Annotated in this window: 104 protein-coding genes, 2 tRNA genes and 3 pseudogenes (1 of these 109 only partly in view); 56 read left to right on the top strand and 53 right to left on the bottom strand. The window is 69.9% G+C overall.

Annotated features, from left to right (window positions below; all coding sequences use genetic code 11):
• Positions 1-189, bottom strand: the beginning of a protein-coding gene (locus J7I98_RS06365; RefSeq protein ID WP_214919575.1) for an exodeoxyribonuclease III. Its footprint begins 609 nt before the window's first position; the window shows 189 of its 798 coding nt (coding positions 1-189); it begins with the start codon at positions 187-189; its stop codon lies off the left edge, out of view.
• 63 nt (positions 190-252) lie between these two features.
• Here J7I98_RS06365 and J7I98_RS06360 point away from each other — a divergent pair, with 63 nt between their 5' ends.
• Together J7I98_RS06360 and J7I98_RS06355 are read left to right on the top strand one after the other, a co-directional pair.
• Complete coding sequence (locus tag J7I98_RS06360; RefSeq protein ID WP_214919574.1) at positions 253-744, top strand: GNAT family N-acetyltransferase; 492 nt, start codon at positions 253-255, stop codon at positions 742-744.
• 134 nt (positions 745-878) lie between these two features.
• On the top strand, positions 879-1,841 hold the full coding sequence (locus J7I98_RS06355; RefSeq protein ID WP_214919573.1) for a serine protease: 963 nt from the start codon (positions 879-881) through the stop codon (positions 1,839-1,841).
• 68 nt (positions 1,842-1,909) lie between these two features.
• Here the strand turns inward: J7I98_RS06355 and J7I98_RS06350 are convergent.
• The 7 genes from J7I98_RS06350 to galU all read right to left on the bottom strand — a co-directional run bounded on the left by J7I98_RS06350 (position 1,910) and on the right by galU (position 7,263).
• Positions 1,910-1,983 (bottom strand) — tRNA-Ala (locus J7I98_RS06350).
• A 60-nt stretch (positions 1,984-2,043) separates the two neighbouring features.
• Complete coding sequence (gene glpR / locus J7I98_RS06345; RefSeq protein WP_214919572.1) at positions 2,044-3,138, bottom strand: gephyrin-like molybdotransferase receptor GlpR; 1,095 nt, start codon at positions 3,136-3,138, stop codon at positions 2,044-2,046.
• 161 nt (positions 3,139-3,299) lie between these two features.
• Positions 3,300-3,926: a GNAT family N-acetyltransferase gene (locus J7I98_RS06340; protein WP_214919691.1), complete on the bottom strand. Its 627-nt coding sequence runs from the start codon at positions 3,924-3,926 to the stop codon at positions 3,300-3,302.
• Positions 3,923-4,516 carry a molybdenum cofactor biosynthesis protein B gene (locus J7I98_RS06335; protein ID WP_214919571.1) on the bottom strand — a complete coding sequence of 198 codons (594 nt, stop codon included), beginning with the start codon at positions 4,514-4,516 and terminating at the stop codon, positions 3,923-3,925. The genes J7I98_RS06340 and J7I98_RS06335 overlap by 4 nt, the downstream gene beginning before the upstream one ends.
• Positions 4,513-4,992, bottom strand: coding sequence for a cyclic pyranopterin monophosphate synthase MoaC (moaC, locus tag J7I98_RS06330; protein WP_214919570.1), 480 nt, complete (start codon positions 4,990-4,992; stop codon positions 4,513-4,515). The genes J7I98_RS06335 and moaC overlap by 4 nt, the downstream gene beginning before the upstream one ends.
• 62 nt (positions 4,993-5,054) lie before the next feature.
• Positions 5,055-6,356 (bottom strand): gephyrin-like molybdotransferase Glp, encoded by a 1,302-nt coding sequence (gene glp, locus J7I98_RS06325; RefSeq protein ID WP_214919569.1) that lies wholly within the window; start codon positions 6,354-6,356, stop codon positions 5,055-5,057.
• Between the two features lie 4 nt (positions 6,357-6,360).
• Positions 6,361-7,263 (bottom strand): UTP--glucose-1-phosphate uridylyltransferase GalU, encoded by a 903-nt coding sequence (galU, locus tag J7I98_RS06320; RefSeq protein ID WP_214919568.1) that lies wholly within the window; start codon positions 7,261-7,263, stop codon positions 6,361-6,363.
• Positions 7,264-7,346: 83 nt separating this feature from the next.
• On the opposite strand from galU, the gene J7I98_RS06315 reads away from it, so the two are divergent.
• Positions 7,347-7,940: a 5-formyltetrahydrofolate cyclo-ligase gene (locus J7I98_RS06315; RefSeq protein ID WP_308377687.1), complete on the top strand. Its 594-nt coding sequence runs from the start codon at positions 7,347-7,349 to the stop codon at positions 7,938-7,940.
• Here J7I98_RS06315 and J7I98_RS06310 read toward each other — a convergent pair.
• Positions 7,930-10,719, bottom strand: a complete 2,790-nt coding sequence (locus J7I98_RS06310; RefSeq protein ID WP_214919566.1) for a penicillin acylase family protein — start codon at positions 10,717-10,719, stop codon at positions 7,930-7,932. The two genes, J7I98_RS06315 and J7I98_RS06310, sit on opposite strands and share 11 nt — an antisense overlap.
• A 180-nt stretch (positions 10,720-10,899) precedes the next feature.
• On the opposite strand from J7I98_RS06310, the gene J7I98_RS06305 reads away from it, so the two are divergent.
• The 6 genes from J7I98_RS06305 (at position 10,900) to mscL (ending at position 16,550) form a co-directional block, all read left to right on the top strand.
• Entirely contained in the window at positions 10,900-12,426 is a 1,527-nt protein-coding gene (locus tag J7I98_RS06305; RefSeq protein WP_214919565.1) for a potassium/proton antiporter, read from the top strand.
• Between the two features lie 254 nt (positions 12,427-12,680).
• Complete coding sequence (locus J7I98_RS06300; RefSeq protein ID WP_214919564.1) at positions 12,681-13,946, top strand: MFS transporter; 1,266 nt, start codon at positions 12,681-12,683, stop codon at positions 13,944-13,946.
• Between the two features lie 66 nt (positions 13,947-14,012).
• Positions 14,013-14,366 (top strand): FmdB family zinc ribbon protein, encoded by a 354-nt coding sequence (locus J7I98_RS06295; protein WP_214919563.1) that lies wholly within the window; start codon positions 14,013-14,015, stop codon positions 14,364-14,366.
• 81 nt (positions 14,367-14,447) lie between these two features.
• The gene (locus tag J7I98_RS06290) at positions 14,448-15,281 is read left to right on the top strand and encodes an S-methyl-5'-thioadenosine phosphorylase (RefSeq protein WP_214919562.1); all 834 of its coding nucleotides are present in this window, start codon (positions 14,448-14,450) and stop codon (positions 15,279-15,281) included.
• Between the two features lie 210 nt (positions 15,282-15,491).
• On the top strand, positions 15,492-15,956 hold the full coding sequence (locus J7I98_RS06285) for a hypothetical protein (protein ID WP_374225077.1): 465 nt from the start codon (positions 15,492-15,494) through the stop codon (positions 15,954-15,956).
• A gap of 123 nt (positions 15,957-16,079) precedes the next feature.
• Positions 16,080-16,550, top strand: a complete 471-nt coding sequence (gene mscL, locus J7I98_RS06280) for a large conductance mechanosensitive channel protein MscL (RefSeq protein WP_214919560.1) — start codon at positions 16,080-16,082, stop codon at positions 16,548-16,550.
• A 13-nt stretch (positions 16,551-16,563) separates the two neighbouring features.
• Here mscL and J7I98_RS06275 read toward each other — a convergent pair whose 3' ends face one another.
• Positions 16,564-16,791, bottom strand: a complete 228-nt coding sequence (locus J7I98_RS06275) for a hypothetical protein (protein WP_214919559.1) — start codon at positions 16,789-16,791, stop codon at positions 16,564-16,566.
• Between the two features lie 75 nt (positions 16,792-16,866).
• Here J7I98_RS06275 and J7I98_RS06270 point away from each other — a divergent pair, with 75 nt between their 5' ends.
• Positions 16,867-17,949: a P1 family peptidase gene (locus J7I98_RS06270; RefSeq protein WP_214919558.1), complete on the top strand. Its 1,083-nt coding sequence runs from the start codon at positions 16,867-16,869 to the stop codon at positions 17,947-17,949.
• A 144-nt stretch (positions 17,950-18,093) separates the two neighbouring features.
• Entirely contained in the window at positions 18,094-18,915 is an 822-nt protein-coding gene (locus J7I98_RS06265) for a DUF6227 family protein (protein ID WP_214919557.1), read from the top strand.
• A gap of 93 nt (positions 18,916-19,008) precedes the next feature.
• On the opposite strand, the pseudogene J7I98_RS06260 reads toward J7I98_RS06265, so the two are convergent.
• A pseudogene (locus J7I98_RS06260) lies at positions 19,009-19,896 on the bottom strand (PTS fructose transporter subunit IIC); the annotation flags it as partial.
• 404 nt (positions 19,897-20,300) lie between these two features.
• Between J7I98_RS06260 and J7I98_RS06255 the strand changes: the two are divergent.
• A complete protein-coding gene (locus J7I98_RS06255) occupies positions 20,301-21,233 on the top strand; it encodes a PD40 domain-containing protein (RefSeq protein ID WP_214919556.1) in 933 nt (310 codons plus the stop codon).
• Between the two features lie 312 nt (positions 21,234-21,545).
• On the opposite strand, the gene J7I98_RS06250 is transcribed toward J7I98_RS06255, so the two are convergent.
• The 5 genes and pseudogenes from J7I98_RS06250 to J7I98_RS06230 form a co-directional block, all read right to left on the bottom strand.
• The gene (locus J7I98_RS06250) at positions 21,546-23,570 is read right to left on the bottom strand and encodes a cell wall-binding repeat-containing protein (RefSeq protein WP_214919555.1); all 2,025 of its coding nucleotides are present in this window, start codon (positions 23,568-23,570) and stop codon (positions 21,546-21,548) included.
• Positions 23,571-23,895: 325 nt separating this feature from the next.
• Positions 23,896-24,033 carry a hypothetical protein gene (locus J7I98_RS06245; protein WP_214919554.1) on the bottom strand — a complete coding sequence of 46 codons (138 nt, stop codon included), beginning with the start codon at positions 24,031-24,033 and terminating at the stop codon, positions 23,896-23,898.
• Between the two features lie 575 nt (positions 24,034-24,608).
• Positions 24,609-24,827 (bottom strand): annotated as a pseudogene (locus J7I98_RS06240) (PfkB family carbohydrate kinase); the annotation flags it as partial.
• A complete protein-coding gene (locus J7I98_RS06235) occupies positions 24,824-25,585 on the bottom strand; it encodes a DeoR/GlpR family DNA-binding transcription regulator (protein ID WP_214919553.1) in 762 nt (253 codons plus the stop codon). The gene J7I98_RS06235 and the pseudogene J7I98_RS06240, both read right to left, overlap by 4 nt.
• Before the next feature lie 177 nt (positions 25,586-25,762).
• Positions 25,763-27,289 (bottom strand): MFS transporter, encoded by a 1,527-nt coding sequence (locus J7I98_RS06230; RefSeq protein WP_214919552.1) that lies wholly within the window; start codon positions 27,287-27,289, stop codon positions 25,763-25,765.
• Between the two features lie 63 nt (positions 27,290-27,352).
• On the opposite strand from J7I98_RS06230, the gene J7I98_RS06225 reads away from it, so the two are divergent.
• A complete protein-coding gene (locus tag J7I98_RS06225; protein WP_214919551.1) occupies positions 27,353-28,357 on the top strand; it encodes a YafY family protein in 1,005 nt (334 codons plus the stop codon).
• A gap of 106 nt (positions 28,358-28,463) precedes the next feature.
• Here the strand turns inward: J7I98_RS06225 and J7I98_RS06220 are convergent, their stop codons facing one another.
• Positions 28,464-29,462, bottom strand: coding sequence for an RNA polymerase sigma factor RpoD/SigA (locus J7I98_RS06220; RefSeq protein WP_214919550.1), 999 nt, complete (start codon positions 29,460-29,462; stop codon positions 28,464-28,466).
• A gap of 163 nt (positions 29,463-29,625) precedes the next feature.
• Here J7I98_RS06220 and J7I98_RS06215 point away from each other — a divergent pair, with 163 nt between their 5' ends.
• Positions 29,626-30,219: a GNAT family N-acetyltransferase gene (locus J7I98_RS06215; RefSeq protein WP_214919549.1), complete on the top strand. Its 594-nt coding sequence runs from the start codon at positions 29,626-29,628 to the stop codon at positions 30,217-30,219.
• A gap of 169 nt (positions 30,220-30,388) precedes the next feature.
• On the opposite strand, the gene J7I98_RS06210 is transcribed toward J7I98_RS06215, so the two are convergent.
• A complete protein-coding gene (locus J7I98_RS06210) occupies positions 30,389-31,150 on the bottom strand; it encodes a dioxygenase (protein ID WP_214919690.1) in 762 nt (253 codons plus the stop codon).
• Positions 31,151-31,257: 107 nt separating this feature from the next.
• Between J7I98_RS06210 and J7I98_RS06205 the strand changes: the two genes are divergently transcribed.
• Positions 31,258-31,749, top strand: a complete 492-nt coding sequence (locus J7I98_RS06205) for a MarR family winged helix-turn-helix transcriptional regulator (protein ID WP_214919548.1) — start codon at positions 31,258-31,260, stop codon at positions 31,747-31,749.
• A gap of 39 nt (positions 31,750-31,788) precedes the next feature.
• Here the strand turns inward: J7I98_RS06205 and J7I98_RS06200 are convergent, their stop codons facing one another.
• Together J7I98_RS06200 and J7I98_RS06195 are read right to left on the bottom strand one after the other, a co-directional pair.
• Positions 31,789-33,324 carry an MFS transporter gene (locus tag J7I98_RS06200; protein ID WP_214919547.1) on the bottom strand — a complete coding sequence of 512 codons (1,536 nt, stop codon included), beginning with the start codon at positions 33,322-33,324 and terminating at the stop codon, positions 31,789-31,791.
• Positions 33,325-33,419: 95 nt separating this feature from the next.
• Entirely contained in the window at positions 33,420-34,076 is a 657-nt protein-coding gene (locus J7I98_RS06195; RefSeq protein ID WP_214919546.1) for a TetR/AcrR family transcriptional regulator, read from the bottom strand.
• Positions 34,077-34,312: 236 nt separating this feature from the next.
• Here J7I98_RS06195 and J7I98_RS06190 point away from each other — a divergent pair, with 236 nt between their 5' ends.
• Positions 34,313-35,614, top strand: a complete 1,302-nt coding sequence (locus J7I98_RS06190; protein WP_214919545.1) for a M6 family metalloprotease domain-containing protein — start codon at positions 34,313-34,315, stop codon at positions 35,612-35,614.
• Here the strand turns inward: J7I98_RS06190 and J7I98_RS06185 are convergent.
• Entirely contained in the window at positions 35,601-37,328 is a 1,728-nt protein-coding gene (locus J7I98_RS06185) for a class I adenylate-forming enzyme family protein (RefSeq protein WP_308377686.1), read from the bottom strand. The two genes, J7I98_RS06190 and J7I98_RS06185, sit on opposite strands and share 14 nt — an antisense overlap.
• A 141-nt stretch (positions 37,329-37,469) precedes the next feature.
• Here J7I98_RS06185 and J7I98_RS06180 point away from each other — a divergent pair, with 141 nt between their 5' ends.
• From J7I98_RS06180 to J7I98_RS06170, 3 genes are all read left to right on the top strand, one after another.
• Complete coding sequence (locus tag J7I98_RS06180; RefSeq protein ID WP_214919543.1) at positions 37,470-37,808, top strand: metalloregulator ArsR/SmtB family transcription factor; 339 nt, start codon at positions 37,470-37,472, stop codon at positions 37,806-37,808.
• The gene (locus J7I98_RS06175; RefSeq protein WP_214919542.1) at positions 37,805-38,548 is read left to right on the top strand and encodes a DUF2071 domain-containing protein; all 744 of its coding nucleotides are present in this window, start codon (positions 37,805-37,807) and stop codon (positions 38,546-38,548) included. Before J7I98_RS06180 ends, J7I98_RS06175 begins: the two co-directional genes overlap by 4 nt.
• A gap of 66 nt (positions 38,549-38,614) precedes the next feature.
• Positions 38,615-38,687: transfer RNA gene (locus tag J7I98_RS06170), tRNA-Arg, on the top strand.
• A 397-nt stretch (positions 38,688-39,084) separates the two neighbouring features.
• On the opposite strand, the gene J7I98_RS06165 is transcribed toward J7I98_RS06170, so the two are convergent.
• The 7 genes from J7I98_RS06165 to J7I98_RS06135 all read right to left on the bottom strand — a co-directional run bounded on the left by J7I98_RS06165 (position 39,085) and on the right by J7I98_RS06135 (position 43,788).
• On the bottom strand, positions 39,085-39,240 hold the full coding sequence (locus J7I98_RS06165) for a hypothetical protein (RefSeq protein WP_214919541.1): 156 nt from the start codon (positions 39,238-39,240) through the stop codon (positions 39,085-39,087).
• 717 nt (positions 39,241-39,957) lie between these two features.
• Positions 39,958-40,170, bottom strand: a complete 213-nt coding sequence (locus J7I98_RS06160; protein WP_214919540.1) for a hypothetical protein — start codon at positions 40,168-40,170, stop codon at positions 39,958-39,960.
• A gap of 87 nt (positions 40,171-40,257) precedes the next feature.
• Positions 40,258-41,100, bottom strand: coding sequence for a helix-turn-helix transcriptional regulator (locus tag J7I98_RS06155; protein ID WP_214919539.1), 843 nt, complete (start codon positions 41,098-41,100; stop codon positions 40,258-40,260).
• Entirely contained in the window at positions 41,097-41,627 is a 531-nt protein-coding gene (locus tag J7I98_RS06150) for a DUF6879 family protein (RefSeq protein WP_214919538.1), read from the bottom strand. Before J7I98_RS06150 ends, J7I98_RS06155 begins: the two co-directional genes overlap by 4 nt.
• 1 nt (position 41,628) lies before the next feature.
• A complete protein-coding gene (locus J7I98_RS06145) occupies positions 41,629-41,835 on the bottom strand; it encodes a hypothetical protein (protein WP_214919537.1) in 207 nt (68 codons plus the stop codon).
• 383 nt (positions 41,836-42,218) lie between these two features.
• A complete protein-coding gene (locus tag J7I98_RS06140; protein ID WP_214919536.1) occupies positions 42,219-43,163 on the bottom strand; it encodes a CU044_5270 family protein in 945 nt (314 codons plus the stop codon).
• On the bottom strand, positions 43,156-43,788 hold the full coding sequence (locus J7I98_RS06135; protein ID WP_214919535.1) for an RNA polymerase sigma factor: 633 nt from the start codon (positions 43,786-43,788) through the stop codon (positions 43,156-43,158). Before J7I98_RS06135 ends, J7I98_RS06140 begins: the two co-directional genes overlap by 8 nt.
• 748 nt (positions 43,789-44,536) lie before the next feature.
• Between J7I98_RS06135 and J7I98_RS06130 the strand changes: the two genes are divergently transcribed.
• The 3 genes from J7I98_RS06130 to J7I98_RS06120 all read left to right on the top strand — a co-directional run bounded on the left by J7I98_RS06130 (position 44,537) and on the right by J7I98_RS06120 (position 47,672).
• Positions 44,537-45,322, top strand: a complete 786-nt coding sequence (locus tag J7I98_RS06130; RefSeq protein ID WP_214919534.1) for a calcium-binding protein — start codon at positions 44,537-44,539, stop codon at positions 45,320-45,322.
• A gap of 262 nt (positions 45,323-45,584) precedes the next feature.
• On the top strand, positions 45,585-47,030 hold the full coding sequence (locus tag J7I98_RS06125) for an FG-GAP and VCBS repeat-containing protein (RefSeq protein ID WP_214919533.1): 1,446 nt from the start codon (positions 45,585-45,587) through the stop codon (positions 47,028-47,030).
• Positions 47,031-47,135: 105 nt separating this feature from the next.
• A complete protein-coding gene (locus J7I98_RS06120) occupies positions 47,136-47,672 on the top strand; it encodes a DinB family protein (RefSeq protein WP_214919532.1) in 537 nt (178 codons plus the stop codon).
• Between the two features lie 42 nt (positions 47,673-47,714).
• On the opposite strand, the gene J7I98_RS06115 is transcribed toward J7I98_RS06120, so the two are convergent.
• Positions 47,715-48,692, bottom strand: a complete 978-nt coding sequence (locus J7I98_RS06115) for an adhesin (protein WP_251020194.1) — start codon at positions 48,690-48,692, stop codon at positions 47,715-47,717.
• Between the two features lie 167 nt (positions 48,693-48,859).
• Complete coding sequence (locus J7I98_RS06110) at positions 48,860-49,180, bottom strand: trypco2 family protein (RefSeq protein WP_214919531.1); 321 nt, start codon at positions 49,178-49,180, stop codon at positions 48,860-48,862.
• A gap of 66 nt (positions 49,181-49,246) precedes the next feature.
• Between J7I98_RS06110 and J7I98_RS06105 the strand changes: the two genes are divergently transcribed.
• From J7I98_RS06105 to J7I98_RS06085, 5 genes are read left to right on the top strand one after another with little or no spacing between them, the layout of a single operon-like run.
• Positions 49,247-51,019 (top strand): serine protease, encoded by a 1,773-nt coding sequence (locus tag J7I98_RS06105; protein WP_214919530.1) that lies wholly within the window; start codon positions 49,247-49,249, stop codon positions 51,017-51,019.
• Positions 51,016-53,436, top strand: coding sequence for a serine/threonine-protein kinase (locus J7I98_RS06100; RefSeq protein ID WP_214919529.1), 2,421 nt, complete (start codon positions 51,016-51,018; stop codon positions 53,434-53,436). Before J7I98_RS06105 ends, J7I98_RS06100 begins: the two co-directional genes overlap by 4 nt.
• A complete protein-coding gene (locus tag J7I98_RS06095) occupies positions 53,412-54,773 on the top strand; it encodes a vWA domain-containing protein (protein WP_214919528.1) in 1,362 nt (453 codons plus the stop codon). The genes J7I98_RS06100 and J7I98_RS06095 overlap by 25 nt, the downstream gene beginning before the upstream one ends.
• The gene (locus J7I98_RS06090) at positions 54,770-55,819 is read left to right on the top strand and encodes a hypothetical protein (RefSeq protein ID WP_214919527.1); all 1,050 of its coding nucleotides are present in this window, start codon (positions 54,770-54,772) and stop codon (positions 55,817-55,819) included. Before J7I98_RS06095 ends, J7I98_RS06090 begins: the two co-directional genes overlap by 4 nt.
• The gene (locus J7I98_RS06085; protein WP_214919526.1) at positions 55,816-57,081 is read left to right on the top strand and encodes an extracellular solute-binding protein; all 1,266 of its coding nucleotides are present in this window, start codon (positions 55,816-55,818) and stop codon (positions 57,079-57,081) included. The genes J7I98_RS06090 and J7I98_RS06085 overlap by 4 nt, the downstream gene beginning before the upstream one ends.
• Before the next feature lie 23 nt (positions 57,082-57,104).
• On the opposite strand, the gene J7I98_RS06080 is transcribed toward J7I98_RS06085, so the two are convergent.
• Positions 57,105-57,926, bottom strand: coding sequence for a hypothetical protein (locus J7I98_RS06080; RefSeq protein WP_214919525.1), 822 nt, complete (start codon positions 57,924-57,926; stop codon positions 57,105-57,107).
• Between the two features lie 155 nt (positions 57,927-58,081).
• Here J7I98_RS06080 and J7I98_RS06075 point away from each other — a divergent pair, with 155 nt between their 5' ends.
• From J7I98_RS06075 to J7I98_RS06050, 6 genes are all read left to right on the top strand, one after another.
• A complete protein-coding gene (locus tag J7I98_RS06075) occupies positions 58,082-59,341 on the top strand; it encodes a CapA family protein (RefSeq protein WP_374225082.1) in 1,260 nt (419 codons plus the stop codon).
• Between the two features lie 196 nt (positions 59,342-59,537).
• The gene (locus J7I98_RS06070; RefSeq protein ID WP_251020193.1) at positions 59,538-61,847 is read left to right on the top strand and encodes a HAMP domain-containing protein; all 2,310 of its coding nucleotides are present in this window, start codon (positions 59,538-59,540) and stop codon (positions 61,845-61,847) included.
• Positions 61,848-61,852: 5 nt separating this feature from the next.
• The gene (gene pgsB, locus J7I98_RS06065) at positions 61,853-63,673 is read left to right on the top strand and encodes a poly-gamma-glutamate synthase PgsB (protein ID WP_308377685.1); all 1,821 of its coding nucleotides are present in this window, start codon (positions 61,853-61,855) and stop codon (positions 63,671-63,673) included.
• The gene (locus tag J7I98_RS06060; RefSeq protein ID WP_214919524.1) at positions 63,670-64,152 is read left to right on the top strand and encodes a poly-gamma-glutamate biosynthesis protein PgsC/CapC; all 483 of its coding nucleotides are present in this window, start codon (positions 63,670-63,672) and stop codon (positions 64,150-64,152) included. Before pgsB ends, J7I98_RS06060 begins: the two co-directional genes overlap by 4 nt.
• Positions 64,153-64,183: 31 nt before the next feature.
• On the top strand, positions 64,184-65,263 hold the full coding sequence (locus tag J7I98_RS06055) for a C40 family peptidase (RefSeq protein WP_214919523.1): 1,080 nt from the start codon (positions 64,184-64,186) through the stop codon (positions 65,261-65,263).
• A gap of 108 nt (positions 65,264-65,371) precedes the next feature.
• Complete coding sequence (locus J7I98_RS06050) at positions 65,372-66,049, top strand: TNT domain-containing protein (RefSeq protein WP_214919522.1); 678 nt, start codon at positions 65,372-65,374, stop codon at positions 66,047-66,049.
• Between the two features lie 51 nt (positions 66,050-66,100).
• Here the strand turns inward: J7I98_RS06050 and J7I98_RS06045 are convergent, their stop codons facing one another.
• The gene (locus J7I98_RS06045) at positions 66,101-67,315 is read right to left on the bottom strand and encodes an RNA-guided endonuclease TnpB family protein (protein WP_214919521.1); all 1,215 of its coding nucleotides are present in this window, start codon (positions 67,313-67,315) and stop codon (positions 66,101-66,103) included.
• 51 nt (positions 67,316-67,366) lie between these two features.
• Between J7I98_RS06045 and tnpA the strand changes: the two genes are divergently transcribed.
• Positions 67,367-67,795, top strand: a complete 429-nt coding sequence (gene tnpA / locus J7I98_RS06040; RefSeq protein ID WP_214919520.1) for an IS200/IS605 family transposase — start codon at positions 67,367-67,369, stop codon at positions 67,793-67,795.
• Between the two features lie 75 nt (positions 67,796-67,870).
• Complete coding sequence (locus J7I98_RS06035; RefSeq protein WP_214919519.1) at positions 67,871-68,107, top strand: hypothetical protein; 237 nt, start codon at positions 67,871-67,873, stop codon at positions 68,105-68,107.
• A 3-nt stretch (positions 68,108-68,110) separates the two neighbouring features.
• Here J7I98_RS06035 and J7I98_RS06030 read toward each other — a convergent pair whose 3' ends face one another.
• Complete coding sequence (locus tag J7I98_RS06030; protein ID WP_308377684.1) at positions 68,111-69,496, bottom strand: glycosyltransferase family 39 protein; 1,386 nt, start codon at positions 69,494-69,496, stop codon at positions 68,111-68,113.
• 350 nt (positions 69,497-69,846) lie between these two features.
• Complete coding sequence (locus J7I98_RS06025; RefSeq protein ID WP_308377683.1) at positions 69,847-72,762, bottom strand: D-alanyl-D-alanine carboxypeptidase; 2,916 nt, start codon at positions 72,760-72,762, stop codon at positions 69,847-69,849.
• Positions 72,763-72,977: 215 nt separating this feature from the next.
• On the opposite strand from J7I98_RS06025, the gene J7I98_RS06020 reads away from it, so the two are divergent.
• The 3 genes from J7I98_RS06020 to J7I98_RS06010 all read left to right on the top strand — a co-directional run bounded on the left by J7I98_RS06020 (position 72,978) and on the right by J7I98_RS06010 (position 75,229).
• Positions 72,978-73,718, top strand: coding sequence for a GPP34 family phosphoprotein (locus J7I98_RS06020; RefSeq protein WP_214919517.1), 741 nt, complete (start codon positions 72,978-72,980; stop codon positions 73,716-73,718).
• Positions 73,719-73,992: 274 nt separating this feature from the next.
• Complete coding sequence (locus tag J7I98_RS06015; RefSeq protein ID WP_214919516.1) at positions 73,993-74,850, top strand: helix-turn-helix transcriptional regulator; 858 nt, start codon at positions 73,993-73,995, stop codon at positions 74,848-74,850.
• 169 nt (positions 74,851-75,019) lie between these two features.
• Positions 75,020-75,229 carry a DUF397 domain-containing protein gene (locus J7I98_RS06010; RefSeq protein ID WP_214919515.1) on the top strand — a complete coding sequence of 70 codons (210 nt, stop codon included), beginning with the start codon at positions 75,020-75,022 and terminating at the stop codon, positions 75,227-75,229.
• Between the two features lie 127 nt (positions 75,230-75,356).
• Here the strand turns inward: J7I98_RS06010 and J7I98_RS06005 are convergent, their stop codons facing one another.
• Positions 75,357-76,196, bottom strand: coding sequence for a hypothetical protein (locus J7I98_RS06005; RefSeq protein ID WP_214919514.1), 840 nt, complete (start codon positions 76,194-76,196; stop codon positions 75,357-75,359).
• Between the two features lie 85 nt (positions 76,197-76,281).
• Between J7I98_RS06005 and J7I98_RS06000 the strand changes: the two genes are divergently transcribed.
• Both J7I98_RS06000 and J7I98_RS05995 read left to right on the top strand, forming a co-directional pair.
• On the top strand, positions 76,282-77,064 hold the full coding sequence (locus J7I98_RS06000; protein WP_214919513.1) for an SDR family oxidoreductase: 783 nt from the start codon (positions 76,282-76,284) through the stop codon (positions 77,062-77,064).
• Positions 77,065-77,281: 217 nt separating this feature from the next.
• A complete protein-coding gene (locus J7I98_RS05995; protein ID WP_214919512.1) occupies positions 77,282-78,877 on the top strand; it encodes a sodium:solute symporter family protein in 1,596 nt (531 codons plus the stop codon).
• On the opposite strand, the gene J7I98_RS05990 is transcribed toward J7I98_RS05995, so the two are convergent.
• The 6 genes from J7I98_RS05990 to J7I98_RS05965 form a co-directional block, all read right to left on the bottom strand.
• Positions 78,837-79,952: an ADP-ribosylglycohydrolase family protein gene (locus tag J7I98_RS05990; RefSeq protein WP_214919511.1), complete on the bottom strand. Its 1,116-nt coding sequence runs from the start codon at positions 79,950-79,952 to the stop codon at positions 78,837-78,839. The genes J7I98_RS05995 and J7I98_RS05990 overlap by 41 nt on opposite strands.
• Before the next feature lie 224 nt (positions 79,953-80,176).
• On the bottom strand, positions 80,177-81,601 hold the full coding sequence (locus tag J7I98_RS05985) for a flotillin family protein (RefSeq protein ID WP_214919510.1): 1,425 nt from the start codon (positions 81,599-81,601) through the stop codon (positions 80,177-80,179).
• Positions 81,602-81,650: 49 nt separating this feature from the next.
• Complete coding sequence (locus J7I98_RS05980; RefSeq protein WP_214919509.1) at positions 81,651-82,160, bottom strand: hypothetical protein; 510 nt, start codon at positions 82,158-82,160, stop codon at positions 81,651-81,653.
• Positions 82,161-82,274: 114 nt separating this feature from the next.
• Positions 82,275-84,854: a bifunctional FO biosynthesis protein CofGH gene (locus tag J7I98_RS05975; RefSeq protein ID WP_214919508.1), complete on the bottom strand. Its 2,580-nt coding sequence runs from the start codon at positions 84,852-84,854 to the stop codon at positions 82,275-82,277.
• Positions 84,855-84,978: 124 nt separating this feature from the next.
• Complete coding sequence (locus tag J7I98_RS05970; protein WP_251020191.1) at positions 84,979-85,182, bottom strand: hypothetical protein; 204 nt, start codon at positions 85,180-85,182, stop codon at positions 84,979-84,981.
• A 135-nt stretch (positions 85,183-85,317) separates the two neighbouring features.
• Positions 85,318-86,163: an LLM class F420-dependent oxidoreductase gene (locus J7I98_RS05965; RefSeq protein ID WP_214919506.1), complete on the bottom strand. Its 846-nt coding sequence runs from the start codon at positions 86,161-86,163 to the stop codon at positions 85,318-85,320.
• A gap of 130 nt (positions 86,164-86,293) precedes the next feature.
• Here J7I98_RS05965 and J7I98_RS40785 point away from each other — a divergent pair, with 130 nt between their 5' ends.
• The 5 genes from J7I98_RS40785 (at position 86,294) to J7I98_RS05945 (ending at position 89,701) form a co-directional block, all read left to right on the top strand.
• Positions 86,294-86,620, top strand: a complete 327-nt coding sequence (locus J7I98_RS40785; protein ID WP_251020190.1) for a hypothetical protein — start codon at positions 86,294-86,296, stop codon at positions 86,618-86,620.
• Complete coding sequence (locus J7I98_RS05960; RefSeq protein ID WP_308377682.1) at positions 86,620-88,134, top strand: CehA/McbA family metallohydrolase; 1,515 nt, start codon at positions 86,620-86,622, stop codon at positions 88,132-88,134. The genes J7I98_RS40785 and J7I98_RS05960 overlap by 1 nt, the downstream gene beginning before the upstream one ends.
• A 138-nt stretch (positions 88,135-88,272) precedes the next feature.
• Complete coding sequence (locus J7I98_RS05955; RefSeq protein WP_214919505.1) at positions 88,273-88,737, top strand: DUF3995 domain-containing protein; 465 nt, start codon at positions 88,273-88,275, stop codon at positions 88,735-88,737.
• 53 nt (positions 88,738-88,790) lie between these two features.
• Complete coding sequence (locus J7I98_RS05950) at positions 88,791-89,231, top strand: RNA polymerase sigma factor (RefSeq protein ID WP_214919684.1); 441 nt, start codon at positions 88,791-88,793, stop codon at positions 89,229-89,231.
• Positions 89,228-89,701, top strand: coding sequence for an SRPBCC family protein (locus J7I98_RS05945; protein WP_214919504.1), 474 nt, complete (start codon positions 89,228-89,230; stop codon positions 89,699-89,701). Before J7I98_RS05950 ends, J7I98_RS05945 begins: the two co-directional genes overlap by 4 nt.
• 82 nt (positions 89,702-89,783) lie before the next feature.
• Here the strand turns inward: J7I98_RS05945 and J7I98_RS05940 are convergent, their stop codons facing one another.
• The 9 genes from J7I98_RS05940 to J7I98_RS05900 all read right to left on the bottom strand — a co-directional run bounded on the left by J7I98_RS05940 (position 89,784) and on the right by J7I98_RS05900 (position 100,351).
• Positions 89,784-90,359: a hypothetical protein gene (locus tag J7I98_RS05940; RefSeq protein WP_214919503.1), complete on the bottom strand. Its 576-nt coding sequence runs from the start codon at positions 90,357-90,359 to the stop codon at positions 89,784-89,786.
• A gap of 230 nt (positions 90,360-90,589) precedes the next feature.
• A complete protein-coding gene (locus J7I98_RS05935; protein WP_214919502.1) occupies positions 90,590-91,177 on the bottom strand; it encodes a GNAT family N-acetyltransferase in 588 nt (195 codons plus the stop codon).
• A gap of 118 nt (positions 91,178-91,295) precedes the next feature.
• Positions 91,296-92,855, bottom strand: a complete 1,560-nt coding sequence (locus J7I98_RS05930; RefSeq protein ID WP_214919501.1) for an APC family permease — start codon at positions 92,853-92,855, stop codon at positions 91,296-91,298.
• A gap of 260 nt (positions 92,856-93,115) precedes the next feature.
• Positions 93,116-94,582, bottom strand: coding sequence for an aldehyde dehydrogenase family protein (locus J7I98_RS05925; RefSeq protein ID WP_214919500.1), 1,467 nt, complete (start codon positions 94,580-94,582; stop codon positions 93,116-93,118).
• A complete protein-coding gene (locus J7I98_RS05920) occupies positions 94,579-96,318 on the bottom strand; it encodes an amidohydrolase family protein (protein ID WP_214919499.1) in 1,740 nt (579 codons plus the stop codon). Before J7I98_RS05920 ends, J7I98_RS05925 begins: the two co-directional genes overlap by 4 nt.
• 271 nt (positions 96,319-96,589) lie before the next feature.
• The gene (locus J7I98_RS05915) at positions 96,590-97,717 is read right to left on the bottom strand and encodes an LLM class flavin-dependent oxidoreductase (protein ID WP_214919498.1); all 1,128 of its coding nucleotides are present in this window, start codon (positions 97,715-97,717) and stop codon (positions 96,590-96,592) included.
• 114 nt (positions 97,718-97,831) lie between these two features.
• Positions 97,832-98,617 (bottom strand): SDR family NAD(P)-dependent oxidoreductase, encoded by a 786-nt coding sequence (locus J7I98_RS05910; protein ID WP_214919497.1) that lies wholly within the window; start codon positions 98,615-98,617, stop codon positions 97,832-97,834.
• A 21-nt stretch (positions 98,618-98,638) separates the two neighbouring features.
• A complete protein-coding gene (locus J7I98_RS05905) occupies positions 98,639-99,544 on the bottom strand; it encodes a TIGR03619 family F420-dependent LLM class oxidoreductase (RefSeq protein ID WP_214919496.1) in 906 nt (301 codons plus the stop codon).
• Positions 99,545-99,796: 252 nt separating this feature from the next.
• Positions 99,797-100,351 (bottom strand): GNAT family N-acetyltransferase, encoded by a 555-nt coding sequence (locus J7I98_RS05900; RefSeq protein WP_214919495.1) that lies wholly within the window; start codon positions 100,349-100,351, stop codon positions 99,797-99,799.
• 185 nt (positions 100,352-100,536) lie between these two features.
• Between J7I98_RS05900 and J7I98_RS40780 the strand changes: the two are divergent.
• From J7I98_RS40780 to J7I98_RS05875, 6 genes and pseudogenes are all read left to right on the top strand, one after another.
• Positions 100,537-100,829: pseudogene (locus J7I98_RS40780) on the top strand (mechanosensitive ion channel family protein); the annotation flags it as partial.
• A 133-nt stretch (positions 100,830-100,962) separates the two neighbouring features.
• The gene (locus J7I98_RS05895; protein WP_214919494.1) at positions 100,963-101,385 is read left to right on the top strand and encodes a hypothetical protein; all 423 of its coding nucleotides are present in this window, start codon (positions 100,963-100,965) and stop codon (positions 101,383-101,385) included.
• Positions 101,386-101,404: 19 nt separating this feature from the next.
• Positions 101,405-102,235 (top strand): ATP-binding cassette domain-containing protein, encoded by an 831-nt coding sequence (locus J7I98_RS05890; RefSeq protein WP_214919493.1) that lies wholly within the window; start codon positions 101,405-101,407, stop codon positions 102,233-102,235.
• On the top strand, positions 102,235-103,536 hold the full coding sequence (locus J7I98_RS05885) for a hypothetical protein (RefSeq protein ID WP_214919492.1): 1,302 nt from the start codon (positions 102,235-102,237) through the stop codon (positions 103,534-103,536). The genes J7I98_RS05890 and J7I98_RS05885 overlap by 1 nt, the downstream gene beginning before the upstream one ends.
• Positions 103,537-103,589: 53 nt before the next feature.
• Positions 103,590-104,231 carry a hypothetical protein gene (locus J7I98_RS05880; RefSeq protein ID WP_214919491.1) on the top strand — a complete coding sequence of 214 codons (642 nt, stop codon included), beginning with the start codon at positions 103,590-103,592 and terminating at the stop codon, positions 104,229-104,231.
• A 214-nt stretch (positions 104,232-104,445) separates the two neighbouring features.
• Positions 104,446-105,003: a hypothetical protein gene (locus J7I98_RS05875; RefSeq protein WP_214919490.1), complete on the top strand. Its 558-nt coding sequence runs from the start codon at positions 104,446-104,448 to the stop codon at positions 105,001-105,003.
• Here the strand turns inward: J7I98_RS05875 and J7I98_RS05870 are convergent.
• Together J7I98_RS05870 and J7I98_RS05865 are read right to left on the bottom strand one after the other, a co-directional pair.
• On the bottom strand, positions 105,000-105,248 hold the full coding sequence (locus tag J7I98_RS05870) for an SCO4226 family nickel-binding protein (protein WP_214919489.1): 249 nt from the start codon (positions 105,246-105,248) through the stop codon (positions 105,000-105,002). The two genes, J7I98_RS05875 and J7I98_RS05870, sit on opposite strands and share 4 nt — an antisense overlap.
• A 203-nt stretch (positions 105,249-105,451) precedes the next feature.
• Complete coding sequence (locus tag J7I98_RS05865; protein WP_214919488.1) at positions 105,452-106,669, bottom strand: amidohydrolase family protein; 1,218 nt, start codon at positions 106,667-106,669, stop codon at positions 105,452-105,454.
• A 146-nt stretch (positions 106,670-106,815) separates the two neighbouring features.
• Between J7I98_RS05865 and J7I98_RS05860 the strand changes: the two genes are divergently transcribed.
• On the top strand, positions 106,816-109,722 hold the full coding sequence (locus J7I98_RS05860) for an AfsR/SARP family transcriptional regulator (protein ID WP_214919487.1): 2,907 nt from the start codon (positions 106,816-106,818) through the stop codon (positions 109,720-109,722).
• Positions 109,723-109,929: 207 nt separating this feature from the next.
• On the top strand, positions 109,930-110,121 hold the full coding sequence (locus J7I98_RS05855; RefSeq protein ID WP_214919486.1) for a hypothetical protein: 192 nt from the start codon (positions 109,930-109,932) through the stop codon (positions 110,119-110,121).
• An 86-nt stretch (positions 110,122-110,207) separates the two neighbouring features.
• Here the strand turns inward: J7I98_RS05855 and J7I98_RS05850 are convergent, their stop codons facing one another.
• Positions 110,208-111,773: a FadD3 family acyl-CoA ligase gene (locus J7I98_RS05850; protein ID WP_214919485.1), complete on the bottom strand. Its 1,566-nt coding sequence runs from the start codon at positions 111,771-111,773 to the stop codon at positions 110,208-110,210.
• Positions 111,774-111,871: 98 nt separating this feature from the next.
• Between J7I98_RS05850 and J7I98_RS05845 the strand changes: the two genes are divergently transcribed.
• Genes J7I98_RS05845 through J7I98_RS05835 form a run of 3 tightly spaced genes read left to right on the top strand, consistent with a single transcriptional unit; the run spans position 111,872 to position 114,236 of the window.
• Positions 111,872-113,020, top strand: coding sequence for a lipid-transfer protein (locus J7I98_RS05845; protein WP_214919484.1), 1,149 nt, complete (start codon positions 111,872-111,874; stop codon positions 113,018-113,020).
• 2 nt (positions 113,021-113,022) lie between these two features.
• On the top strand, positions 113,023-113,469 hold the full coding sequence (locus J7I98_RS05840) for a Zn-ribbon domain-containing OB-fold protein (RefSeq protein WP_214919483.1): 447 nt from the start codon (positions 113,023-113,025) through the stop codon (positions 113,467-113,469).
• On the top strand, positions 113,466-114,236 hold the full coding sequence (locus tag J7I98_RS05835) for an enoyl-CoA hydratase/isomerase family protein (RefSeq protein WP_214919482.1): 771 nt from the start codon (positions 113,466-113,468) through the stop codon (positions 114,234-114,236). The genes J7I98_RS05840 and J7I98_RS05835 overlap by 4 nt, the downstream gene beginning before the upstream one ends.
• Positions 114,237-114,240 lie beyond the last annotated feature (4 nt).

Genomic DNA, 114,240 nt, shown 5'->3' with positions numbered 1-114,240 from the left:
GGCGGCCGCCGGAGCGTGCACGACATGCCAGCCCTCGGGCTCGCGCACCTCCTCGGGGAGCTGCTGCGGCTCGGCCCGTACCTCCTGGAGGCACACGACATCGACGGAGGTCCCGGCCAGCCACGGCACGAAGCCCTTCTTGGCGGCGGCACGCAGCCCGTTAACATTCACGGTTGTCACAGTGAGCATCCCGGCACCATACCGACCGGAAAAGCACTCCCGCCGACACTGCATACCCGTACGCTTGTACGCATGAATATCCAGACACGCCCGTACGACCACCCGGACGCCCTCAAACTCGAAGCCGAAGTACAGCAGGAGTACATCGAGCGCTACGACGGCGACGGTGACACGACGCCTCTCGACCCCACGATGTTCGCACCACCGAGTGGCCTGTATCTCATCGCGTACGACGAACAGAGCCGCCCCGTCGCCACCGGCGGCTGGCGCAGCCGGGACAAGAACGGCGAGGGCTACGCCGACGGCGACGCCGAGCTCAAGCGGATGTACGTGATCTCCGAGTGCCGCGGCCTGGGCCTGGCCCGCCGCATCCTCGCCGTCCTGGAGGCGGACGCCCGTGCGGCCGGGCGGATACGCATGGTCCTGGAGACCGGTATCCAGCAGCCCGAGGCGATCGCCCTTTATGCGTCGGCCGGTTACGCCCCTGCGGAGAAGTTCGGCCACTTCCGCGAGTACGAGACCAGCCGCTGCTTCGCCAAGCCGCTGACGCACACTTCGCCTTGACCCGGTCCTGACAAAGAGTCAATCCCGTGGCACTCTGCCTGACGTAGACGTACGCGTACGCCGATCCGCACCGTCCAGCTTCCCCCCACCTGCCCGTGCGACACCACGCGCGGGCACGGCAGAAGGAGACATGCGTGAGACGCCATGGACGCCACCGCACCGCAGCCGGGATCCTCTTAGCCGTCGGCACCCTGCTGGCCGGAGCCCTCTCGGCCACCGCCGCCGGCGCCGCACCGGCCCCCACATCCTTCAAGCAGCAGCAGTCCCCGGGCTTCTGGACCGCGGAACGCATGCGCAGCGCCACCCCGCTGGACCTGCTCGCCGACACCCGCGGCGCCCTCAAATCCCGCAAAGCCGTCAAAGCCGTCAAAGCTCCCGAGCCCGGCGCCGCACCGACGACCGTCGCCCCCACCGCGTTTCCCCAGGCCGGTGGCGCCTGGGCCGGTGGCGGCGCCGTGGTGAAGACCTCGGGCCGGGTGTTCTTCAGCTTCCAGGGCCGTACGGCCTCCTGCTCCGGCAACGCGGTCACCAGCCAGAACGCCAGCACGGTGATCACAGCCGGGCACTGCGTCAAGTACCAGGGCAGCTGGCACACCAACTGGGTCTTCGTCCCCGCGTACAACAACGGCCAGGCGCCGTACGGACAGTGGAGCGCCACCAAGACGTTCGCCACCGACCAGTGGGCGGCGAGCGAGGACATCAACTACGACGTCGGCGCCGCCGTCGTCGCCCCGCTGAACGGCAAGAAGCTGACCGAGACGGTCGGCGCCCAGGGCCTGCAGTTCAACGGCGGCTACAACAAGCCGATGTACGCCTTCGGCTTCCCGGCCGCATCGCCGTACGACGGCACGAAGCTCATCTACTGCAGCGGGAACACCTCGAAGGACTTCCTCTTCTCCAAGGACCACAGCCTGGCCTGCAACATGACGGGCGGCTCCAGCGGCGGCCCCTGGTTCGCCTCGTTCAACGAGACCACCGGCACCGGCCTGCAGACGTCGGTGAACAGCTTCGGTTACACCTTCCTGCCCAACCGGATGTTCGGCCCGTACTTCGGCGACGAGGCGAAGGCCGTCTACGACAAGGCGCAGATCACCTGACCGCAGCACACCCACAACGACGAGATCCCGCCCGATCTGAACGATCGGACGGGATCTCGTGTGTGCGGTGGACCTGTGGGGATTTGAACCCCAGACCCCCTCGATGCGAACGAGGTGCGCTACCAGACTGCGCCACAGGCCCTTGCAACGAGTGAAACTTTAGCACCCCGATCGGGGTGCTTGGAAATCCGTTCCTCGCAGGTCACTCGTTGACCGCCCGGGGCCGGTCCTCGTCCGCGTACTGGTCGAAGAGCGGCGTGCGGCCACTGTCGCGGCCGCGGCGCGAGGGGGCCGTGCGCTGGTGCGGTGCCGTGTCGGTCGCGGGCGGGGGTTCGGGTGCGGGCGTCGGCTCGGCGGTGCTGGAGCGGGCCGAGCTCCAGGTGCCCGGGTCGCCGAAGTCCACGCTGCCCGTGGCGCGCGGGGCGACGGGCGCCGTGACGTACGTCGGCAGCGGGACCGGAACCGGGTCCCAGCTCTCGCCCCGGGCCGATCCGCGCTCACGCTCGCGCTGCTGATCGACCCACTCGGCGTGATCCGTCTGCTCCACCAGCGCACGCCGGCCCGCCTCCTGGGGCGACACCGCGGGCGCCGGTTCCGGCTCGGGCCGTACGACGGGCTCCTCGTCGGGCTCGACCTCCGCCGGGCGACGCCCCTGCGGCCGTCGCTCGCGCAACCGCTGCGCCGCGACCTCCGCCCTGCGCCGGTCCATGGTGAAGGCGAAGCGCCGCCGCTCCGTCGTCCGCAGATGCACGATGTACGTGCTCAGCAGTACGGCGGGGACGGCGGGCGCCCACAGGAACTGGAGGCCGCCGACCGCCGCGACGATCGCGCCCAGGGTGAAGGCCAGGAAGAGGACCACGGTGGTGCGCCGACGGCGCGCGAGGACCTTCGAGCGCCGAGCGCGTTCGGCGGCGGCACTCGTGGTGCGCGCACGCCGTTCCTCCCTGGCGTCCTCCTGTTCCTTCCCCCGCGCCTGCTCCCGTACTTCCTCACGGGCGGCGGGGTGCTCGGGTTGCGTCGGGGGCACGGCGAAGGCCCGGACGTCGACGGAACTCAATCGGTCCGTGACTGCGTCCGGGTCCACGTCGGGCTCCGCCTCACTGGCGGCGCGATCCTGAAGCTCCTTGGCGTATCGGCGCTCCATGGCCGCCCGTCCGGACAGCAGCCGGATGGCGGTGCTGAAGCGTTCCGTCGGACGGGCTTCATTGAGCTCGTCCTGCCTGCGGAGCCACATCGGCACCAAGTAGGCGGCCCAGGCCCCGACGATGACTGCGTAAATGAGGCCGCTGCTGCTCACACCCCACACCGTAGAGGGATTCGCGCAAGGCCATCCGCCAATTGCGCCGGTGTGTCGCACGATCTGGCTGATAAGTCGAACTTTTTTGTGACTGATCGGATCAACAGGCCGCTATGTGGGTCCTTTTACGATCAGGAGCCGATCGATTTCGAACACTTATTTCATTTCCGCGACGTCCCGGGTTGCGCCTGGTGCCAGCGGGTGAGCAGACCCTCGGGCACCTCTTCCGCCGTGAGCGCGAAGACAAGATGGTCACGCCATCCACCGTCAATGTGAAGATAACGTGGCCGGAGCCCTTCCTCGCGGAATCCGAGTTTCTCGACAACTCTGCGACTCGGCCCGTTCTCGGGACGAATGCAGATCTCGACGCGGTGCAGTCCGACCGTACGGAAGCAGTGGTCGACGGCGAGCGCGACGGCCGTCGGCATCACGCCCCGGCCCGCGACCTCGCGGTCGACCCAGTAGCCGACATGCCCCGAGCACATCGAACCCCAGGTGATCCCGGCGACCGTCAACTGGCCCACCAGCTGCCCCTGGTACTCGATGACGAAGGGCAGCATCCGGCCCGCGTTGGCCTCGGCGCGCAGGTGGCGGACCATCTGACGGTAAGTGGGGCGCTGGGCGACCGGGCCCGCCGGGGCGGGCGGCGGAATGGTCGCCTCCCAGGGGCGCAGCCAGTCGCGGTTGCGCCGGTTGACCTCGCGCCAGCTCCGCTGGTCGCGCAGCCTTATCGGACGGAGGGCGACATCGCCGTCCGTCAGCACGACGGGCCATGGCGAAACGTTCAGGTCGGGCTCCCCGGCCGGGGATGGTCGCCGCCGCGGATCTGGTCGACGGCGTGCAGGAGCAGGCGGTCCAGGACCGCGAGTCCGTCGCGTACGCCACCGGTGGATCCGGGGAGGTTGACGATCAGGGTTCGGCCCGCGACGCCGGCGAGGCCGCGGGAGAGTGCGGCGGTCGGGACCTTCACCAGGCCCTCGGCACGGATCGCCTCGGGGATGCCGGGGATCTCGTAGTCCAGGACGCGGCGGGTGGCGTCGGGAGTGCGGTCGGTCGGCGAGATGCCGGTGCCGCCGGTAGTGACGATCACGTCGCACGCGCCACCGACGCCCTCGCGCAGCGCCGCCTCCACGGGATCGCCGTCGGGTACGACCACGGGGCCTTCGACCTCGAAGCCGAGGGCGGCCAGGGCCTCGGCGATCATGGGGCCGCCCCGGTCGGCGTAGACACCGGCGGAGGCGCGGTTGGACGCCGTCACGACGAGTGCCTTGAGGGCGGCGCGGGGTGACGGCTGCGGCGTGATGACGGCCGGGGCCGGCGCGGCCGGCGCCTCGTGGCTGTGGCTGTACACCTCACCGGCTCGGGGTGCGGGACTCATGCCCGGCTCCAGTCTCCGGACTTGCCGCCCGTCTTCTCCTCGACCCGTACGTCGGTGATGACCGCGCCCTTGTCGACTGCTTTCACCATGTCGATCACGGTGAGCGCGGCGACCGTGACGGCGGTCAGGGCCTCCATCTCGACGCCCGTACGGTCCGTCGTACGCACCGTGGCGGCGATCTCCACGGCGTCGTCGGCGACCGACAGGTCCAGCTTCACGCCGGAAACCGCGAGCGGGTGGCAGAGCGGGATCAGGTCGGGCGTGCGCTTCGCGCCCATGATGCCCGCGATACGGGCGGTGGCGAGGGCGTCGCCCTTGGGGACACCCTCGCCCCGCAGCAGCTCGACAACACGCGGTGCGACAAGGACGCGCCCCGTGGCGCGGGCGGTGCGCGAGGTGACGTCCTTGTCCGATACGTCGACCATGCGGGCTGCACCCGCCTCGTCGATGTGCGTGAGCCGTTGGTGCGTACTCATTACGTGTGGCGCTCCCGGTCAGGGCCTGTGAGGGCAGACACGGTACCCCCACCGGGCCCCGGTCAGCCGAGCAGTACCACGACGACCTCGGTGCCGGGCTCGGCCGTCGTGGCGTCCTCCGGGACGGTGATCAGCGCGTTGGCCCGGGCGAGGGCCGCGACCAGGTGGGATCCGGCGCCGCCGACGGGGGTGACGGTGCCTGATTCCTCATCGTACGTACCCCTCAGGAACTGGCGCTTCCCGGCGGGCGAGCTGAGCGGTTTGTCGGCGCTCAGGGTGGCGCGGACCGTCGGGCGGTGGACGTCCTTCAGGCCCATGAGGGCGCGGATCGCGGGGCGCACGAACAGCTCGAAGGAGACGTACGACGAGACCGGGTTCCCGGGGAGGGCGAGCAGCGGCGTGTGCTCCGGGCCGATGGAGCCGAAACCCTGTGGCTTGCCCGGCTGCATGGCCAGCTTGCGGAAATCGATGCCGCTGCCCGGTTCGTCCTCGTCGCCGACGGAGGACAGGGCCTCCTTGACGACGTCGTACGCCCCGACGCTGACACCGCCGGTGGTGACGATCATGTCGGCGCGGATCAGCTGGTCCTCGATGGTGGCGCGGAGCGTCTCGGCGTTGTCGGTGACGGCGCCGACACGGTAGGAGATGGCTCCCGCGTCGCGGGCGGCGGCGGTGAGGGCGAAGCTGTTGGAGTCGTAGATCTGGCCGGCTGCCAACTCCTCGCCGGGCTGGACCAGTTCGCTGCCGGTCGACAGGACGACGACTCTGGGGCGCGGGCGGACCTTTACGGTGGCGCGGCCGATGGCGGCGAGGAGTCCGATCTGGGGCGGGCCGACGACCGTACCGGCTTCCAGGGCGAGGTCGCCGACCTGGACGTCGCTGCCGCGCGCGCGGACGTGGGCGCGGGCCTCGACGGGCCGGTGGACGCGGACTTCGCCGGACGCCCCCTCCGGGGCGGCACTGTGCGCGCGCATGGTGGCGGCCGGGCCGCCGCCCGTACCGCCGTCGGTCCACTCGACCGGGACGACGGCCTCGGCGCCGGGCGGCAGCGGGGCACCGGTCATGATGCGGGCGGCCTGGCCGGGGCCGACGGTGAGCGTTTCGCCGCTGCCCGCCGCCACGTCACCGATGACGGTGAGGACGGCGGGGAACTCCTCGCTGGCGCCCGTCACATCGGCCGTACGGACCGCGTACCCGTCCATCGAGCTGTTGTCGAACGGCGGCAGGGCGATCTGGACCGTGACGTCCTCGACGAGGACACAGCCCTGCGCGTCGGGGAGTTGCAGCTCGATGGGTTCGAGCGGCTTCACCGCGGCGAGGATGTCCTCCAGGTGGTCGTCGACCGACCAGATCGTGCTGCTCAAGGTGCTACATCTCCTCGGTGACGTAACTGCGAAGCCAGGCCCGGAAGTCCGGCCCCAGGTCTTCACGTTCGCACGCGAGTCTGACAATGGCACGCAGATAGTCGCCCCGGTCCCCGGTGTCATAGCGGCGGCCCTTGAAAACGACGCCGTGCACGGGGCCGCCGACCTTCTCGTCCTCGGCCAGGAGCTGGAGGGCGTCGGTGAGCTGGATCTCGCCGCCGCGGCCCGGCTCGGTCTTGCGAAGTATGTCGAAAACGGCAGGGTTCAGGACATAGCGGCCGATGATCGCGAGATTGCTGGGCGCGTCGGCCGGGGCGGGCTTCTCGACCAGTCCGGTGACCCGTACGACATCGCTCTCGCCGGTCGGATCGACGGCCGCGCAGCCGTAGAGGTGGATCTGGGAGGGGTCGACCTCCATGAGCGCGATGACGCTGCCGCCGTGCTGCTCCTGGATGTCGATCATCCGGGACAGCAGCGGGTCGCGCGGGTCGATCAGGTCGTCGCCGAGGAGGACGGCGAAGGGCTGGTCGCCGACGTGCGGCGCGGCGCACAGGACGGCGTGGCCGAGGCCCTTGGGGTCGCCCTGGCGGACGTAGTGCATGGTGGCGAGGTCGCTCGACTCCTGCACGCGGGCCAGGCGTTCGGCGTCGCCCTTGCGGCCGAGGGCAGACTCCAGCTCGTAGTTGCGGTCGAAGTGGTCCTCGAGCGGGCGCTTGTTGCGGCCGGTGACCATGAGGACGTCGGAGAGACCCGCGGTCACGGCCTCCTCGACCACGTACTGGATGGCGGGCTTGTCGACGACGGGCAGCATCTCTTTGGGAGTGGCCTTCGTCGCCGGCAGGAACCGGGTACCGAGACCAGCGGCGGGGATGACAGCCTTGCTGATCCTGGGGTGCGACTGAGTCATGGTCAGAACGATATCCGTTGCGTATGGGCGGAAGATTAGGCTCCGGTCAATAAATTCTCATACGAGGGGTTTGTGGAGCCGCTGTGTTGTGTGACGAGCCTGACAAGGCCGGGTTGCGAAGAGAACTCCTGGACATGAGGAACCGGTTGACCAGGGATGACGCGCAGAAGGCGGCCACGGTTCTGGCCCGCAGGGCATTGGAGCTTCCGGAGCTCACAGAGGCCCGGACGGTGGCCGCATACGTAGCGTTCGGGAGCGAACCGGGCACCCGCGCGCTGCTCGACGCGCTGCGCGCGCGGGGCGTGCGGGTGCTGCTGCCGGTGCTCCTGCCGGACAACGATCTGGACTGGGCCGAGTACGAGGGCGCCGAGAATCTCGTACGGGCCAGGCTCGGGCTCCTCCAGCCCGCCGGCACGCCACTCGGCGTGGACGCGATCCTGGAGGCCGAGGCGGTGCTGCTGCCCGGCCTCGCCGTGGACAGCCGCGGCACGCGGCTCGGGCGGGGCGGCGGCTCGTACGACCGGGCGCTCGCCAGGCTGGAAGCGGCGGACGCCCATCCGCACCTGGTGGTGCTGCTGTACGACGACGAGGTGATCGCGCGGGTCCCGAAGGAACCGCACGACCACCCCGTGACCGCCGTCGTGACGCCGGGTGGCGTCAGGCGCTTTACGGCCTGAGCACCAGCTTGTCGGCGGTGCTCTTCTCGACCGCCTCGTCGCTGTAGGGCCAGTCGAGCAGCTCGCCCTTCGCCCACTTGTCCGTCTGGTCGGTGTAGTGCGCGCTGTACGCGTGGCCCGAGGCGCCGGTGAGGTTGATCCAGCGGGACTTGTCGAGGTCGTTCAGGTTCACGACCATCCGCATGGACGGCACCCAGGTGACCTCGTAGCCGCCCGCCGCGTTCCAGCCGGTGGCGTTGACGGCGGCCTCGCCGCCGCCCAGGTTCCACGGGCCCCGGTTGAGCAGCCACTGGACGGCGCCGGGGCCCTCGGTGCCGAGGGTCTGGTTCTTCAGCGTCAGCTGGTGCAGGCGGCCCCAGCTCCAGCCGTCGACGTCCTTGCCGAGCTTGGCCGTGAGCTCCCAGCGGGCGTCCTTCAGTGCGCGGGCGAGCAGGTCCTCACGGGTTTTGGTGGGCTTGTCGAGGCGGGTGCTCGGCGACTGCCACCACTCGTTGTTCTCGTCCTTCAGCATCGTGCGGACGACCTCGTACCAGCGGTCGCCGCCGTCCGGCTGGGCCGAGTCCTTGTCGCGCTGCCCGCACTCGCGGACCCGCTCGTCGAGGTCGTCGACGGGGCCCGTGCTGTCGGCGGGGCGGACGATGAGGCACTGGCCCTTGACCCGGAGTTCCTTGGGCAGCTTGTTGCCGAAGGCGAGCTTGAGGACATTGCGCCACACCGCGTTGAAGTACGCGGCGGCGGCGGAGTCCGGCTCCTGGGTGTAGTCCCAGCCTTCGAGGAGCTTCTGCGCCTCGCGGACGTTCGGGTCCGAGACATCGGTCTTCAGCAGGTGGGGCGTGAGCAGCTTCGCGATCTCGCTGCTGTTGTCCGTCTGCATGGTCCGCATGTCGTCGGTCGAGATCTTCCCGCCGTCCTTGATCTTCGACTCGATGAGGTCGTTGATCCGCTGGCTGCGGGCGCCGTAGCCCCAGTCCTCGGTGAGGAGGTAGGGGTACTTCTTCTTGTCGATCACGGCCTGGTTGGCGGTGACGATGTAGCCGCGCTCGGGGTTGTACTCGTACGGCAGCTCGTCCTGCGGGATGAACTTGGTCCAGCGGTAGCGGGAGTCCCATCCGGGGGCGGGCAGTGTGCCGTTGCCCGCGCCGCGGACCGGGATGCGGCCCGGGGCCTGGTAGCCGATGTTGCCCTTGGTGTCGGCGTAGATGAGGTTCTGCGAGGGGACCTCGAAGTGGGCGGCCGCGGCGCGGAAGGTCTTGAAGTCCTTCGCCCGGTTCAGCTCGAAGACGGCGTCCATGGACTTGCCCGGCGTGAGGGCGGTCCACTTGAGGGCGATCCCGTAGCCGTTGCCCCGGTCGGGGGCGGCATTGGTGACGGGGGCCTTCTCGCCGACCTTCTCCAGCTCGCTGCTGCGGTCGGAGACCAGCGGGCCGTTGTTGGTGGAGCGGACGGTGATCTTCTTCGGCTTGCCGCCGGCGACCTTGATGGTCTCCTCGCGGGTCGTGAAGGCCTTCTCCCGGCCGTCGTAGAGGTAGGTCTCGCCGGAGACCTTCTCCAGGTAGAGGTCGGTGACGTCGGCGCCGAGGTTGGTGAAGCCCCAGGCAATGTCCTGGTTGTGACCGATTATTACGCCGGGCATGCCGGAGAAGGTGTAGCCGGCGGCGTCGTACTGGCACTTGGCGGAGACGCTGCGGCAGTGCAGGCCCATCTGGTACCAGAGCGAGGGCAGCTGGGGGGCCAGGTGCGGGTCGTTGGCGAGGAGCGGCTTGCCGGTGGTCGTGTACGTGCCGGAGACGACCCAGGAGTTGGAGCCGATGCCGCTGCCGTTCGGGCCGAGGAGGGCGGGGATCTCGTCGAGGGCGTCGGAGATGCCGGAGAGCTGGGACTGGAAGCCCTGGGTGGCGTCGGCCGCGTTGTTCGCGATGCCGTTGCCGGTGCCTGTACCGGTGCCGGATCCAGTGCCCGTACCCGTACCCGTACCGGTGCCGGCACCGGATCCGGTCGACGTGGCCGAGGCGGTCGGGTCGTACTTCTTCGTGCCCTGGTTGAGCGCGCCCTCTGCGACGACCGGCTTGTTCCGGTCGTACGGATAGGCCGGATACAGGTCCTTGATCTGCTTCGCCGTCAGCCGGCTCGTCATCAGCGACCGGTCGATCTCGTCCTGCATGTTGCCGCGCAGGTCCCAGGCCATGGCCTTGAGCCAGGCCACCGAGTCGACGGGCGTCCACTTCTCGGGCTTGTAGTCGTTCGTGAAGCCGAGGGCGGCGTACTCGACGGAGATGTCCTTGCCGTCGCGGCCCTCGAGGTAGGCGTTGACGCCCGCGGCGTACGCCTGGAGGTACTTCTTGGTCTCCGGCGTCAGCTTGGTGTCGTACTCCTGCTGCGCGACCTGGCGCCAGCCGAGCGTACGCAGGAAGGCATCCGTCTCGACCTGGCCCGAACCGAACATCTCCGAGAGACGGCCCGACGTCATGTGACGGCGTACGTCCATCTCGTAGAAGCGGTCCTGCGCCTGGACGAAGCCCTGGGCGCGGAAGAGGTCCTCGTCGGTGTCCGCGTAGATCTGGGGGATGCCGTAGCTGTCGCGCTTGACGTCGACGATGCCCGAAAGGCCGTCCAGTTCGAGTGATCCCGTGGTCTGCGGGAAGGAGGCGCGCACGGTGCTGATGCTCCAGTACGTGCCGTAGCCGACACCCGTGACGAGGGCCAACACCAGCACGATCACGATCAGGCGGGCGCGACGCCCCTTCTTCTTGCCGGAAGAGGCGGTTGTGTTGGCGGGCATCGCTGTCCTTCGAGGGGCAGGGTGGTCCTGGAGTGCTGGAGCAACCATAGGCGCAGCACTCTTGGGCTCCGGACTCGGTGCCTGTTTGAGCGGTTGTACGGACGATCAGGCGCGTCAAGGAAGCGTTAAAGATTAGGTAAGGTAACGAAGTACTGGCCAACGGAGGAACCGCCGACGGGCGTGCGAGGGAAGGAACGGCCACTGACTGTCCACGAGCTCAACGAACTCCTGCTCATCTGCTCGCTCGTCCTGCTCATCGCCGTCGCGGCGGTCCGCATCTCGTCCCGGAGCGGGCTCCCCAGCCTGCTGCTGTATCTCGGGATCGGCGTTGCCATCGGGCAGGACGGCATCTTCGCCGTCAAGTTCGACAACGCCGAACTGACGCAGGTGATCGGCTACGCCGCGCTGGTGGTGATCCTGGCCGAGGGTGGCCTGGGTACGAAGTGGAAGCAGGTCAAGCCCGCGTTGCCCGCCGCGGTCGCGCTGTCGACCGTCGGCGTCGCGGTGAGCGTGGGCGTTACGGCGGCCGGCGCGCACTATCTCGTCGGCCTCGAATGGCGGCAGGCGCTGATCATCGGCGCGGTCGTCTCGTCGACGGACGCCGCCGCGGTCTTCTCCGTACTGCGCAAGGTTCCGCTGCCTACCCGGATCACGGGTGTGCTGGAGGCGGAGTCGGGCTTCAACGACGCCCCTGTCGTGATCCTGGTGGTCGCCTTCTCGACGGCCGGGCCGGTGGACGACTGGTACTTCCTCGTCGGCAAGATCGTTCTGGAGCTGGCGATCGGCGCGAGCATCGGTCTCGCGGTGGGCTGGCTCGGAGCGTTCGGGCTGCGTCATGTGGCACTGCCCGCTTCCGGCCTGTATCCGATCGCGGTCATGGCCATCGCCCTGTCGGCGTACGCCGCCGGAGCCATCGCGCACGGCAGTGGATTCCTCTCCGTCTACCTGGCCGCCATGGTGCTGGGGAACTCCAAGCTGCCGCACTGGCCGGCCACGCGCGGATTCGCGGACGGGCTCGGCTGGATCGCACAGATCGGCATGTTCGTCCTGCTCGGCCTGCTGGTGACGCCGCACGAGCTGGGGGCCGACTTCTGGCCCGCTGTCGTCGTGGGTCTGGTGCTCACGATGGTGGCGCGGCCGCTGGGGGTTCTCGTCAGCCTGCTGCCGTTCCGTATCCCGTGGCGGGAGCAGGCCCTGATGTCCTGGGCCGGGCTGCGCGGTGCGGTGCCCATCATTTTGGCGACCATTCCCCTGGTCACGGAGATCGAGGGCAGCGACCGGGTCTTCAACATCGTCTTCGTCCTCGTCGTCGTCTACACCCTCGTACAGGGGCCGACGCTGCCCTGGTTGGCGAAGCGGCTGCGGCTCGGCGTCGACCCGTCGGAGGCCGCCGACCTGGGCGTCGAGTCGGCGCCACTGGAGCGGCTGCGCGGGCACCTGCTGTCGGTCGCGATCCCCGAGAAGTCGAAGATGCACGGCGTGGAGGTGGCCGAGCTGCGACTGCCGCACGGGGCCGCCGTGACCTTGGTCGTACGGGACGGAACCAGCTTCGTACCGCTGCCGACGACTGTGCTGCGGCGGGGCGACGAGCTGCTCGTCGTGGCCACCGATCCGGTACGGGACGCGGCGGAGCAGCGGCTGCGGGCGGTCGGGCAGGGCGGAAAGCTCGCCGGATGGCTCGGAACCGGCGACACAACGTCCGGTTGATCACAGGCAGTGTGACGGATTCCTTAGGCATTTACAGGCGTCACACTGGGGACACCCTGTAACATGAAGGTCTACTGATCGACCAACTCTGCCTGACGCAGAGCTGGCGCGACCGTACGGCGGCCGGCCCCCTCTCTGTGGGTGTCCTGGTATCTACCGCCGGTCCTGCGCAAGAGGACAGCTCTCGGCGGCTCCCGCATGCCCACCACCGCGTGCACAGGGGAGCGTCACCAGGCGGCAGAAAGGCAAGGACCGTGTCCAACACGGTCACCACCCCGCGCCCTGGTTACGGCCGGCTGCTCCGCACCCCTGGAGCATGGACGTACCTGTTGCCCGGATTCCTGGCACGGCAGCCCTTCGCGATGCTGACCATCGGCATCGTGCTGCTGGTGCAGCACACCACTGGTTCGTACGGAAGCGCGGGCGCTGTAGCCGCCGTAACCGGCGTTTCCATGGCACTGTTCGCGCCGCAGAGCGGCAAACTGGCCGACCGTTTCGGACAGAGCGCCGTTCTGATTCCGGGCGTCCTTGTACACACCGCTTCCGTCGTCACACTGACGGCGCTCGCGCTCGCGGACGCCCCCATGTGGGCGCTGTTCGTCGCGGCCGTTCCCACCGGTGCTTCCGTACCGCAGATCGGCCCGATGGTGCGGGCCCGCTGGGCCGCCAAGCTGGAGGGCTCGCCGCTGATGTCGACGGCGGCCGCCTTCGAGTCCGTGACGGACGAGTTCACCTTCGTCGTCGGCCCGGTGCTCGCGACCGCGCTGTGCACCGGCGTGCACCCGGCGGCCGGTCTGGCCGCAGAGGCGGCGCTGACGCTGGTCGGCGGCCTGTTCTTCGCGATGCAGCGGCGTACCCAGCCGCAGGCCGGACGCCTGACCGTGTCCGAAGGACGCCGGGTCTCCGCCCTCTCCATGCCGGGCGTACGCGTCCTCGCGATGGCCTTCCTGGGCATCGGAGCGGTCTTCGGCGGAATGCAGGTCTCACTGACCGCGTTCTCCGAGGAGATCGGCAACCCCGGCGTCAACGGGCTGCTGTACGGAACCTTCGCCGCGGGCAACATGCTCGCGGGCATCGCGTGCGGCGCGATCGCCTGGAAGGTCGGCCCCCGTCGCCGGCTGATGGTCGGGTACGCCGCCCTGACGCTGGCCGCCTCCGGGCTGTGGGCGGTGCACTCCGTGCCACTGCTCGCCGGGCTGGGGCTGCTGGTCGGCCTGTGCATCGCGCCCGCGCTGATCACCGGCTACACGATGGTCGAGACCCTGGTGCCGGCTTCGGCCCGTACCGAGGCCTTCACGTGGCTGACCGGCGCCGTCGCGCTCGGCCAGGCCGCTGCTGTCACGGTCGCCGGCCGGCTGGCGGACGCGAACGGTGCCAGCGCCGGGTTCCTGGTGCCGCTGGGCGGTACGGCGCTTGCGCTGATCACGCTCGTGGCGCTGCGCTCGCGGCTCGTGCCGAAGGCTCCGGGACGGGTCGCCGCGCGTGGGATGGGTCACCGAGTGCCCGTGACGGTGGACTGATCCAGCGGAATAGGTCAGTATGGAACGTCGTTAGCACTCATCGAGTGAGAGTGCCAGGAGGAGCAAGTGCCGACCTACCAGTACCAGTGCACCGAGTGCCGCGAAGGCCTCGAGGCGGTGCAGAAGTTCACCGATGACGCACTGACCGTGTGCCCGAGCTGCCAGGGACGCCTCAAGAAGGTGTTCTCCGCGGTCGGCATCGTCTTCAAGGGTTCCGGGTTCTACCGGAACGACAGCCGCGGCTCCTCGTCGAGCAGCACGCCGGCCACGTCGTCCGCGAAGACCGCCGCGTCGTCTTCTTCGTCGTCCTCGTCTTCGGGGTCCCCGGGGTCTTCGTCCGACTCGAAGCCCGCCGCGTCGTCGAGCACCAGTGGCTCTTCGGGTTCGTCGAGCTCTTCCAGCAGCACCTCGGCCGCGTAGCGCGCCACATGCCGTAACAGGACCCCGCCGTATGGGACGGCGGGGTCTTCGGCATGTCCGTGCCCGGCTACTGTGGCGGCCATGTTGAACGCACAGATCGGCGTGATAGGCGGCTCGGGCTTCTACTCCTTCCTGGAGGACGTGACCGAGGTCCAGGTGGACACTCCCTACGGGAAGCCGAGCGACTCCCTCTTCCTCGGCGAGATCGCCGGGCGGCGGGTCGCCTTCCTCCCCCGCCACGGGCGCGGTCACCACCTGCCGCCGCACCGCATCAACTACCGCGCCAACCTGTGGGCGCTGCGTTCCGTCGGCGCACGCCAGGTGCTCGGGCCGTGCGCGGTGGGCGGGCTGCGGGCCGAGTACGGGCCGGGGACGCTGCTCGTACCGGATCAGCTGGTGGACCGTACGAAGGCGCGTACGCAGACCTTCTACGACGGTGAGACGCTCGTCGACGGGAAGCTGCCGAAGGTGGTGCACCTGAGCTTCGCCGACCCGTACTGCCCCGAGGGGCGCAAGGCGGCGGTCGCGGCGGCGCGCGGGCGCGACTGGGAGCCGGTGGACGGCGGGACCCTGGTCGTCGTAGAGGGGCCGCGTTTCTCCACGCGGGCCGAGTCGCGGTGGCATGCGGCGATGGGCTGGTCGGTGGTCGGCATGACCGGGCATCCGGAGGCTGTACTCGCCCGGGAGCTCGGGCTCTGCTACACGTCGCTGGCGCTGGTGACGGACTTGGACGCCGGGGCCGAGACGGGCGAGGGCGTCTCCCACGAGGAGGTGCTCAAGGTCTTCGCCGCGAATGTCGACCGGCTGCGCTCGGTGCTCTTCGACGCGGTGGCCGGGCTGCCGGCGGACGAGGCGCGCGACTGCCTGTGCGCGCACGCGCTCGACGGGCTGGACACGGGGATCGAACTGCCCTAGCGGGTGAGCGAGTTGTCCACAGGCCGGGGGTAGTCCACAGGCTCCGGCGGGATCCGGGCGGAGCGTGGATCGTGAGGAGCGTTCAGCCGAATCTCCTCGCGGCAGGCGGTGGTTTCCGTGTCCCCCTCGTCCCGTACGTCCCCCACTTACTCTCTTCCCGCATGTCCGGCCCCGCCTCCCTGTGGTGTGCCCGAGTTCGACCCTGTGCGGGTGCGTGGCGGCAGGCGCTTCCTGCGGCGCGCGGTGCGGCGCAGGAAGCGGGCGATGGCGGGCGCGCTCGCCATGGCCGCCGCCGCGCTGGCCGCTTCGGGCGTGTACGACACGGGGCGTACGGGAGCCGCGCGGGCGGCGGCCGTCGCCGCGCCGCAGCGTGAGCGGAAGCCGGTGGAGATGGTGTCCGCGCCGGTACGTATCGCTGATGCCGCGACCGTACGGCTGCTGCGGCGGGGCGACCGCGTCGATGTGATCGCCGCCGCCAACGCGTCGGCGGGCGGCGCGAGATCCGGTGCGCGGGTGGTGGCCGCGGGTGTCCGGGTGGCCGAAGTGCCGAGGGCGGCTGCTGGGACTTTCGGAGACGACAGCGGAGCGCTGGTGGTCCTGTCCGTCCCCCGGAGCACGGCCGCGGAACTGGCCGGTGCGGGGACGACGTCGCAGCTGGCGGTGACGTTGTGCTGACTAGAACTGGCGCGCTGTCATGTCACTGGTTCGTGGGCCGCGGCTGGACAGGCCCGTCACATGCTGACGTAGGTTGCGGAACGGTTTGCTCCGTCCCCGGTAAATGCGAAAAGAGGCTCATCCGTGAGCGAGCAGAAGCAGAGCGTCCTGGAGGGCTTCAAGGTCTTCCTGATGCGCGGCAATGTGATCGACCTTGCCGTCGCGGTGGTCATCGGCGCCGCGTTCACGAACATCGTGAACGCCGTGGTGAAGGGGATCATCAGCCCGCTGGTCGGGGCGATCGGCACGAAGAACCTGGACGTCTACTCCTACTGCCTCAAGGACCCCTGCGGCATCGACACGAAGGGGGAGCCCACCGGCGTCAACATCCTCTGGGGTTCGGTGCTGAACGCGACGCTCACCTTCTTGATCACCGCTGCGGTCGTCTACTTCCTCATGGTGCTGCCCATGTCCAAGTACCTGGCCAGGCAGGCGAAGCGGAAGAAGGAGAAGGAGGCTGCGGTGGAAGTCATGGAAGCCACCGAGGTCGAGCTGCTGAAGGAGATCAGGGACGCCCTGGTGGCGCAGCGCGGCTCGGGTCACGACGACCGATAGTCACTGCTGCTTCTCAGAGGTGGTGCGGCGGCTTCTCGTCCAGGAAGCGGGCGAGGTCGGCCGCGCTGTCGGCCGATCCACCGGGAGGCCGCTCACCCCACCCTCGGTCCGTATCGTCCGCCGATTGCTGGTCGAGCGGATCTCCGAAGTCCAGCGTCGGCTTGGGCCGTGGCTTTCGCTCCGGCTGCTGCTCGGGCTCGTGCTCCGGATCGCGCGGTCCGTGGGCGGGGGCGGTGCTCATACCTCAAGGGTACGGCGATCCGGCAGAGCTGACCTCTCGCGCCGCGGCGGCCAACCCCCGTGATACCTACAAACCATGGGACAGATCACGAGAGCAGACGCACTGACGGACGTGGCCGGTCTGCGGGTCGGGCACGCCCGAGTGCCCGGCGACCGCGCGCTGAGCGGCACCACCGTCGTCCTGGCCCCGGAAGGCGGGGCTGTCGCCGCCGTGGACGTACGGGGCGGGGGACCCGGCACGCGCGATACGGACGCCCTCGACCCGCGCAACCTGGTGCAGCGCGTCGACGCCGTCGTGCTCACGGGCGGCAGCGGGTACGGCCTCGATGCCGTGTCCGGGGTGATGGCGTGGCTGGAGGAGCAGGGGCGCGGCTTCCGGGTCGGACCCGACCCGGCGCAGGTCGTGCCGGTCGTCCCGGCCGCCTGCCTCTTCGACCTGGGGCGCGGCGGCGACTGGCGGGCCAGGCCGGACGCCGCGACAGGACGCGCGGCTGTCGAGGACGCCGCCCGTACGGAAGCCGGGGCGCCGGTCGCCGAGGGCGGGGTGGGTGCCGGGACGGGCGCGGTCGTGGGCGCGCTGAAGGGCGGAGTCGGCTCGGCGAGCGTCGTCCTCGATTCGGGCATCACGGTGGGCGCGCTCGCGGTCGTCAACGCCGTCGGTTCGGCGGTCGATCCGCTGACGGGCGTGTTGTACGGGAGGTATTTCGGGGGCCGGGTCGACTACCCGGCGGCGGAGGTGCACGAGGCGGCGCAGCGCCGCCTCGACGAAGCGCGCAAGGAAACGGAGCGGCGCTCGGCGGGCTTCGCACGCCCACCGCTGAACACCACCCTCGCGGTCGTCGCCACCGACGCCGAACTGACCCGTGCCCAGGCGCAGAAGCTGGCGGGCACGGCGCACGACGGCCTCGCGCGCGCCGTACGTCCCGTGCATCTGCTTACCGACGGAGACACCGTCTTCGCCCTCTCCACGGGCACGCGGCCGCTGCTGACCGAGACGCCGGAGCCCGTCTTCGCGGCGCACGTGGGCGCAACCGCCCTGAACGAGGTGCTGGCCGCCGGCGCCGACGCGTTGACTCGCGCTGTGGTGAAAGCCGTACTGGCGGCGGAGGGGTTCGACGGCCCTGGTGGCGCTTACCCGGCGTACCGGGATCTCTACTGACGTACGGACGCGCCGAGTTGACCGGGGCGCGCGGGAACCACTCGTGCGCCCCCTTCGTTTTCCTCAACCCCGGAGACGTTGTCAGACCCAGGGGCTACGTTGAGCACTCGGCAAGTAACAAGCGGCGACGGCCTGGAGACACCCTTGAGCGATCCGTACGAGACAACCGAGGAGCACCTCGAGCGACTCCTGGGGCGCGCACTCAACTCGTTCGACCTGCCCGACCCGATCGTCGAGCGGCTCGAATCGGCGCTGGCACACAGCACTTCCCTGCACTCCTCGCACCACACGGCGGGAATGCACCGGGAGACGTTCAAACACGAGTTCCTGCTCTCCGACGCGACCTCTCTCACCCTGTGGGAGCTGGCGCACAACGCGGGCCGCGACGGCACCACGCAATACGAGATCTATACGGAGGCGGCCGAGGTCCGGCTTGCCGCGTCCAGGCTGCCGCGCCCGAACGGGACGGAGGCGTTCGGCTTTTCCGATCCGGCCGCCGGTTCCGGCGCAGCCGAAGGGCGTGACGCGGACGGCTTCGACCCTGCCAGCTTCGACGAGGACGCCCGTGACGTGGACCTCGACGCCGACCTCGAAATCCTTGCCACGCTGATGGCCAAGCGCCCGGCTGCCCCACGCATCTACGTCCCGGACAATTCCGCCGACCACGCGCGCCGGGTACTCCGCCGCGCCGAGAACGCGGACAAGCCCGGGCAGGACACCGCGCACCGCCTGGCCGGTGCCCTCGCCCACCAGATCACCCAGGCCTTCGGCCGCCAGTGCAGTGTCGAGGGCCGGGACGCCGGCTTCACGCTGTACGAGCACGCGTTCCTGCTGCTCGACGGCAGCGAGGCCAGCCTTTGGGAGGTCGAGCACACGGCGACGCCCGACGGCCGCCACATGTGCGAGGTGTACGAGACGGAGCACACCGCGCGCGAAGCGATGGAGCACCGCGCGCGGGTGCGCTGACGTCGGCGTGGCGTAGGTGCGGAGTGCGTGACGTGGTGCGCGGAGTGCGTGACGTGGGTCTAGCGCGTCACGTGGGCGCGTGCGTCACGTGGGTCAGGCTGCCACCGTGACCTTGGCTTGCGTGGACGGCTCCGGCTTCGCCGGTTCCGCCGTCCTGCGCATCCCCTTGAGGAGGATGACCAGCCCCGCGCTGACCGCCGTACCCGCCAGGACGGCGACCAGGTAGAGGAACGGGTTGCCGATCAGCGGGACCACAAAGATGCCGCCGTGCGGGGCACGCAGAGTGCACTCGAAGGCCATCGACAGGGCGCCGCTGACCGCGCCGCCCGCCATCGCCGCCGGGATCACACGCAGCGGGTCGGCCGCGGCGAAGGGGGTCGCGCCCTCGGTGATGAACGAGGCGCCGAGCACCTAGGCCGCCTTGCCGTTCTCGTGCTCTGTCTTGGTGAAGAGCTTGCCTCGTAGGACCGTTGCCACCGCCATCGCGAGCGGCGGGACCATTCCGGCGGCCATCACCGCGGCCATGACCTTGAGGCTGCCTTCGTTGGGATTGGCGAGGCCGCCGACCGCGAAGGCGTAGGCGACCTTGTTGAGCGGGCCGCCGAGGTCGAACGCCATCATCAGGCCGAGGATGACGCCCAGGATGACCGCGTTGGCGCCGGACAGGCCGGACAGCCAGTCCGTCAGCGCCGGCTGGAGCCCCGCGATCGGCTCGCCGACCACCAGGAACATCAGGAAGCCGACGATCACCGACGAGATCAGCGGGATCACGACGACCGGCATGATGCCGCGCAGGGGTGCCGGGATCTTGATCTCCGCCAGCCCGCCGATCTGGAACATCAGCGCGGCCCAGCTGGTGGCCTCCGTCCACGCGAAGTGCTCCATGACGGAGGGCGCCTTGCCGATCGTGCAGCCGCCGATCGCGAAGCCGAGCGCGATGAGCAGACCGCCTGCGGCGACGAACGGCACCATGTAACTGACGTAGTACTTGGAGCCACTCGGCCAGTGGACCAGGTGTGGACCGCCGAGGGCACTCAGGGGCCCTGAGGTACTCGTTCATTCAGCTCAAGACAGGGTTCTCCCGTCAGCGCAGCACCCTCTTGAAAGCCGTCGTGGCAGCGATCTCACCGTGGGTTCAAATCCCACACCCACCGCGCAGCTCAACGTAGGTACAGGTCAGAAGGGGTGTCTCCGACTCGGAGACACCCCTTCTGCGTTCACCCTGTCTCACCCTGCCTCGCCCGTATCCCACTGTGGACCAGGGTGTACGGCCAACCTGCGGCCAGGATTCGGCAGCCTCGCCGAACGTGACGTTTCTTGATCGGCGTGCGCTGTGATCAGCAGGGCCGGTATGGCCGGTCCACAGAAGCAAGAAAGGAGCGCATGTGCGCTTCACACACGCTGCGTTGACAGTCGGGCTCGCGGTTGCGACGAGCCTGTCACTGGCGGGGACCGCCGGCGCGGAGGGAACGGTGGAGGCGGGCCGGATCACCGCCACGGACTACTCTGCGGGGTCCCCCGCCACCGTCGCGCTGGACCCGGCGACCGGCTCCGTCACCACCACGTTCGCCCAGGCCGCGGAAGACGGGGTCCTCTCGCCCAAGGGCTCCCGGGTGGCGTACATCCAACGCCGGGATACGTGCATACCGCAGACCGAAGGGTGCATGTACGCCCGCGACCTGGTGATCGCCGACGCCGACGGCAGCGACCGGCGCGTCCTGGCCGAGGGCGTCCAGCCCGAAGACGCCACCGCGCCGTACGTCGGACACCCTGACTGGTCTCCGAGCGGTAAGCGGGTCGTCTACGACAGCCCACGCGGCCTGGAGTGGATCGCCACGGACGGCACCGGTGCTGAGGTGCTCACCTCCGGCAGCCACGGCACGTTCTCCCCGGACGGCCGGAGCATCGCCTTCCTGAAGGCCACCTCGTACGAGACGCCTGACGGCACGGAGTACGGCTCCGACGTCTACACCCTGAACTTGGCCACCCGCGAGGTCCGCGCCGTCACAACCGATCACCAGGCGTGGTCGACGGCCGCTGATTGGTCCCCCGACGGGCAGCGCGTCGTCCACTCCACCGGGCACGGCCTGCGCATCACGGACGTGGCCACCGGCGCCGCCACCGAGCCGCAGTGGCCGATGCCCCTCTCCAGCATCCAGAATCCGGTCTTCTCCCCCGACGGCAGCCGGATCGCCTTCACCGCCGTCGACGACTTCGCCGGCACAAGCGGCGTCTATGTCGTCGATGCCGCCGACGGGGGGAACCTCCGCGTGCTCACCGACCGTCCCGTGACCCTCACGGACTGGCTGGCCAACTAGAGCCGCAGGGCCCGGGCCCCGGCGGAGGCTTACGGCACGACGATTTGAAAACCGTCGTGGCAGCGATGTCTCCGTGGGTTCATATCCCACACCCACCGCAGATGAACGGCCCCTGACCAGGTGAATCGATCGGGGGCCGTTCTCATGTGCGCTGTCCGTCAACCACCGTGGTTCCCCGTCAGTTTCCGGTCGACCGGGCACGGCAGAGGCACGGTCACCTTCTGATCCGTAGCTACAGTTGATGTCGTCACGCAGTTGGAGACATGTCGGCGGCCTGGGCCGTAGCCGTCGGCGGCCCAGGCAGCACGGCAGTTACCTCTTGACCGTCACCTGGAGAGGGGCCAGGTCCGGGCTTGGAGCGTGCATGGTGCTGCTGGCGGACTGCGGCTGGGCGGTCGGGCTCTGCGGGGCCGCTCCCTTGTAGTACGGGGTGTAGGCGTAGTGGCTGCCCACGCCGATGGCCGCACCGATCATCGGGATGACGGACGCGTCGACCGAGCCGGTGCCGCCGAAGACGGCCACGTGGTTCATGCTCGCCGACATCCGCATCAGGTACCGCTTGGTGTCGTACGGCAGCGAGGTGACGTCGGTCCACAGCAGCGGACCGTAGGTGGTCATCGCCGACGACGCGGAGACACCCCCGCGCCAACTGCCCACGGAGGCCACCGCGGCGTTCGACGGCAGCGACCACCACAGCTTGGCGAGCTGCGCGGCGTTCGACTGCGGATTGGCGCCGGCGACCCGGTAGTAGCTGTACTGGCTGGGCCAGTGCGGCATCTTGCCAGCCTTGTAAGCCTTGGCCAGCGCCGACTCGGCGTCGGTCCCCACCGTGATGATCTTCGTCGTGCTCGGGCTGTACTTGTCGAGGTGGCCGTAGACGGACGCGGTCATGGTCGAGCCGTCGGTCAGCAGCACGACCGCGGTCCCCGAACTGCCCATGGACCCCGCGGCGGAACTGGCCGCGAGGGCGTTGTGGTAGTCGGTGCCGGTGGCCAGGAACACGTACTTCGGCGTACTGGTGATCGTCTTGGCCACGGCCACCGAGGTGGAGTAGCGCGAGACGTCGGACAGTCGCTTGGCGACGTACCCGAGCGAGGTCACCTTGGACGCCACCGAGCTGCTGAGGACGTTGGTGCCGCCGACCAGGTAGACCGTCTTGCCCTTCGGCAGCATGCGCTGCAGCTCGGTCTGCACCGAGGAGTCCAGGCTCGTTCCGGAGGTCATCAGCACCGGTCCGCGCTTCTTGCCGGCCAGCGAGGTCGCGGTGGTGGCGTACGCCGAGTCCGACTTGCTGATGAGGACGGCCGCGCCCGCATTCGTCAGGCCGGGCGTGCTCTTGCCGACCGTGTTCCACGTCCACTTGGACGACGCGATGTTGGTGTCGTAGGTGTCGGAGCCGTAGACCCGGGAGATCGTGTTGTCCCTGAGCGGCTGCCAGGCCACGTTGGTGCCGTCGCCCTGGAAAACCCGCGTCTCCGTGCCCGTGCCGAGGTCGTGGATCCACACCTGCGGGCCCTGCGGGACGTCCGGGTTGCCGGAGACGAAGATGTCGTACGCGATCCGGTTGCCCTGCGGCGACCAGGCGGGCCGGTTGTGGTCGGTGGCGTCCGTGGTGACCTGGGTCAACCCGGTGCCGTCGGTCTTGACCGTGAACAGCTGCTTGTGCCCATCGACGGACCGGGTGAAGGCCACCGACTGGCCGTCCGCGGAGATGCTCGGATCCTTCGCGTTGTCGGCCAGCTTGGTGAACGCCCCGGTACGGCCGTTGTAGACCCACACGGCCGGAGTGCCGGCGGTCGCGCAGCTCGTGCCGGTGCGCACGAAGGCCAGCATGCCGTTGACCGCGCCGCTGGGCTTGGAGTCGCAGCCGTCGACGTCGGTGCCGAACAGTGCCTGGGGTGCGCGGGTGCCGTCGGCCGCGGTCACCCGCAGTCGGCCTGCCGCGGTGAAGACGATATCGCCGCCGCCGTACCAGAACGTCGGGTCGGCCGGATGCCAGCCGCTGCCCGTCGGCATGGTGATGTCGACACCGGTGTCCTCCGAGTCGGCCCATGCCGTGCGGATGTGGTCGTCGTAGGGGTTCACGAAGGCGACCTGGCTGCCGTCGGCGGACCAGGCGCCCTGGTTTCCAGTCGGGCTGAACGAGGACCATGAGGACCCGTTGGGGTCAACGAAGCTCATCTGACCGCCGACATCGGTGTACAGCAGTTTGCCGTCGACGGCCGGCCAGCTGCCGGTGACGGCAGTCGCCGGGCCCGGAAGCCCGGCGACGAGACCGGCCGCGAGCGCGGCGACGGTCGTGAGCGCCGCGAATCTGCGGCGCGTAGGCGTGTTCAATGTGCCCCCACAGGTAAATGGATGGCCACCGGGCCTCTCCCCCGAGGTGAACGAACGGCATCGTGTTCGTCGTCCGTACGGCAGCGGCGAAACACTAGTGGCAGGCCACGGCAGCTGTGAAGGCAGGGGGCACGCGGGGGAAGGGCAGGTCGGAGGGGCAGGCAAGCCCGAAGTTTTGAGACCCAGCCATCATCCTTATCAGGTCGGTCACTCTGAGCCGCTGCTCCAGGTGACCCAACCGTTTCGTCTGGCTGGTTAGCTTTTCGTGTTCAGGCGCAACCCCTCTCGTTCGCACCTGTTGGTGTCAGCCGTTGATGTCGGATCGCTAGAGCTGATCTCGCCACCACGGGGTGCCAGGAGAGTCGGCACGGACAACCTTCGCTCGGGTCAGGATCTTGCTGTCGAGAGCCCAGACGAGCTTGCGCAGCTCCTGGGCCGACTTCTTCGGCAACGCATGCAGCATCTCTTCGAGGTGATCGCGAAAGAGCCCTGGATCGCACCCGCACTCAGGGATGCCGCACCGGGACGCGGTGTACGGGTCCGCCATGCGCCTCAATGGACCGTGCGCCAAAGCGGCCCAGTGCCAGAACGCTTCGGCTGTTGCGCCTGGCCAGTAGCGGGTGCGTTCAAGCCTGCGGATGTGGGCCTCGCACCCTCCCGGTAGACGGTCGATGACTGGGTAGCGAGGGCGACGGCTGCTGATGCGTACGGGAATGTCATCCCGCACTTCGGCCGGGCGCCTACGCGGCATTGCCCTTTCGGTTGTGGTTCATGGGGGCACCGTATTGCCGGCCTGCGCTGTCGATCTACCCGCACTTCGTCACGCGGTCGGTGGCGGCTTTGGGCTGGAGCTGCTTTGGGGCGAGTGATCACGGCCCCTTACGCTGGCCGCGATTCGGGCAGCGCATACGGAAGTCGTGCTGCAGTTGATCCGGAAGGTGCGTGCTGCCGCGAGAAGCTCTCAAGGGAGCTGATCGAGGGCTGCCTGTTGGAGCGGGTGTCGCCCACGACCGGCACCGGCGCGACCTCGATGCCCTACGCGCCCAGGAGTTGGGCGACGAGCGCACCCGGAGCCCCGCCGAGCGGCATGACGGCGACGGTGCGGTGCCCGGCGGCGGCGACGGCGCGCGAGACGTTGACTCCCTTGCCGCCCGGGTCCATCCGGTCGGCGGTGGCACGCAGGACCTCGCCGTGGTCGAGAGCGGGGACCTCGTACGTACGGTCCAGGCTCGGGTTGGGCGTGACGGTGAGGATCATGCGCGTACGACCTCCGTGCCGGCGGCCTCGATGGCGGCGGCGTCTTCCGGGCTGAGGCCGGTGTCGGTGATGAGCAGGTCGACGTCGGTGAGGTCGCCGAAGCGGGCGAAGTGTTCCTGCCCGTACTTGGCGGAGTCGGCCAGCAGCACCACCCGGCGGGCGGCCGCGACGACGGCCCGCTTCACGGCGGCCTCGGCGAGGTCGGGGGTGGTGAGCCCGCTGTCGAGCGCGAACCCGTTGGTCGCGATGAAGGCGACGTCGGCGCGGATCTCGCCGTACGCCCGCAATGCCCACGCATCGACGGCGGCCCGCGTACGGTGCCGGACGCGGCCTCCGACCAGGTGCAGGTCGATGCCGGGGTGGTCGGCCAGGCGGGCGGCGACCGGCAGCGCATGGGTGACGACGGTCAGCCCGGACTCCAGGGGCACGTCGGCGGCCAGCCGCCCGATGGTCGAACCCGCGTCGAGGACGACGCTGCCCTGGGCGGGCAGTTCGGCGAGGGCCGCACGCGCGATGCGGTCCTTCTCGTCGGCGGCGCTGGACTCGCGCTCGGCGAGGTCGGGCTCGAAGTCGAGGCTGCCTGCCGGGATGGCGCCGCCGTGCACCCGGCGGACGAGCCCGGCGCGGTCAAGGGCCTTGAGATCGCGGCGGATGGTCTCGGCGGTGACCTGGAAGGTCTCGGCGAGGGAGAGCACGTCCACCCGCCCGCTCTCGCGTGCGAGGCGGAGGATCTCCTGCTGACGCTCCGGTGCGTACATGTGGGTTTACATCCGTTCAATGCCCGAACCTGTGGTTTTGCAAGAAGGGTACGGTCCGAATTCTTGGTCTAAACAGATTCGGGCATCGAAACGGGCATAGCCGGGCGCAAAAAGGGCGACGGCGCCCGTGCCTGATGAGGCAAACGGGCGCCGCCGGCGCGAGCAGTCAGGCACCGGTCACGGCGTGAGCACCGGCTCCTTGACCACCGGAGCATCGGCAGCGGGCTCGTCCGCGCCTTCCATCCCCACCCGCGGCCGGGCCGGCAGCGCGAACATCAGGCAGAAGATGACCACCAGCACCGCCGTCGCCCACCACAGCGCGTTCTGGAACGCGTCCACGAAGGCGACGCCCACCGCCTCCGGCGCGAGCTTGTCGTCGATGACTCCGAAGAAGACGACCGAGACCAGGCCGAGCCCGAGCGCGTTGCCCATCTGCGTCATCGTGTTGATCAGGCCGGACGCCGAGCCGGAGTGCTCGCGCGGCACCTCGGACAGCACCGCGTCCGTCAGCGGCGCCACGATCAGGCCCATGCCGAGCCCCATCACCACGAGCGGCAGCGCCATCTGCCAGGACTGGATGGCCGTGCCGTACCGGTCGGCCTCCCAGATGTAGAGCAGCAGACCGGCCGCCATCGTCAGCGCGCCCGTCTGGAGGACCTTCCGGCCGAAGCGCGGGACGAGCTTCTGTACGGAAAGACCTGCCGCCAGCGACACGGCGATGGAGAACGGGATGCCCGTCGTGCCCGCGCGCAGCGCACTCCAGCCGAGCCCGATCTGCATGTACAGCGTCCAGACCAGGAAGAAGATGCCGAGGGACACACCGAAGGTCAGCTGCACCGCGATACCGGCGGCGAAGCTCTTCACCTTGAACAGGGAGAGCTCGACGAGGGGCGAGCCGTCCTTGCGGGTCTTGTAGCGCTCGAATACGACGAAGAGCGCGAAGACGGCCAGGCTGCCGGCCATCGAGAGGTGGCCCCACAGCGGCCAGTCCAGCTCCTCGCCGCGCGTGAGCGGGTAGATCAGCATGAGCAGGCCGAGCGTCACGAGCAGGACGCCGATCAGGTCGAGGCGCAGCGCCTTCGGGGCCTTGGACTCGCTGATGAAGCGGCTGCCGAGGATCAGGCCCGCGATGCCGACCGGCAGGTTGATGAGGAAGATGGGCCGCCATTCCAGGCCGAACAGGTTCCACTCGGTGAGCAGCGCGCCGAGCATGGGGCCCGACACCGCGCCGAGGCCGACGATCGCGCCGAAGAGGCCGAAGACCTTGCCGCGCTCGTGCGCGGGGAAGGTGGCGTGGACGATCGACAGGACCTGCGGGACCATCAGCGCTGCCATCGCGCCCTGGAGAATGCGGGAGGCGACGAGCATCTCCGGGTTCGCGGCGAATCCGCAGAGCGCGGAGGCCAGCGTGAAGCCGCCGATGCCGACGAGGAAGAGCCGCTTGCGGCCGTAGATGTCACCGAGCCTGCCGCCCGTGATCAGCCCGGCTGCGAACGCCAGGGCATACCCCGCGGTGATCCACTGGATCGAGCTGAAGGTGGCGCCCAGGTGCTCCTGGATGCTGGGGATGGCTATGTTCACGATCGTGACGTCGACCAGGTCCATGAAGGCCGCGGTCATCACGATGGCGAGCGCGAACCACCGGCGGCGGTCGGGCGCACCGGCCTCGTCGGTCTGCTCGGACGGCAGTGGTGTGGAAGTCATGGGAGCGACCGTAGGCGGTTTGTAGGACAGATCTCGTCCTAATTAACCGGCATCCTGGAAGACATGACGACAGACACCCCGGCAAGGCTGCTGCAACTGCTGTCGCTCCTCCAGACGCCCCGCGAATGGCCGGGCAGTGAGCTCGCCGAGCGCCTGCGGGTCAGCCGCCGCACCGTACGGCGCGACATCGACCGGCTGCGCGAGCTCGGCTATCCCGTGCAGGCGACGCTGGGCGCGGACGGCGGCTACCGGCTCGTGGCGGGCAAGGCAATGCCGCCGCTGGTCCTCGACGACGAGGAGGCCGTCGCCATCGCCGTCGGGCTGCGGGCCGGCGCCGGGCACGCGGTCGAGGGCATCGAGGAGGCGTCCGTACGGGCGCTGGCGAAGCTGGAGCAGGTGCTGCCGTCCCGGCTGCGGCACCAGGTCTCCACCCTCCAGGCCGCCACGATCCCGCTGACCAGCGGCGACGGCGCGTCCATCGACCCGCATACGCTCACCGTGATGGCGGGCGCGGCCACCGGGCAGGAGCGGCTGCGCTTCGCCTACCGGGCGGGGGACGGCTCCGCGAGCAAGCGGCTGGTCGAGCCGCACCGCCTGGTGAGCACGGGCAGACGGTGGTACCTGGTCGCGTACGACCTGGACCGGGACGCCTGGCGGACGTTCCGCGTGGACCGGGTCAGCGAGCCGTTCGCCACGGGGGCGCGCTTCACGCCGCGCGGGCTGCCGACCGGGAACGCCGCCGACTTCATCAAGCAGTCGCTGCAGAGGTTCCAGTCGGAGTACCGGGCCGTGGCGGAGTACCGCGTCGTGGCGGCGTTCGATGCTCCCGCCGCTTTTGTGGCGGCCCGGCTGCCGCGCTCGCTGGGTACGCCTGAGCCCGTCGACGAGAACAGCTGCCGACTCGACGTCGGGTCCACCGACTCGGTGGAGTGGCTGGCGCTCCGACTCGCGCTGGTGGACTGCGAGTTCACGGTGTCGCAGCCGCAGGAGCTGGTCGCGTACCTCACCGAGCTGGGCGGCAGGATCAACCGGGCGGTCGCCCGACCTGACGGTACGCCGGACCACTAAGAGGGGGACACGGGCGCGGTTGGTGCGGGGAACCCCGGCGCCGGGGATGCGCCGGGGTTCATCCCTGGGAAGACACGTACCTCGATGCGGACCTTGGCGCCCCTGCTTACGCCGCCGCCTCGAAGCCCGTGTCGCGAGCCATGCGCTTCAGCTCCACCAGCGCGTGCTTCTCGATCTGCCGGATCCGCTCGCGCGTCAGTCCGTGCTCCCTGCCCACTTCGGTCAGCGTCCGCTCACGGCCGTCCTCGATGCCGTACCGCATACGGATGATCGAGGCCGTGCGCTCGTCGAGCTGCCCTATGAGACCTTCGAGCTCCTCGCTGCGCAGCAGCGAAAGCACCGACTGCTCGGGCGAAACCGCCGAAGTGTCCTCCAGCAGGTCGCCGAACTGTGTCTCGCCCGCGTCGTCGACCGGCATATTGAGCGAGACCGGGTCGCGCGCCCAGTCGAGCACGTCGCTGACGCGTGCAGGCTTGGCATCCAGCTCGGCGGCGATCTCCGCATGCTCGGGCTCGCGCCCGTGCTCACGGTTGAACTCTCGCTGCACGCGCCGGATCCGGCCGAGCTCCTCCACCAGGTGGACAGGGAGCCGGATGGTGCGGGACTGGTCGGCTATGGACCGGGTGATGGCCTGCCGGATCCACCAGGTCGCGTACGTCGAGAACTTGAAGCCCTTGGCATAGTCGAACTTCTCGACGGCGCGCACCAGGCCCGCGTTCCCCTCCTGGATCAGGTCGAGGAGGGGCAGGCCGCTGCGCGGATAACGGCGCGCGACGGCGACGACAAGGCGGAGGTTGGACCGGATGAACAGGTCCTTGGCGCGCTCGCCCTCGGCGACCAGCGCTTCCAGTTCCTCGCGTGAAGCGCCGCCCGCCTCGCTCTCCACCTCTTTGTCGAGGATCTGCTGCGCGTAGACGCCTGCCTCGATGGTCTGCGAAAGGTGAACTTCCTTGGCGGCATCGAGCAGCGGCGTCCGTGCGATCTCGTCGAGGTACATGCCGACCAGGTCGCGGTCGGCGATCTCCCCGCCTGCGGCGCGAACGCTGCGTACCCCGCCGGACCCTCTGGTGGGGGTCTGACTCCGGGCGACGGCACGGGTTGCCATGCGTGCTCCCTTGCGTATGTAGGTCGCGATTGGGTGGCTGCCTGACGCCCTTCGGGTGCCCTGCCTCCGATGGAAACAACGACTGGAATCCGGACAGAATTCCCACGCCGTGCATTCATTTTCGTGATCTTGCAGTACCCTGTCCGCCGCCGAGGGGAGACGGATGCCGCACGAACACTCAGAGGTGCAGGTCAGGCCGGGCACGGAGGCCGACCTCAGCGCCCTCACGGACATCTACAACCACTACGTGCGCGAGACGGCGATCACCTTTGACACAGCCGCCTTCACGCCCGAGCAGCGCCGCCCGTGGCTGCACTCTCACCCTGAAGACGGCCCGCACCGCCTTCTGGTTGCTCGCGATGTCCGTTCCGCCCGGATTCTGGGTTACGCGACGAGCGGCCCCTTCCGTCCGAAGGCCGCGTACGCCACCTCCGTGGAGGTCAGCGTCTACTGCGCGCCCGACGCGGGAGGCCGCGGCATCGGCTCGCTCCTCTACGAGGCCCTCTTCGGAGCCCTGGAGAAGGAGGACCTCCACCGCGCCTACGCCGGTGTCACCCAGCCCAACGAAGCGTCCGTCCGCCTCCATACCCGCTTCGGCTTCCGCCACACCGGCACGCACCACGAGGTGGGCCGGAAGTTCGGCCGCTACTGGGACGTGGCGTGGTACGAGAAGGACCTCGGCGTACGAGACGTGCCTCGGCCCCGGGACCTGGCACCGGACGCCGAAAGGGCCGAGCCCGGCCCCGCCCGGTCGTAGGTCCGCAGCCCGTTACGCCCCGCCCGGACCCCGCCGCCGCGTCACGCGCGTACCGGTTACGCCCCGGAGGCACCCGTTCCGTACACCGGACCCGGCAGCATCGAGCCGAGCGAAGCGAGCCACTGACCCGAGCCCTGAGCCCTAAAAACCTGAGCCCTTCAACGGCGGCTCAGCCGAACTGCACGGACCGCTTCGCCAGCCCCATCCAGAAGCCGTCGATCACATGGCGCTGCGTCTCCAGCTCGCCCTCGGACGCCCCCAGCGTCACGAACAGCGGCGCGAAGTGCTCGGTGCGCGGGTGGGCGAGGCGGCCGGCCGGGGACTTGTGCTCGAAGTCGAGCAGCGCGTCCACGTCCGCCGCCGTCAGCGCCTCGCGCCCCCACGCGTCGAACTCCGCCGACCAGCCGGGCACTCCACCGCCCTGGTGGCGCAGTGCGGCCAGGTTGTGGGTGAAGAAGCCGCTGCCGACGACCAGTACGCCCTCGTCGCGCAGCGGCGCTAGCTTGCGCCCGATGTCCATCAGCTTCTGCGGGTCGAGCGTGGGCATGGAGATCTGGAGTACGGGGATGTCGGCCGCCGGGAACATCTCGACCAGCGGGACGTACGCCCCGTGGTCGAGCCCCCGGTCCGGGATGTCCTGTACGGGCACACCGGCGCCGCGCAGCAACTTCCGTACGGATTCGGCCAGTTCGGGGGCGCCTGGCGCGGCGTACGTCACCCGGTAGTAGTGCTCAGGGAAGCCCCAGAAGTCGTACACCAGCGGCACGGTTTCGGTCGCGCCGAGTGCGAGCGGGGCCTCCTCCCAGTGGGCGGAGACCATCAGGATCGCCCGGGGACGCGGCAGCCCGGCCGACCAGTCGGCGAGCTGGCCGGGCCAGACCGGGTCGTCGGCCAGCGGCGGGGCGCCATGGCTCAGGTAGAGGGCGGGCATGCGCTCCACGACGACCACATCCTTCCTTGAAGATTCAAGTTGTTCTCTGCTCCCGACCCTAACTCCACTTAGTTCAAGTTTCAAGGATGGGGTCGTAGAGTGGATGTATGACGACGGCACCACGCTGGCTCAGCGAAGAGGAACAGCGCACCTGGCGTGCATACCTCCAGGCCACCACACTCCTGGAGGACCACCTCGACCGCCAGTTGCAGCGTGACGCCGGGATGCCGCACGTCTATTACGGCCTGCTCGTGCAGCTCGCCCAGGCGCCGGGCCGGCGGCTCCGGATGACCGAACTCGCCATCACCGCGAAGATCACCCGCTCCCGGCTCTCGCACGCCGTCGCCCGCCTCGAACGCAACGGCTGGGTGCGCCGCGAGGACTGCGCGGACGACCGGCGAGGGCAGAACGCCGTACTCACGGACGACGGCTTCGAGGTCCTGAAGCAGACCGCGCCGGGGCATGTCGAGACCGTCCGGCAGGCGATGTTCGACCGGCTGACCCCGGAACAGGTCGGGCAGCTCGGCGAGATCATGAGGGTCGTCGCCGACGGCCTCCAGCCGAAGACCACGGACGCAGACCTGCCCTGGCTCCGCTGAGGCGAAAACCAGGGCAGGAGGCAGGGCAGGCCAGAGGCCTCAGTGTGCGACGGCGGGGATCTTCAGCTCGTCCTCCGCGGCGCCCTCACCGCCGCCCGACGCGACCGTCGTCGCGCCCGGACGACCCGTGTTGATCAGCGTCAGAGCGATCACCGCCGAGACGACCAGGATGCCGACCGCCCACCAGATGGCGCTCGCGTAGCCGTGCACCATGGCCTGCGCCCGGAGCAGTTGCTCGTTGGTGGCGCCGGCCGCGTGCGAGGCGACGTATGCCGTGGTGGCGCTTGCCGCGATGGTGTTCAGCAGCGCCGTACCGATGGCGCCGCCCACCTGCTGCGACGTGTTGACCATGGCCGATGCCACGCCCGCGTCGCGCGGCTCGATGCCGTGTGTCGACAGGGACATGGCCGGCATGAAGGCCGTACCCATGCCGAGACCCAGCAGCAGCTGCGCGGGCAGGATCAGCCCAGCGTACGACGAACCGACCTCCAGCTGCGTCAGCAGCAGCATGCCGAGCGCCGCGACCAGGAAGCCGGGGCCCATCAGGAGGCGGGGCGGTACCCGCGTCATCAGGCGGGCGCCGATCTGGGTCGAGCCCGTGATCATGCCCGCGATCATCGGCAGGAAGGCGAAGCCGGTCTTGACCGGCGAGAAGCCCTTCACGATCTGGAGGTAGTACGTCAGGAAGAGGAAGAGCCCGAACATCGAGATGACGGCGAGGCCCAGCGACAGGTACACACCGCCGCGGTTGCGCTCGGTCAGGACGCGCAGCGGCAGCAGCGGGTGCTTGACCTTCGACTCGACGGCCACGAAGGCGGCCAGCAGCACGGCCGAGGCCACGAACAGGCCGACTGTCGCACCCGACGCCCAGCCGTCCGACTCGGCGCGCGTGAAGCCGTACACCAGCGAGACCAGACCCAGGGTGGAGAGCACCACGCCAGGGATGTCCAGCGGCGAGCGGTTGCGACCGCCGGCCGGCTCACGGATGACGAAGTACGCGCCGGCCGCGGCGACGACGGCGAAGGGGATGTTGACGAAGAACGTCCAGCGCCAGTTCAGGTACTCGGTGAGGAAGCCACCCAGGATCAGGCCGACCGCGCCACCGCCGCCCGCGATCGCGCCGTAGATGCCGAAGGCCTTGGCCCGCTCCTTCACGTCGGTGAACATCACCGCGAGCAGCGAGAGCGCGGCCGGCGCGAGCAGCGCACCGAAGGCGCCCTGGAGGGCGCGCGAGCCCAGCATCATGGCCTCGTTGGTGGCGGCGCCGCCGAGCGCGGAGGCCGCGGCGAAGCCGAGGAGGCCGACGACGAAGGTGCGCTTGCGGCCCCACAGGTCGGCGATGCGGCCGCCGAAGAGCAGCAGGCCGCCGAAGGCCAGGGCGTACGCGGTGATGACCCACTGGCGGTTGGCGTCGGAGATGCCGAGGTCGCGCTGCGCCGACGGCAGGGCGATGTTCACGATCGTCGCGTCCAGCACCACCATCAGCTGGGCGAGCGCGATGAAGACCAGCGCTTTCCAGCGGCTGGGATCCGGGGCCAGGGGGCCCGGTATGAGAGTGTCGGCTGTTTTTGGCATGGGTGTGGCCACCTAAGGGTGCGAAGAGGCGAAAACGGGCGTAACCGCGTGGTCAGGGGCGGGAGTCAGAAGGAGTCAGCAGGGATAAGCAGGAGTTACGACTCCCGGCGCAGGTCCTCCAAGGTCGCGGGAGAGCCGGGGAGAACGGAGCGCGCCGGCGTCTCCAGGCCATCGAGGAAAAGCTGCAGATGCCGGTGCACGAACTGGTCGAAGTTCAGGCACGCGCTGCCCGGCAGTGGTCGGGTGAGCTGGGAGAGGGCGACCATCAGGTCGCCGACAGCCACGTCGTCACGGAGCCGTCCCGCCTGCCGCGCACGCGCCATGAGGCCTTCCACGGCCTGTTCGAGGCGGTCACGCTCGGCCAGCAGCTCCGGGTGATCCTTGTCGAAGCCTTCCGAGAGCATCGGGCACAGCGCCCCGATCCGTTCGTCGGCGGCCGCGTGGACGAAGCGGCGCAGCGCGTCGAACGGGTCGGCCTCCTCGGTGGCCGCGGTCTGCGCCTGGTCCGTGGTGCGGGACATGACGGAGACGACCACGTGGTGGATCAGTTCGGCCCGGTCCGGGAAGTGCCGGTAGAGCGTCGCGTTGCCGACGCCCGCACGGCGGGCGATCTCGTCGAGCGGCACGTCGGGGCCGAACTCGACGAACATCTCGCGCGCGGCCGTGACAATCCGCTCCCGGTTGCGCAGAGCATCGGCCCGCGGGCGCGGTGCGCGGCGCTGTGCGGTCGGGTTGCAGGTGTCGGTGGTCACGGCGCTCCCTCTCTCATAACCGGGGATGCAGTCCCCGGTTCGTCGGACACAGGCGTAAACGGGGACCTCGTCCCCGGTTATTTCCGCAAGTACCACATGTGACCCGGATCACAACCTGGGCGGGCAGGAAACCCACGATCGGCCCACCCAGCGAGCGCCCGCGCACCCGCCGACACAGGGTGTTCGAACGAGGGCAGTCAGGGACGGCCGGCTGCCGCGGACCCCGAAGGCGTTCTATGCAGCAGACCCGCCCCCGGATACGCAGACCCCGCCACGTCGTAGGCGCCGCCGTCCTCACCGGCCTGGCTCTTACGTCCGTGACCTCGGACGATTCCCCGACGCTCGACGGAAGCAGGGCATCGTCCGGCCCGTCGGCCGCCGCCGACCGGGCATCGGCCCTCGCCAGTGAGGCCGCGGCGGGGCCCTGCCGACTGGCGGGCACCCTGGGCGTACAGATGTCGGAAGGCATCCCGACACCGCCGGGGTTCTCACGCTCCACGGGCGACATCCGCGCACTCACCCTCATGATCGACTTCCCGGACGCGGAGGGCGAGGGCCCGGCGCTGGACCGGTTCAGGGAGTTCTTCCCGCAGACGCCGAAGTGGTTCGAGACGAGCTCGTACGGCCGTCTGCGCTACCGGCCCGCCGTGCCGTTCACCGACTGGCTGCGGATGCCGCTGCCGTTCGCGGCGTACGGGATCGAGCGCGGCTCACCGTACGAACCGGGCTACCGCAGTCTCGTCGCCGACATCATCAGCGCGGCCGACGCCCGGGTGGATTTCGCGGCGTACGACCTGGTCAACATCCTCGTCACGCCCAATGCCGGGCCTTCGGCGCTGGACACCGTTCTGTCCGTCACCTTCTCCGGCAACGACGACGCGCCGCCGGCCGACGGCGTCCCGCTCTCCAACACGTCGTTCGTCTACAGCCGTCAGGACGACGGATCGGGTTCGTACGACGAGACGGGCTTCCGGGTGCTGCCGCACGAGAACGGCCATGTCTTCGGCCTGCCGGACCTCTACACGGTGGACGGCGGCGGGTCGGTCGGGCACTGGGACATCATGTCCGAGGACTGGGGGGCCAACAACGATCTGCTGGGCTGGCACAAGTGGAAGCTCGGCTGGCTGGACAGCACCCAGGTCCACTGTGCGTCCGAGCCGGGCACCACCGAATACGTCCTGGCGCCGCTCGCCTCGCCGGACGTCGGCCCGAAGCTGGCGTTCATACCGCTCACGGCGAAGACGGGTTACGCGGTGGAGGTGCGCACGCAGGCCGGCAACGACGAGGCGGTCTGCAAGCCGGGGGTACTGATCTACCGCGTCGACGCGGACGTCGACACCGGGCAGGGCCCCATCACTGTCGCGGACAGCGAAGGGGACAGCGGCGGGTGCACACAGCGGCCCAATGTGCACGCGGAACTGTCGGACGCGCCGTACGACGAGGGCCAGACGTTCAAGGACCGGCAGTACGGAGTCCGTATATCGGTGATGGAAGAGGACGCGGGCGGCAATTACCGGGTCCGCATCACGCGCCAGTGACGACTTGCCCGCCCAGGGCCACTTGCCCGCCCAGAGATTCCCGCAGCTCCCTCTTGAGCACCTTTCCGGTGGCATTGCGCGGCAGGGGCTCGTCCCGTACGAGCACATGGGCAGGCACCTTGAACGCGGCGAGCCGCTTCCCGACGTACGCCCGAAGCTCCTCCACGCCAGCCACAGCGCCCGCCCTCAACTGCACGACGGCCGCGACTTCCTCCCCGAGGAGGGGATGCGGAACGCCGAGCACGGCGGCGTCGAGCACGGCGGGATGGCTGTGCAGCACGTTCTCCACTTCGACGCAGTAGACGTTCTCGCCGCCCCGGACGACCATGTCCTTGATGCGGTCGACGACTGTGACGCGCCCGTTGTGGACGGTCGCGAGGTCCCCGGTCCTGAACCACCCGTCGGCGGTGAAGGCTTCGGCGGTCGCCTTCTCGTCCCGCCAGTACCCGCGCACGAGGGACTGCCCGCGCAGCCACAGCTCGCCGACCTCGCCGTCGGCCGCCTCCTCGCCGCCGACGGCCTCCTCCTCGCCGGCCGCCTGCTCGCCGCCGCAGGACCGTGCGATCCGAATCTCGGTCACCGGAGTGGGAAACCCGGCGCTGTGCGGGTCCGCGCGGTACGCCGCGCCGAAGTTGGCCAGCACTCCGCCGCTGGTCTCGGTCAGCCCGTAGCCGTTGCGCGGCTCGATGCGCTCGCCGTACGCGGCGGTGAGCCGTGCGACGAGGCCGGGCGGGGCGGCGGCTCCGCCGGTGTTGAGCATGGTGAGCGTTTCGAGCCGGTCGCCCGCGGCCTCCGCCGCGTCCAGCAACTGGAGGGCGGTGGTGGGGACTCCGCCGTAGTGGGTGACGCGGTGCTCGCGGATCAGCTCCAGCGCGCGCCGGGCGTCCCACTTGCGCATCATCACGAGGGTGCCGCCGGCCGACATGACGGCGTAGAAGGAGGTGAAGGCGGCGACGTGGAAGAAGGGGAAGGTGGTCAGCGACACGGGCGCGGGCCCCTGCCCCGGAATGGCCCCCCGCCCGAGGGCGGAGGCGGCGGCGTAGAACCTCGGGTTCATCGCGGCCCCGGCCTGGGCGAGATGCGTGGCGACGGCGCCCTTGGGCCGCCCGGTGGTACCGGACGTATAGATGATGGTGGCGTCGTCCTCGGGCCGTACGTCGACGTCGGGTGGCCCGAGGGCGGGGTCGGCGGCGGGCAGGTCGTCGTACGACTCGAACCCGTCCTCGGCCGCCCCGTGAAAGACGATCCCGGGCACGCCTTCCCGCCGGGCCCATCCCCGCACTCGCGCGACCCGCTCACCGTCCACGAGGAGGACGCCGGGCCGGCAGTCGTCGAGGGCGTACGTGAACTCGTCCTCGGTCCACCAGGCGTTGAGGGGTACGGCGACGAGCCCTGCCAACTGGGCGGCCCAGAAGGCGATATGCCACTCGGGGTGATTGCGCATGGCGACGACGGCGCGATCGCCGGGCCGCAGGCGGTAGGTCCCCTTCTCGTCGACGAGCCGACGGGCGAGGGCGCAGGCGGCGGCGAAGAACTCGCCGTAGGTGTAGCTGCGGCTGTCGGCGACGAGGAAGGGCCGCTCGCCGTAGGCCCAGGTGACCTCGACGAACTCGCGCAGCGTCCGTGGCCCGGCGGCGTACACACCGTCTTCGACGGCGAAGGGCGCACCGGGCGCGGTCAGCCGGTCGACGGCACGGCTCTCGGCGTGCGGCACGGCAACCCCTCCCCAGGCACTCACCCTCGCCAAAACGCAGGCTAAGCGCTCGCTCAAATCCGCGGCGACGGTATGCGCACGCCGGGACCTCGTCAAGACCCACCCAATTAGCCATTTAGCTAATGTGCTAAACATAACCCCATGGGAGTGAGCAACGACGACGAGGCGGGTGCCTTCCGGGCACTCGCGGACCCGACAAGGCGCCAGATCCTGGAGGACCTCAGGGGCGGCGAGCTGGCGGCCGGTGAGATCGCGAGCAGGTTCGCGATCAGCGCGCCGTCGATCTCGCGCCACCTGGGCGTCCTGAAGGGCGCGGGCCTGGTCACCGAGCGACGCGACAGCAACCGCATCCTCTACACGCTGGCGGAAGACCGGCTGGCGACGAGTGTCGGACGGTTCCTCAGCGCCGTATGCCCCGAACAGATCGTGCTGCGCCACACGAAATGGCGGCCCGCCGCCGAGGAAGGCAGGACACCATGAGGCAGCCCCGGACGCCCCGGACCCAGATGTCCAGCGTCGTAGAACGCCGACTGCTGGTGAACTACCGAATCGACCCGGCCACGGCGACGGCCCTCCTCCCCGCCCCACTCCGCCCCCAACTGGTCCGCGGTTACGCCGTAGCCGGCATGTGCCTGCTGCGCCTGGGCGACCTCCGCCCCACCTGGGCACCGACGGACCGCGGCCTGCGCAGCGAAAACGCCGCACACCGCATCGCGGTCGAATGGGACGGCCCCGGCGGCACGGTCGAAACGGGTGTCTACATCCTGCGGCGCGACACGGCTTCCCGGATCAGTGCCTGGGCGGGCGGCCGCATCTTCCCCGGCGAACACGGCCGCGCCGACTTCGAGGTACACGAATCCCCGGACGAAGTGCGCGTCGCTTTCGCCACCCGGGACGGTTCCGCAAAGGCGGACGTAACGGTCAAGGTCACGGACGACCTGAGGGGCAGCAAGCTCTTCGACACCCTGGAGGAAGCATCGGCCTTCTTCCGTACGGGCTCGAAAGGCTTCTCCCCGACCAGCACGGGCACCCACCTGGACGGCATGGAACTGCACACCAACGCCTGGCACGTAGAACCAGGCCACGCCCACGCCGCCAAGTCCTCCTACTTCGACGACCCGACCCTCTTCCCCCCGGGAACCGCGACCCTGGACTGCACCCTGGTGATGCGCAACGTCCCGGCCCGCTGGGCTCCGCTCCCCGCGATGGCGGTCGCCTGACAACTGGGGCGATCTACGGATCACGCATCCGCTACCCTGTCAGGGGTCAGTCGGGCGCAAGCCCCGGCCTCCGTAGCTCAGGGGATAGAGCACCGCTCTCCTAAAGCGGGTGTCGCAGGTTCGAATCCTGCCGGGGGCACACGATGCACCAGCAGTGGGATCAGTAAAGGCCCAGGTCAGCTAACCTGCCGACCTGGGCCTTTCTACTGCCGCCGCACTTTGCCTGCACCCCACTACAGGGTCCCTACGGTCTCGCAACCGGAGCCCGTCTCCTAAAAATCCCCTAACCGATCACGAATGCCCGGGCAGATCAGCCCGCAGATAAAGCCGTGACCTGTGAGCCAGAGGGAGAGGTCCAGTGCATACCCGTCCAGCCACAATCAGGACATCTGTGAGCGCACGAGCATCGACCGGATGGTGTACGGACGCATCGAGTTGGGTCACTCGTCGCCCTAAGTCGACAGCCTGATCCTCGTTGTCGGCGCGATCGGCGTACCGCTCGCCGAGCTCCTCAAGATGTAGAGAGCGGTCCCGTGCTACTGCCTCCCGCAGACACCGCACGGGTACGACTGCTGCGATACGACGTTGCCGTGGTCGTCGTAGGCGTAGACGTAGACGTACACGGTGGTCTTACTAGCGGGGCATCCGGGAGTCGAGCCGCACGGCACGGTGTGGTCTTGCCGGTGCCCCATAGGTGAACTTCACCTTCTGCTCGGGGGTGGGCTCCCACCGCCTCGTGCATCCGGTGCAGTACCAGCGCCATTGGTCGTCAGCGCCTGGACGTGTCGTGGTCGTGTCTTTCCACAGCGCGGGGTGAGTGGGGCAGTGGGGGCAGTAGGGCGGCTGCTGCACTGACTGGACTCCTTGGGCGCGCATTCCGCCAGCGTGGTGCTACGGCCAGTTGTGCGTTGCGCTGACCCGTTCCGGCCACCCGTACGAGCGACTCGCCAGGGCAGGAATCAGTGGGGCGGCCGCTCCAGCGACCTCGTACGGCAGTAATCCCGCCCGCCACCGGTTCGCCGTAGGCCCGGTAGCGGGCGGGACTCGATACCCCGACCTACGCCCCAGGGACATCCGCCGGCAGGGGCAGTCAGCGACGACGTATCCGGTGGCAGCTGCACGCGCAGCGGAACTGAACCGCCACCACACCGCCGGCCTTCACGTCGTAGTTGCCGTGGCAGAACGAGTGCTCGTCAATACGGCATTCCCCAGCGATCGCCGGGTCGCTCCGGGGGTCTGCGGGCGCGGTCACTGCGTCTCACCCGCGCGCTTCGGCCATGCCTCGCGGGAGTAGGCGCGGAAGTGGTCGCCACTGTGGCCGACGCTGAGGGTGCAGCGCATCGGGGTGCCCGGCTTGGGGACCCAACAGAGCCCCGGGATGTGTACGCGCCTCTGCTTCCAACTCGTCACTATGGCCGCCGCGCCGTCACTTGCTCCGCGGCCGGGGTGAGGTGACGCTGTTGACGGCACGGCGCGCATGCGTACCGGCCGTAGCCCGATCCGGACGTCGCCTCGACAGCGTCGATGAGGACGGCGGTCATCGACGGCCCCTCATGCCAGTGACACCAGGTGCCGGGCGTTCCCGCTTCGGTGGCCCCCGAGGGGCGGGTTCGTGTCGTCATGAGGACGACGCTAGGACGGCGTGTTTCTCAGGATCGGGCGTGTTTCTCCGTGTTTCTCATAAGGCTTGCGGTGTTTCCTGATGTTGCTCAGGAACGGATGAGAGCAGCCCGAGCGCGGGCGATGACCTGATGTGCCGTCCTACAGCGGACGGCACCCGCATCGAGGGCGGCCCAGACCTTTGAGTACAGGGCGACGTCCTCCGGTGAGTCCAGCCACATTTCCGCATGCCACGACTCGGCGATGACGAGCCGGTCGTCATGGATCCAGAAGTCATCGCCCGCCGCAATTCGTACATCCGCGCTGAGCGGGATGATGCCGAGCTCCACAGTGGACAGGCCATTGACGGACATCAGCCGGTCCAGCTGGTCGGCGAGAACGGAAGAAGAGCAGATCCGGGCATGCAGAGCCGACTCACCCATCAACACCCGGTACTTCTTGCCGTGTACGTACAGCCCTTCTTGGCGGCGCAGCCGCGACGTGACGCCTGCTTCTACGTCCCGCGCCGCCCCGTGCAACTCCGCGTACCGGGACAGCACACTGCGCGCGTATTCCGGCGTCTGGAAGACGCCTGGGACGACGGATGCGGTGAAGCCCCTGAACACGCGAGTCCTCTCGTGCTGCGCGCCGAGCGCGTCTTGCACGCCACGGTGCCCGCCGGCCAGCTGGCGCCGCCAAGAACGGTACGTGGATTCCAGCCCGGCGAGGCGCCCTTTCAGCTCGGCAGCGGACTCGGGCCGGCCGACGCCCGCCGCCCACGCTTCGACGTCCGCGGGCGTCGCGGTCTGCTTGCCGTTCTCCAGCTTCGAGATCTTCGACGGCGCCCATCCGCACTCGGCGGCCAGGCCCCGGACAGTGAGCCCGGCCTCGGTGCGCAGCTCGCGCAGCCGCGCACCGAGGGCGATCCTGGCCTGCTGGAAGTCAGTGCTCACACACCGGAACGTACCTGCGCCACGAACTCCTCGTAACGAGTTGCGTAGTGCCACGCCGCATCGCGGGCCTGGCACGCGGCGAGTACCTGCTCGGCGTCGGTGGTCAGCTCCATGCGGCGGGTGGCGTCGGACCAGTTGAAGCGGGCCAAGAAGCGGGAGTCGAACAGCCAGAAGTCGAAGTCCGGCAGGCCGAGCCGCTCCGCCCCCGATCGGTGCATGTACCGGATGTCCTCGCCTGCGGCCAGGTTGTCCGGCGTGGTGGCCAGCAGGTAGCGCTGGTTGTCCGTCGCGGGCTCATCGACGAGGCGTACGCGCTCGATCCGCTTGCCCTGTTGCGTCTGCTCCCGAGCGTTGACGAACCAGGGGCCGTCCACATCACGTGGCGGGTCGACGCCTGCGAGGAACTGCCGGTACTCGTCGGTGCCCTGGTCGGCGGCGTAGCCCTGGCGGGTCTCCAACCGCCATGCGGTGTGCTCGAATCCCTCCCTGAAGTAGTCGAGGATCTGGTGAGCCGGGACGGCTGCCACGTCACTCCTTCGGCGCGAAGTTGACGAGCAGGGCGCGATCGACGACGAGCGACTCGCCCTCAAGCGGGTTCGCCATCTGCGCGAGCACGCCGGGGTCCGTGACGGTGTAGCCCTGCACCAGGATCTCCCCACTCTCGACGTCCTCGTACAGCGTGGGGCACTCTCCGGTCTTCGAGTTGGTGCCGAGCATCCGCAGCGTGCGGGCCATGAGGGTTCCCCTCCTCGGTAGTCCGGCGAAGTGCCGGGGGTGCGCACCGTAGTTCGGTGATCTAGAAACACGAAAGAGGCCCCCTGCCCTCCCCGAAGGGAGAACAGGGGGGGTGCAGGCGTTCGTGCGTACTGGCGGCGGAACGGGTCCAGAGCTTTCGACTGCGAGTCGCCCCGGCGGCGGGTCCGGGTCAGGAGCGCCATCGCGGCGGCAGATCCGGGCGTCCGGGTCGTAGGAGGGCGTCGGCCACGAATAGCCGAACGCCGTGGCCGTGGCCGTTGGCCGTGAGCGTTCCGAGCAGCACGCCGCCCGGATACCGGCCGACGGGCGCGTCAGGGAGTCACGGGCCAGGAGCTTCGGGCCACGCACGCTTCACTCGGTTGTCAGCTCTGAGGGCGCTGGCCGATCCGGTCGACCACACCCAGTTCGTCCAGACTCCTCATCTCGAAGTACCAGCCGTCCAGCTCCAACCCTCCCTTGACGCGTTTGAGGCCGCTGCCTTTCGTGCGCAGCCCGAGGTAGTCGTAGGTTTCACGGTCGAACACGAACGTGAAGGAGGCTTTGGGATGGGAGATTGCGATCCCGTGTCGGCCGAGGGCGTCCACCTGGTTGTGGTCCAGCCTGACGCCGGGGATCTTCGCGAGTGCCTCGAACGCGGCGGCCTGCAGCCCGGGAGGCATGACCCGCGGCGCCTTCATCAGCAGGCAGGCTTCGAAGAACGCGGACGCGTCGTTCTCCGGCGTGCTCTTGGAGCCATGCCTGAAGAGGTCGAGGAGCTCGTCCGGGTCGGTCGGCAGCTTCTTGAGATCCGCGTACGCGGTGGGCGGCCACACCCAATCGTGCTTGCTCCGAGGGGGGTCGTTGCGGATTTTGCCGTGTTCCTGGCGCTTCGAGGGCTTGGAGCCGTCCACCGACAGCCAGCTCTCGTCCGTCCACGTCTTGGTCTTACCGCCCTCAAGGGGTTTTTGCGTGATGTACGTCCTGGTGTAGAGGTACTGGTCGTCGCGTGGGATCGGCAGCCCGGCGCTGTCGGACCGGGACCTGTCCGCGGCCCGGTGCAGCACCTGCGCCGCGCTGAGCGTGGTCATCCGAGACGCGTCCCGGTCCTCGCCGCCTCTCGTGGCGACGACAGCGGTTCCCGCCACCGCGGCAACCGTTGCGGCAACCGCCACCCGCAACACCAATCGCCGGGACAGAGCGGCAGAACGGTGCGGACGGGTCTCCTCGGAGATGGCGCTCCGCAACCGGAGGCGGGCGGCGGAGCGGGCTTCGTGGGTCAGCGGCGGCGTGCCGGTCTCCATCTGCCGCACGCGCATGAGGTCATCCACGATCGGGTTCCTCCAGGTCCTCTCGAATGGTTGTGGGATCCGAACCGCCCAGCGCTTCTCGCAACGCGTTCCGGGCGCGGTGCAGCCGTGAGCGCACGGTGCCCATCGGTATGCCCAGGGCCTCTGCGGCCTCCGCGTAGTCGAGATCGCCCCAGGCGATCAACAGCAGGACGTCCCTGTTGCGGGCGGACAGCCCCGCGAGGGCCGCTGCCAGGCTGCGCCGGGTGTTCTCGGCGCCGACCCGGGCCACCACCCGGTCCGCCATCGCGTCACTCGCACCGCGCCCCTCGGCCGGAGCTGTGACGGCGACACGCGACAGCGCCCGCAGGCGACGGGCCTCGGCCCGTCTGTGCCGTCCGATGAGGTTGGTGACGATCCCGTACAGCCAGGGCAGGGCCTGCGGCCTCGACAGGTCGTAGCGCAGGCGCCGCTGAAAGGCGATGACGAATGTGTCGGCCATCAGATCGTCGGCCGCCTCGGTGCCCAGCCGCCGGGCCGTGTACCGGTGAATGTCATCGGCGTAGCGGTCGAACAGTACGGCGAACGCGTCCGGGTCGTTCCAGGACCGCTCGATGACCGAGGCATCGGAGTCGGCTGTTCCGTCCGTTACATCGGAACGAACCATCCCGACGTCCGGCGAGGCGGTCACAGGTCGCCTCTGAGATTCATGTCGTTCCTTCGACGATGCGGGTATGGACACCCCTTGTTCGCCGATGTCCGCATCCGAGTTCCAAATGGCCGCTCGCCGCCCTCGCGCCACACCCGCGAGGAGGTCGGACAACTACCGTCAACAGCGGTGAGAACCCACAGCGCTCCAGAGGCCCAGTGGTCATCATCGGCGCAGTAGGTGAACGCCTCTACACGCAGCCCAATAGCCCACCAACAGGCCTTGGAAAGCGTGCGCCCCGAGCAACAGCCTTGGGCCGCCGCGCACCGGTTCGCGGAGCGGTGTGCCGTCCGCGACGGCATGCGCCTCGTAACCCTGGACTGGTCCGCACGACAGCCGAGACCAGGGGTGGGGAATCGTGGCTCGTACGCAGTCCAGGTGTGGAGCGCTGACACCCCGCAGTCTGACGCGCAGCGAGTGCGGCTGTTCGACCGGGTAAAGACGGTCCGATCGAACTCCTGAAGCGGGTGTCTAAGGTTCCAATCCTGCCGGGGGCACCAGTCGTGAAGGCCTCCAGCCGATCTTGGTTGGGGGCTTTTGGCATACCCAGAGCCGATCCTTTCGGCCGACGGCCGCCTGGAACATGGGTCGAAGCGGCGATCGAGCGGCCGTTGTGATGATCGGTTCGACTGTTTACAGTTAGCCGCTCATTCGCCCGCCGTGTCGTGCATCCGGCGGGCGCACCTGCACCTTTGTGGGGAGATTCATGCGCAAGCGCGCAACCTTCGCTGTGCTCGCCGCTGTCACCGCGCTGGGCGGATTCACCGCCCCTGCCGCGTACGCGGACGAGACCGTCGGCGACATCCAGATCAGCAACGTCTCCGTCAACGGCGGCAAGAACGTCGTGGTCGGCGTCAGTGACAAGACGATCACCGTGTCGCTGACGGCCACCGACCCGTCGGGCATCTGGGACGCGGACTTCTACCTGTGGCGCGGCCCGGACGGCTCAGACCCCTACAGCGCCGACGACTACGTCACGCCGAACGAGGACACGACGCCTGCCGACTGCATAGCCTCCAGCGCCACCACCTCCACCTGCTCTAAGACCTTCACCTTCGAACCGGACTGGTGGCTCACCAACGCCCACGCCGGGACCTGGAAGGTCGGTGTCCAGGCGTGGGCCAACGACGACAGCCGGACCGAGAGGTACGCCTACACGACCACCCGCATCCAGCGGCTCTCCAAGCTGACCGCCAACGCGGGGCCCGAGCCGGTGGCCGCGGGCAAGACGCTGACGGTCACCGGCAAGCTGAGCAGGGCGAATTGGGACACTCTCGCTTACGCCGGCTACACCGCACAGCCGGTCAAGCTCCAGTTCCGGAAGGCGGGCACCACCACGTACAGCACCGTCAAGACGGTGAACACCTCCAGCACAGGTGCCCTGAGCACCACGGTCACCGCGTCCACGGACGGCTACTGGCGCTGGAGTTTCGCCGGTACTTCGACCACCCCGGCCGTCTCGGCCGCCGGTGACTTCGTCGACGTGCAGTAGTCGACGTGCAGTAGCAGTCGCAGTCGCAAGTTGCGGTAGCAGCCTTGCAGTGGCGCCGGGTCGCGTTCGTGGCGACCCGGCGTCGGCCTGTTCGGCCGTGAACTCACCGGCCGCCGTACAACCCTTGCGCCCCTCCAGTGGTCCTCTCTGCACCGAATGACACGTGCGTACGAGGACGAGCTCCCCCAAACACGGTCGATTCGACCCACCGATTTCGGATGCCCCACCGGCATCCGGCATGTCGCAGGAGAAGAAGACCCGCATGCGCAAGCGCCTCCGTATCACCCTCGCCACCTCCGCCGCGGCCGCCCTCACCGGCGGTCTGCTCGTCGTCGGAGCGGGCAGTGCCGCCGCCGCGCCCTCCGGGCTGCAGGGCGACTTCAACGGCGACGGCTACCGCGACCTCGCGATAGCCGCGCCCATCGCCAAGGTCGACGGCAAGTCCGGTGCCGGGTACGTCGCCGTCGTCTACGGCACCAGCAGCGGCCTCGACAAGTCCAAGCGCACCCTCATCAGTCAGGCCACCGCCGGGATTCCCGGAGTTCCGGAATCCGGCGACTACTTCGGGGACCGCATCACCGCCGGTGACCTCGACGGCGACGGCTACACCGACCTCGTCGTCGGCGTACACGGCGAGCAGATCGGCAGCACCGGCGACTCCGGCGCCCTCACCGTCGTGTGGGGCGGCGCTACCGGTCTCACGTCCGGCACCGACATTTCGTCGCCGCTGCCCGAGAACCGGTACGAACTCGGCTGGGACGTCGCCGCCGGTGACTTCGACGGGGACGGCAAGACCGACCTCGCCGCCGTCAACATGGCAGGCCCCGGGCTGAACATCTTCAAGGGGCCCGTCTCGCGCACCGGCGCGGCGGCGGCCCTCGTCGGCATCGACACGTCCAGCCAGACCGGCATCAACGCGGACAGGATCGTCGCAGGGAACGTCACCGGCGACGGCGCCACCGACCTCGTGGTGATGGGCCAGCAGCAGAGCGGCGACGGGCACATCACCCGCAGCGTCCTCTACAAGGGCGACGCGACCGGCCTCAAGGCGTCCGGCAAGCTCGCGGGCGGTTACGCGGCGGCCATCGGCGACGTCAACAAGGACGGTTACGGCGACATCGTCACCGGCAACTTCATGGAGAAGTCCACCGACGAGCCGAACGGCGGCCTCGGCGGCGCCGTCACCGTGACGTACGGCAGCGCCACCGGGCTGTCCACCCGCACCCCGGTTCGTATCACCCAGGACACCGCCGGCGTCCCCGGCGCCGCAGAGCGGGGCGACCGCTTCGGGTGGAGCCTGTCCGCGGGCGACACCAACCGCGACGGCTACGCCGATGTCGCGGTCGGCGCGTCGTCCGAGTCCTTCGGTGGCAGGACGGCGGCCGGCACCGTCACCGTGCTGCGCGGATCGGCCACGGGCCTGACCGGCACCGGCTCCAAGAGCTTCTCGCAGGACACGGAGGGGGTGCCCGGCGGAGCCGAGTCCCACGACCAGTTCGGCGCCTCCGTACACCTCACGGACAGCAACGCCGACGGCCGCGCCGAGCTGACCGCCGGTGCCTTCGCCGAGAACAGTGGCGCGGGCTCGGTCTGGCTCTTCAAGGCCAGCACGAGCGGTATCACCGCCACCGGTTCGACGACCTTCGGCTCCACGTCCCTCGGTGGCCCCTCCGGCCTGACGTACTTCGGCGACCGCTTCGCCAACTGAGCCCGCTCAGCCGCATCGCGGCGACGAACAGCGCGTCCCCGTCTGTCTGGGGGCGCGCTGTTCGCTGTGGCGGTTTTGTCAGTGGTGGGTGGCAGTCTGTAATGCATGAGCAGCACACCTGACGGACGACCCATCCCGCCCATGAACGCGGACGAACGCACCACGCTGGAGAGCTGGCTCGACTTTCACCGTGCCACGCTCGCCCTCAAGTGCGAGGGCCTGGACGACCGGCGGATACGGGAGGCGTCGGCCGCGCCCTCGTCGTTGACGCTGCTCGGGCTCGTGCAGCACATGGCCGAGGTCGAACGGAACTGGTTCCAGCGGGTGTTCGCCGGGATGGACGTTCCTGCGGTGTACGGCAAGGGGGAAAGCGCCGACGGTACCGATGGCCCCAACGGCGCCGACGGCGGGTTCGAGCTGGTCGACGGGCGGGGTATCGACGAGGCGCTCAGCATCTGGCGGGACGAGATCGCTCGTGGCCGTGAGATATGTGCCGGGCGGGCGCTGACCGACACCGTGCTGTTCGGCGGGCAGGAGATGAACCTGCGCTGGATCTTTGTGCACATGATCGAGGAGTACGCCCGCCACAACGGCCACGCGGACCTGGTGCGGGAGGGGATCGACGGCTCGGCGGGGTTCTGAGGGGGCGAAGGGGAGCGTAAAAGGGGAGGGGCGCGCGAAGGTTTACGTACGGCAGCTGATTTTCATCTGGGCCGCTGCGTGGTGTGCGCCGACCAGGTCCTCGTCGCCCCAGTCGCGGCCCCGGTCGATCAGTTGCACCGCAAAGGCGTCGCCCTTGACGTCGTAGCTGCCGACGGAAACCAGGCTGCCCCGGTGGACGGTCTGGCGTACACCGAAGGCCGCGTACGACGACTCGTTGTCGTCGGCGTCGGCGAGCACCCGGTAGAAGGTCGGGTTGCCCGCCACGTCGAGGTCGCGGCCGCTGTCCGGTACGTACACGGCCAGCGCGCACTGCTCGAAGCCGTCGCCGACCGTCCAGGACCAGGTCGCGGTGTTGCCCCGGTCCCTGTCGGGGGCGCCGGACATGGGGACTGCGGTGAACCGGCCGTCGCACGAAGTGCCTGTGTAGCCGCCGGAGTTCACGGTGTACCAGCCGGCGTCGCCGTTCTCGAAGCGGCCGAACTCCCGGTAGTGGCCGGAGCTGCAGCCCGGTCCCGCCCATGCGGTGTACGACGGGTGCCGCGCGGGTGGGGGCGGCTTGGGAGGCGCCTTCGGCTTCGGCTTCCTGGATTTCTGCGGGGGCCGGGATGTGGCGGCGGGGATGCTCGCGCTGTCCGACGGTGGCGTCGTGTCGCCGATCGGGTCCGTCGGGCCAATCCTGGTCGGCACCCCGCGGGCTATGTCGTCGGGGTTGCCCGCAGTTCCGCTCGTACCGCCACCGCCTCCGCCGCCCTCACCGCCTCCGCCTGAGGCGGCCAGCAGGGTGGCCGCCGTGACCAGAACGGTCAGGGCGGCGACAACTCCCGTCGCCACCAGGGCCTTTCTGCCGCGCGAAAGGGTGGACAGGCGGCCGGCCAGTGTTTCGCGGGCTATCCAGGCCCCGCTCGCCAACCGGCCGTCACCCGCGCCCACCCCACAGCCGGGACAGACCATGCCCGGCAGCGCACCCCTGCGTCCGCCACCGCATCCCTCGCACACCATGGAGACCTTCTCGCACCGTACTCATGGATCACGCTGAACAGTCGGCCAGCAGCCACACCAGCAGCAGCCACCGGCAGTCAAGGGGACCCACTATGCATGAGGCCGTCATTCCGGAACAGAGAATGCGCGGGATTGACCTTGTCCCGGAGTCAGTCCTCGTCTCGGACTCAGTCCTCCTCCGAGTCGTCGCCCCCCACATCCACCGGGCCGCCCCCGTCACGTTCCCGCGGTTCCAGCTCCACCGTGATGCGGTGCGTCGTGTCCTTCGTCCTCGTCGCACCCAGGTCCGCCGTCACCACGCCGATCCGCAGGCCGCCCTTGCCGCTCGTCTCGCGCCGGATCTGGACCGCGAATTCAAGGTTCACCTTTCCCACCCTGAAACGCAGGCCGCTCTCCCTGCCCCGGCGCTGAGCCTCCTCCAGTTCGGCCCGCACCTGACCGATCGCGTCGGCCAGACCCGCGCCCTGCAACTCGTCGTTCGTGTCCATCGTGCTCACATCCCCCCGCTGCCGCCGAGGCCCCATTGTCACCCCCCGCGACTATGCTGGTACAGCATGGGGGCGTCGATCAAAGAGACCAACTTCCGTACTGATCAAGAGACTTGGCGCGTCCGGCTGCGCACTGCCGACCGCCGCGCGCAGGTCCTCGGGGCAGGCGTTCTACTCGGCGACGGACTGGTGCTGACCTGCGCCCACGTCATCCGTATCGCCGGGACCGACGGCCACTGGCCGGCCGTGACCGTCGAGTTTCCCGGAATCGGCGGGGGCGAGAGCGGGCTGCGCGCGACCGTCGTGCCCGGCCACTGGGTGCCCCGCGCCGACGACCACAGCGGTGATCTCGCGCTGCTTCGGCTGGACGGGCCGCCGCCCGTCGCCACGCACGCCGCCCTCCACCGGCTGCCGACCATCTGGAATCGCCGCGTCCACTTCGCCGGGTACCCGTCCGGCATCACGGGCGGCAAGTGGGCCGAAGCGCTCATCAAGGGGCCGGGAGGGCCCGGCGACGAATGGGTGCAGATCGATCCGGCCACCGAGGCCGACACCCTCATGCGGCGCTTCAGCGGCGCCGGAGTCGTCGACAACCGCACCGGCCGCGTCATCGGGATCGTCGTCAGCAAGCTCGACTCCGAGCGCGAGGGCGCGCATTACCGGCACGGCTACATGATCCCGACCGGGACCGTCGTCAAGCACCTCGACCTCGTGCGCGAGCGCTGCGTCAGCGGCCGGCCCCCGGTCCCGGCCGCCTTCACCGCCGACCCCACCGCCCCGGCCCCCGACCGGGGTTTCGCCCGCTGGCTCACGCGGTGGCTCGCGGGCGAGGACGACATGGCCGACGTCGAGATCACTTTCGTACGGGAAGAGGACCACGACGCCGCGCTCACACTGCGCACCACACTCACCCTCGCCGACCGCGAGCAGTCCCCCCGTACCTCCACCGCCACGCCCGGCCGCGACAGGCCCAGCGGCGTGCCGCGCGCCGGCAGCCTCGACCTGGCCGTCGACGTCAGCGGCAAGACCCGCGCCCAGGTCGCCCAGGAGATCGCCGAGGGCATGGGCCTGGACGGGCCGGGACCCCGGCCGATGCCCGCACGCATCGCGGCCGACGCCCTGCCGCTGACCGCCGTGGCACGCGGGGTGGACGAGGCCGTTCAGCAGCTGGAGACCGTGGAGTTGCTGCACACGCTGGTGCGGCGCGGGGGGCGGCTGCTGCTCGTCTTCCGCCGCCTCGACTCCCCCGCCCTGCGCCGCACGTACGAGCTCCTCCTCGACCAGGGGCGTGCCGAGCGCTGGCTGGATCGGATCGGCCGCCGCATCGGCGCTCTCGCCCAGACGGAGGAACGCGTACGGGACCTCCGACGGCGCGCGGCGTCCATCGTCTCCCCGCTGCCGCCGCCCCCGCACTACGCGCAGGACCTGGAGCTCAAGGCGGTGCGGCTGGAGGCCGATCCGGGGCGGGGCACGGCGGGCTACCTCGCGAAGCTGTCGTACGTCGAAAGGACCGTGGAAACCGCCCTGTTGGAGGCGGAGGACAGTCACCGGCTCCTGACCCGGCGCCTCGCCCGTCACCAGGGGCTGCGCGGCCTCCTCGACGGCCACCAGGCACGCCTCGCCGACCACGGCCTCGCCGAGGCGGCCGCCTCGCTGCACCACGAGGCGCAGCGGCTGCTGACCGGCGGACCGTGCGATCCGGCGGTGGCGGAGGCGGCGGTCGAGCGCTTCGTACGGGCGGCCAGAAAGGCGCTCGATCAGGCCGGCCAGCTCGATCAACTGGGTCAACTCGATCAGCTCGGTCAGCTCGGTCAAGGGGAGACGGAGGGGAAGCCATGAGGGCGTGTCCGCACCCCGGGTGCACCGGGCAGGTCACCGAGACCGGGTTCTGCGATCTCACCGGCCTGCCCGTCGACGACGACGTAGCCACGGAGAAGACGAGCGGAGGGAAGGGTGGAAAGGGGCAGCAAGGGGGGCGCTCCCGCCCCCAGCAGTTCGACGTGTCCTCCGGCGGCGACCGCCTCATGGACCTGCCCCTCGTCGACGTCCCCGACCCCGCCCTCCTCGTCGAGCCCGTCCAGGACCGGCCCGCCTCCCACGTCATGCGCTGCGGCAACCCCGACTGCACCGAGCTCATCGGCGGCGTCACGGCCGAGGGCCGCTGTTCCTGCGGTACGCCGTACGCGCTCCAGCCCCAGCTGACCGGCGACGACGTGCTCGCCGACCAGTACCAGGTGATCGGGCCCATCGCCCACGGCGGCCTCGGCTGGGTCTATCTCGCCAAGGACACCCAGCTCCACAACCGCCCGGTGGCGCTCAAGGGCCTGCGCAATCCGCACAGCGAGGTGGCCCGCGAGGTCGCGCTGCGCGAGCGGCGGCACCTCACCGACCTCAACCACAAGGACATCATCCGGGTCATCAACTACGCGACGCACCGCCCGTCCGGCACCGACTACATCGTGATGGAGTTCGCCGGCGGGATGGCGCTGCACCAGATCGCGGAGCGCATCGCGCGCGACGAGGAGCCGTTCGCCGGGATGCGGGTGCACGAGTTCGTCGTCAGTTACGGGATCCGGATTCTCGACGCCCTCGGCTATCTGCACATGCACGAGCGCAAGGTGTACGGCGACATGAAGCCGGACAACGTCATGCACTGCGGCGACGGCATCAAGATCATCGACGTGGGCGGCGTACGGGAGTTCGGTGCCCCCGGCCCGTACACCGACCACTACAAGGGCCCCGAGGTCGAGCGGGACGGCCGGGCGTACCCCCAGTCCGACCTCTACAGCGTCGGCAAGACCCTCCAGGAACTGTCCGACGCCGCCCGCCACCCCGCCCCCGGGCTCGGCGCGGAGTCGCTTCGCCGGGCGCTGGCGCGGGCGACCGCCGACGAGCCCAGAAAGCGGTTCGCGACGGCTGCCGAGATGTCGCTGCAACTGCGGGGCGTGATCCGGGAGTTACGGTCCCTCCGGCTCGGCACGGAGACCTTCGAGCCGTCCCGCCTCTTCGAACCGGCGTCGGCAGCCCTCGACGGCGGCCTCGGCCAGGCCCCCGCCCTGGACTGCTGGGCGTACGGCATCCACCGCCTACCGCTCAACGCCGCGCGCCCTGCCCCCGACGACGTGGCGGCGGGCCTGCCGGTCCCCAAGACGGACCCGGACGACCCCAACGCGGCCTCCCTGAGCCGGATTTCGTACGACGCTCCCGCCCTGCAGCAACTCCTCGCGGACTGGCCGCCCTCCGCCGAGCTCCACTTGCTGCGCTGCCGCCTGCACCTGGACCTCGCCCGCCGGGCCACAGGAGGAAGCTCCGGCCACCGGGACGACGCCCGCGCCGAGCTCGGCCGCGCCCGCGACCTCCTCGGCACCATGGCCGAACACGACTGGCGCATCAACTGGCATGCGGGCCTGCTGCACCTCGCCGACGACCGGATTGCCGACGCGCGGAAGGAGTTCGACACCGTCTACGACGCGCTTCCCGGCGAGTACGCCCCCAAACTCGCCCTCGGCTACTGCCACGAACGGCTCGGCCGGCCCGACCGCGCCAGGCTCTTCTACGAGGCGGTGTGGCTGCGCAACCACTCCATGGGCAGCGCCGCCTTCGGTCTTGCCCGGATCCATCTCGCCCGGGAGGAGCGCGACAAGGCGCTGGCCATCCTGGAGCACGTACCGAAGGACTCGCGGCACCGCACGGCCGCGCGGACGGCGATCGTACGGATCCTGGCGGGCCGGCGGCCGCCGCGCGGTGCGCCGCCGCCGCTGGAATCCATCGTCGCCGCGCTCGCCCAGGTCGTGCGGCTGGGCGAAGAGGAAGGCCTGACGGACCGTCATGCCATTCTGCGGCTGGAGACGCACATCCGGGAAGTCGTCCTCGACTGGGTCTGCGCGTCAGGGCCGGGCGGCGCGCAGGGGCGGGCAGAGCGGCGGCTGGCACAGCTCAGCGAACGGATACAGGACGAGCACCTCACCGAGAACCGGCTGCGCAGGCGCCTGGAGGAGTCGTACCGGTCCCTCTCCGAACAGGCCGGTGACGCGCGGGCGCACGCGCTGCTCGATCTGGCGAACGGGATTCGGCCACTGCGGTGGACACACAAGGAGCACACATGGCTCGGAGCGGCGCAGAAGATGCGGGACGCGTGGAAGGCCCCTCAAGCGCAGGAGCAAGCGCCGGACCAAGCGCGGGAGCAAGGGCAGGCGCAGGAGGGGACACGGGAGGGAGCGCAGGAGCAACCTTGGGAGCCGTCACCCTCGAAGTGAGCCAGCAGCCCTACGTCTCCGCCGAGCGCGGCGCCGAGGGCGGGACGCGCATGTGCGCCGTGGTGACCGTGACGGCCCTGGGGCCGGGCGGGCCGGGAGCGCCCGCCCCCGCGTCGCCCGCCAGGGCCGAGGTCCTGCTCCTCGACTGCTCCGCGTCGATGGGCTACCCGCGCGACAAGCTCTGGGCCGCCCAGGACGCGGCGGCGGAAGCGGTACGTGTGCTGCCCGACGGCACGTACTTCGCGATCGTCGCCGGACGCCACACCGCCGAGCTCGTCTATCCCGCGCAGTCGCAGTCCCTCGCCCGCGCCGACGCCACCACCCGCGAGGAGGCCCTGGAGGCCGTCGCCCGCCTCGTCCCCAGCGGCGGCACCGCCATCGGCAGCTGGCTCGCGCTCGCCCGCGAGCTGTTCGGCCACGAGCCGCTCGGCCGGCGGCCCGGGGCCGCGGTCCGGCACGCCCTGCTCCTCAGCGACGGCCGCAACGAGCACGAGGAGCGCAACGCGCTCGAAGCCGAACTGGCCGCCTGCGCAGGCGTATTCACCTGCGACACCCGTGGCATCGGCGAGGACTGGGACCCCGACGAACTGCAACTGGTCGCCGACAGCCTGAACGGCCGCGCCGACGCCGTACGCGACCTCGACGCACTCCCCGGCGAGTTCCGCGCCGTAACCGCCGAGTCGGCCGCCCGCACCCTCACCGGTCTGCGCCTGCGCCTCACCCACCGCCCCGGCAGCGCCCCGCTGACCGTCCAGCAGGTCCACCCCACGCGCCGCAACCTCCTGCGGGAGGCGGTGGCGGCGGGGGAACGGTGCCTGGAATTCCGTACGCCGCCGTGGGGCGAGGAGACCCGGGAGTACCTGGTGTGCGTGGCCGCCGCCCGTACGCCGCAGGAGCCGGTCGACCGGGCGCTGTGGCTGGCCGACCTGAAGGTGGTCCAGGAACCGGACGCGGAGGCCCCGCATCCCCGTCTCCCGCCCGCCAGACCCGTACTGGTCCGCTGGACGCGCCATCACGACCTCTACAGCCAGTACGACCCCAAGGTGGCGCACTACGCCCACCACGACGCCCTCGTGCGCGGCCTCGAAGAGGGCCGCGCCGCCCACCGCGCGGGCGATGTGCCGCGCGCGCTCGCCGCGTGGGGCGAGGCCGTGCGCCGCGCCCACGCCATGGGCAACGAGCCCATGCTGCAGCGCCTCGGCGACGTCGTGCGCATCATCGACGCGGAGACGGGCGAGGTGGAGGTACGCCCCGACATCAGGCCTCTCGACATCAACTCGGCGATGGTCCTGCGGGCGCACAGCACGATGCTGCCACCCCCGAGGAGCCCCAAGTGAGCGGCGTATTACGCCATTTCTGGCGCTCCGCCACGGGCGACAACGGCATCAGCACCGTCGACTACCTGCGCCGTCAGCTCCTGTGGCTGATCGCCCTCACCGCGATCGGCGGCGCGGCGCTCTTCGGCGCGTACGACGTCGTGCACCGCGACACCGCCGCGATCCGCGACCGTACGGGCCCCGCCGTCGTCGAACTGGCCAGGGCGCACACCCTGCTCCGGCAGGCCCACGCGACGGCGGAGGAGCACATCGTCTACCTCACGAAGAACCGGGACCGGCCCGACATTCTCAGCCTCGGCGAGGAGTACGGCAGCCTGCTCACCGAAGCGAGACAGAGCCTCGACCGGGCGCAGCGCACCGGCGCCCTGGACCGGGGCGACCGGCAGACGCTGCGCATCGTGTCCGGGCTCGTCGACGGGTACGCGAACCGGATCGACGGGGCCTGGAAGCAGTACGGCAAGCCGGAGTTGAGCCGCGCCAATCTCTCGTACGCGAAGACGATGATGTACGCCGACAAGTCCGGCGTACTCGAACGGATCACCGAGCTGCAGAAGAGGCAGAGCACCGCGCTCGACCGGCACGAGGACTGGGGCACAGCGCCGCTGCTGGCCTGGCCGGCCGCGACAGCCGCCTGCCTGCTGCTCGGCGTACGGCTGGTGGGCACGCAGGTCTTCCTGCGGCGGCGCTTCCGGCTGCGGCTGAGCATCCCGCTGGCGGCGGTGACGCTGCTGCTGGCCGCGGTGCCGGTGCTCGCCTTCGGAACGTGGCAGGCGCATGCGTGCCAGGCGGCGGTGCAGGACGTCGTCGGGCTGCTGGAGCCTGCCGGGAAGGCGGCGGCCCCGGCGCTGTCCCGGCAGGACACGATCGACGGGGTCGAGGCGAGGATGGCCGAGGCCGTGTGGGAGAGGGACGCCGAGGCGTGGGCCCGGGTCACGGCGTTCATTCCGCCGGCGGGCCTGCTGATCGGGGGAGTCATCGCGTGGACGCTCCAGTCGCACCTGGCCGAGTACGCCGTCCCGCGCACGAGGGGTGGCGTACGCCGATGAAACGCACCGCGGGTGTTGTCCGTACGGTCGTCGCCCTGTGCCTGCTGGCCGGTCTCGGACTGTCGGCCTCGGGCTGCGCGGAGGAGCCGAAGCCGAGTGTGAGCGTGCTGGGGCCGTGGACCGGTGACGAGGAGGAGAGCTTCGAGAAGGTGCTGGACGAGTTCCGCAAGAAGGGCGTGGACGTCGACTACCAGGGCACCACTTCCCTGCGCGAAACCCTGCTCGCCCAGGTGCAGGCCGGGTCGCCGCCCGACATCGCCGTACTGAACAGCGTCGGCGAACTCACCGAGTACGCGCACGACGGCGAGCTGATCCCCCTCCCGGAGGCGATACGCGAACGCTCGCCGGCGCCCTGGGCGCCCGAACTGACCGTGGACGGCCGCAAGAACACGTACTGGACGCCGGTCAAGGTCGACCTCAAGAGCGTGGTCTGGCACTACCCGGGCAAGGCGGCCGGGAAGGGCGCGTGGTGCCTCGGCATGGGCTCCGGCGCGACGTCCGGCTGGCCGGGCACCGACTGGATCGAGGACATCCTGCTCCAGCGGTCCGGCCACGCGAAGTACGAGCAGTGGGTGACGGGCGAGATTTCCTGGGAGAGCAAGGAGGTACGCGACGCATGGGAGACGTGGGGGCGCATCATCACCGCCGACGGCGGCCGGGCCGGGGCGGCGGCTGCCCTGCGCAACGGCTTCGAGGGCAACGACGGCAAGGGCCTGCTGAAGCGGAAGGGTGAGTGCGTGCGTGAGCACCAGGGCAGCTTCGCCCGGCGGCTGTACGGCGACGACGTCCGCTTCACGCCGAGTGCGGAGGCGGTCGGGGAGCTGGGGAAGGGGAACGGGCGGGGCGCGTACGAGGTGGCCGGTGACATGGCGGCGATGTTCCGCGACAGCGGGGCTGCGCGGGAGTTGCTCACGTTCCTCACGGGGGAGGCGGCGCGCGCGTCGTGGGCGGGCAACGTCGCCGAACGCAACCGGCCCTTCTTCCCTGTGTCGGTGGGGCCGTACGGGGATGCCTGGGCCAACCGCGCGGTCGACCGTGCGCTGACGGGCGCGAGGCGGCTGTGCCTGGATGCGTCGGATGTGATGCCGGCGGGGGTGCGGGGGGCGTTTTACCGGGCGGTACTGGAATTCCTCACGGCGCCGGGGGACGTGAAACTCCTGGACGGGCTGCTGGATCAGCTGGAGTACGAGGCGACGCGGCAGAGGGAGCGGGGGGCGGGGCGCGTGCCGTCGGTGTGCGCGGCGCCGGCGGGGGGCGGGTAGGAGAACAGCGCCGCAGGCAACCCTCACCGCACCCACCCCGCCACCGCACTCCGCACCGCCGCTACCACCCTCCCGCTCCTCTCCCCGTCGTCCCGTACCGACCGGCTGAACTCCACGTGCAAGAACGGCACCCCCAGGTCCGCCGCCCCCCGCCCCTGCTGGTTCGTGCGGCCTTCGAGGACGCAGTGGCGTGCCCACGCCCGGCACACCTCGAAGTCCCGGGCGCCCAGTGCCCTCGCCAAGCGGCGTCCGCTCTCGCGGCCCTCGGCGCTCTTCCCCGCACCCGTGGAGACGATCACGTCGTAGTCCGGTTCGGTACTGTCCGCGAATCCGTGCAGCTGCACTCCGGGCAGCCCTCGCTCCGCCAGCTCGTCGCACACCGCGTGGAAGACCGTGTCGCGGCGGTGCGCGACATCGGCCGCGTCGCCCCGCCCCGCCGCACGATGCGCACCCGCCAGCACGAGCACGCCGCCGCGCGGCCCCGTCAGCACAGCGGACCCCAGCCGCTCGCTCCCGGTGTCGGCGACGGGGTGCGGGACCTGCACCGACCAGCGCACCGGGGCTCCGAGGCCGACGTACACGCGCCCCCAGCCCCGGTTCGCCTCCCCCGCCGCGTCGGCGATCTCGGCGTACCGGCGCCCGCTCGCCCGGTCCGTGAGCGTACGTATGCCGAAATCGACTTCGGCGAGCTTGCGTGCGGCCTCCGCGCGCCGTCCTTCGACGAGCAGCCCGACGCCCCGGGCGACGGTGCGCCGCTCCACACGGCTCGGCGGGCGGAAGCCGGAGTCCGCGACGACATCGGTGGCGAATCCATTGATCCGGCGTTCCAGATCAATCCCCTTCACGCGGGATTGAGGCGAATCATCCCGTTCACCCCAGTCGCCCTTTCCTGAGGAAGAGTTCATCGTGACAACCGCCACAGCTACCGCTGTGACCAGCAGAGTTACCAGAATCGTTAGCTTTGCGGTCGGGATCCGTGTCATAGGGCGGCGAAAATACCATCGTGACAAGACATCCCTACTTGCCCCGCATAGCCCGCGCTGCCGCCCTTGCCCTTCTGGCAACGACGGCGGCAGGCTGCGGACTCCTGGACTCGGACAGCGCCGGCGAGGCGGACGGCGCTCCGGCGTTCACCGTCGCCGCGGCGGGCGACATCCTGATCCACCCGCAGCTCACGGAGCAGGCACGCAAGGACGCCAAGGACGCGGGCAGCACGGACACCGGCGGCAAGGGCATCGACTTCGACCGGACGATGGCCGGGATCAAGCCCGTCATCAGCAAGGCCGACCTGGGGATCTGTCACTTCGAACCGGTCGTGGGCAAGCCGCAGGGGCCGTTCCAGAGCTTCCCGGACTTCCTCGTTCCGCCGCAGATCACCACCACGATCAAGAACGTCGGTTACGACACCTGCTCGACCGCCTCGAACCACAGCCTCGACCACGGCCCGGCCGGAGTACGGCGCACGCTGGACGCGCTCGACGCGGCCGGCCTCAAGCACACCGGTTCCGCCCGCACCCGCGAGGAGAGCGTGAAGCCGCTGATCCTCGACGTGAAGGGCGTCAAGGTCGCGCAGCTTTCGTACACCTTGGGCTTCAACGGCCGCGAAGTGCCCGCGGACAAGCCGTGGCTCGCCAACAGGACTTCCTTCGACAAGATCGCCGCAGCGGAGAAGGCCGCCCGCGCGGCCGGGGCCGAAGTGGTGATCCTGAGCATCCACTGGGGCCGTGAGCACCACCCGGATCCGGGCACTCCGCAGCTGAAGCTGGCCCGCAGGCTCGCCGAGGAGACCGGCATCGATCTGGTGATCGGCCACCACGCGCATGTGGTCCAGCCGATGGAGAAGATCGACGGCACCTGGGTCGCGTACGGCCTCGGCAACCAGCTGGCCCGCCACGAGGTGCCCAGCGGTCTCACCGAGGAAGGCATCATCGGCTGGTTCGAGTTCCGGAAGAAGGGCGACGGCTGGGACGTACAGGCGCGCTACGTGCCGACGCTCGTCACCATTCCGCCGGACGCCGACGAGTCAGCCGGGCCGGCCGGGGCGGCCGGCACGGGTACGGAACCGGACAGCGCCGGGGAGACGCCCGGCGTGAAGGACCACCGCCTCGTGAATGTCGCCGAGGCGCTGCGCGACAACAAGCAGCTGTCCGACCAGGAACGGGCCCGCTACCGCCTCGCGTTCGAGCGCACCCAGGGCACCATGCTCAACCGGGGAGCCTCGAAGGACGGCCTGAAGCCGCTCCAGGATCTGCCAGGCTGAAGATCGCACCAGCGAGGGCGACCAAACGTTAGGCACGTCACACGGCCCGCGTTTCGTACAACCCTTCACACCCCTTCGCGAGTCATGACGCACCGGTTTGGCTTGCGCCTGCGTCACGCCCACGCCCCGGAACACCCGCTCGGAACACCCGCTCCACCCGTACCCGCTGTTGCCCAGAATCTGAAGGTGAACACTCATGGCCGCTTCGCCCGCGACGCGGCGGCACAAGGTCCGACGCCGGGCCGACATGTCGCTCCTGGGTGGCATCCGCCCACCCATCGCGGTCCTCTCGGCCCTGCTGCTCTCCTTGGCGGGAATCACCGCCCTGGGCCTGGGCAAGGCGGACCAGGACCTCGTGCCCAAAGCCGTGCTGACGTCCCAGCAGCACTTCGCCGAGGACGGCGCTGTCGCGCTGCGCGCCTCGATCGACGAAAGCGTCACGGACCTCAACCGGACCGCCGGCCTCTTCAGCGCCTCGGACCCGGTCTCGCCCGACGCCGTACTCGACAAGATCGGCAGCGTCTACCAGAAGTGGACGGGCACCGCCGTCCTGGAGATCAAGTCCGGCAAGCTGCTCGCCGCGCGCGGAGAGAACGTGCCGGTCACCGCGGTCGACACCAGCAAGCTCCGCGAGAAGGACGGGCTCAGCCCGCGCATGGTCCGCCTGCAGAACGGCGAGACCCGGCTGCTCTCCTTCGCGTTGCTGTCCTGGGAGGGCAAGCCCCAGCAGCTGCTGATCGCCTCCAACAGCCTCCGCTTCCCCGGCATCGCGCTCGGCCAGTTCCGCGCCATCGCCGTCGTCGACAGCGAGGGCCACATCCTCAGCAGCGACGGCATCCAGGAGCCCGAGCAGGCCAAGAGCGAGTTCCAGCGTGGCGTCGTGAAGCGATCCAGCAAGCAGCTCAAGTCCTTCGCGAAGACCGCCGCCCACAAGGCGACCCAGCACCCGCTCAAGTCCAAGGAGCCCGGTTCCGGAGGTTTCCTCGGCGTCAGCGGGAGTCTGTACGGCACCGAGTTCCAGGGCGACCGTGCCGTCGCCGGGTACGCGACGCTCGCCGGCCCCGAGGCCGGCGAGAGCACCGTCGCCACCAGCCTCGGCCTCACCGTCGTCGCCATGGTCGAAGTGGCCGAGGACCCCACCCGCTCCGCGGGCCCGCTCTTCGGTCTCCTCGCCGCCGGCGCACTGCTGGTGATCGGCGCCCTGGCCGTGGCCCTGCTCCTCGGTACGGTCCAACGCCCCCTGATCCGGCTCTTCCTGGAAAGCCGCCGCCTGACGCGCGGCGACCTGACCCGGCCCGTGACCACGCCGTCGCACGGCGAGGCCGCCCGGATCGGACACTCGCTGGAGCGCGTACGCCGCCAGCTCCTCGGCGAGCCGGCCGACAGCACCGCCGCCGAACGGCCCCGTAAGCGCGGCCGGTTCGGCAGCCGGGGGCTCATCGCCGTCTGCGGCGTGCTGCTGCTCGCCTGGTCCGCGCCGATGCTGCTGCTCCTCAACCGCGCCGACTCCACCGCCGTCGTACCCGAGCAGATGGTCAACGACCAGCGCGAACGCACCGAGACCCTCACCGACCGGGTCCGGCGCGCGCTCAACGAGGGCCACGCCGACCTGGTGTCCGTGGCGGCCCTCATCGGCGACCGCACCTCGCCCGACGATATGCGGACGGTTCTCGAGCGCACCCGCACCGAGCACCGGCGCTACGAGTCGCTCTACGTCCTGTCCGCCGACGGCAAGGTCGTCACCAGTGCGGGCGAAGAGCCGCGGCCGGAGTCCGGCAAGCGCCCCGAGGGCGAGCAGCTCAGCCTCCTCAACGACTCGGGCAAGGAACCGGTCATCGCCGGGTACGCCGAGATCCCGGGCCGCGACGGAGCGACCGTGGTCGGCGAGTTCCGTATCGACTTCATCAACTCGCTGCTCAAGCGACCCGGCCTCGGCCAGGTCCGGGTCGTCGACGACAAGCGCCAGATCATCGGCGGCAACACCGGCTACCAGGCCTTCGACAAGCTCCCCGACGAACGGCTGGACTCCTTCGTCGCGGGCAGCAACCAGAAGGTCGGCATGAGCGCCCGCGCCAACGGTGTCCTCTACCGCGACAGCGGCGGTGACGGCGTACAACTCGCCGCGGCCGCACCGTTCGTCGGCGGCGGCGCCGCGAAGTCCCTCGGCTGGACCGTCGTCAGCTGGCAGCCCGCTTCCGGCCTGGCCATCCCCGAGTACAGCCTCCAGAACCGCACAGTCCTGGCCGGCCTGCTCGGTGTCACCGCTGCCGCCGCCTGCCTGGGCTGGCTGCACATCGTGGTCGTACGGCCGCTGCGTGAGCTGGCCCGGCAGTCCGAGGCGCTCGCCGACGGAGACCGCCGCACCGTTCTGTATCCGCGCCACCACGACGAGGTGGGAGCGGTCATCCGCAGTCTGGAACTCCTGCGGCAGCAGCTCCAGGAACAGCGCAAGCGGGACGGCGCACCAGCCGCCGCCACCGCCACCACCGTCGCCGGAAGGAACTGATCGGCGTGCTCTTCCTCTACACCGTTCTGATGGTGTGCTGCGGCGTACTGCTGGTCGCCGGCATCGTCGAACAGCGCCGCCACTTCACCAACCTGGAGCGGATCCCCACCCGGGTCCTGGTCAACGGCATCCGCGGCAAGAGCTCCATCACCCGGCTGTGCGCGGGCGCGTTGCGCGGCGGTGACCTCGTCACGGTCGCCAAGACCACCGGCACCGCGGCCCGGTTCATCCACCCGGACGCCACCGAGGAGCCCGTCTACCGCAAGTTCGGGATCGCCAATGTGGTGGAGCAGATAGGCATTGTGCGGCGCGCGGCGTCGTACAGCCCGGACGCCCTGGTCATCGAGTGCATGGCCGTCATGCCCGCACTCCAGGAGATCAACCAGTCCAAGCTGATCCGGTCCACCATCGGCGTGCTGTGCAACGTCCGCGAGGACCACCTGGCCGAGATGGGACCGACCCTCGACGACGTGGCGCGCTCGCTGTCCCGCTCCATGCCGGAGGGCGGCATCTGCGTCACCGCCGAACAGGACCGCTTCCACATCCTCCAGGAGGAGGCGGACGCCCGCGACTGCCGGCTCATCTACGCCGATCCGGAGACCGTCACCGACGAGGAGCTGCGCGGCTTCAGCTGGTTCACCTTCAAGGAGAACGTCGCGATCGCGCTGACCGTCGCCGGACTCCTGGGTGTGGAGCGCGAGACGGCGCTGCGCGGCATGTACGACGCCCCGCCGGACCCGGGTGTGCTCTCCGTCGAGCGGTACGCCACCCACGACGGCAAGCGGCTGCGGTTCGCGAATGTCTTCGCGGCGAACGACCCCGAGTCGACGCTGATGAACATCAATCAGCTGCTCGACCTGGACGCCATCAGCCGCCCGCTGAACGTCGTCATCAACTGCCGTCCCGACCGCGTCGAGCGCAACGGCCAGATGGGCGCGATCATCCCGGACCTCCAGCCGGAGAAGGTGTTCGTGATCGGCCACCCGGCGAGGAGCGCGATCGACGCGATCCCCGCGGAATGGCGGGACCGCGCGGTCGACCTCGGCGGTGACCGGCGTGCACCGGAGGAGTTCATGGGCCGGCTGCTCGGTGAGCTCGGCCCGGACTCGTCGCTGGTGGCGATCGGCAACATCCACGGGCAGGGCGAAGTACTGCTGGAGCACCTCGCCGAACTCCCGGCGGACGAGACCCCGGCCGAGGCGACACCTGCCACGGCTTCCGCCCCGCCCCGTGCGCGCGGGCCGGTCGCAGCGCAGACGGACGCGGAGTCGGCTTCGCAGCCTGCTGCTCCCGCCGCATCCGCTGTCCGGGACGACGAGACGCTCGCCCTCCAGCAGTACAAGCCGTACATCGACCCGTACCAGCCCTACCCGGAGGCGTACGAGACGCGCTACCAGCAGCGCCCGACCCCGTACGAGCCCACGCCGCAACGCCCGGCCCCGACCGAGGTCGCGCCTCAACAGCCGTCCCTGGACGAGCCCGCGCCCCGGCAGCCCGCCGGCTACGAGCCGACGACGCAGCACCCCACCCCCAACGAACCCGCGCCTCCGCGGCCCGTCCTGTACCAGTCCGAACCGCCGCAGCCCACCCGGCAGAAGCCCGTACAGCGGAAGCCCGCACCGCAGAGGCCCGCACCGCAGAAGGCTGTACAGCCGAAGCCCGTGCCGCCGCAGCGTTTCGGCGACGGCGACGCGTCCGGCCATCACGCACACCCAGCACCCCCCGCACCACCCGCAGCCCCCTCGTCACGGCCCCAGCGCGGAATGTTCGAGCCGGCCCGGCCGGTGAAACCGGCGCAGCAGCAGAACCCAGGAGAACCCCGTTGATCCCGTCCGTCCTCACGCCCGAGATCGCCGCGATCGGCATCGCGCTGGGCCTGATGTTCTCGCTGGTCTGCTACCTGACGACCAATCTTTCCCCCGGCGGCATGATCACCCCGGGCTGGCTCGCCCTGACCCTCGTCGAGGATCTCCAGCGCGCGGCCATGGTCGTCGGCGTCACCGTCCTGACGTACGTCGCCACCCTCGCCGTCCAGCGTGTGGTGATCCTTTACGGAAAGCGGCTGTTCTCCGCCGTCGTCCTCACCGGTGTCCTCTTCCAGGCGACGTTGATGATCGTCCTGTCGATGGAATTCCCGCTGATGTACACCAACCAGACGCTCGGCTTCATCGTCCCCGGCCTGATCGCCTACCAGCTCGTCCGCCAGCCCAAGGGCGCGACCCTGCTCGCCACCGGCTCGGTGACGCTCATGGCGTACGTCGTCCTCACCGCCGGAATCCTGCTCGGCGCGCTGCCGACCGTCTGACCGTCGACCCGTCCCACCCGGAGCTGACCTCATGAGTGCCAAGACCAAGCGCGGCCCCCGCCAGGCGCTGCACGCCGCCACCGTGATCGCCCTGCTCGCCGCCAGCGCGTACCTCACCGTGGAGCTCCGCAAGGAGGAGCAGGCCAAGGCCCCGGCCATTCAGGCCGTCACCGACACACCGGCACTGAAGTCCTCGGGCTCCGGGCTGTCCGGCAAGCAGACCTGGGAACGGCTGAAGAGCCCGGCGCGCACCCTCCTGCGCGGCGAGAACGGCGAGATTCTGGCCACCTTCACCGACGGCGCCCGCACCGCCACTCTCACCGGCCCCAGCCGTTCCTTCACCGAGCCCGCGAGCACCAAGTCCCGGGTGGTCACCGAGGACTGGGTGCGGCTGATGCCGGAGCCGTGGCGCAAGGGCGCCGAGCGGGAGCAGTGGTTCAAGGACTGGTTCAAGGAGTTCTTCGGCAGCAAGGAGGACGACCTCTTCGCCATCGCCTTCCAGTACGTCGACCAGGCGCCCGTGAAGAAGGACTCCGAGGGCATCGCGTACGCCGGTGACGCCAACTTCGGCCCGATCAACCCCAAGGGCACCCCGGGCAACGACTACCGCCTGGAGGAGTCCGACTTCTACGACTACCTCGGTATCCCGTACACCTTCCGCAACGGCACCACCGCACAGCCCGAAGCGATACGCGCCCGTTCCATGGACTGCTCCGGCTTCATCCGTACCGTCCTCGGCTACCGCGCGCGCTTCCCGCTGATGGCCACCGACAAACTCGGCGACGGCCTGCCGCGCACCGCCAACGGCATGGCCCGCTCCGATCTCGGCGCCGACGTCATCGAACTGGAGGGTGTGGGCCCGGAGTCCCGCCCGAAGTCCATCGACGTACTCCAGCCCGGCGACCTGGTCTTCTTCAAGCTCGACGGGCGCACCAAGGACCGCATCGACCACGTCGGCATCTACATGGGCCACGACACCGACGGCCACAAGATCTTCGTGTCGAGCCGCGAAGAGGTCAACGGCCCGACCATCGGCGACAAGGGCGGCACCTCCCGCCTGGACGGCAACGGTTACTACGCAAGCACCCTGCGCAGCGCGAAGCGCCTCTAGGCCCTGCCCCGGTGGAGCCTTCCCCCGGCGCGGCTCTGTTCACTTTCCGCGACCGTACGGATAACTTCCGTGAGGTTGACCGGTCGTTGGCTTGTGAGGAGACCTCGGGTGAATCGAATGCGCACTGTCCTGGCCGCACTTGGTGCCGTCGCCGTGATCGCGACAGGTCCAGTCGCGTCCGCCGCGCCGCTCGCCGTGGCGGACGAGGCCCGCAAGCTGCGGCCCGCGCCGTGCACCGGCCAGTTCCAGGGGGACGCGCGGCTGGGGCCCGAGCGGCTGCCGAGGAAGTGGGAGAAGCCGGTGGGGCCGCTGGTCAAGGGGTACCAACGGACGGGTGCGCTGTCGCCGGACGCGTTCCTGAAGAAGTACTGGGAGGGCCCGGCGGACTCCGGTGGCTGGAAGTATCCGCCGAACGACGGTTTCGACCAGGTCAACGGGGAGGTGGACAAGCACCGCGAGGAACTGGAGGAGGGGCAGGAACTGGACCGGTTCGGCTCCGAGTTCGGCTCGTACCTCGCGCCGGCCGGGGACCCGTACGCGAAGAGGGCGCTGCCCCCGCAGAACCTCAACACCCGTGACGCCGCGTTCCCCTGCGACTACCACCTCTACCGCGTCACCAAGCCCTTCACGGTGTGGCAGGGCAGCATCGCCCCCTGGTTCGAGCAGCCCGGCCGTGGGCAGCAGGTCAAGCTCGACCCGGCCTTCCTCGACCCGGGGCAGGGGCAGCGGCTCAGTGTGAAGTGGCTGCTCGACCACGGGTACCTGGCGCCGGTAGTGACGAAGTAAGAACGCGGAAGGACCGTGACTCCTCCCCGCCCTAAAGGGCGGGGCTTCTCGCTATGCCGGTTGGGCTTCGCGACGGACCAGCCCGGCCCGTAGGACGTTGAGTGCCCCGACTGTGTCAGCGTGCGCGGTGTGGCCGCATGACTGGCAGTGGAACTTCTCCTGTGTGGGCCGGTTCTCCTTCGCTGTGTGCCCGCATTCTGGGCAGGTGCGTGAAGTGTTGCGGGGGTCCACGGCGATCACTTCCCGTCCGGCGCTTTCAGCCTTGGCGCGCAGGATCGTCAGGAACACCCCCCAACCGGCATCGGCTATCGAGCGGTTCAGCCCCGTCTTGGCGGCTCCCCCATTGGGCAGGAAGGTGCCCGGCTGGTCGGGGTCCGGTTTCGGCGCGGGGGCCTTGCTCATGTTGCGGATCTTGAGGTCTTCGTGCGCGATGAAGTCGTGTGCGCGGACCAGACCGAGAGCGGTCTTGTGCGCGTGGTCGAGCCTCTGGCGGCGCACCTTGCCGTGCAGCTCGGCGACCTTATCCACGGCCCGCTGGTGGTTGGCGGTGCGGTCCTTCGCCTTGCGGCGCGGGAACCGGGACAGTGCCTGCTGCGCGGCTTCGAGCCTTGCGGCAGCGCGGCGGCCATGACGCGGATTCTCCACAAAGGCGCCATTGGAGTCGGCGAGGAAGTTCACTATGCCCAGGTCGATGCCGACCACGCTGCCGGTCGCGGGCAGCGGCTCGGGCTGCTCCTGCTCGGCGGTCAGCACGACGAACCACTTCCGGCCCTCACGCTTGACGCTGATCGTCTTGACCTTGCCCACTACGGGCCGGTGCTGGTTGACCTTGACATGTCCGACACCTTGCAGGCGCACGCGGGTGACAGGGTCGTGCGGGGTGGAGTCCCACCGGCAGCCGTCGCCGTCCTTGGGGAAGTCGACCGTGTCGAACCAGTTCACCCCACGAAAGCGCGGATACCCGGGCGTCTCCCCGGACTTGATCCGGCGGAAGAACGCCGTGAACGCCTTGTCCAATCGGCGCAGCGTGGCCTGCTGGGACGAGAACGACCAACGCCCCTGGCGCTCCCGGTCGAAAGCCCGGATGTCTTTCAACTGCGCCGACTGCATCCCGTACCGGACGGTGGTCTTCGAGGTATGCCGGTAAGCATCCCGGCGTTCCTGCAACGCCCCGTTGTAGAGCGAGCAGTGATCCCGCAGCATCTCGCCGAGCGCCTGGCCCTGCCGGACGGTGGGCCGCATGAGGAACTTGTACGCACGGATCATCCAGCCCACCCCCGTCCGGTCGAGTTCACTCGATCATACTACCCTTGGTGTATGTCACCACGCTGGGAACCCGATCCCGACATCCGTCGTGGAAACCACGTCATCTACAACCTGCACGTGCACTTGGTGTTCGTCACCAAGTACCGGCGAGGTGTGTTCAACGACGAGATGCTGACGCGCTGCGAAGAGATCATGCGGAACGTCTGCCAGGACTTCGAGGCGGAACTCAAGGAGTTCAACGGCGAAGAGGGTCACGTGCACCTGCTGGTGCACTATCCGCCGAAGGTTGCTCTGTCCAAGCTGGTCAACAGCTTGAAGGGTGTCTCTTCCCGTTACTTGCGGCAGGAGTTCACCGACCGCACCAACCGCGCCACCATCCACGGCCGTTTCTGGTCGCCGTCCTACTTCGCAGGGTCCTGCGGTGGCGCACCGCTGTCTATCGTCCGCCAGTACATCGAGCAGCAGAAACGCCTGCTCTAACCTAACGGGTCAGAGCAGGCCAAAGATCGCATTCCCTCCCGGCCTGAAGGCCGTGATTCCCTGCGAAGATCAGGGATGGAACGAATCCGCCTCCGGGCCGCACTGCTGGCCGCCGGCGTCCCCGACGGCTACTACCGGATCGCGGGCGTGCACGAACCGGCTCCCACTCCCCCGGACTTCGTCTTCCTTCGGGAGGATCCGGCCGGTGGGTGGGAGACCGGCGTGTACGAGCGGGGCGCATACCACGTCGGTCTGCGGCATCTCAGTGAGGCCGATGCGTGCGCGCATCTGCTGCGGCTGCTGACGGGGTGACTTTCAACCGGCCGAGCAGTGACCGGGGCGCGCGTAGACCGTGATCCGCGCCCCGGTGACCTCCTTGCTGCTGCACTCCTCGAAGTGCTCCCGCAGCGTCGTGCGCTTCATGACCTCCTGCTCGGTCGTGTCGACCGGATCCCCCTCGGGATCGCCGAGTACGACGATGCGGTCGGAGGCCAGCATGCGTGCGCGTATCTGCGCCGCCGGGATCTCCTCGCCGTACAGCGAGGCGGAGGTGTCCACCGCCCGGGTCAGGGCCAGGTCGCGGTAGTCCCTGTACGCCGCCGGCTGGGCGAGGGTCCATACGCGCCGCCTTGACGGCGTGAAGAGCAGACCGTCGCCGGGCTCCGCCGCTTCCCGCACCGCCTGCGTCACGGCGGTGGCGTCGTCCACGCGGCTTTCCGGGCTCCGCAGATGCGCGCCCACGGCAAGTACGGGCACCAGGACCGCCGCCAGCGCCAGGCACCATGCCCACGCCCACCGCCCGCTGTGCGACCGGACCGCCCGGTCCAGCGCCGCGCCCGTCAGCAGCGCGAACCCTATGACGTAATAGAGGACATAGCGGTCCACGAACATCGGCTTGAGCTGGGAGGCCAGCAGGAGGAAGACCGTGGGCAGGATCAGCATCGGAACGGCGAGCGTCCGCAGCCGGATCGGCCCGCTCGTACGCACCGGGGTGGTGCGCGCGCACCACAGCCCCACCACGGCCAGAGCCACAAAGCTCAGCAGCTGTACGGGGTCGGGCCACATGATCCAGCGGATCTGCTCCGACTGCCCCATGCTGAAGACGGCGAGCGGCGCGAGCCCGGCGACGACGCAGACGGCGGCCACGGTCCAGGCCCGCTTGACCGGGCGCGGCACCTCGGAGAGCAGCATGGTCGCGCCGTGCGCCGTCAGCATCAGTACGGCGAACTCGTGGAGCAGACAGGCAGTCAGCGCGGCCGCCGTGTAGGCGACCCAGAGCCCTCTGGTGGGCCGGGTCGCGGCGCACACCAGTAGGTAGGTGGCCCAGGTGACGATCGCGCACACCAGCGCGTACGAGCGGCCCTCCTGCGCGTACTGCTGCACGGCGGGTATCAGCGGGAAGACCAGCCCGGCGAACACGCCCGCGCGCTCCCCCGCGAACCGGTGGCCGAGCAGCCCGATGCCGGCGGCGGCCGCGGCCGTTGCCAGTACGGACGGGAGCCGCAGGGTGATCACGTCCCCGCCGAAGACGGCGAACAGGCCGTGCATGAAGAGGTAGTACAGGCCGTGCACGGCGTCGAAGTTCTGGAGCGTGTGCCACAGCTCGGGCAGGGTGCGGTGCGCCATGTCGTACGTCACGACTTCGTCCCGCCAGACACTGCCCTGCCTGCGGATGCCCCACAGCCCGAACAGGAGCGTCACCGTCAGTGGGACCAGCGCAGCTGTGGTCCGCGACTTCCACGCAGGGCGTTCGGCGTCGACGGCCGGCGAAACCTTCAGCGTGGTACTTATGGCGGACTCCCTGTGAGGGGGGCAGATATGTGCACACGTCACGGAGCGCCGCGCCGGGCGCTCCACACTAACGGGCAAGCGTACGAGAGCGAACGTTGCGCGCTCTGCGCCGAGTTCGGGGCGCCTCGCGCAGGCGTCGGCGAAACGATTCACTCAGGCAAAGGCGACAGCCCGCACGAAGCCCGTATCCATTACTCCTGGAACGGGTACTGCCGCCGGTTCTCGCATCCGGCGGCAGCACCTTGCTCATCGGGCTTTCGTCACCCCACGCGCGCCAGCTTCTCGCTGAAGCCCGGCTCGACGAGGTCCTTCTGCAGCGCGACCGGCGCCTTGACCTGGCCGGGCCCAGTGCCGACGGTCACCTGGCCGACCTCGGTGCCCGCCTTCGCCGCGTGCGGCAGCGGCTTGCCGCTGTCGGAGATCGCCAGCTCCACCTTCAGGCCGGGCCAGCCGACCGCGTTGAGGTTCTTCGTCGCGACGACCGGCGTCTGCCCGCCGAGCCCGTCGTCGACGTAACCCACCACGTCGCCCTTCTTCACGACGGTGGCCGACGTGACGTCCCGCTGGGCGGCCTGGATCAGCTTGAGGCTGTTGGTGATCGCGAGCTGCAGCTTGGAGTCGAGCGTCGTGCCGGTCTGCTGACCCATCACGGCGCCCACGATCCGCCGCTTCTTGCCGTCGACGATGGTGTCGGCGGACCACAGGAGATTGCCGCCGGCGGGCGTGGAGGAACCGGTCTTGACGCCGCTCACGCCCGGCTCCAGAAGGATCTTGTTGTTGTTGTAGATCTTGCCGTCGATGCCCGGGATCTCGATCTCGGGCGTGTTGACGATCTCCTGGAACACGTCGTTCTCCATGACCGCCTTGGCCAGCTTGAGCTGGTCGGTCGCGGTGCTCACCGTGGTGGCGTCGAGGCCGCTCGGGTCGGTGTACGTCGTGTTCTTCATGCCGAGGTCCTTGGCCGCGTCGTTCATCTTCTTGACGAACTCGGCCTCGGAATCGGCGTCCCAGCGGGCGAGGAGCCGCGCCGCGTTGTTGCCGGACGGGATCATGAGCAGCTGAAGCATCTGCCGCTCGGTGAACTCCTGCCCCTCCTTGATCGCGGCGGTCGACTCGTCGGCGGCCTTGGACTCCTTCTCGGCCTGCTCGTCGACCGTGATCTTCGGGCCGTTGTCGTCACCCTTGAGCGGGTGCTCCTTGAGGATCACGTACGCCGTCATCGCCTTCGTCACACTGGCGATCGGCGCGGCCTTCTGCGCCCCGTGCGTACCGATGCTTCCGACGCCCTGGACCTCGACGGCCGACTGGCCCTCCTCGGGCCACGGCATGTCGAGCGCGCCGCCCTCGAAGGTGTACGTCGCCTTCGCGGTCAGCGCGAGCGCGGGCGCGGGGAGCGGCCGCAGGAACTGTACGACCGCAAAGACGATCACCAGCAGCAGAACCAGCGGCGTCCAGATCTTGACCCGCCGCAGGGCGTTCCGCACGGGGGTTTCCGGCGGGGGCGGGGTGTTCGTCAGCTCGGCGAGCAGATCGAGCGGAGGCAGCGGCGGCAAGGGCTGCTGCCGGGTCCGCTCGGCCTCGGGAAGGGCGCCGGGTGCGGGTGCGGCAGGCTTGCCCGCCCCCTGCGGCGACTGCGGACTCTCCGGCTTCCGGGCCGGCGGCCGTACGTCGTCCGGCTTGATGAGCGGCACGAACTTGCTGGTCCGCTCGGCGGCGGACTCCGGAGCGGGCTTCGGCGCGGGCTTCGGAGCCTTGGGCGGGCCGACGCTCTTGAGCGCGGTGGTCGGCTGGTCGATGGCCGCACGCGGCCGGACGGCCTTGAAGACGGCAGTGGCTTGATCCACGCCACCCCCGGCACCACCGGCGTCGCCCTGCCCGCCGGCCGCCCCACCACCGGAGCCACCGTCGGCGGCGGATTCCGCCTCGCCGGTACGGCCCGAACCGTCCTCGGCCTCGGCCACTTCCACGTCCGCCTGCGCGTCGGCCGCAGGACCGCCGACGGCACCGGCACCGGAGCCACCCTCGGACGCGGATTCCGCCTCGGCGTCGCCGCCCAAGGCGGTACGGCCCGAACCATCCTCGGCCTCGGACGCTTCCGCGTCCTCCTGCGCCCTGGCCACAGGGCCGCCGGGTGCGCCGCCCCCGCGAGGGACGTCGTCGTCAGCCGCAGACTCACCGCGGCCGGCGGCAACCCGCCCGCCCTCGGCACGAGCCGCGCTCGCCCCAGCCTCAGCGCCACTACCGGAGCCACCTTCGGACTCCGATTCCGCATCCGCGCCAGACACGTCCGCATCCGCCCGCGACCCAGCCGCGGCACCTGCGGTCGCGCCGTCACCGGAGCCGTCTTCGGACCCCGGGACCGCGTCAGCGTCGGATGCGTCGGGCTCGCTCGCGGCCCTGCCGTCCTTGGCGCTGGACACATCCACATCGGACTGCGACACGGCCGCAGCGCTGTCGGCCGCGCTGGGGGCGTCGTCGCTGGCACCGGACCGGACATCCTCGGCTCCGGACGCCTGTGCGTCGGACTCGTCCGGGGTGTCCGTATCCGGCGAAAGTTCGTCACTGCGAGCAGCCGCACCCGCGTCCGGGGCGCTCTCGTCCGCCGACGGCTCGTCGCCATCAGCGGCGGCCCCATCGGTCGCGGAAGCGTCGGCGTCTGCGCTCGCAGCCGGAGCGTGGGCGGAGTCCGTGGCGTCCGCCGACGGCTCGTCGCCGTCGGAGTCGGCACCGGCAGCCGCGTCGGCAGAGGCCTCGCCGGCTTCGTTCGCAGCCGCGTCGGCCGAAGCCCGGGCAGGCGCCGTACCGGCGTCGCCGTCGGGGGCCGTACCGGCAGCCGCGTCGTCGGAGGCCGCGCCGGCAGACGCAGCGCCCGATTCGTCCGCGTCCGGCGTGTCGCCGTCCGAGGTCGCCACCCATGCCGCCACCGCCGCCCGGAGGCGCGCATCGCCCTCGGGGGCCACAGAGGGCTTCGTGGGCTCCTCAGGCGGGGTTTTCGTGGGCATCTTGAAGATTGCCGTCGGCTGGTCCACGTGACCCGCATCGAGGGCAGCGCCGTCGTCCTGGTTCGGCCTCGCGGCCGATTCCCGGAAGACGGCGAGCCTCGGGTCGCGTTCGCCCGGAGTCGTCTCCCCCGACGACTTCCGCTGCTCCGACTTGTCGGGGGACTCGCCCGCCACCGATGCCTCCTTCATACGCGCCCGCGCTTACGCCCGCTGTCCATCAGTCCGAAGTCCGATGTCCGAACCATGTACCAGTGTCCTGTCTGAGACCCCGGCCTCCTCGCTAGACGAGAACGACATACCTGCCGGTTCCCGTACGAAGCACCCAGGCGCTCTCGACAGATGAATGTGAGAGGGGTCACCCTGTCATTCATCCACGCGGGGAGGCATGGATGGGCAGGAGCCGCAGAACGATTCCGGAGGAGCTTCTGCTGCTCGCTCTGGACCCGACCACGGGTACCACAGCGCAGCCGCAGTCGCTCGACCTCGGCCTGGCCGGGGCACAGCTAGTGGAGCTGGCTCTGGCAGGACGGATAGCCCCAGACGGGGATCGTATCGCCGTGGTGATGGCACGGCCGACAGGAGATCCGACATTGGACTCCGCACTGGAACTGCTGCGCAGGCGCGGCAGCCCGGTCCGGGCTGTCCACTGGATCGGCGGGCCCCGGCTGGGGCTCCGCCAGACGTACCTTTCGCATCTGGAACGATGCGGCATGGTCCATGCCGTGGCGGGTCAGATGTGCGGGGTACTGCCGACAACTCGCTACCAGGCGACGGAAACGGCGATCAGCAGGGAAATCAGGTCCCGGCTGGACAGTGCGATCCGCACCGGCGTACCGCCGGACCCGCGGACCGCGGCGCTCGCCGCGCTCGCTCACGCAGTGGGGCTCGGCAAGCACCTCTACCCCGGCAACGAGGGGCGTTCATCGCGCTCCCGTCTCAGGGATCTGATCAGGCACGACCCCATGGGCGGTCTCGTGGCGCACGCCGTGATGGACGTCCAGAACGGTGTGGCCGCACAGCCACGCCGTGCACAGGCACCGGGTGGCCGGCCTCAGCCGTCCGTACCGATGCAGCCGCAGCATCAGGCACAGTCACGCCGCGACGGCATGGCCCGCGTCGCAGCGCACTGAGCCGCACCATCCGGCAGCAAGAGCAAGAGCAGTACGACCAGCGCCGCACCGACGTCCCCAAAGACCCGGTTCGGGAGCCGCACCAAAGCGCGCGGGGTAGTGGACCAGCCGTCCTGGACGAGGGCCGGACCACCACCCCGCGCGTTCGCGTCGGCACCGCGTGTGGCCATTCTCCAGCGCGGCCAGGCACATGGTGGCAGTCTGCTGAGCAGTAGAGCGTGCTGGCCGAACAGCCGTACATACGCACAACGCATCAGCCGGAGGTGCAGTTCCCGTGCCGTCCAACGTCAACCCCACCGTCAGGCGCCGCCGTTTGGGCCAGGAGCTCCGCCGGCTCCGCGAGCTCAAGGGCATGACGGCCGAGGAGGTGGCGGAGCGCCTGCTGGTCTCCCAGTCAAAAATCAGCCGCCTCGAAAACGGCCGCCGCTCGATCAGCCAGCGCGACGTACGCGACCTGTGCGGTGTGTACGAGGTCGAGGACCACCGCATCGTCGACTCGCTCATGCAGATGGCCAAGGACTCCCGCCAGCAGGGCTGGTGGCACGCCTTCGGCGACATCCCGTACAGCGTCTACATCGGCCTGGAGACGGACGCCGCCTCATTGCGCGTCTACGACCCCCAGATCGTCCCGGGCCTGCTCCAGACCCCGCAGTACGCCGAGGCACTCATCACCGGCGCACTGCCCGAGACCGGCCCCACCGACGTCGAGAAACGCGTGAAGGTGAGACTGCGCCGGCAGGAACGAATCCTCGCGGCCGAGAATCCCCTGCGCCTGTGGGCCGTCATCGACGAGGCCGCGCTGCGCCGCCTGGTCGGCGACAAGCAGCTGATGCGGGAACAGCTGGAGCACCTGGTGGAGCAGTCGCAACTGCCCCACGTGACCGTCCAGATACTGCCCTTCGAAATGGGCGCGCACCCCGGCATCAGCGGCCATTACGCGGTCCTGGAGTTCCCGGACGCCTCGGACTCCAGCGTGGTCTACATCGAGGGGGTGACGAGCGACCTGTATCTGGAGAAGGCGAACGACGTCCAGAAGTACAGCGTGATGTACGAGCATCTGCGCGCCCAGGCGCTGAATGTCGAGGCCTCGCGGCAGTTCATCGCGGACATCGCCAAGGAGTACGCCCGCTGACAGGCGCCGGTACGGTACACCGTCGCCGCCGCGAAGCGGAAGGCGCTCCGGAATATGCCATCCGGTCGGGTGAACGACCGGTTCACGCCGAGAAGTTGGCGAGTAGCGTCGCTCACGCCATCAAGAACGTTGGCGTCAGTCACACCTCACCAGCTACATCGGAGTGAACATGGCAATTCTTCAGGGCGCTACGGACACCTGGACGAAGTCCTCGTACTCCGGGGGCAACGGCGCATGTGTAGAGGTCAAGTCCCCCGTCATGCACGCCATCGCGGTACGGGACTCGAAGGCCCCCGAGGGCCCTTCGATCACCTTCGCCCCCGGTTCTTGGAGCGCGTTCGTGGGCGGAGTCGGCCAGGGGACTTTCAGCCTCAGCTGACCGCCCGTCCGTACACGGCACGACCGAAGTGAGCCCTCTCGACCGGTTCGCCGTCCTGGCCGAGAGGGCTCTGGCGTACTCGTCCGTACGCACACGTACACATCCGTACTCGTCGGCGACCGGCGCCTCAGCGCAGTTCGTCCACGTACCGGTCGGTCCCCGGCACTGTCGGAATGAACGGCGCCACCAGCTCCACCCGCCCGAGCCCCGAAGCGGCCACCTCCCCGTCCAGGCCGCCGAACCGCTCCTCCCACGCCTCGCGCGGGTCGGCCTCCAGGAACCAGAGCAGCGTCAGCCGGGTGTCGACCCCCTCGACCTGCTTCACGTACGTCATCCGGTCGCCCGGCAGCGGTGTCGGCCGGAAGACCGTGACCATCGCAGCGCGGGAGCCTGCCAGCCGCTTCGGCAGATACGTCGAGCGCAGCCACTCCAGCAACTCGGCGCGCTGCTCCGGCCCTTCCGCGTCGATCACCTCCAATACCAGCCCCTGGTACGGGTGGTCGAGGGCGTGGTAGTCGCGCGGGCCCGCCGCGCCGTCGCGGTAGACCGTCGCCTCGTGGTCCTGGAAGGCCGTGAAGACGTGCGTACGGTCCCGGTAGACGCGGCCGTCGCGATTGAGCCGCTTGTTGATCCCGACGGTCCACTTCATGTGCTCGTCGTAGCGACCCTCGGTGACCCAGTACGTGGAGAGGTAGCAGCCGGCCGTGACGGGCCGGGCGACGGCGGACTTCTCCGGGTGGCGCAGGAGCTGAAGCTCGCGCGTCGCCACCCAGCGGCGCCCCGCGTACATCCAGGGCATGGCCATCGCACCGGCGATGTAGTGGTCGTCCTCGTACCAGCGGTTGTACGCGTACTCGTGGCCGGGATGGGGCTCGACCATGGTGATCAGGGCATGGCCGGGACGGACCCCGTACGGACCTGTGGAGGCCAGTTCCGCGTACGCCTCACTGCGCGTCTGCTCGCTCATACCGTTCCCCGATCCCTTCCTTCCGGTGCCGGACGCCCCTACTCTGACGGGCCGTCAGACAAACTGCCAGAGGCCGGAGGCGAGCATGTTGCTTCAGGGGAAGACCGTCATCGTGTCGGGGGTCGGCGCCGGGCTCGGCCACCGGATCGCCGCGACCGTCGTACGGGACGGGGGCAACGCGGTCCTCGGCGCGCGCACCGCGGCGAACCTCGCCAAGGCCGCCGCCGAGATCGACCCCTCGGGTGCGCACACCGCCCACCTGGCCACCGACATCTCCGACGAGGCGCAGTGCGAGGCGCTGGCGGCGCTCGCGGTCGAGCGGTTCGGGCGGATCGACGGGGTCATCCATGTCGCCGCCTGGGACAGCTACTTCGGCGGCCTTGAGGACGCCGATTTCGAGACCTGGCACGGCGTCATCGACGTAAACCTGCTCGGCACGCTGCGGATGACCCGTGCTTGCCTGCCCGGCCTGAAGGAGCGGGGCGGATCGGTGGTCATCATCGGTACGCAGTCGGCGGTGGCCGCGCCCTCGCAGGTCCAGCAGGCGGCGTACGCGGCGTCGAAGGGCGCGCTGACCTCGGCGATGTACTCGATGGCGCGCGAGCTCGGCCCCCACCGGATACGGGTCAACACGGTGCTGCCGGGGTGGATGTGGGGGCCGCCGGTCCAGGCGTACGTACGGTTCACCGCGCACACCGAGGGCGTGCCGGAGGCCGAGGTACTGGACCGGCTCACCGGGCGGATGGCGCTGCCGGAGCTGGCCACGGACGGGGATGTCGCGGAGGCGGCGGCGTTCCTGGCCTCCGACCGGGCGCGAGCGATCACCGGCCAGTCGTTGCTCGTCAACGCCGGTGAACTCATGCGTTAGCAGCCGGAGTCGTACGTTCTCGTCACCTCGGGCCGCACGGGCGAACCCTCCCCGTGCGGCCCTTTTTGCGCCCCACAGTTGTTCATATTCCTGAACTCAGATCACCAAGCAGAACGATTTTACTTGCTCTTGACCTCTCGATGCGTTGCCGCGGCCGCTCAACTGACCACACCATGAACGGCGTTCACAAGGCGGACCAGACCCCTGGAGGGGGCACATGAACAGTCTCGACTGGGTCGTGCTCATCGGCTACTTCGGCGTGATGGTCGCGATCGGCATCTGGTCCCACAAACGCGTGGACAACGTCAGCGACTTCTTCACCGCCGGCGGGAAGATGCCCTGGTGGCTGTCCGGCATCTCGCACCACATGTCCGGCTACAGCGCGGTCATGTTCACCGGCTACGCGGGAATCGCGTACAAGTACGGCGTCACGTCGTTCGTGACGTGGTCCTTCCCCATCGCGATCGGCATCGCGATCGGATCCAGCCTCTTCGCGCCCCGGCTCAACCGGCTCAGGTCCAAACTGCATGTCGCCTCGCCGCTGGAGTACCTCAAGAGCCGCTACAACATGCCCACCCAGCAGGCACTCGCGTGGTCCGGCGTCCTGCTGAAGATCGTGGACGTGGGCGCCAAGTGGGCGGCGATCGCGACCCTGCTGACCGTCTTCACCAGCATCTCGCTCAACCAGGGCATCCTGATCACCGGCATCATCACCGGTATCTACTGCACGGTCGGCGGGCTGTGGGCCGATGCCCTCACCGAGCTGGGGCAGTTCATCATCCAGCTCTTCGCCGGTCTCGCGATGCTGATCGCGGTGATGGGCGAGCTCGGCGGATTCAGCGCGGTGTGGACCGTGTGGGACAAGCTGCCCGAGCACCACAGCGACCCGCTGACCGGCGACTTCACCATGATGTTCCTGCTGGCCTATCTCTTCATCAAGACCTTCGAGTACTCCGGCGGCATGTGGAACCAGGCCCAGCGCTACATGGCCACGGCGACCGCCCGCGAAGCCACCCGCTCGGCCCGCCTGTCCGCGGCCCTGTGGCTGGTGTGGCCACTGGTGCTCTTCTTCCCCATGTGGTGCGCCCCGCTGCTGGTCGACGCGCAGAAGCCGGACGCGTCCGACTCGTACGCCCTGATGACCGAACAACTGCTGCCGCACGGCCTGCTGGGCCTGGTCATCGTCGGCTTCTTCTCGCACACCATGGCCATGTGCTCCTCGGACGCCAATGCCATCGCCGCCGTCTTCACCCGCGACATCGCGCCCGCCCTGTCGGCGAAGGCGCGCGGCTGGTCGCAGAAGGCCGGCCTGGTGGCCGCCCGGCTGTCGACCGTGGCGTTCCTCGCGCTGTCGATGGCGATCGCGACCCAGGTCAACTCGCCGGCGTTCAAGGACATCATCACGGTCGTCATCAAGTGGGTCGCGGGTCTGATGGGGCCCATCGCGATCCCGTTCATGCTCGGCCTGCTGCCCCGCTTCCGTAAGTCCGGGCCGACGGCGGCGCTGGTCTCCTGGGCGTGCGGGCTCTTCGCCTTCTGGGTGGTGAACTACGGGATGGAGGGGGTCGCGACGCAGTACCAGGTGTCGGTGCCGCTGGCCGTGTCGCTGGTGCTGTACATCCTGGTCGGCTTCATCAAGCCGGAGGACACGCCGGAGCGGGATGCGGTGCTGGCGCGGATCAATTCGGACGACGACTCGGACGGCGACGAGCCTTCGGGCGGTGCGGCGGGTGTGCCTGTTCCGGCGGCGCCGGGTGATGCGACGGTCGCCGTCACGCCCTCGGATAGCGGGCCAGCCAGCCGGGCGCGTTGACGGCCGGACCGTGCAGGGCCGGGCCCTGGGTCATCTCCATCGCGAAGTCGTCGGCGAGTTCGAGGACCGTGCTGCGCCCTTCGAGCTCCGCCAGCCAGCCCGGCGGCAGCGCGGTCTCGCCGTGGAGGGCGCCGAGCAGGCCGCCGCACAGGGCGCCGGTCGCGTCCGAGGCACCGCTGTGGTTCACGGCGAGGCACAGGGCGTGGCGGATGTCCTCGCCGACGAGTGCGCAGTAGACGGCGACCGCGAGCACCTCCTCGGCGGTACGGCCACCGCCCAGGGATTCGACCCTGGCGGGGCTCGGGATGCCCTGGCGTACGGAGCCGAGGGCCTGCTTGAGGGCGTCCGTCACCGGCTGGTGGCCGGGGCGAGCGGCGAGCTGGGCCAGGGCCCGCTGCACGGAACCGTCGAGGGTCTCGCCGCGCGCCAGGCCGTGGACGACGACGGCGAATGCGCCTGCCGAGAGGTACGTGGTGGGGTGGCCGTGGGTCTGGGCGGCGCATTCGACGGCGAGCTGGAAGACGAGCTGTGGCTCCCAGCCGACGAGGAGGCCGAAGGGTGCGGAGCGGGTGAGGGCGCCGGAGTCGCGGGCGGTGGGGTTCCTCGGCCTGTCGAGGGTGCCCATGGTTTCGTCGGCGAGGCCGGTGAGGCACTCGCGGGACGGGGCGCGGCGGGCGTAGAGCCACTCCTCGCGGGCGAGCCAGCCGTTGTCCTTGCGGCGCTCGTCGGGGCCCCAGTCGCTCTGGGTCGCGGCCCAGCGCAGATGCGCGCGGTGTACGTCGGTGGGCGGGTGCCAGGCGCCTGTGTCGCGGCGTACCTGGGCCCGTATGAGGCCGTCGACGGTGAAGAGGGTCAGCTGGGTGCCGGCGGTTATGGCGCCGCGTCTGCCGTAGGCGGGGGCGAGGTCGGTGAGGGCGTCGGCGCCGTGGGCTGCGCGTATCTCGTCCAGGGTGAGGGCGGCGACGCCCGCGCCGAGGGCGTCGCCGACCGCGCCGCCGAGGAGGCAGCCGCGTACCCGGGAGCGGAAGTCCTGCTGTTCGGCACGACCCCAAACGGATGTGACTGGTGCGCTCACCACTGCTGCCCTTCCCGGTGCGACCGGCGTTCGATCGGCGTCTGGCGCAGCACTGTAATCGAAGGGGAGGGGGTGTTCGGATGGGGCGGGTGACGGAGCTCGGGGCGGTGGCTTGTTCCCCACCCCGCCCCTTCCCGGCTGTGACACGTGCGGCTGCCGCCGCGCGGAGCTCCGCCCCGGACCCGTGTCCTCGAACGGCGTCCGGAGCGGTCCCGCGGCTCGGGTCAGTCCGTGATCGGGATCTGGCCGTTCGCGTCGGCCGGCTCCGGGGCCGTCTTCACGCCTCGCTGCGTGATGCTCTTCAGCAGCTCCGCGACGTCCACGCCCGTCGTGGACGTCAGCAGCTCCACGCCCTGGGCGACGTTGTCGGTCACCGTCCGCGCCAGCTGACTCGCACCGTCCGTCGAGATCACCGTCATCTTGTCGATCGCGCTCAGCGGCTCCGACGCCTTGGCCACCACCTGCGGCAGCACCTCGACCAGCATCTGGAGCACCGCCGCGTCGCCGTACTGCGCGAACGCGTCCGCCTTCTTGCGCATCGCCTCGGCCTCCGCCGCACCCTTCGCGGCAATGGCGGCGGCGTTCGCCTCGCCCTCTATGCGTACCGCCTCGGCCAGTGCCGCGCGGTGCAGCTTCTCGCCCTCACCGGTGAGACGGGAGCGCTCGGCGTCCGCCTCGGCCTCCTTGACCTGCGCGATACGCCGCGCCTCCGCCTCCTGCTCCGCCTGGTACCGCGCCGCGTCGGCCGGCTTGCGGACCTTCGTGTCGAGCTCGCGGTCGGTCAGGGCGGCCTGGCGCTCGGCGACCTTCTCCTGCTCGGCGAGAACCTCCTGCTGGCGGGCGGCGTCGGCGAGCGGACCGGCGGCGTTGGCCTTGGCGGACGCAGCCTCCGTCTCGACGCGGATCTCGGCCTGCTTGAGGTAGAACGTCCGCTCGGCGATGGCGATTTCCTCGGCCGCCTTCAGCCGCGCCTGCTCCGAGGCCTGCTTGGCGATGGCCTCGGCGATGTCGGCCTCCTGGCGGGCACGGGCGGCCTCGGGCCGGCCCAGGTCCTCCAGGTAGGAGCCTTCGGTGGTGATGTCCTGGATCTGGAAGGCGTCCAGGATCAGGCCCTGGCCCGACAGGCTCGCCTCGGCCTCCTCCGCGACCTGGCCCGCGAACGCGGCACGGTCACGGATGATGTCCTCGACCGACATGCGGCCGACGATGGCGCGCAGCGCGCCCGACAGGACTTCCTGGGTGAAGCCGACGATGCCGTCCTGCTGCTGGAGGAAACGCTGGGCGGCGGCCCTGATCGCGTCCTCGCTGCCGCCGACCTTGACGATCGCGACGCCTTCGAGGTTGGCCTTCACACCGCGCAGTGTGACCGCGCCGCGTACGGCGATCGGGATGTGCCGGCTGGAGAGGTCGAGCGTGAACTTCTGCTGTACGAACGGCACGACGAAGACGCCGCCGCCGACGACGACCTTCTGGCCGCTGTTGTCGGTGGAGATCTGTCCGGTGACCGGGTCCGTGGACCTCTTGCCGCGGCGGCCGGTGATGATGAATGCCTCGCTGGGGCCCGCGACTTTGTAGCGAGTGATCACTACGAGTGCGAGCAGTACGAGGAGTACGACGACTCCCACGACAGCGACGATGACTGGACTCATGAGGAAATCCCCGTAGCAAGTAGTGACGTAATGATGAGGAAAGCGCTGGTCAGCGTTCGACGGGGCGCACCGCGACCGACGTGCTCGACAGCGATGCCTCCACCCAGATCTCGGCGCCCCGCGCAACCGGCACGGCGCTCTTCGCCGCCAGCTTCACCGGCTGCCCGGCGAGGCGCAGCAGCACCTCGCCGTAACCGTCGGCGGGAATGGCCGTAACGACCGATCCGGAGGTGCCGACCAGGTCGGTGCCGCGCGGAGTGGCGTCGGTCTGGTCGCGCATCAGCGCGCGGCTGAACTTCCATGCGAGCCAGCCCGCGGCGACACCCGCCGCCAGCCCGACTCCCGTGGCGGCCGCGCCGCCGAGGCCGGTGGCACCCAGCATGATGGCGCCGCCGAAGCCGAACATCGAGAGGAATCCGGCGACAACGGGCAGCGAGAGCAGTCCGTCGAAGAGGCCGTCGAGGACTCCGCCGAAGAGCCCTTCAAGGATTCCGTCGAAGATCAACGAAAGAGCCAGCAGCACGATCCCCGCAATGCCGAGACCGAGAAAAACAGTCATCCCGCTCGCCCTCCCCCGTGTACACCGATCCCTTGAACAAAGGGATGGTCTCATGCAGCTCTGACAGAAAGCATTGCCGGATTCCGGCAATCATTACGCGTTACTAATGCCGCTTCACTCCAGCACCGGCAGCAACTCCGGAAGATGTCCGTCCGACGCGAGGGCTGCCTGCTGCCGCTCCTCCGGTACGTCGCCGTACAGGGTCGTGCGCGGCTTCGAGGGCCGCCCGGCAGCGCCCGCGATCGCGATCAGATCCTGGACGGAGCGGTACGAGCCGTAACTGGAGCCCGCCATCCGGGAGATGGTCTCCTCCATCAGCGTCCCGCCGAGGTCATTGGCGCCGGAGCGCAGCATTTCGGCGGCACCGTCCGCGCCCAGTTTGACCCAGCTGGTCTGAATGTTGGTGATGTGAGGGTGGAGGAGAAGGCGGGCCATGGCCGTGACGGCCCGGTTGTCGCGGTCCGTCGGTCCGGGCCTGGCGATCCCGGCCAGGTAGACAGGCGCGTTGGTGTGGATGAAGGGCAGCGTCACGAACTCCGTGAAGCCGCCCGTCTCTTGCTGGATGCCTGCCAGGGTGCGCAGGTGGCCGAGCCAGTGGCGCGGCTGGTCCACATGCCCGTACATCATGGTCGACGAGGACCTGATGCCCAGCTCGTGCGCGGTCTTCACGACCTCGATCCAGGTCGCGGTCGGCAGCTTGCCCTTGGTCAGGACCCAGCGCACCTCGTCGTCGAGGATTTCGGCGGCCGTCCCCGGAATCGACCCGAGCCCGGCCTCCTTCGCCGCCGTCAGCCACTCGCGGATCGACATTCCGGTGCGGGTGGCACCGTTGACGACCTCCATCGGGGAGAAGGCGTGCACATGCATCCCCGGGACGCGTTCCTTCACGGCGCGCGCGATGTCGAAGTACGCCGTGCCGGGCAGGTCGGGGTGGATACCGCCCTGCATGCACACCTCGACCGCGCCGACCTCCCACGCCTGCTGGGCCCGGTCGGCGACCTGGTCCAGGGACAGCGTGTAGGCGTCGGCGTCGGTACGGCGCTGGGCGAAGGCGCAGAAACGGCAGCCGGTGTAGCAGACGTTGGTGAAGTTGATGTTGCGCGTGACGATGTACGTGACGTCGTCGCCGACCACGTCGCGCCGCAGCTCGTCGGCGATACGGGTGAGGGCGTCCAGCGCCGGACCATCCGCGTGCAGCAGGGCGAGCGCCTCGTCGTCGGTGAGCTTCGTCGGGTCGTCAGCGGCCTGCGTGAGGGCGGCCTTCACGTCGCCGTCGATACGTGACGGCACCATGCCGGGCGCCGCGGCCTCGCGCAGCGCGCCCCAGTCGCCGTACACCTCGTCGAAGTCGTCACGCCGGTCGGCAGTGCGGCCCTCGGTGTCGATGGTGCGGTGCAGATCGGTGCGGCCGGTGGACGTGAAGCCCTCGTCGGGTTCCTGCCACGGCAGGCCGCGCACGGGAGCGCCGGGGTTCGCGAGGCCCGTCTCCGGGTCGGCCAGCGCGCGCACGTGCGGCAGCAGACGCGGGTCGAGCCAGGGCTCGCCGCGCTGTACGAACTCCGGGTAGACGCAGAGCCGTTCCTCCAGCCGGAACCCGGCTGCCGCCGACTGCTCGGCCAGGGCCTCGATCTGCGGCCACGGCTTCTCGGGGTTCACATGGTCGATCGTGACCGGCGATACGCCGCCCCAGTCGTCGATGCCCGCGCCGATCAGCCGCGCGTACTCCCCGTCGACGAGGTTCGGCGGGGCCTGCAGATTGCCCGACGGGCCCATGATGTGCCGGGCGACGGCGACCGTGGCGACCAGGTCGTCCAGTTCCGCGTCCGGCATGCCGCGCATCGCCGTGTCCGGCTTGGCGCGGAAGTTCTGGATGATGAGCTCCTGGATGCCGTGGTAGGCGCGCGCCACCTTCCTCAGCGCGAACAGCGACTCGGCGCGCTCCTCGTACGTCTCCCCGATCCCGATGAGCAGCCCGCTGGTGAACGGCACGGACGAGCGCCCCGCGTCCTCCAGCACCCGCAGCCGCACGGCCGGCTCCTTGTCGGGCGAACCGTAGTGCGGCCCGCCCGGCTCGCTCCACAGCCGGGTCGCGGTCGTCTCCAGCATCATGCCCATGGAGGGCGCCACGGGCTTGAGGCGCTGGAAGTCGGTCCAGGACATGACGCCGGGGTTCAGGTGCGGCAGCAGCCCGGTCTCCTCCAGGATGCGGATCGCCATCGCCCGTACGTACGCGACGGTGTCGTCGTACCCCTCGGCCTCCAGCCACTCCCGCGCCTCGGGCCACCGGTCCTCGGGCTTGTCGCCGAGAGTGATCAGCGCTTCCTTGCAGCCCAGTTCGGCGCCGCGACGCGCGATGTCCAGGACCTCGTCCGGCGACATGAACATCCCGTGCCCGGCGCGGCGCAGCTTGCCGGGCACGGTCGCGAAGGTGCAGTAGTGGCACTTGTCCCGGCACAGCCGGGTGAGCGGGACGAACACGCTCTTCGAGTACGTGATGACCCCGGGCCGCCCGGCGGCCTCCAGCCCCGCGTCCCGCACCCGCGCGGCGGAAGCGGCGAGGTCCTGGAGGTCCTCGCCTCGGGCCTGGAGGAGCACGGCGGCCTCGGTGGTGTCGAGAGCCACCCCGTCCCGCGCACGCCTGAGCGCGCGCCGCATGGCGTTGGCGGTGGGTCCCTGCGGTGCGCTCGTCGTCATTCCACGAGCATACGAGCGGCCACCGACAGGGAACCGGTCAGGAGCGGTCAAAGGTGCCGGACCGGTCAAGGGGCGTCCGGTCAAGGGGCCGGACCGGTCAAGGTCCCGTCCGGTCAAGGTCCGGTCAGGGCGCGGACATCGAGCTGAAGACGACGACGCCGAGAAGCATGCCGAGGACCAGGCCGGCTCCGGCGACGATCAGGGCTGTGACCGCGAGCGGTTCGTCCTTGGACTTGGCGATTCCGCCGAAGACGAGACCGAGGATGCCGAAGAGCGGCGGACAGAAGAAGAGTGCGACCACACCGAAAACGATCGCGACGATGCTCAATGGGCTTTTCTGCACGTGCGTAGCCTCTCCCCCGAGGTGCGGCCCTGCGGCCGGACGCTGTACATGCCAATGCCATGCCACTGGCAAAGGTAGCGGCGCCCGGCCTCCGGGCACAGGGGGCGGGGCGCCTCCTCCTCAGAGAAACGCCGCGTACTTGTCCAGGACCCGCAGCACTTCCGCCTCACCGGCGGGCGGCAGTTGCAGCACCACCTCCCGCACCCCCAGTTCCGCGTAGTGCGCCAGCTTGCCCGCGTTCGGGACGACGGCGTACGGCACGACCTGGAGGCCGTCGGGATCGCGGCCCGCCGCCTCCCACACCTCGCGCAGCACCGGCAGCGACTCCGTCAGGCCGCGCCCGCCGATCGGCAGCCAGCCGTCCGCGTACTCCGCGACGTGCGCGAAGAGCTTGGGGCCCGCCGCCCCGCCGACCAGCGTGCGGGGGCCGACGACCGGGCCACGCGGCTTCTGTACCGGCTTCGGGTACGCGTGGCTCGCCCTGACCGCCCCGAACTCACCGTCGTACGCCGTCGGTTCCTCCGCCCACAGTGCCCGCATCAGCGCCATCCGCTCCCGGGCGAGCTCGCGCCTCGTACGCCATTGAACGCCGTGGTCGGCGGCCTCCTCGGCGTTCCAGCCGAAGCCGACGCCGAGGGTGAGGCGGCCGCCGGAGAGGTGGTCGAGGGTGGCGACCTGCTTGGCGAGGTCGATCGGGTCGTGCTGGGCGACCAGCGTGATGCCGGTGCCGAGGGCGAGCCGCTCGGTGACGGCGGCGGCCTGGCCGAGGGCGACGAAGGGGTCGAGCGTACGGCCGTACTCGCGCGGGAGTTCACCGCCCGCGGGGAAGGGCGACTCGCGGGAGACGGGGATGTGAGTGTGCTCGGGGAGGTACAGACCGGCGAATCCCCGCTGCTCCAGCTCGCGTGCGAGCCGTACGGGCGTGATCGTCTCGTCGGTGAGAAAGATCGTGGTGGCAATCCGCATGTGTTGTGACCTTCCGCGTCATCCAGTGGAGCGTCCGGTGTACATCTCGTGGTGCGCCTGGTGGCCGTCAAACGTATGTCGTACGGTGCCGGAAGCCGAGTGCCTCGGCCACCCCCGGGGAGGAAGAACCGTGCGTACCGCCACCACCATCCTGCTCGTCGGAGCGCTTCTCGGCGCACCGGCGGCCACCGCCACTGCCGTCGCCGCGCCGGCCCGCACCGCGCCCGCCGTCGTCACGGAGCAGCAGGGTGCTGCCGCGCCCACTGCCTGGTCCGCGACGCAGAAGTCCGACACGTCGGAGACGACCGCCGGCAAGAGCCGCAAGGGCAAGAAAAAGAAGAAGTCCAAGGGCGGTCTGTCGGCGGGGCTGATCATCGGGCTGGTTCTCGTCATCGTCGTGCTGCTCGCCGTGATCTTCCTGTTGATGGCCAAGTCGCGTCGCGGCAAGACCTCGTAGTGACTGGTTTAACGGGATCAACCGGATCGATCGGCAGACGCGGACTGTTCGTGACGGGGGCCGCCACCGCCCTTACCTTGGGCGGCGTGAGCTTCGCGAGCGCCGACCCCCCGGGCAGCGGTGAGGAGACCCGGACCGTACGCGGCACACTGCCGCCGGGGTCGCCCGACTATGTCTACCTGCCGGTCGAAGTGCCGCGCGGGGTGCGCGAGATCGCCGTCTCGTACACGTACGAGAAACCGCCCGTGCCCGCCGGAACCCAGGGCAACGCCCTCGACATCGGCATCTTCGACGAGCGCGGTACGGACCTGGGCGGCCGGGGTTTCCGTGGCTGGTCGGGCGGGGCCCGCAAGGAGTTCTTCATCCGCGCCGACGCCGCGACGCCCGGCTACATCCCGGGGCCGGTGCGCGCAGGCACCTGGAACATCGCCCTGGGCCCGTACACCACCGCCCCGCAAGGCCTCCCGTACACCGTGACCATCACCCTCCGCTTCGGGCCCTCCGGCAAGACCCCGGCCGCCGTCTACCCGCCCGAGCGGGCCAAGGGGCGTGGCCGTGCCTGGTACCGGGGCGACTGCCACCTCCACTCGGTGTACTCCGACGGCCGGCGCACACCCGCCGAGATCGCCGCCGCCGCCCGCGCCGCCGGGCTCGATTTCATCAACATCAGCGAGCACAACACCCACTCCTCCCACAGCGCCTGGCAGGGCTTGTGGGGCCCCCACCCCGACGGCGAACTGCTCATCCTCACCGGCGAGGAAGTCACCACCCGCAACGGCCACGTCGTCGCCGTCGCCACCGATCCGGGCACCTTCGTCGACTGGCGCTACCGCGCCCGCGACAACCGCTTCGGGCACTACGCCCGCGAGATCCGCCGCGCGGGCGGCCTGGTCGTCCCGGCCCACCCGCACGCCACCTGCATCGGCTGCAACTGGAAGTTCGGCTTCGGCGAGGCGGACGCGGTGGAGGTGTGGAACGGCCCGTACACCCCGGAGGACGAGGTCGCCCTCGCCTCCTGGGACAACACCCTGACCAGCGGCCGTGGCTGGACCCCGGCCATCGGCAACAGCGACGCCCACCGCGAGCCCCAGCTCGTCGGCATGCCGCAGACGGTGGTCCTGGCCCACGACCTGACCCGCGAAGCGATCCTGGCGGGCATCCGCGCCGGCCACTCGTACATCGCCGAGTCGTCCTCGGTCTCCCTCACCTTCGGCGCCTCGGGCGGCCGCGGCCGCCACGCCGGCATCGGCGACCGCCTGCCCGTCGACGCCGACACCCCGGTCACGGTCCGCCTGGAGGTCACCGGCGCCCCCGGCTGCACGGCCCACTTCGTCACCGACCAGGGCACCCTGCACACCGCCACGCTCCCGGCGTCCGGCGCGGGCACGGTGGAGTGGAGTACGACGCCCCAGTACGCGACGTACGTACGGGCGGAGGTCCGCCACGCCCCGACGGTGCCGGGGCTGCCGGGTGCACTGGCGGCGCTGACGAACCCGGTGTTCCTGGGGGGCTGAATCAGCCGGCCGCTGGTGGCCAGGCCTCCGGTGTGCTCCCTGTCCGGCTGCTGGGACGACGTCCCGAAACTCGCCGGAACGAATCACGAATCCGGCGCCTCTGTGGGTTGAAGCACCCACAGAGGCGAGGAGCCCGGAATGAAGACGCACACCACGACGTCCGCCACCGCACCTGCCACCGCCGTGGCGGCGGTCCTGGCCACGGACGGACTGCTGCACCTCTTCTGGGCCACCGGCAGTACGTGGCCGGCCTCGGACACGAGGTCCCTCTCGTACGCCGTACTGGGCGCCGAAGTGCCGTTCACCCCGCCCGTGGTCCTCCCGTTGGCGGCGCTGCTGTTCACCGCCGCCGCCCTGGTCACCGCCCGGGCCCGGCTGGGCAGATCACACCGCTACGGACGCCTGCTCCAGCTCGGGACGGTCGCCGTCGCGTGCGGTACGGCGCTGCGCGGGCTGGTCGGCGTGGCGTGGGCGTGCGGGGTGGAGGCCGGGCTCGACCCCGGCGCGGGCGACACGTTCTACTGGCTCAACCTGGCGCTGTACACACCACTGTGCCTGGCAATGGCGGCAGCAGCGATTGGCCTGGCAAGGGAGCGGAGTTGAGTGACGACGTACAGCGTCTCGTGCGCGCCGCCCAGCGAGGCGACACCCTCGCGATGAACGACCTCCTGGACTCCCTGGCCCCGTACGTCGGCCGCATCTGCACCCCGATCGCCCTGGCGGACGGCCCGGACGCGGCGCAGGAGACCCTGGTCGCCGTCTTCCGCGGCCTGCGCTCGCTCCGCGATCCGGAGGCGCTGTACGGCTGGGTACGGGCGATCGCCTGCCGCGAGGCGGTACGGGTGGCCCGCAGGTCGGCCCGCGCGGTACCGGCCGACCTGTCGACGCTCCCCGGACGCGGCGATCCGCAGCTCGCGGCGGACATCGGCGACGTACTGGAACGCCTCTCGCCGGAACACCGGGCGGTACTCGTCCTCCGCGACATCGAGGGCTTCGACGAACAGTCCGCGGCCGAACTGCTGGGCCTGCGCGTGGGCACGGTCAAGTCGCGCCTGCACCGGGCCAGGGACTCCTTCCGAAAGGCGTGGTCGTCATGACCGTCAACTGGCCGACCCCGCCCGATCTGGACCCGGTGCGGCGCCTGTACGCGCTGGCAGCAGGCGTAGGCGGCGCCCGCGTATCCGAACGCGAAATCGACGCCCCCTACGCCACGGTCTGGCCACTGCTGGCCGACCTGGACGGTGAACTGGCCCGCCTGGTACCCGACATGCGCCGCCTGAAGGTCACGGCCATCGACGGCGACCGCGTCAAAGCGACAGCCCGAAGCCGCTTCGGCCCCGTAGCCCGCTTCGAGGGCGTACGCCGCCCCGGCTGGATCTGGCTCCAGAGCCGCTTCGTCCTGTTCGGCATGGCAGCAACCCCAACCCCCGACGGCCACACGCGCGTCGCCTTCACCGGCGGCGTACGCGTCCCGGGGCGAGCGGCGCTGATCCCGGTGGGTGTGGAGAGAGCGGGCCGCCGAGTCCTCGACCGGCTGGCTGTGCGCGCCGGGTCAGCCGGCGACTGACGCCGAGCCGCACGGCTGTGCGTGCTCGACGCCCTCACGCCGCGCCGAAGCACCAGCAGTCACCCCTGGCGTACTACCGGGGTCACCAGGTGTGCGCGACGTCCACGATCAGCTTGTCGCCGGACTGGAGCACCCGGAACGGCAGCCTGGCGCGAACGCCCACGCCGACCTGGGTCTGGCCCTCGAAGCTGGCGCCGAACCTGGTGTCCTTGAACGTCTTGTAACCGGTGACGTTCACGCCCGGCAGCGACTTCCCCGCCTTCCCGGCGTAGGTCTGCTTCATCGTCGCCGGGTCGTAGCTCGGCGCGGACACGTAGACCTGCAGGATGGCGCCGCCGTTGACCGGTATCTGCTCGCCGGAGCCGTCCTGATGGAACGTGTCGACGTAACCGACGTGGTAGCCGAGCTTGCCCGTCGCACCGCTGATGTCGAAGACCATGCGGTCGTAGCAGGGGTTCTGGCTGGTCTTGATGTTCGTGAGCGGCTTGGAGTCCGAGTCCGTGGCCGACTTGGTGCCGCTGCCCCAGACGGTCGAGCAGGTGGCGGCCGAGGCGGCCTTGCCCACCGGGCCGGGCGCGGCGCCGGCCACCCCGGCCGTGCCCGCCAGGCCGGCGCCCGCCAGCGCGAGCGCTGCGGCTGCTGTCGTCAACCGTCGCATGACTTACCTCCGATAAGAGCTGAGTACAGGTTCAGGGCGTGTCCGGCGGATCATGCCTGGGCTGCGGGGCCTCACCAGCACCGAAAACGGTGCCGCACCCTGAAGCCGGCCTGATCCGCCGGACACGCCCCAGGTGCATGCGGTAGGACGGGCGGGTTGGTGTCGGCGTTGCGTGCCGGTCGGCTTTTGGCCAATGTGCGGCGGAATTGTCGCGTCGATCCGATTCGAGGTCATTCTGCGTCGTGGGCCCACGTACGCAGTGACACCTGCCGCCCCCTGGTGTCCCGCAAGACCGGTTCGTCGCCCGTGAGGCGGAAGTCTGCCGCCTTCGCGACCGCCTCGCTCGCCACGTTGGCTGCCTCTATGCGCAGGAGTACGCGCCTGGGGGCCAGTTGGCGCAGGGCGTAGTCCGTGGCGAGCCTGACCGCTCTGGTCGCCAGGCCCTGGCGGCGGAACTGCGGTCCGATGCCGTAGGCCAGTTCGATGTCCCTGGCGTCGACGTCGCTGCGGAAGAGGAGGATCTCGCCCTGCGGCTGCATCCCGTCGGTGGTGATGGCGAGCTGGATCCGGCGGTCTTCCGCCCGGGCGCCACTCGCCGCCGCGAGGTACAGGCCGGCGGCCTCGGCGTCGAACGGCGAGGGTACGGGGGTCCAGCGGCTGATCTGCGGGTCGTCGTAGAGCTTGACCAGAGCCGGTACGTCGTCGCTTTCGTCCCACTCTCGTAGTTGAAGGCCCTGCCCTTCGAGCCGGAGCGAACCGGGAGGAGGAAAGGGGGAAGGAAAGTGGGAGGGCGTAGGGGAGTTGGGTCGGCTGTTCATGCGGCGATCCTGCCCCACGCCCCTTTGCCCAAGCCGTGCCCCGCACGGCAGAAGGCCGGGGGAGCCGCATTCGGCTCCCCCGGCCTTCGACGCATCCGCGTCGGCCGTCGAGGTGGACTCAGTCCTCGACCACCAGCGCCGGGGTGTCCGTCGTCAGCACCTTGCCCCGGAAGAACTCCGGGCTGCGGAGCTGCATCGCGAACATCAGCACCGCGCCGAGCAGCAGCAGGCCGACGCCGATCACGAAGACCGAGCCGATGCCGAAGAGCGAGCTGCCGCTGCCGTATGCCGGGTCCCACATGTCGTACAGCGTCTGGCCGAAGACTGCGGTGAGCATCAGCGCGCCGATGCCGGGGAAGACGCCCTTGACGAACAGCTCGCGCACCGACTTGCGCATTTCCTTGCGGAAGTACCAGACGCAGGCGAAGGCAGTGATCGCGTAGTAGAAGCAGATCATGAGGCCCAGCGCGTAGATCGTGTCGACCAGGACGTTCTCGCTGAGCAGGGTCATCCCCGCGTAGAAGACGCCGGTGGCGATGCCCGCGACGACCGTGGCACGGCCCGGGGTCTTGAAGCGCGGGTGGACCTTGGCGAAGGAGGCCGGCATGGCCTGGTACGTGCTCATCGCCAGGGCGGTGCGCGCCACCGGGATGAAGGTGGTCTGCAGGCTCGCGGCGGCGGAGGCGAGGACGGCGACGTAGAGCAGGACGGCGAATCCCGAGCCCATGATCGGCTCGGCGAGGACGTCGAAGACGTTGTCCGCGGTGTCCGGGTTGCCGAGGCCGGTGCCCTTCTCGCCGACGCCGGCGTACATCTGCGCGGCGATGGCGACCATCAGGTACGAAACGACGATCACGACCATGGCGAGCATCGCGGCGCGGCCGGGCGTCTTGGCGCTGCCGGTGCTCTCCTCGTTGATCGACAGGCAGGCGTCCCAGCCCCAGTAGATGAAGATCGAGAGGGACAGGCCCGCGGTGAAGGCGGCGAAGGACTCGACCGCGAAGGGGTTCATCCACGACAGGGAGAAGTCGATGGAGCCCGCGACCTCGTCGGACTTGGTGAGCGCCATGTAGACGAACATCGCGAGTACGGCGAGCTGGAGGCCGACCAGGGCGTACTGGACCCACTTGGTGGCGGTGATGCCGCGGTAGCTGATCGCCGTGGCGACGGCGATGAAGACCAGCGTGGTGAGGATGTGGGCGACCTTGTTGTCGTCCAGTGCGGCAAGGCCGGGGTTGCCGCTCACCTCACCGAGGAGCAGGTAGAAGAAGGAGGTCGCGACGCCGGCGAGGTTGGAGAGCACCACGACGGTGGCGACGAGCAGGCCCCAGCCGCACATCCAGCCGACGCGGGGGCCGAAGGCCTTGACCGACCAGGTGAAGGAGGTGCCGCAGTCGGGTATGGCCTTGTTCAGCTCGCGGTACGCGAAGGCCACCAGCAGCATCGGAAGGAACCCGGCGAGGAAGATCGCGGGCATCTGCAACCCGACCTCGCTGACGGTGGGGCCCAGTGTGGCCGTAAGGCAGTAAACGGGTGCAACGGTGGAGATGCCGATGACGGCGTTGCCCATCAGCCCGACGGAATTGCCGCCGAGCCCCTTCTTGCGTACGCCGCCCTCCACCGAGGAGGCGCCGCTTACCGTGTCTCCGGCCTGGGGCCGTGTGTCCACCTGAGTCATAAACGGGACGTTAACGGCTGCGCTTTCCACATCCGGAGCTCATTACTCCGCTCTAAAGATCCTTGTAATCCGCGGGATCCTCCGCCCTATTGGTTGAGGATTGAAGGTCACCGGCGACCAAGAGGCGATCATTGCCAGGTCCTCCCGCGCACTTTCCGATGTGCGGAAACCGCAACACTGTCCTTTTTGTCCGATTGAAAAGTTTCCCATACATCTTTCCGGAGGCCTCGTCCGGTCTTCGTCCGGTCGTCATCCGGTGCTCATCCGGTCCAGACGATCGCCTGCGTCTCGCTGTACGCGTGCAGCGCGTACGACCCGACATCGCGCCCCACACCGCTCTTCTTGAAGCCCCCGAACGGCGCCTCCATATTGCGCCCGACGGTGTTCAACCCGACCCCGCCCGCCCGCAGTTGCCGCGCCACCCGGAACGCTTTCGCGACGTCCCCCGACCAGACGTAGTCGATGAGGCCGTAGTCGCTGTCGTTGGCGAGCGCGATGGATTCCTCGTCCTCGTCGAAGGGGACGACGACCACGACCGGGCCGAAGATCTCCTCGCGGACGATGCGCATGTCGTTCGTACAGTCCGCGAGGAGCGCCGGGGCGACGTAGAAGCCCCTGTCGTACGAAGGACGCTCGCCGCCCGCGACCAGCCGGGCGCCCTCCTTCTTCCCGAGCTCGATGTACGACTCGATGCGGTCGCGGTGGGCCGCGGAGATCACCGGGCCGACGACCGTGCCGGGGGCGGCGGGGTCGCCGACCTTCATGAAGGCGAGGTAGCCGGTCAGCTTCCCGACGAGCTCGTCGTAGATGCCGCGCTGGGCGAGGACGCGCGTCGGGGCGGTGCAGATCTGTCCGCTGTAGAAGGCGTACGTCGTCCCGATGCCCTTGACCGCCGAGTCGAGGTCGGCGTCGTCGAAGACGATCGCCGCGCCCTTTCCGCCCAGCTCCATGAGCTGACGCTTCATACCCCGCCCGCACACTTCCGCGATGTGCTGCCCGACGGACGTACTCCCGGTGAAGCTGACCATGTCGACATCCGGCGAGTCGACGGCGGCCTCGCCGACGGCGGGCGCGGACCCGGTCACGACGTTCACGACGCCGCGCGGTACGCCCGCCTCCTCCAGGGCCGCCGCCATCCGGTGTACCGAGAGGGGGTCCTGCGGGGCGGGCTTCACGACGACCGTGTTGCCCATGGCCAGCGCGGGCGCGACCTTGCCCGCCGCGTTGGCCCAGGGGTTGTTGTACGAGGTGATGCAGGTGACGACCCCGACCGGCTGGCGCACGGCGAGCGCCCCGAAGACCCCCGCCTTCCCCATCGGCCCGGCCTCGTTGATCTGCGGCGGCAGCCCGGTCTCGACCGGCTCCAGGGCGCCGCGCGCGTACCGCCGGAAGCGGGCAGCGCCCACCGCGACCTGCATGGCGCGTGCGGTGCCGGTCGTGGCACCGGTCTCGGCCCGGGCGAGGAGCGCGTTGGGTTCGGCGTCGCGCTGCATGATGTCGGCGGCGCGGTCGAGGATCGCGGCCCGCTCCTCGGGCTTCGTACGGGACCAGGCCGGGAAGGCGTCCCTGGCGGCGGAGGCGGCGGCGTACACCTGCCGGCGGCTCGCCTCGGGGGCGAGGCCGACGATCTCCTCCGTGGCCGGGTTGATCACCTCGTAGTGGCCGCCGTCCGGCTCGGTCCACTCGCCGCCGATGAACAGCCGCTCGCCGTGCTGGGACCGGCTCACTTGGTGGCCACCGTCCGCGTGTCCCGGCCCGAGCGCAGCACCGTGCCGGGCACCGCCCCCGTGACCACGTCGTCGCGTATTGTCTCGACGCCGTTGACGCGTACGGACACCACGCCGATGGCCTTCGAGTCCAGGCGCGGGCTGTCGCCGGGCAGGTCGTGCACGAGAGTGGCGGGCCCGGCCGCTATCCGCTCGGGGTCGAAGAGGACCAGGTCCGCGTGGAAGCCCTCCTCTATACGGCCCCGCTCGCGCAGCCCGAACAGCTGGGCCGGGTCGTCCGTCAGCATCTTCACGGCCTGCTCCAGCGGCACGAGCTTGCGCCCGCGCAGGCAGTCGCCGATGAAGCGGGTCGTGTACGGCGCCCCGCACATCCGGTCCAGGTGGGCCCCGGCGTCGGAGCCGCCCAGCAGGACGTCCTCGTGCTCCCAGGTCTGCTGCCGCAGTGCCCAGCTCGCCGGGTCGTTGTCGGACGGCATCGGCCACAGGACGGTACGGAGGTCGTCGGCGGCGCAGATCTCGACGAGGCAGTGGAAGGGGTCCTGGCCGCGTTCGGCGGCGATGTCGCGCACGACGCGTCCGCTCAGGCCCGCGTTCGCCTCGGAATAGGTGTCGCCGATGACGTACCGCTCGAAGTTCGCGAGGCGGCGGAAGACCCCGGCCTCCTTGCTGTCGGCGCGGCGCAGCATCTCGGCCCGTACGTCCGCGTCGCGGAGCTTCTCTATGCGCTCGGCCGCGGGCAGGCCGAGGATGTCGCCCCACCCGGGGATGAGATTCAGCGCGCAGAAGGTGCCGAGGGACATGTTCATGGGGGTGAGGATCGGCATCGTCAGGGCGACGATGCGGCCGCCGGCCCGGCGGGCGCGCTCGCTCGCCTCCAGCTGGCGGGGTACGCGTTCGGGTACGGCGGCGTCGATGGTCAGGACGTTCCAGTTGAGGGGTCGGCCCGCGGTCGCTGTCATGTCGACGAACAGGTCGATCTCCTCGTCCGCGAACTGGTCGAGGCAGCCCGCGACGATCGCCTCCAGCTGGGTGCCTTCGTGTTCGCCGACGGCCCGGGAGAGGGCGATCAGTTCGGCGGGCGCGGCGTGCCGGGAGGCGACGGGCTTTCCGTCGCCGTCGGAGTGGGTGGACGACTGGGTGGTCGACAGGCCCCACGCGCCGGCGTCCATGGCGTCGTGGAGGAGCCGCAGCATGTCATTCATCTGCTGCTCGGTGGGCTGCCCGCCGACCGCGTCCGGGCCCATGACATGGCGGCGAAGGGCGCAGTGGCCCACCATGAAGCCCGCGTTGACGGCGATGCGTCCGTCGAGGGCGTCGAGGTACTCCCCGAAGGTGTACCAGTTCCAGGGAGCGCCCTCTTCGAGTGCGACCAGGGACATGCCCTCGACCTTGGACATCATGCGGCGCGTGTAGTCGGCGTCCTCGGGGCGGTCCGGGTGGAGCGGGGCGAGGGTGAAGCCGCAGTTACCGCCGGCGACGGTGGTGACGCCGTGGTTGAGGGAGGGGGTGGCGTACGGGTCCCAGAAGAGCTGGGCGTCGTAGTGCGTGTGAGGGTCGACGAATCCGGGGGCGAGGACGAGACCGGTGGCGTCCTCGCTGGTCCTGGCGTCCTCGGTGACGCCGCCGGACGCAGCGACGACGGCGATACGCCCGTCACGTATCCCTACATCGGCGGTGTACGCGGGGGCACCGGTGCCATCCACGACGGTGGCTCCGCGGATGAGGTGGTCGAGCATGGCGGTCCCTTCGGGGTGGGTGGGAGTGGGTGTACGTGCACTGGGGTGGGTGCGGGCGGAGCGCCGTGCGGGCGGGTGCCGCTGCGCGGGGCGTCTTCCCTACCCCGCCCCTTCCCGGCTGTGACATTTGCGGCCCCCGGACGCCCTTGGGGGTCCGGGGCCTGGGGGCTTGCCCCCAGTTTCGGGAAAGGGGCGGGGAGGGGAACTGCGCCGCAGGCAACCCGCACAGCACCGCGCACCCGCACCCGCACCCCGCACCCCGCACCGCCCGCTACGCGCCCGCCGCTCCGCGGAACCTCGTCGTCCGGTGCACCGGATCCGTGTCGATCTTCGGGATCACATGCTCACCGATGAGCCGGATCGTCGTCTTCGTGTCCTCGGGCGACACCCCGATCGGCAACCCGAAGCTCAACTGATCCGCCCCCGCCTGCTCCCACCGCTTGCACTGCCGGAACACCTCGTCCGGATCACCGCAGATCATCAGCTCCTCCGCGATGAGCAGCTCGATGATCTCCGCCGAGTACTCCGGCAGCAGCTCCGGCCACTCCGGAATCCCCTCCGGCCGGGGAAACGTGTCGTGGTACCGGAAGAGCAGCGACTGCAAGTAATTCAGCCCGCCGCTCACCGCGATCTCGACCGCCTTCTCGTGCGTCTCCGCACAGATCGCCGTCGACGTCACCATCACGTTGTCGTTGACGAAGCCCCCGATCGGCTCCGCCTCCTTCACCGCGTTCTTGTACGACTCGACGACCCACTCCATGTCCGAGACCTTCTGGACGCTGAAGCCCAGCACCCCGAGGCCCTTCTTCCCCGCCATGGCGTACGACGACGGGGACCCGGCGGCGTACCACATCGCCGGGTGCGACTTCCCGTACGGCTTCGGCAGGATCTTCCTCGGCGGCAGGGACCAGTGCTTGCCCTGGAAGCCGACGTACTCGTCCTGGAGCCACATCTTGGGGAACTCGGAGATCGTCTCTTCCCAGATCTCCTTGGTGTGGTTCATGTCCGTGATCCCCGGCATGAAGCCGAGGATCTCGTGGCTGCCGGCCCCGCGCCCCGACCCGAACTCGAAGCGTCCCTCCGACAGATGATCCAGCATCGCGACCTTCTCCGCGACCTTCACCGGGTGGTTCACCGGCGCCAGCGGATTGAAGATGCCCGAGCCCAGATGGATCCGCTCCGTGGCGTGCGCGAGATACCCGAGGAAGACGTCGTTCGCGGAGAGGTGGGAGTACTCCTCCAGGAAGTGGTGCTCGGAGGCCCAGGCGTACTTGAAGCCGGACTTGTCCGCCTGGATGACGTACTCGGTCTCCTCGATCAGAGCCTTGTGCTCCGCCTCGGGGTCGGCCTTGGCACGCGCGGCAGGCACGTACCCCTGCACAAACAGCCCGAATTCCAAGGTACTTCTCCTTCGGGATATCCGATCTGACGCATCGTCAGTTCTTGATGTGGACGACTGTTCCACCGCCCGCACGGACCGTCAATACCTGAAGCTCCGATACCTGATGCCCTGTCAGAACAGACTGACCCCCGCCAGCCAGCCCCCGTCTATGACGAACGGCTGCCCGGTGATGTACGACGAGTCGTCGCCGGTCAGGAACAGCGCCAGCGCCGCCACCTCCTCCGGCTGACCGATCCGCCCCATCGGCACGAGCTTCCGGTAGAGCTCGTCCACGGCGGCCTTGGACTCCACCGGATCGGCGGTGGGATCCATCGCCGCCGGATTGGTCATCGGCGTGTCCACGGCCCCCGGGCACACCGCATTGACCCGGATCTTCTTCCCCGCCAGCTCCACGGCCGCGACCCGCGTCAGCCCGAGAATCGCGTGCTTGGTGGCGGCGTACGCACCCACAAAGGCCATGCCCGTCAGGGCCGTGTACGACGCGGTGTTGACGATCGTGCCGCCGCCCGCCGCCTCGATCTCGGGCGCGACGTTCTTGATCCCCAGGAACGCGCCGACCTGGTTGACCTGCACCACCTGCTGGAACTCCTCCAGCGGCGTGCTCACCAGCTCGTTGAACCTCAGAATCCCCGCATTGTTGACGAGCCCGTCGATCTTCCCGAAGGTCGATTTGGCGTGGGCCACGGCAGCAGCCCAGTCCGCCTGCTGGCTCACATCGAGATGGACGTACGTCGCGACGCCCTCCCCCAGCTCCTTGGCGAGCGCCTCGCCCTGGTCGTCCAGCACATCGCCCAGCACCACCTTCGCGCCCTCGGCCACGAAGAGCCGCGCCTCCTGCTCGCCCTGCCCGCGCGCCGCGCCCGTGATGACGACGACGCGCCCGTCCAGCTTCCCCATGCCAGGTCCCCTTCTCGGTTCTCAGTACAGATACGGAGCTACTTCAGAGGCGAACGCCGCCATCTGGTCGGTCAGTTCGGTACGGCTCCGGCTCCGGAACCGCACCTGGATCTGCTGCACACCCATCGCGCCGTAAGCGCGCAGCGACTCGGCGACCGCCTCCGGCTTCCCGGTGACGGTGCGGCGCCCGACGTCCCAGGGCGCGTCGCCGACGTACAACGGCTCGGTGATGGCGCCGACGGTGATGGGCGCCTCGACCCCCGCGGCCTCGCGAATCGCCTTCAACCTGGCGATCTGGGCGGGCAACCGGTCGCGCGGATCGCCCTGCGGCAGCCAGCCGTCACCCCGCACCGCCGCCCTGCGCACGGCGGCGGGCGACGACCCGCCCACCCACACCGGCACCCGCGCCTGCGCCGGGCGCGGCCTCTGCCCGAGCCCGCTGAACGCGTACCGCTCCCCCGCGAACTCGGGGTACTCGTCCGGCCCGAGCGCCGCCCTGAGCGCGTCGATCGTCTCGTCGAGTACGCCGCCGCGCCCCGCGAAGTCCGCCCCGAGCGCCTCGAACTCCTCCCGCACATGCCCGGCCCCGACCCCGAGAACCAGCCGGCCGCCGCTGAGGTGATCGAGCGTGGCGTACTGCTTGGCGGAGACGAGCGGATGCCGCAGGCCGACCACGGCGACATGACTGAGCAGCAGGACGCGCTCGGTGACGCCGGCGAGGAAGGAGAGGGTGGCGACGGGGTCGTACCAGACGGTGCTCATCGCGTCGGCGAGACGGCGCGGGATCGCGACGTGGTCGCAGCTCGCGACATAGGCGAAGCCGGAGCGGTCGGCGGTGCGGGCAACCTCGGCAAGATCCTCGGGACCGGCCTCGGCCTCCCACGGCTCGGCGTAGATGGTGCTCTGCGACTGGACCGGGAGCTGCATCCCGTACATCACGATAAGGCCACCCCATCTGATGGACCGTCACTGACCAAGGTGGCCATCGTCGTTCCTGACGGACCATCAGACAAGAGGCCGGGGCCGGGTCGGCCCGCGCACCACTCATCCCGGAGGCTGTCCGGCCCCCGGTCGGGCACCGGTTGCAGCCCTCTCGGCGCGCGGGAGCGTCGGCCTCGTGGCGCCCTCGGGCGATCGCTCTCTCAACGGCCCTGCGTCCGCTCCGACCGCCGAGAGACTTCACCGCAGATCGAGCAGCATCACATCATGAAGGGCCGCACCCTCCCACGGCCGCGCCTCGCCAACCTTGCGGTACCCCCACGCCCGGTACGCGGCCGACGCCGCCTTGTTGTCCGGGTGGACGTTGAGCAGCACGCGCTCGCCATCGATGCCGTCGAGCAGCATGTCGTGCAGTCGGCGAGCGATGCCCTGTCCGCGCCACGACTCGCGCACGGCAAGTTCCATGAGCCCGAAACTGCGGTGCCCGTCCTCGCGCCGCATGTCGTCCGGCACGGGATTGGTGAGTTGGTCCCACCATCCTGTGTCGGCGCTGAGCGGGTATCCGTAGGCAATGCCGACTGGCTCATTGTCCTCAGTACGGGCCAGGACGGCGCGGAACGTGGCTTTGCGGGCCTGGGAGCGGAAGCGCCGGAACGTGGCCGTGACGTCGTCCTCGGTCTCGTTGTACGGCGGTTCTGCGAACGCTTCGGCGTAGACCAGCCTGAACGCGTCTTGGGCGTGCTCGGCGGCTTGCCCATCCATGCGCTCGACTGTGATGGTTCGCTTCTTCGTCATGTGGTGCCCCCTCGGACGGTTTCGCGGATGCGCTCGCCGCACTCACGGGCTGCCGTGCTGTCCACTCCGGCGGCGGCGCGCTGAAATTCCCGGATCTTGCCCAGTGCCGTGGCGAGGAGATACTGCCGCACGCGTCGAGGACGGCGGGCTGTTCGCCACGCGAGGCCCCGAATTAACCAACAGCGTCCGAGCTCCTACGGGGCCCGATCGAGGTCATGGGCCTGGACAGCGTGCTGCTGGACTCGACAGTGATCCGCATCTCGGCCAAGACAATGCCCGGCAAGTCCCTGTCCGTGGAACGCGAGCTGCGCCGGCGCATCAAGCGAGCCATCGACGCGGCGGACCTCCCGATCGTCGGGCGCCCGGCGGACGCGGCCCCGATTCCGGCCCGACGGCGGGGATGGCGGCAACGTCGGAGTACTCCAAAACGTCGTCGCTACAGGCTCAGGCGGCTACACCGCCAAGTGTGACGAAGTAGGCCGCACGTCAAGCACCTGCAAGCGTGTCGCAGCAACGGTGATCACCGACACAATCGAACAATTGACCTGTAACCCTCAAGCCTCTTTCGTAGCCTGATGGACGACCAAGTAAGCCTGTTTTCAGGGGGATTCATGCGCAAGAGCTTGATGGGGAAGCGCAAACTTGCGGTCGTGGGGACGCTGACGGCCATCGCCATCGGAGTACCCGCAGTGAGCGCGGTCGCGGCGGAGATCAGCGGAAGCCGGCTTCCGTTCGCTGTCTCCACCTCGGGCAGCAAGGAGGACGGTGACCGCTGGAAGGGCAAGCGCAGCGGTCACGCCAAGGCGTGCGGCGACGTCCCGGTGAACGACACCAGGACGTTCAGCGCGTACATCTACCAGGACAGGAGCTTCCGTCCTGACCCTCAGATCGCCAGCACGTCCCGCAGCTACAGGCAGGGATACGGCTGCGGTGCGTACAAGGGCACCAGCACCAGTGGCAAGTACTACACCAAGGCCACCTGGGCCAGCATACCCGGCAGCCGGGCCTATGGTTACGTGAACGCCCAGAATTGATTCAGGAATCAGGAATCACGTGACCTCTCTTCACAGCGCCGCCGCGACCGGCTCTCAGCCGGTCGCGGCGGTCGCGGGCGTCACTGTCCGGTACGGATCGACGACCGCCCTCGACGACGTCTCCCTTGAATTTCCCTCCGGGGTCACCGGCCTGCTCGGGCCCAACGGAGCAGGGAAAAGTACCCTGTTGTCCCTGCTGAGCACGGCGCGCAGACCAAAGTCCGGCGCGGTCGCCCTCCTGGGAGAGGATGCGTCGGGACGGGCGCGCGTGCAGCGTCTCAGGCAGCGGATCGGGGTGCTTCCGCAATCCTTCGGGTTTTATCCCCGCTTCACCGCCTTGGAGTTCACCGAGTACGCGGCGTGGCTGCGCAAGGTGCCCGCGGCCCAGCGGCGCGAACGGGCCCGCGAAGCGTTGCGCCTGGTGCAGATGGAGAAGCACGCCGACCGCAGGATGGGCGCCCTGTCCGGCGGCATGCTGCGTCGCGTCGGCATTGCCCAGGCCATGGTCAACGAACCCTCCCTGGTGCTTCTCGACGAGCCGACGGTTGGTCTCGATCCGGCTCAGCGGGTCGGATTCCGGGGCCTGATCCAGGAGTTGGGCGACCGGTGCGCAGTCGTGATGAGCACGCATCTGGCCGAGGACGTGGCGCACGTGTGCGACCGGGTCGCCGTCCTGCTCGAAGGGACGGTCCGCTTCACGGGGACGGTGACCGAGCTGTGCGCTCTGCCGGGCAGGGACGCGTCCTCCGAAGGCTCCGGTTCATCTGACCTGACAGACATGGAAGTTGACGGCGGGGCCGTGGAAGCCGGATATCTGCATCTGGCCGGAACGGAAGCGGTGGCGACCTGATGCGCGTCCTGCTGACCGAGATGCGGCGGGGCGAGGCCAAGTGGGCCGCCGCTCTCATGGGCGTCGTCGGCGTCTACTCCTTCACCGCCGAGAGCCCCGGCGACAGCGACTGGATCGGCTGGTGGAATCAGACCAGCCTTCAGGTCCAACTCTTCTCGGTGATCGTCATGGGTTCCGTAATGAGCGCCGCGGGCGCCTGGGGAGCGGGCCGCGCCTTCCGCCACCGCACCCGGGGCTGGGCCGACACCTCCGCCAGGAACGGGTGGCCGCAGGCGCTCCTGCTGTGGCTCGCGGCCTGGCTGTGGGCCCTGATCGCGTACGCCGTGTTCATCGCCATCGCGTTCTCGCGCACCTCGGCGGTCAGTGAGGTCAGTGAGCCCGCGTGGACACCGCTGCTGCTCGGCGCGGGGATGATGAGCCTGGAGATCGCCGTCGGGGTCGCCATCGGCTCGGCGCTGCCGTCGCGTGTGGTTGCGCCCTTCGCCGGGATCTTCTGGTACGGCCTCTTCGTCTTCGTCGCGTTCGTCCCGGACACTCCCCTCGACAAGCTGTTCCCGGCGATAGACGAGTTCTGGAGCTCGGAATTCGAGCCGAACACGACCCGCATGCTGATCGCCTTCGCCTGGTGTCTGGCGTCCGGCCTGGTGCTGACCGCGCTGCCCGCGCTGTGGCGCCGTGCCGCACTCCCACCCCGGCCCCTGACCCTCGGGGCGCTCACGGTGGCGGCGCTGGTCGCGGGCGGCACGCTCGTGGCGTTCCGCACGCCGGTGCCCGACTCGTACTGGGCAGTGCGCAAGGAACAGCCCGCGCACCCGCTCTGCGCCAGCAGCGGCCACACCAAGGTATGCCTCTGGCCCGAGGACCGGCATCTGCTGCCGCAGGCCCGTGCCGCAGTGAAGACCGTCGACTCCGGGCTCGGCTCCCTGGCCGGCCTCAACCGCGGCTTCTACGCGAGCGGCCTCAAGCGCCCGGCAGGTGACACCGCCGAGCTGTCCATGATGTCGCCCGCGGAGAGCCAGGCCGATCTGACCGACGCCATGTTCTCGGCGGCCCTGCCGCAGCCCACGTCGCCGGACTGCCAACCCCATCTACTCGAAGCGACCGGCGGCTACCCCGACACGTTCCTCTTCGAAGCCGTTGTCCGTGCCCGCATCGGCGCACCCAGCGAGCACTACGGCGAGAGGTTCGGCCGCGCCCTCGACCGGATCACCAGCGCCCCGCGCGCGAAGCAAGACGTCTGGATCGAACGGGCGGCCAACGACATCCGCGCCTGCAGGCCCGTCCCCGAGCTTCCTCGGTGAACCCGGTGCCCCCCGCGCCGAGCGCCCCGGCTGACCCCGTCGAGAATCGCCGGGTGAGCCTCCTGCGAGATCCCCGACTGAGCGCCGTCATCGCCTTCGTACGCTGCCGGGGCCTGCCCCGGGCCTCCGGGGTCGCCCTGCTCGTCGCACTGGCGGCGACCGCCTTCGCGGGGCAGCGTGTGGCGGTGCCCGAGTTCCGGTATCTGGTCGACTTCAGCGTGCCGGTGGCCGAAGTCGTACCGCTCGCCCACGCGGTGATCCTCGCCACCACACTGTTCTCGCCCATGGCTGACCTGGAGCAGACGTCGGCCCAGCCGATGAGCCGCCATCGGGGCGTGTACCTGGTGGTGTTGCTGGCCCTGGCCCTGGGCCTGAGCGCGCTGCCGCTGATCGCCGGTGCCACGGGGGAGGTGTTCGGTTCGGCCGCCCGCAACGTCGTTGGCTATCTCGGGCTCAGCATGATCAGCGCCCGCCTCTTCGGCAGCGGCCTCGCCTGGCTGCTGCCGCTCGGCGTGTTCGGGCCCACGCTGCTCCTGGGCGTGCGCAGCGACAACACCCCCGAGCCATGGGCCTGGTCGCTGCATACGTCGTCCAGCACCTCGGCCGCTGTCGTGGCCACGGCGCTCTGGGTGATCGGCGTGTACGCGGCCGCGACGGGGCGGCCTCGGCAGACGGAACGGGCCGAGCAGAACTAGGGGGTGTCCGGTAAGGAGCGCCGGGAATTGCGCGACCAGCCACGGACGGCCCGCAGCGAATCACCGCACTTCCCCGCGGAGCGCCTACGTTGCTGCGGTGGACCTCCGTCTCCGCCGTGCGGCGGAGACGGACCCTGCCTGCGAACGATGCCCAGGGGCACGGGCGTTGACGACGATCGGGGGGTATCCCAACGCCCCCCGATCGGAGCCCCGCATGTTGAACAGGACCCTGCGCGCCACCGCCCTCCTCGCTCTCGTGGCGGCCGTCGCCGCGCCCGTCGCCGTCGCGGCGCCCGCCCCGTCCTCGCCGCCCTCGCCGGAGACCGTCACCACCTCCTCACTCAAGGGCGACGCGCGCATGGACTACCCCGTCGCGAACCAGGAGGTACGGGTGTCCGTCGACGCCCGCTCCACGTACACCGCGAGCAGCATCCCGCAGCGCTCCTCGGGCACGTTCCGTATCTCGCACGCCCAGGACGGCAAGCTCTACTGGGGCGAATTCAAGGTCGACTGCCTCACCACCGGCGGCCCCACCGCCACCGTCACCGGCCGCCTGGTCCGCACCAGCCCCGGCCACCCCTGGCTCACCATGCTGGCCCCGCACACCCGCATGGGCGTGAGCTTCCTCGTCCCGAAGAAGGGCGAGGCCCGCATCGGGCTCTCCGGGGCCACCAAGAAGGGCGAGCCGCTGCTCACCAAGTGCATGGCACCCTCCGCCGACGCGAAGGTCGTCGACGGCGGGTACACCCTGCGCGACCGCGGCAACTACTAGACGGAAAGCGGCACTGGGTGGATCTCGCTGGCCGGGTGGCCGGTTCGCTCGTGTATGCGCTGCACCGCGTCCGCGGAGGGCGCGTCGGAGAGGCAGTACACGACTCCTGCTTCGGGGTCGGCCCACGCCCGCTCGAAGTGCACTCCTTCCTCAGCCTCGATCGCCAGGTCTGCCCGGTGTGCCGCCGACAGCTGCTCGGCCGTGATGCCCTTCATGTCGTTGTGGACGTCCATGAATGTGGTCATCGCCCGCCACCTCCGGTCCGGTTGTTTCGTCGGCTCATGGCTTCGGCATGGGTGACAGGGCCGCGGGCCCTGCCCCGGGTGCCGGAGCGCTCCTCCCACCATCGTGCGCCCGCCGATGGCCCTGGGCGACCCGGCCATGGCTCCTGACACGCACAGTGATCGGATGGGCACGAAAGGCGAACGGCGGCGTCGGCCGGGACCGGCTACCCCGCCCAGAGGCCGTCCGCCGTCAGCCCCAGCAGATCGATCGCATTGCCGCGCACGATCCGGTCCACCACGTCCGCGTCCAGGTGGCCCATCTGCTGCTCGCCGACCTCCCTGGACCTCGGCCAGGTCGAGTCCGAGTGCGGATAGTCCGTCTCGTACAGGACGTTCCCGACCCCGATCGCGTCCAGATTCTTCAGCCCGAACGCGTCGTCGAAGAAGCATCCGTACACATGCCCGGCGAAGAGCTCGGACGGTGGCCGCAAGACCTTGTCCGCCACCCCGCCCCAGCCGCGGTTCTCCTCCCACACCACGTCCGCGCGCTCCAGGATGTACGGGATCCAGCCGATCTGACCCTCCGCGTACATGATCTTCAGGTTCGGGAAGCGCTCGAACTTGCCGCTCATCAGCCAGTCCACCATCGAGAAGCAGCAGTTGGCGAAGGTGATCGTGGAGCCCACAGCCGGTGGAGCGTCCGCCGACGTCGACGGCATCTTGCTGCTCGACCCGATGTGCATGGCGATCACCGTGCCCGTCTCGTCGCACGCCCTCAGGAACGGGTCCCACTCGTCGGTGTGGATGGACGGGAGCCCGAGACGTGGGGGTATCTCCGAGAACGCGACCGCGCGCACGCCGCGCGCCGCGTTCCTGCGGACCTCCGCCGCCGCGAGCTCCGCGTCCCACAGCGGGATCAGCGTGAGCGGGATCAGGCGGCCGTGCGCCTCGGGGCCGCACCACTCCTCCACCATCCAGTCGTTGTACGCCCGGACGCCGAGCAGTCCGAGTTCGCGGTCCTTGGCCTCGGTGAAGGTCTGGCCGCAGAAGCGCGGGAAGGTCGGGAAGCACAGCGCCGACTGGACGTGGTTCACGTCCATGTCGGCCAGCCGCTCCGGCACGGAGAACGATCCCGGCCGCATCTGCTCGTACGTGATGACTTCGAGCCTGATCTCGTCCCTGTCGTAGCCGACGGCCGTGTCGAGCCGGGTGAGCGGCCGGTGCAGGTCCTCGTACACCCACCAGTCGCCGACCGGCCCCTCGTCGCCCTGCGCGCCCATCACCGGGGCGAACTTGCCACCCATGAAGGTCATTTCCTTCAAAGGGGCGCGAACGATGCGCGGGCCCGAGTCCTTGAACCGGGACGGGAGCCGGTCCCGCCAGACGTTGGGGGGCTCAACCGTGTGGTCGTCCACCGAGATGATCTTCGGGAAGGTCTCCATGCGATTCACGGTAGCGCTGATCTGACGATCCGTCAGCTAGTAGGTAGTGAGTTGGAACCGGGTAGGAACCTTCCTGTGCTGACGCATCCGGCATGGACAAGGCAAACTGACCCTGGCGACCGGGCGGTAACGGCAGGGGGAGTGCGATGGACGACGTACCTCGGGACACCGTGCGCTTCAGCGTGCTGGGTCCCGTGCGGGCCTGGCGCGGCGGCGAGTCGCTGAACACCGGATCGCCGCAGCAGCGCGCCCTGCTGGCCGCCCTCCTGCTCCGCGACGGCCGCACCGCAACCGCCTCCGAGCTGATCGACGCGATCTGGGGCGAGGAACCGCCGTCGCAGGCACTGGCCGCGATCCGGACGTACGCCTCCAGGCTCCGCAAGGCACTGGACCCGGGTGTACTGGTCAGCGAGTCCGGCGGGTACGCGATACGGGCGGGCGCGGACACGCTCGACCTCGCCGTCGCCCAGGAACTCGCCGCCGACGCCGAGAAGTCCCGCAGCAACGGCGACCGCTGCCAGGCCCGCACCCTGATCAACAAGGCGCTCGGCCTGTGGGACGGCGAACCTCTCGCCTCGGTCCCGGGCCCGTACGCCGAGACCCAGCGCGCCCGGCTCGACGAGTGGCGGCTCCAGCTCACAGAGACCCGCCTCGACCTGGACCTGGAGGTCGGCTGCCACGCGGAGGCGATCTCCGAACTGACGGCCCTGACGGCGGCGCACCCCCTGCGCGAACGCCTCCGCGAGCTGTTGATGCTCGCCCTGTACCGAAGCGGCCGGCAGGCGGAAGCGCTCGCGGTGTACGCCGATACGCGCCGCCTGCTGGCGGACGAGCTCGGCGTCGACCCGCGCCCGGAGCTCTCGGCCCTCCAGCAGCGCATCCTGGAGGCGGACGCGGACCTGGCCCGCCCGGTGGAACCGGCGCCGTCGGCCGCCCCGACCCTCATGCGCCCCGCCCAACTCCCTGCCACCGTCCCGGACTTCACAGGCCGTGCGTCCTTCGTGCGCGAGCTGAGCGACCGCCTCGCCGCGGCGGAATCCAGCGTCATGGCGGTCTCGGCCCTGGCCGGCATCGGCGGCGTGGGCAAAACCACGCTGGCCGTGCACGTCGCGCACGCGGCGCGGCCGCACTTCCCGGACGGCCAGTTGTACGTGGACCTCCAGGGCGCGGGCTCGCGCGCGGCGGAGCCCGAGACGGTCCTGGGCGCGTTCCTGCGCGCCCTGGGCACCGCGGACACGTCGATCCCCGACACCCTGGACGAACGCGCCGCGCTCTACCGTTCGACCCTCGACGGCCGCCGCATCCTCGTCCTCCTGGACAACGCCCGCGACGCCTCGCAGATCCGCCCCCTGCTCCCCGGCACGACGGGCTGCGCAGCGCTGGTGACGAGCCGGGCGCGGATGGTGGACCTGGCCGGGGCGCACCTGATCGACCTCGACGTCATGTCACCGGACGAGGCCCTCCAGCTCTTCACGAAAATAGTGGGAGCCGAGCGCGTGGCCTCCGAACGCGAGGCGGCCCTCGACGTCGTGGGCGCGTGCGGCTTCCTCCCCCTGGCCATCCGCATCGCGGCGGCCCGCCTGGCGGCCCGCCGCACCTGGACCGTCTCCGTACTGGCGGCGAAGCTCGCGGACGAGCGCCGCCGCCTCGACGAACTCCAGGCCGGCGACCTCGCGGTCAAGGCCACCTTCGAGCTGGGCTACGGCCAGCTCGAGCCCGCCCAGGCCCGCGCCTTCCGCCTGCTGGGCCTGGCGGACGGCCCGGACATCTCGCTGGCGGCGGCAGCGGCCGTACTGGACAAGCCCCTCCAGGACACGGAGGACTTGCTCGAGTCCCTGGTGGACACGTCCCTCCTGGAATCGGCGGCGCCGGGCCGCTACCGCTACCACGACCTCGTACGCCTCTACGCGCGTGCATGCGCGGAACGGGACGAACAGCCGCCGCAGGAGCGGGAGATGGCCCTGTCGCGGCTGCTGGACTTCTATCTGGCGACGGCGGCGCGGGTGTACGCACTGGAGCGGCCGGGCGACCGGACGGTCGACCACCTCGAGCACACTCAGTACGCGGGCCTCGAGTTCACCGACCGCTCTCAGGCACTCGACTGGCTGTACGCGGAGGCGGACTGCCTGCTGGCGTGCGTACAGCAGTCCCTGGGGAAGCAGACGCTGCGACGAGCGGTCGACCTTCTCATCGCCGCCAAGGACCTCGCGGAATCCGGGGCGAATTCACGCCGCTACGAGACCGCGGCCATCGCCCTGCGCGATGCGGCGGCGACCGCGGGGGACGCCCGCGCCGAAGGACGTGCGCGCACCACGCTCACGCAGGTGCACAGCACAGCCGGGCGGTTCGAGGAGGCCGACGACGAGGCGCACCATGCCATGGCACTCGGACTCGCCGCCCAGGATCCGTGGACGAGCGGCAACGCCCCCAACGAGCGCGGCATCCTCGCCATCTACCGCAACCAGCACGCCGAGGGTGAGGCCTACCTCCAGACGGCCATCGACGCCTTTCGCGCCGACGACAACCGGCCCGGAGAGGCAAGCGCCCTGTGCAATCTCTCCCGGATCCACCTGGCGCTGTCCCGCACAGCCAGCGCTGTGGAGCTCGCCGAGCAGGGCATCGAGATCTATGACGCCCTGGGTCTCGCGCTCCGCCTCGCGAACGGGCGCTACGCGCTCGGCCTCGCGCTGACCCAGGCGGGGCGGCTCACCGAGGCGCTCGAACAGGTCACCCAGGCACTGGGCATCTTCCACGAGAACCGCCAGCCCCTGTGGGAGGGCGTTACGCACTTCCGCCTGGCAGAAGTACATCTCGCAGCCAGGCGCTACACACTGGCCGCTGCCCATGCGGAGCAGGCGATCGCGCTGCGCGGCATCGGCGGCGAGTGGCGCCGCGGCACGGTGCTCACCGTGCTGGGCCGGGCGTTGAGCGCGCTGGGCCAGCCGGACCGGGCCAGGGCCTGCTGGAGTGAAGCACTCGCCATCTACGAGCAGTTGGGATCGGCCGAGGCCGACGAGGTACGCGGGCTTCTCCATCCCGTAGCAGCAGCCTGACGGCGCCTGGCTCGGCGTTCATCGTTCGTTTATCGCCGGACGGCACTCTTATCCCATCGAGCCGTCGCGTCGGGGGGCAGACGGATCGACGATGAGGCCGCCCCACTAAGGTGAACGGCCCTGACATGCCCGCCCGGCGATCCACGGGGGAACCGCCGGGCGGGCATCGCCGACCTGAAGCACAGATCGACTCAACGGGAGACGAAGATGAGCGACGCCAAGAAGAAGAAGACGACGACAGGCGACATCAAGCCGCTGGACAGCCACGCCTCGGGCGGTGACCTCACCACGCAGGACAGCCACGCGTCCGGCGGTGACCTCACCACGCAGGACAGCCACGCGTCCGGTGAAGAGATCAAGACCATGGACAGCCACGCGTCGAGCCCGCTGCCCAAGTAGACCTTCCTGACGGGGAACGGCCGCGGTGGCGCGGAGGGGGAGCCACCGCGGCCGCCGCATGTCCGGGCTCTTGCGGTCACGCCACTTCAGTGGCAGCGCGCCCGCAGTTCCCTCTTCAGGACCTTGCCGCTCGCATTGCGCGGCAATTCCGGTACGAATTCGACCTCTCTCGGCACCTTGTAGTTCGCCATCTCCCGGCGCGACCACGCGATCAGGTCGTCCGCCGTCAGCGTCGAGCCGGGGCGGCGGACCGCGTAGGCCTTGCCTGTTTCGCCCAGGCGCGGGTCCGGGATGCCTACTACCGCCACGTCGGCGATGTCCGGGTGCAGGCCCAGGAGCTGTTCTATTTCTGCCGGGTAGGCGTTGAAGCCGCCGACTATGAACATGTCCTTGATGCGGTCGGTGATGCGGAGGTTCCCGGACGCGTCGAGTACGCCTACGTCGCCCGTACGCAGCCAGCCGTCCGGTGTGATCGCGTTCGCCGTCTCCTCCGGGTCCTCGAAGTAGCCCGACATGACGTTGAAGCCGCGCACCAGGACCTCCCCGGGGGAGCCCGGATCTGCCAGTACGCGGACCTCCGTGCCGGGGATCGCCCGGCCCGATGTGGTCGCGATCGTCTCCGGCGGGTCTCCGCGGCGGCACATCGTCACGATGCCGGAGGCTTCGGAGAGGCCGTACGCCGTCAGGACCGTGGAGATGTGGAGTTCCGAGCGGAGGCGTTCTACGAGCTGGAGCGGGACCACCGCCGCGCCTGTCACCACCAACCGGAGCGCCGAGAGGTCGTGGGTGTCGCGGGACGGGTGGTCCAGGAGGGACTGGTGGAGGGTGGGCGGGCCTGGGAGGACCGAGATGCGTTCGGCGGCGATGTTCGCCAGGACCGTGTCCACGTTGAAGACCGGTTGCGGGATCATCGTCGCGCCGCGCATCAGGCAGGCGATGATCCCGGCTTTGTAGCCGAAAGTGTGGAAGAAGGGGTTCACGATCAGGTAGCGGTCGCCCTCGCGCAGACCGGCCAGCTCGGACCAGATGTCGTAGCCGCGCAGTGTCTGCGCGTGGGTGATCACCGCGCCCTTGGGGCGGCCCGTCGTTCCCGAGGTGAAGATGATGTCCGAGGGGGAGGAACCTGCCACCCCTGCCGCCCTTGCCCGTACCTCCGCCGGGGACACCTCCTCGCCGGACGCCAGGAAGTCCTTCCAGGTGCGGTACTCGTCGGGCGCCGCGTCCGCCAGCACCACCACCTGCTCCAGATGCGGCAGGTCGACGTCCGCACGACGGAGGGACGCCACGTACGACGTACCCAGGAACGTGCCGGTGATGAAGAGGAGTTTCGCCCGGCAGCGGGAGAGGACGTACGCCGCCTCCGTCCCCTTGAAGCGGGTGTTCAGCGGCACCAGCACCGCCCCCGCCGTCACCGCGCCCAGCGCCGAGACGATCCAGTCCAGGGTGTTCGGGGCCCAGATCGCGACGCGGTCACCGGGCTCGACTCCGGAGGCCATGCAGGCCGCTGCCGCCCGTTCGACGCGGTCGCCCAGTTCGGCGTACGAGATACGGGTGCGGCCCTCGACCACGGCCTCCCGCTCGCCGTACCGTTCGGCGGCACTCCGTACCAGCTCCGGGATGCTGTCCCATTCGACGTCCCCGTCACCACCCATAGCAAGCCTCCCACCAATAGCTGACTAACCGTCAGATTAGCTGTAGCCTGACGCGCTGTCAGTAGTCATGGGACGCGACGATCGCGGAGGTGCCCGGCGTGGCGACGCTCAAAGATGCGACGGCGATAGTCGGCACAGGACAGACCCCCTTCGCCAGACAACTCCCCGAGTCGGAGAAGGCGTTGGCCTGCAGGGCCATCCTCGCCGCGCTCGACGACGCCGGGATCGACCCGTCCGAGGTCGACGGTCTCGCCTCGTACACGATGGAGGAGACGGACGAGGTCGAGGTCGCGAAGACCATCGGTGCCGGCGACGTGACCTTCTTCAGCAAGGTCGGATACGGCGGCGGCGGTTCCTGCGCCACCGTCGCCCACCTCGCCTCCGCCATCGCCACCGGACAGGCGAGCGTGGGCGTCGCCTGGCGATCGCGCAAGCGGGGATCGGGGCCCCGGCCCTGGAAGAACACCGCCGTCCAGCTCCCCACCCCCGCCCAGTGGACCCGCCCCTTCGGGCTCCTGCGGCCCGCCGACGAGATCGGGATGCTCGCGCGCAGATACATGCACGAGTACGGCGCCACCCGCGATCACCTCTTCAATGTGGCCCTCGCCTGCCGGAATCGCGCCAATCAGAACCCCGCCGCGATCATGTACGAGCGCCCTCTCACCCGCGACATGTATATGACCTCGCGCTGGATCAGCGAGCCGCTCTGCCTCTTCGACAACTGCCTGGAGACGGACGGCGCGCTGGCCTGCGTCATCGTCTCCGCCGAGCGCGCCCGCGACTGCCGCCAGAAGCCCGTGTACGTCCACTCCGTCGCCCAGGGCCTGCCCGCCCAGCACCACGGCATGGTCAATTACTGGAACGACGACCCGCTGACCGGCCCCGCCTGGACCGCTGCCCGCCAGCTCTGGAAGCAGGCCGACTTCGGCCCGGACGACGTCGACGTCGCGCAGATCTACGACGCCTTCACCCCCCTCATCCCCCTCTCCCTGGAGGGCTACGGCTTCTGCGGGCGCGGTGAAGGCGCCGCCTTCACCGAAGGCGGCGCACTGGAGAGCGGCGGGCGGCTGCCGATCAACACCGGGGGCGGTGGGCTGAGCGAGGCGTACGTACACGGCTTCAACCTCATCACCGAGGGCGTCAAGCAACTGCGCGGCACCAGCACCGCGCAGGTGCCGGACGCCGGCACGTGCCTGGTCACCGCTGGTGAGGGCGTACCGACGTCCGCCCTGCTGCTGAGGAGCTGAACATGACAGACAGCCTCTTGACGCCCGTGACCGACGACGACGGGGCGCCCTTCTGGGAGTACGCCGCCCGGGGCGAACTCCGTATCCAGGCCTGCGCCTCCCCCGCCTGCGGCGAGCTGCGCTTTCCGCCCCGGCCCTGCTGCCCGCACTGCCGGTCCTTCGACAGCGAGTGGCGTCGGATGAGCGGGAAGGGGCGGATCTGGTCGTACGTCCTGCCCCACCCGCCACTCCTGCCCGCTTACGCCGCCCAGGCGCCGTACAACGCGGTCGTCGTCGAGCTCGCCGACGCCCCGCGCATCCGGCTGGTGGGGAACGTGGTGACCGGGGCGGACGCGGCGCTCGACTCGGTCGACCCCGCCCGACTGCGCATCGGAGCGAAGGTGCACGCCGTCTTCGCCGCGGGCGCGGGGGGCGTGACGGTGCCGCGCTGGCTGCTGGAGCGGTCGTGAGCATCCGTGTCGAGCGGGACAAGGAGAGCGGCGTCGCGGTCGTCACTCTCGACCGGGCGCACAAGCACAATGCCGTCGACCTGGACATGGCCGGTCGACTGTCCGCCGCCTGGCGTGACTTCCGGTTCGACGACAGCGTGCGGGCGGTGGTCGTGACGGGTGCGGGCGAGAAGGCCTTCTGCACCGGCATCGACCGTGGCGTGGACGTGCCTCAGCCGTCGTCGCCGTACTCGGTCGACGATCCGCTGATCGCCATCGGGCCGAAGGCTAACGACCTGTGGAAACCGGTGATCGCGGCGGTGCGGGGAATGGCGTGCGGCGGCGCGTTCTATCTGCTGGGAGAGGCCGAATTCATCGTCGCCGCCGAGGACGCGGTCTTCTTCGACCCGCATACGACGTACGGGATGGTCAGCGCGTACGAGGCGATCTACATGGCGCAGCGGATGCCGTTCGGGGAAGTGGCCCGGATGACGCTGATGGGCACGGCGGAACGGGTGTCGGCACGGCGGGCGTACGAGACGGGCCTCGTGTCCGAAGTGGCGGAACCGGGCGATGAGCTGAAGGCGGCGGTGCGGTGCGCGGAGGTGATCGCGTCGTACCCGACGGAGGCGGTGCAGGGGACGGTACGTGCGGTGTGGGCGGCGAAGGAGGGTGCCCGCAGCCAGGCTCTGGCGCAGGCACCGAACCTCGTTGCGCTCGGGAATCTGCCGCCGGAGCGGCAGGCGGCCCTCTTCACCGCCCGCCGACCGGAATTCCGCACGCGCTAGGGCG

It is taken from the genome of Streptomyces sp. ISL-98, from assembly GCF_018614055.1.
GTDB classification, from domain to species: Bacteria; Actinomycetota; Actinomycetes; order Streptomycetales; family Streptomycetaceae; genus Streptomyces; species Streptomyces spiramyceticus.
Note: the sequence above shows the minus strand (reverse complement) of the source record. Positions and strands in the feature narration are given on the sequence as shown.

Coding starts and splice junctions, on each gene's coding strand:
- J7I98_RS06360 (WP_214919574.1), top strand. CDS start 253: ATGAATATCCAGACACGCCCGTACGACCACCCGGACGCCCTCAAACTC.
- J7I98_RS06335 (WP_214919571.1), bottom strand. CDS start 4,516: ATGAGTCCCGCACCCCGAGCCGGTGAGGTGTACAGCCACAGCCACGAG.
- moaC (WP_214919570.1), bottom strand. CDS start 4,992: ATGAGTACGCACCAACGGCTCACGCACATCGACGAGGCGGGTGCAGCC.
- galU (WP_214919568.1), bottom strand. CDS start 7,263: ATGACTCAGTCGCACCCCAGGATCAGCAAGGCTGTCATCCCCGCCGCT.
- J7I98_RS06310 (WP_214919566.1), bottom strand. CDS start 10,719: ATGCCCGCCAACACAACCGCCTCTTCCGGCAAGAAGAAGGGGCGTCGC.
- J7I98_RS06290 (WP_214919562.1), top strand. CDS start 14,448: ATGTTGAACGCACAGATCGGCGTGATAGGCGGCTCGGGCTTCTACTCC.
- J7I98_RS06275 (WP_214919559.1), bottom strand. CDS start 16,791: ATGAGCACCGCCCCCGCCCACGGACCGCGCGATCCGGAGCACGAGCCC.
- J7I98_RS06270 (WP_214919558.1), top strand. CDS start 16,867: ATGGGACAGATCACGAGAGCAGACGCACTGACGGACGTGGCCGGTCTG.
- J7I98_RS06245 (WP_214919554.1), bottom strand. CDS start 24,033: ATGCTGCATGCGTTGCCGAAGAAGTCGGCCCAGGAGCTGCGCAAGCTC.
- J7I98_RS06235 (WP_214919553.1), bottom strand. CDS start 25,585: ATGTACGCACCGGAGCGTCAGCAGGAGATCCTCCGCCTCGCACGCGAG.
- J7I98_RS06230 (WP_214919552.1), bottom strand. CDS start 27,289: ATGACTTCCACACCACTGCCGTCCGAGCAGACCGACGAGGCCGGTGCG.
- J7I98_RS06225 (WP_214919551.1), top strand. CDS start 27,353: ATGACGACAGACACCCCGGCAAGGCTGCTGCAACTGCTGTCGCTCCTC.
- J7I98_RS06220 (WP_214919550.1), bottom strand. CDS start 29,462: ATGGCAACCCGTGCCGTCGCCCGGAGTCAGACCCCCACCAGAGGGTCC.
- J7I98_RS06215 (WP_214919549.1), top strand. CDS start 29,626: ATGCCGCACGAACACTCAGAGGTGCAGGTCAGGCCGGGCACGGAGGCC.
- J7I98_RS06210 (WP_214919690.1), bottom strand. CDS start 31,150: ATGCCCGCCCTCTACCTGAGCCATGGCGCCCCGCCGCTGGCCGACGAC.
- J7I98_RS06205 (WP_214919548.1), top strand. CDS start 31,258: ATGACGACGGCACCACGCTGGCTCAGCGAAGAGGAACAGCGCACCTGG.
- J7I98_RS06200 (WP_214919547.1), bottom strand. CDS start 33,324: ATGCCAAAAACAGCCGACACTCTCATACCGGGCCCCCTGGCCCCGGAT.
- J7I98_RS06190 (WP_214919545.1), top strand. CDS start 34,313: ATGCAGCAGACCCGCCCCCGGATACGCAGACCCCGCCACGTCGTAGGC.
- J7I98_RS06180 (WP_214919543.1), top strand. CDS start 37,470: ATGGGAGTGAGCAACGACGACGAGGCGGGTGCCTTCCGGGCACTCGCG.
- J7I98_RS06175 (WP_214919542.1), top strand. CDS start 37,805: ATGAGGCAGCCCCGGACGCCCCGGACCCAGATGTCCAGCGTCGTAGAA.
- J7I98_RS06165 (WP_214919541.1), bottom strand. CDS start 39,240: ATGGGGCACCGGCAAGACCACACCGTGCCGTGCGGCTCGACTCCCGGA.
- J7I98_RS06160 (WP_214919540.1), bottom strand. CDS start 40,170: ATGACGACACGAACCCGCCCCTCGGGGGCCACCGAAGCGGGAACGCCC.
- J7I98_RS06145 (WP_214919537.1), bottom strand. CDS start 41,835: ATGGCCCGCACGCTGCGGATGCTCGGCACCAACTCGAAGACCGGAGAG.
- J7I98_RS06135 (WP_214919535.1), bottom strand. CDS start 43,788: ATGGTTCGTTCCGATGTAACGGACGGAACAGCCGACTCCGATGCCTCG.
- J7I98_RS06130 (WP_214919534.1), top strand. CDS start 44,537: ATGCGCAAGCGCGCAACCTTCGCTGTGCTCGCCGCTGTCACCGCGCTG.
- J7I98_RS06125 (WP_214919533.1), top strand. CDS start 45,585: ATGCGCAAGCGCCTCCGTATCACCCTCGCCACCTCCGCCGCGGCCGCC.
- J7I98_RS06120 (WP_214919532.1), top strand. CDS start 47,136: ATGAGCAGCACACCTGACGGACGACCCATCCCGCCCATGAACGCGGAC.
- J7I98_RS06115 (WP_251020194.1), bottom strand. CDS start 48,692: ATGGTGTGCGAGGGATGCGGTGGCGGACGCAGGGGTGCGCTGCCGGGC.
- J7I98_RS06110 (WP_214919531.1), bottom strand. CDS start 49,180: ATGGACACGAACGACGAGTTGCAGGGCGCGGGTCTGGCCGACGCGATC.
- J7I98_RS06105 (WP_214919530.1), top strand. CDS start 49,247: ATGGGGGCGTCGATCAAAGAGACCAACTTCCGTACTGATCAAGAGACT.
- J7I98_RS06100 (WP_214919529.1), top strand. CDS start 51,016: ATGAGGGCGTGTCCGCACCCCGGGTGCACCGGGCAGGTCACCGAGACC.
- J7I98_RS06085 (WP_214919526.1), top strand. CDS start 55,816: ATGAAACGCACCGCGGGTGTTGTCCGTACGGTCGTCGCCCTGTGCCTG.
- J7I98_RS06070 (WP_251020193.1), top strand. CDS start 59,538: ATGGCCGCTTCGCCCGCGACGCGGCGGCACAAGGTCCGACGCCGGGCC.
- J7I98_RS06055 (WP_214919523.1), top strand. CDS start 64,184: ATGAGTGCCAAGACCAAGCGCGGCCCCCGCCAGGCGCTGCACGCCGCC.
- J7I98_RS06045 (WP_214919521.1), bottom strand. CDS start 67,315: ATGATCCGTGCGTACAAGTTCCTCATGCGGCCCACCGTCCGGCAGGGC.
- tnpA (WP_214919520.1), top strand. CDS start 67,367: ATGTCACCACGCTGGGAACCCGATCCCGACATCCGTCGTGGAAACCAC.
- J7I98_RS06035 (WP_214919519.1), top strand. CDS start 67,871: ATGGAACGAATCCGCCTCCGGGCCGCACTGCTGGCCGCCGGCGTCCCC.
- J7I98_RS06020 (WP_214919517.1), top strand. CDS start 72,978: ATGGGCAGGAGCCGCAGAACGATTCCGGAGGAGCTTCTGCTGCTCGCT.
- J7I98_RS06010 (WP_214919515.1), top strand. CDS start 75,020: ATGGCAATTCTTCAGGGCGCTACGGACACCTGGACGAAGTCCTCGTAC.
- J7I98_RS06005 (WP_214919514.1), bottom strand. CDS start 76,196: ATGAGCGAGCAGACGCGCAGTGAGGCGTACGCGGAACTGGCCTCCACA.
- J7I98_RS06000 (WP_214919513.1), top strand. CDS start 76,282: ATGTTGCTTCAGGGGAAGACCGTCATCGTGTCGGGGGTCGGCGCCGGG.
- J7I98_RS05995 (WP_214919512.1), top strand. CDS start 77,282: ATGAACAGTCTCGACTGGGTCGTGCTCATCGGCTACTTCGGCGTGATG.
- J7I98_RS05985 (WP_214919510.1), bottom strand. CDS start 81,601: ATGAGTCCAGTCATCGTCGCTGTCGTGGGAGTCGTCGTACTCCTCGTA.
- J7I98_RS05980 (WP_214919509.1), bottom strand. CDS start 82,160: ATGACTGTTTTTCTCGGTCTCGGCATTGCGGGGATCGTGCTGCTGGCT.
- J7I98_RS05975 (WP_214919508.1), bottom strand. CDS start 84,854: ATGACGACGAGCGCACCGCAGGGACCCACCGCCAACGCCATGCGGCGC.
- J7I98_RS05965 (WP_214919506.1), bottom strand. CDS start 86,163: ATGCGGATTGCCACCACGATCTTTCTCACCGACGAGACGATCACGCCC.
- J7I98_RS05955 (WP_214919505.1), top strand. CDS start 88,273: ATGAAGACGCACACCACGACGTCCGCCACCGCACCTGCCACCGCCGTG.
- J7I98_RS05950 (WP_214919684.1), top strand. CDS start 88,791: ATGAACGACCTCCTGGACTCCCTGGCCCCGTACGTCGGCCGCATCTGC.
- J7I98_RS05945 (WP_214919504.1), top strand. CDS start 89,228: ATGACCGTCAACTGGCCGACCCCGCCCGATCTGGACCCGGTGCGGCGC.
- J7I98_RS05940 (WP_214919503.1), bottom strand. CDS start 90,359: ATGCGACGGTTGACGACAGCAGCCGCAGCGCTCGCGCTGGCGGGCGCC.
- J7I98_RS05935 (WP_214919502.1), bottom strand. CDS start 91,177: ATGAACAGCCGACCCAACTCCCCTACGCCCTCCCACTTTCCTTCCCCC.
- J7I98_RS05930 (WP_214919501.1), bottom strand. CDS start 92,855: ATGACTCAGGTGGACACACGGCCCCAGGCCGGAGACACGGTAAGCGGC.
- J7I98_RS05920 (WP_214919499.1), bottom strand. CDS start 96,318: ATGCTCGACCACCTCATCCGCGGAGCCACCGTCGTGGATGGCACCGGT.
- J7I98_RS05910 (WP_214919497.1), bottom strand. CDS start 98,617: ATGGGGAAGCTGGACGGGCGCGTCGTCGTCATCACGGGCGCGGCGCGC.
- J7I98_RS05905 (WP_214919496.1), bottom strand. CDS start 99,544: ATGCAGCTCCCGGTCCAGTCGCAGAGCACCATCTACGCCGAGCCGTGG.
- J7I98_RS05900 (WP_214919495.1), bottom strand. CDS start 100,351: ATGACGAAGAAGCGAACCATCACAGTCGAGCGCATGGATGGGCAAGCC.
- J7I98_RS05895 (WP_214919494.1), top strand. CDS start 100,963: ATGCGCAAGAGCTTGATGGGGAAGCGCAAACTTGCGGTCGTGGGGACG.
- J7I98_RS05885 (WP_214919492.1), top strand. CDS start 102,235: ATGCGCGTCCTGCTGACCGAGATGCGGCGGGGCGAGGCCAAGTGGGCC.
- J7I98_RS05875 (WP_214919490.1), top strand. CDS start 104,446: ATGTTGAACAGGACCCTGCGCGCCACCGCCCTCCTCGCTCTCGTGGCG.
- J7I98_RS05870 (WP_214919489.1), bottom strand. CDS start 105,248: ATGACCACATTCATGGACGTCCACAACGACATGAAGGGCATCACGGCC.
- J7I98_RS05865 (WP_214919488.1), bottom strand. CDS start 106,669: ATGGAGACCTTCCCGAAGATCATCTCGGTGGACGACCACACGGTTGAG.
- J7I98_RS05860 (WP_214919487.1), top strand. CDS start 106,816: ATGGACGACGTACCTCGGGACACCGTGCGCTTCAGCGTGCTGGGTCCC.
- J7I98_RS05855 (WP_214919486.1), top strand. CDS start 109,930: ATGAGCGACGCCAAGAAGAAGAAGACGACGACAGGCGACATCAAGCCG.
- J7I98_RS05850 (WP_214919485.1), bottom strand. CDS start 111,773: ATGGGTGGTGACGGGGACGTCGAATGGGACAGCATCCCGGAGCTGGTA.
- J7I98_RS05840 (WP_214919483.1), top strand. CDS start 113,023: ATGACAGACAGCCTCTTGACGCCCGTGACCGACGACGACGGGGCGCCC.